The following is a 115,343-nucleotide window of genomic DNA, read 5'->3' on the forward strand; positions in this document are numbered from 1 at the left end:
GGGGTACGGGCGCCGCTCCTGCGGCGACCCCGGCCGGGTTCAAGGACGTCTCCTCCGGTACGGGCGCCGCTCCTGCGGCGGCCTCGGCCGGATCTCGGGACCTCTCTTCGGGTACGGGCGCCGCTCCTGCGGCGACCCCGGCCGGGTTCAAGGACGTCTCCTCCGGTACGGGCGCCGCTCCTGCGGCGGCCTCGGCCGGATCTCAGGATGTTTCTTCCGGTACGGGTACGGGCGCCGCTCCTGCGGCGACCCCGGCCGGGTTCGAGGACGTCTCCTCCGGTACGGGCGCCGCTCCTGCGGCGGCCTCGGCCGGATCTCAGGATGTTTCTTCCGGTACGGGCACGGCGGCTCCTGCGGCGACCCCGGCCGGGTTCAAGGACGTCTCCTCCGGTACGGGCACGGCCGCTCCTGCGGCGACCCCGGCTGGATCTCAGGACGTCTCCTCCGGTACGAGCGCCGCTCCTGCGGCGGCCTCGGCCGGATCTCAGGATGTTTCTTCCGGTACGGGCACGGCGGCTCCTGCGGTGACCCCGGCCGGGTTCGAGGACGTCTCCTCCGGTACGGGCGCCGCTCCCGCGGCGGCCTCGGCCGGATCTCAGGGCGTCTCCTCCGGTACGGGCGCGGACGGTTCCGCGCGATCCTGGGGGCTCTTCTCCGACGTGGGCGGGGTTCGTCGTGTGGCGACTCCTGCCGGGCTGGGGGAGGCGCTGGCGGAGTTGCAGCGTCGGGTCGAGGCGCCGGTTCCGGCGCTGGTGCGTGAGACCGGCGACGCCACGCTGGTGTTCCTGACGGCCGCACACCCCATGGCCAGCAGGATCAGCGTGGGCCGGCCCGACGAGCGCGGTGTGGACCTCGGCTGGCTGGACGCCGTCATCGACTTCGACCCCGCCAGGTACGCCCGCGACATGCGGATCACGGTCAGGGGCGTCTCGGGCACGCCGCTGCTGGCCCGCCTCTTCGACGGCGGTGAGCCACGCCCGCTCCCGCACACCCGCCACGGGGACGCCGTGGAGGTCGTGGTGCCGTTCGACGACGGCCCCGCCGCGCTGCTCGTGTTCGACGGCACCCCGGCCGAGCCCGTGCCGGACGCTCCCCCGTACCCGGTCGAAACCGATCTCGGGGAGGACTGGGAGGTCGAACTGGTCCCCACCCTGGACGACACCTGGCACGACTTCGGCGGCGGCGCGACGGTCGAGCGCTGGACGTTGCGGACGCCGGAGGGGGAGGCGGTGCACGTCACGTTCGGGCCCCGGGGGGAGCAGCGGGTCGGCGACGGCCCCTGGACCCCGTCGGTGTGGTCGCTCTCCCGGGGGCTGCGCAAGGATCCCGTGCACCGGGACACGCTCGGCCCCAAGGGCCGGGTGCCGGCCGAGTTCCTCGCCTTCGGCAGGGTCACGGCGGGCGCCGAGGCACGCTTCCGTACCCTGCTCACCGTGCCGCAGGGCCGGCCCGCCTGGCTCGCGGTAGGGGCCGGGGCGGAGAAGGCTCTGTGGCTCGACGGCGAGCGGATCCCGCTGGACGACCGGGGTTACGCCGCCGTGACGGCGGCGCCTGTCACGGCCGGTGAGCACCTGCTGGAGCTGCGGCTGACGCCGGAGGAGGAGCTCGACCTGCGCGCCTACGTCTGCCTGGTCGCCGATCCCGCCGACGCCGCCGTCCCGGAGTGGATCGCCGGGACGCCGCTGGAGACCACCGTCAACCTCGGGGACGGGCCGTACGAGCTGCTCCAGGTCGCCTCGACCGCGTACTGCCGGGTCCTGGTCAACGGGCGGGAGGCGGGCAGGCAGGGCGGCTTCGACCCGTACGCGGAAGCGGACATCCCCAGGGTGCGCCGTTACGACGTCGCGCACCTGCTGCACCCTGGCGCCAACACGGTCCGCGTGGAGTCCGGCGGCTGGGTGCTGGTGGACGGGCTGGCGGTGTCCGGCCCCGGATGGTCAGGGGACGTCCGGGTCCGGCGCCGCCAGCACGGCGACCCTCCCGCCCTCCACCTCTGGCCCCGCCCCCACCCGCTGCCGGAGGCCGGCTGGCTCGACGGTCGCCCGGTCGCGCTGCCCGCCGGATTCGCCGTGCCGGGCGCGCGCCCTCGTACGGAGGTCTTCGTCGTGGACGCGCCGCCCGGCGCGAGCGGCGTCGAGGCCGGCGGGGCCCGGGCGCGCTGGACGGAGGACGGCGCGGTCGAGCTGCACGCCGTCACGGCTCCGGGAGCCCAGGGCGGAGCCGCCTTCACCGGCCCGGTGCGGTTCACCTGCGGACCGGGCCGGATGCGGCTGGGCGACTGGGAGGAACGCGGCCTCGCCGGATACAGCGGCGGTGTCCGCTACCGCACTACCGTCACGGCGCGTTCCGGGCCGGGCGTGCTCGACCTCGGCAGGGTCAGGGGCACGGCGGAGGTGACGGTGAACGGGCGTCCGTGCGGGATCAGGGTGTGCTCGCCGTACGCCTTCGACGTCGACCTGGACGACGGCGACAACGTGGTGGAGATCCTCGTCCTCGGCACGCTCGGGCCCTATCTCGACGAGGTCAGCCCCACCCACTTCGTCTTCGCCGGCCAGCGCGTCAGCGGCCTCTTCGGGCCTGTGCGGCTGCGTACTAGATCATGAGGGCGCGGACCGTCTCGACCGTGTCGGCGTCCTCGGCGCGCTTGTCGGGGCGGTAGCGCAGGACCCTGGCGAAGCGGAGGGCCATGCCGCCCGGATAGCGGGGCGACCGCTGCACGCCGTCGAAGGCGACCTCCACCACCAGCTCGGGACGGACGCGGACCGTCCACTCCGTGGCGGGGCCGTCGGCGAGCGCCAGGAAACGCTCCGTCTGCCAGGCGAGCAGCTCGTCGGTCAGGCCCTTGAAGGTCTTGCCGAGCATGACGAACCCGCCCGTCTCCGGGTCGCGGGCACCGAGATGGAGGTTGGACAGCTTGCCCTCGCGGCGGCCGTGACCCCACTCGGCGGCCAGGACCACCAGGTCGAGCGTGTGGCGGGGCTTGACCTTGATCCAGCCCGCGCCGCGCCGGCCGGCCGCGTAGGGGGACGACAGCGCCTTGACCACCAGCCCTTCGTGGCCGGCCTTCACCACCTCGGCGAAGAACCGCTCCGCCTCCGCCACGTCGGCGGTGACGAGGCGCGGGGTGAGCAACGGCGGGGGAACGGTGGCCGCGAGCCTCTCCTGGCGGGCCGCGTACGGAAGATCGAGCAGGTCGGCGCCCTCGACCCGGAGCGCGTCGAAGAAGAAGACGCTCAGCGGCGTCTCCGCGCGCAGGCGATCGATATCGATCTTGCTGCCGGTGCGGGCGGCCGTCACCTGGAAGGGGTGCGGGCGGCCGTCGGGGCGGAGCGCGATCACCTCGCCGTCGAGCACCGCGTCTTCCACGGGGAGCGCCAGCACGGCCTCCACCAGCTCGGGGACCCGCGAGGTGAGGTCGTCGAGGGTACGGGTGAAGACCCTGACCTCCGAGCCCGAGCGGTGGGCCTGGACGCGGATGCCGTCGAGCTTCCACTCCAGCGCGGCGGGGGCGCCCGCCTTCGCCAGGGCGGCGGCGACGCCGGGGGCGCTGCCGGCGAGCATCGGCGAGACCGGGCGGCCCACCTCCAGCCGGAACTCCTTCAGGCGCGGCACGCCGCCCGCCAGCGCCGCCGCCCCGACCGCGGGCAACCAGCCGCGGAGCGTGAGCGCCCGGCGCACGTCGGCCGAGGGCGCCCCGGACGCCTTGGCGACCGCCTCGATCATCACGCCGTCGAGCGCGCCCTGCCGCAGCTCGCCGCCGAGCAGCTTGAGCATGAAGGTCTGCTCCTGGCTGGTCAGGCCGGCGAACAGCTCGTGCACCAGCGCCTTGCGGGCGGCCTGTGAGCCCTGGCCGGACACCGATTTGATCTTGGTGAGCAGGGCGTCGACGTCGGTCAGCGTGGCGGTCGCGGCCAGCTTCGGGCCGGGCAGGTCCTGGAGGGAGCGCCAGCCCACGCCGATCTGGCGCTGCGGCAGCTCACCCGACAGGTAGGCGATGGCGATCTCCGCCTCACCCGGGCCGACCCGGCCGAGCAGCTCGGCCAGATGGCCGATCTTCCCCAGCCGCGCGGGCGTGCGCGCCACCGCCTCGGACACCCGGACCACGTCGATCAGTAGCACACCGCTATCGTGCCTCACCACCACGACATTTCCGCAATCCCCCTTCGATTCGGCCCCCCGGAAGGGCGCGCGAATCCCGTACGAGAAGAAAAGAAGCACCTCACCGACCCCGGGAAGAACCCCGGCGAACGTACCCGGAGTCGGGATCTCGGGCGGATGTGGTGGACCCGGGGGAGAAGGCTCCGAGGTGGCGAGTGGCATCACCGGACGCGGGGAGCCGGGGATGTGGGGGATCCTGGCGGTCTGCTCGGAGTCGGGACACCGGGGGATAGGGCACTGAGGAGGCGTCACCGGACGCGGAGGACGGGGACGTGCGCGGTGGCCGGAGGACCGCAGCGGTCGTGCCCGGACGCTGGGGCCGGGGACGTGCGCGGTGGCGGGAGGACCGCGGCGGTCGTGCCCGGGACGTGGTGAATAGCCCGGCGGGTGATGTCGTGAAGCTTCGGGTGGAGGACGTAGGCTCCCGGCGGGTGGGCCGGGAGCCGGGGGGTCGGCGGGTCAGCTGACGCCGAGGAGGTCCACGACGAAGATGAGGGTCTCGCCGGGCTTGATGCGGGCGCCCGCACCGGCGTTCCCGTAGCCGAGGTGCGGCGGGATGACGAGCTTGCGGCGGCCGCCCACCTTCATGCCGGCGACGCCCTGGTCCCAGCCCGCGATCACACGCCCGCCGCCCAGCGGGAACTGGAACGCCTGGCCGCGGTTCCAGGACGCGTCGAACTCCTCGCCGGTGGAGAAGGCGACGCCGACGTAGTGGACGCTGACCTGATGGCCGGGCTTGGCCTCGGGACCGTCCCCGACGACGATGTCCTCGATCTCCAGGTCGGCGGGCGGGTTGCCGCCCGGGAAGTCGATCTCCGGCTTCGAGAGTGCCACGAAGTGCTCCTGTTGACGATGGCAATGAACCCGACGACTCTACGCGGTCGGGATATCGTCGGCTTCCATGACCGCCCCGACACCCGACGCGATCCTGCTCGACGGGCGCGTGGCGGTGGTCGCGGGGGCGGCGCGCGGGGCGGGGCGGGCGATCGCCGAGGCGCTGGCGGCGTTCGGGGCGCGGGTGGCGGCGTGCGACCGTGACCGGCCGCGGGGTGATCTGGCGATGACGGTGAGGCCCGGCGACGCGATGGCGGCGGAGGTGTTCGCGCGGGCGGTGGCCGACCGGTGGGGCCGGGTGGACGTGCTGGTGACGAGCGCCGGCGGCTTCGACGAGCCGGCCGCGCGCGACGAGCGGGCGGTGTTCGAGGAGCACTTCGGCCAGGTCACGGAGCTGATCCGGCGGATGCTGCCGCTCATGCGCGCGGGCGGCGCGATCATCAACGTGAGCTCGGGCGAGGCCCGGCGGGCGGCGGTGTACGGGGCGATGAGGGCGGCCCTGGAGAGCCTCACCGCGACGCTGGCCGTGGAGCTGGCGCCGCGCGGGATCCGGGTCAACGCGATCGCGCTCGGCGGGCCGCCTCCCGGGGGGAAGCGGCCCGCGGAGGAGGCGGCCGGCGCGGCCGTCTTCCTGGCCGGCGACCTCGCCAGATCAGTCACCGGCACGACCGTACGGGTGACGACGAGGGTCACCAGCTGATGTGGACCGGCATGCCCTCCGAGTAGCCCGAGGAGCTCTGGACGCCGACGACGGCGCGCTCGTGGAACTCCTCCAGCGTGGTCGCCCCCGCGTACGTGCAGGCGGAGCGCAGCCCGGCCACGATCGCGTCGATCTGGTCCTCCACGCTGGGCCGGCGCGGGTCCAGGTACATGCGCGAGGTGGAGATCCCCTCCTCGAACAGCGCCTTCCTGGCCCGGTCGAACGGGCTGTCGTCGGCGGTGCGCAGCCGGACGGCGCGCGCGGACGCCATCCCGTAGTTCTCCTTGTACTTACGCCCGTCGGCGTCGGTGTGGGCGTCGCCCGGCGACTCGTACGTGCCGGCGAACCACGAGCCGACCATCACGTTGGCCGCCCCCGCCGCCAGGGCCAGCGCCACGTCGCGGGGGTGGCGGACGCCGCCGTCGGCCCACACGTGGCGGCCGAGCCTGCGCGCCTCGGCGGCGCACTCCAGCACGGCGGAGAACTGCGGCCGGCCCACCCCGGTCATCATCCTGGTGGTGCACATGGCGCCCGGCCCGACGCCGACCTTGACGATGTCGGCGCCCGCGTCGACCAGGTCGCGCACGCCGGCGGCGGTGACGACGTTGCCGGCCGCGACGGGCACGTGCGGCCCCAGCGCGCGCACCGCACGCAGCGCGGTGGCCATCTTGTCCTGGTGCCCGTGGGCCGTGTCGACGACCAGGCAGTCGACGCCGGCTTCGAGCAGTTCCTTGGCCTTGGCCGCCACGTCGCCGTTGACCCCGACGGCGGCGGCGACGCGCAGCCTGCCGCGGGAGTCCACGGCCGGCTGGTAGAGGGTGGCGCGCAGCGCGCCGGTACGGGTGAGGATGCCGACCAGGCGGCCCGACTCGTCGACGATGGGGGCCAGCCGGTGGCGCCCGTCGTGCAGCCGGTCGAACGCCTCGCGCGGGGCGAGCCCGGCGGGCAGCGTGAGCAGCTCGCTGGACATCACCTGGGCGAGCTGGGTGTACATGTCGACGCCCTGGCAGTCGGCCTCGGTCACCACGCCGACGGGGCGGTTCTCCCAGTCGACGACGATGACGGCGCCGTGCGCGCGCTTGGGCAGCAGTTGCAGCGCCTCGCCGACGGTGTCGTGCGGGGTGAGCACGAGCGGCGTGTCGTGGACGAGGTCGCGCTTCTTCACCCAGTCGACCACGTCCGCGACGACGTCGAACGGGATGTCCTGGGGGATCACCACGATGCCGCCGCGGCGGGCGACGGTCTCGGCCATGCGCCGTCCGGCGACCGCGGTCATGTTGGCCACGACGAGCGGGATCGTGGTGCCGGTGCCGTCGTGCGTGGACAGGTCGACTTCGAGCCGGGACCCGACGGAGGAGCGGGACGGCGTCATGAAGACGTCGCTGTAGGTCAGGTCGTACGGCGGCGCCATGCCGTTGAGAAATTTCACGTTCATCCATCTTATGAGGTGACTGCTTCTACCAAACATTTCCCCCTTTCTCGGGGGCTTATGATCGGCCGGGATGCTCAATGGGGGAGGGAGGGCGTGTGGACGTCACCGAGCGGGACGAGATGATCGTCGTCGGATTCGCAGTACGCACCACGAACGCCGACGAAATGGACCAGGCGCGGGCGAAGCTGCCGGTCCTGTGGCAGCGGGCCGGTGCTCCGGGGGCCTTCGCCCACGTGCCCAACCGCGTGGGGGAGAACCTCTACGCGGTGCTCACCGACTACGAGAGCGATCATCACGGCGCCTACACGCAGATCGTCGGCACGGCCGTGCGCACGGTGCCGCGGCTGCCTGAGGGCATGGTGGCGGTGCGGGTGCCGGCCGCCAGAACGATCAAGGTGGAGGCGCGCGGCCCGATGCCGCAGGCGCTGGTCGAGGCCTGGCAGCAGGTGTGGAAGCACACCGAGTCGGGCGGCACGCCGGCCAGGGCGTTCACCACCGACGTGGAGGTGCACCACCCGGGGGGCGTCGACCTTTACGTCGCGGTCTAGAAACCGAGCGCGGCGGCCGCGACCTCGACCGCCGTCGGCTTGACCTCATCGACGGGCAGGTGGGCGTACTCGACCGAGCAGTCGGCGAGGCCGCCCAGCGCGATCGTGGCCCGGATGCGCTGGGTGGTGGTGAGGTCGTCGCCGAGCAGCAGGGCGACGAGCCGCTGCCGCCATTCGATCATGCGCTTGCCCAGGTCGAGGTAGGACAGCACGGACAGCTCGCGCACCACCATGACGATCACCTCGCGGTGCCGCCAGATCATGTCGAAGTAGTCGTCGAGCAGCTCGCGCGGATCCCCGCCGGGCTGCCGGCCGGCCACGAACCGCTCCATGTCGTCGACGAGCGGCTGGACGATGCTGCGCACCAGATCGTCGCGTGAGGAGAAGTGGTAGTAGAGGGCCGGTTTGGTGATGCCGAGCCGGTCGGAGATCTGGCGCAGGCTGGTGTTCTGCACGCCCTGGCGCACGAACAGCTCGCGCGCCACCGCCTGGATGCGCGCCCTGGTGTCACTCGGCCTGGCCATGGATCAACCCTAATCCTTACCTATCGTTAAGTAAGCCCTTGTGGCGGCCGTCGCCGGTGTTTTACCATCCGGTAAGTAAGGAGGGATGTCCATGCGCGTCCTCATCTCCGGCGCCAGCGTCGCCGGCCCCGTCCTCGCCTACTGGCTCACCCGCTACGGGTTCACCGTCACGGTCGTCGAACGCGCCCCCGCGCTGCGCAAGACCGGCGGCCACGCGGTCGACCTGTTCCGGCCCGCCGTCGACATCGCCGCCAAGATGGGCGTGCTCGACCGGATCAGGGCCAGGAAGACCGGCACCGAGCTGCTGACCTTCCACGTACCCGGCCGGTCCCGCCCGGTGCGGATGAGCACCGGGAAGCTCATCGCCGCGTTCTCGGAGCGGCACGTGGAGATCATGCGCGACGACCTGGGCGAGATCTTCTACGACGCCGGCCGCGACGACGTCGAGTACGTCTTCGACGACTCCATCACGGCCATCGGCGAGGACGGCGAGGTGGCGTTCGAGCGCGGGCCGTCGCGCCGGTTCGACCTGGTGGTGGGCGCGGACGGGCTGCACTCGAACGTGCGCCGCCTGGTGTTCGGCCCCGAGGAGCGCTTCGCCACCTGGATCGGCGCCTACCTGGCGGTGGCGTCCGTGCCGAACTACCTGGGCCTCGAAGGGCGCATGGAAGGCGTCTCGGCCGTCGACCGGATCATCGGCCTGTACTCGGCGGCCCACCTGCCGGACGCGCGGGCCGTCTTCCTCTTCCGCAGCCGCGAGCCCCTCGACTACCACTACAGGGACGTGCCCAGGCAGAAGGAGCTGCTGCGCGAGCACTTCGCCGGCCTCGGCTGGGAGGTGCCCCGGCTGCTGGCCGAGCTGGACACCACGCCCGCGTTCTACTTCGACAGCATCACGCAGCTGCGCATGGACACCTGGTCGCGCGGGCGCGTCACGCTCGTCGGCGACGCCGGCTACTGCCCGGGGCCCGCCGTCGGCGGCAGCACCAGCCTGGCCGTGGTGGGCGCGTACGTGCTGGCGGGCGAGCTCGCCGCGGCGGGCGGCGACCCCGCGCGGGCGTTCCCCGCGTACGAGGCCGAACTCGGCGCGTACGTGCGCGGCAGCCGCGACCTGGCGCTCGGCATGGCGAAACGGCTCGTCCCCGGCGGCCGGTTCGACCTCTGGGCGCTCGTCCAGGCGGCCCGCGTGCTCGACCACATCCCGGACGCGGTCATCAGGGCGGCCGGCCGGCTCGGCGGCAGGAGCGCGCGCCTGCACGACGCCGTCACTCTCAAGGACTACTCACCGTACGAGACGGCACGCGGCACGGCCCGCGCCTGACCAAGCGCGACCCGGGGAGCGGTGCCGCGCCCACGCCGCTTCGACGACCGGCTCGCGCGCGCGGCCCGCGCTCAGCCGAGCACGCCCTGGGCGCGCAGCTTCTCCGCCGCCTCCGCCGGGATGCCCCAGGCGGACAGGTCGTCCAGCCGGGTGGCCGGGGCCAGATCGGGGTCCGGCGCGCCGAGCAGCCGGGGCGCGGGCATCGGCTGGCTCAGCCCGCCGACCTCGACGAAGCTGCGCCGGGCCGCGTTGTGCGGGTGCGCGGGGGCCTCGTCCATCGACAGCACCGGCGACACGCACGCGTCGGAGCCCTCGAACACCGCCTCCCACTCGGCCCTGGTCCGCTTGCGGAACTCCTCCGCCAGCCGCGCCCGCAGCGCCGGCCACTGCGCCTGGTCGTTGCGGTCCGGCAGGTCCGACAGGCCCATGAGGGACACCATCGCCTCCCAGAACTGCGGCTCCAGCGATCCCACCGCCAGGTAGCCGCCGTCGGCCGTCTCGTACGTGTCGTACATGGGGGCGCCGGTGTCGAGCAGGTTGGTGCCGCGCGGCCCCCACATGCCGCTGCTCACGCCCTGGTAGAACATCGCGAACAGGATCGCCGCCCCGTCGACCATGGCGGCGTCGATCACCCGTCCCAGGCCGGTGCGCTCCCGCTCGAACAGCGCCAGCAGCACCCCGTACGCGAGCATGAGGCCGCCGCCGGCGAAGTCGCCCAGGATGTTGATCGGCGGGGTCGGCTTGCCGCCCTCGCGGCCCAGCATCGACAGCACGCCGGAGACCGCGATGTAGTCGATGTCGTGCCCCGCCGTGGGCGCCAGCGGGCCGTCCTGGCCCCACCCGGTCATCCGGCCGTAGACCAGCCGCTCGTTGACCGCGTGCAGGTCGTCGGGCCCGATGCCGAGCCGTTCGGCCACGCCCGGCCGGAACACCTCGATCACCACGTCGGCGTGCCGGGCCAGTTCCTTGAACGCGGCCACGCCCTCGGGGGACTTCAGATCCAGCCCGACCGAGCGCTTGCCGCGGTCCATCACGTCGGTGCGCGGCCGGTCGGAGACCGCCTTCACCCGGTCGACCCGCAGCACCTCGGCGCCGTGGTCGGCGAGCATCATCCCGGCGAAAGGACCTGGTGCCAGCCCCGCCAGCTCCAGCACCCGAACCCCGGACAGCGGACCCTGACGAGCGTTCGACATCGGCGTCTCCTTCTCATGACCGGCAGGCGAACAGTCACCCAAGTAGAACAATATTCGGTGTGCTCTGGCAAGACGCCTTCCTGACCACCCCTCAGAGGCAGGTGAGGTATGGGAAACTTGCCCACTATTCGGGTGGTCAACAGGGGTAGGACATGGATGCGGATAGCGGCCGGCTGATCGCCAAGCGCTACGAGTTAGTACGCGCGCTTGGCCGCGGTGGGATGGGCGTGGTCTGGGAAGGCCACGACACGCTGCTCGACCGGCAGTGCGCGGTCAAAGAAGTGGTGCTGCCCGCGGGCCTGCCCGACGCCGACCAGGAGCGTCAGCTCGTCCGCACCGCGCGGGAGGCCCGCACCGCCGCCCAGTTCAACCACCCGTCCGTGGTCGCGGTGTACGACGTGGTGGAGGAGGACGGGCGGCCCTGGATCATCATGGAGCTGGTGCGCGCCCCGTCCGTCGAAGAGGTCGTGGCGACCATGGGCGCGCTGCCGGTGCGGCAGGCCGCCGACGTCGGGCGCCAGGTGCTGTCCGCGCTCGTCGCCGCGCACGGGCAGGGCATCCTGCACCGCGACGTGAAGCCGAGCAACGTGCTGCTCACCGACGACGGCCGGGCGGTGCTCACCGACTTCGGCATCGCCACGGCCGAGGGCGAGTCATCGCTCACCAAGACCGGCATGGTGACCGGCTCGCCCGGATTCCTGGCCCCCGAGCGGGTGCGCGGCACCGAGGCGGGCCCGGCCTCCGACCTGTGGTCGCTGGGCGCCACCCTCTACGCCACGCTGGTCGGCCGCTCGCCGTTCGAACGCGGCGAGCCCATGGACACGCTCAAGGCCATCCTGGACGAGGAGCCCGACTACCGGCGCATTCCGCCGATCATGCACCCGGTGCTCCAAGGGCTGTTGCGCAAGGACCCGGCCGAGCGGGTGACCGCCCAGGAGGCGGACGAGCTGCTCGACGCCGTCCTCCAGGCCAGGCCGGCCGCCGCCGACCGGGACGCGCCCGGCCCTCGCGTGTCACGCGGGCTCGGCCGCGCCGTCGTGGCGGCCGCCGCGGCCGCCGTCGTGGTCGTGGCGGCGGGCGCCGTCGCGTACTTCAGGTCCGCCGGACCGGCGGAGGGCACCGCGCAGCTCGCCCAGCGGGCCGCGGCGACCAGCCCGATGCCGAGCGCCCCGCCGTCCGCCACGCCGACGCCGACGGCCAGCTCCACGCTCGCGCCGACGCCCGCCCCGACCAGGACGAGGCCCGTGGTGCGGGCCTGGACCTCGCCCGCCGGTTGGTCGATCGAGCGGCCGGCCGGCTGGAAGGGCGCGCGCGGCGAGCACCACGCCGAGTGGACGCACCCGCACCGGATGGGTCACCTGGCCGTCGAGGCCGTCTACGCCAGCCTCGACCCGCACCAACTCCTGCGCGACGAGGAGGAGGCGTTCAAGTCCGCCGGGGGCGCCGGCGTCCTGCGCGACGCCGGACTCAGGAAGGTCAGCCACAACGGCGCCAAGGCCGTGGAGTGGGAGTTCACCTGGGTGGCCGAGGCGGGCGGCGGCACGCCGTGGGCCGCGCCCGGCATGAAGTACCACGAGGTGCGCCGGGCCGTGACGATCGGCGAGACCGCCTACATCCTGTCCTGGACCTTCACCGAGGCGCAGTGGCAGCGCAACACCGGCCTGATGCGCCAGGTGATGGAGAGCTTTACGGTGGGCGCATGACGCCCTGGAACCTGCTGGCGCTCCCGCCGCTCCCCGTGGACCTGATCCGCCGGCTGCTCGCCCCGCTCGGCGACCGGGTGAGCGTGCGCGCGCCCGCCACGCGCGACCGCGCGGCGCTGCTGGCCGCGCTGCCCGAGGCGGAGATCGTGCTGGGCGACTGGACGGGCGAGCTCACGCTGGACGCCGCGGCCGTGGCCGCCGCGCCCCGGCTGGCGTTCCTGCAGCAGCCCTCGGTCGGCGTCGACGGCCACGACCTGGCGGCGCTGGCCGCCGCCGGCGTGCCGGTCGCCAACACGGCGGGCGTCAGCGCGGGCGCGGTGGCCGAGTGGTGCGTGGCCGCCGCCCTGGCGGTGACCCGCAAGCTGGCCGCGGCCGACGCGGCCGTGCGCGCGGGGGAGTGGCCGCAGCAGGCGCTCCAGCCACGGGAGCTGGGGGCCGCCCGGGTGGGCGTGGTCGGCTACGGGCCGATCGGGGAGGCGTGCGCCCGTCTGTTCGGGGCGTTCGGCGGCCGGGTCTCCTACTGGACGCGCACGCCCCGGGAGGACCCCCGCTACACCGCGCTGGAGGACCTGCTGGAGACCAGTGACGTGGTGGTCGTGGTGATCGCGCTGTCGGAGGAGACCTGCGGCCTGATCGACCCGCGCCGGCTCAAGCGGGGCGCCGTGCTGGTCAACGCCGCCAGGGGCGGGGTCGTGGACCAGGACGGGCTGGTGGCGGCGCTGCGTTCGGGGCATCTCGGGGGCGCGGCGCTGGACGTGTTCGACGCCGAGCCGCTGCCTCCCGGCGACCCGCTGCGCGAGCTGCCCGGAGTGCTGCTGTCACCGCACGTCGCCGGCGTGACCCAGGAGGCCACCGGCCGCCTGATGACCGTCACGCTGGACAACCTAAGCGCGGCCGTCGAGGGCCGCGAAGTCGTCAACGTGGTGAATGGCGTTTGTCAGCCAATTACGCGGAAATACTCGGAATCACCGGCTTCTTAGGCTTGTAGCTGGCACGATGAACAGTTTTCGTGTCTTTAACGCCCCCGGTCTGTTCCATGTTGTCCCGGAGAGATAACGTTCTGTCGACGATCTCTGCCGGCTCCAGGGGGTGCTTGCGTGAAGACGACGATGTCGACACACCGACGGGCAGTGGAGCACATCCGGCGCTCCTACGCCGAGATTCCCGGCGACGCCGCGCCGCGCCTGGCCAAGGCCACGTCCAACCTGTTCAGGTTCCGCGACTCCGGCAAGACGGCCGGGCTTTCCGCCAGGGATCTCGACGAGGTCATCAGCGTCGACCCCGAGACGATGACCGCCGAGGTCCAGGGCATGACCACCTACGAGCACCTCGTGGACGCCACGCTCCGCCACGGGTTGATGCCGTACGTCGTCCCCCAGCTCAAGACCATCACCCTGGGCGGGGCCGTGACCGGGCTCGGCATCGAGTCGACCAGCTTCCGCGACGGCCTGCCCCACGAGTCGGTCGAGGAGCTGGAGATCCTCACCGGCGACGGCCGCGTCATCGTCGCCCGTGACGACAACGAGCACCACGACCTCTTCCGGGCCTTCCCCAACTCCTACGGCACCCTCGGCTACGCGCTGCGCCTGCGCATCAAGCTGCGCAAGGTCCATCCGTACGTGCGGCTCACCCACGTCAGGTTCACCGACGCCGACAAGTGCATGCTGGCCATGCAGGAGATCTGCGAGAGCATGGAGCACGACGGCGAGCCGGTCGACTTCGTCGACGGGGTCTTCTTCGGCCCGCAGGAGCTCTACCTCACCGTCGGCCGCTTCGCCGACCGGGCGCCCTACACCTCCGACTACACCGGCATGCGCATCTACTACCAGTCGATCCGGCAGCGCGGCCGCGACTGGCTGACCGTGCGCGACTACCTGTGGCGCTGGGACACCGACTGGTTCTGGTGCTCGCGCGCGTTCGGCGTGCAGCAGCCGATGGTCCGCACGTTCATGCCGCGCCGCTGGATGCGCTCCGACGTCTACCGCAGGCTCGTGGCCCTCGACCGCAAGCACGGCGTCACCGCCCGCATCGACCGCTGGCGCGGCCGGCCGGTGCAGGAGTCGGTCATCCAGGACGTCGAGGTGCCGGTCGAGCGGGGCGCGGAGTTCCTGGAGTTCTTCCACGGCGAGGTCGGCATGACGCCGGTCTGGATGTGCCCGCTGCGGGCGAGCTCCCGCTGGCCGCTCTACCCCCTGGAGCCCGGGAAGCTGTACGTGAACTTCGGTTTCTGGGGCATGGTGCCGCTGCCGCGGGGGCGGTTCGACGGCCACCACAACCGGCTCATCGAGAACGCGGTGCACGAGCTCGACGGGCACAAGTCGCTCTACTCGACGTCCTTCTACGGCCGCGACGAGTTCTGGCGGCTGTACAACGGCGACACCTACTGGCCGGTCAAGCGGGAATACGATCCGAGCGGCCGCCTGCTTGATCTGTACGACAAGTGTGTGCGGGGAAGGTGATGTGATGGCTCTCGCGTCCATCTTCGAGAAGATCGTCGGCACGGACGCCGGCATCGCGTTCATGGCGTATGACGGCAGCAAGGCGGGACCCGACGGCGCCGACGTCACCCTTGAGGTGAAGTCGCCCATCGCGGTGGCCTACCTGGCGCAGGCCCCCGGCGAGCTGGGGCTGGCCCGGGCGTACGTGTCGGGCCACATCGACGTGCACGGCGACCTCTACACCCTGCTCGACCGGATGTGGAACATCACGACCAACGACCTGACCCCGGCCGAGAAGGTCGCCGCGGTCCGCTCGCTGGGGCTCAAGCCGCTGCTCATGCGCGTCCCTGTGCCGCCGCAGGAGGTGCGCACCAGCGCGCTGGCCAGGCTGGGCTCCCGCCACGCCAAGCAGCGCGACGCCGAGGCCATCCACCACCACTACGACGTGTCCAACCGGTTCTACTCGTGGGTGCTCGGCCCCTCCATGGCCTACACCTGCGCCACCTTCCCCTCCGAGGACGCCACGCTGGAGGAGGCCCAGTTCGCCAAGTTTGACCTGGTGGCCCGCAAGCTCGGGCTCCGGGAGGGCATGCGGCTGCTCGACGTCGGCTGCGGCTGGGGCGGCATGGTCATCCACGCCGCCCAGCACTACGGCGTCAAGGCGCTCGGCGTGACGCTCAGCCGCCAGCAGGCCGAGTACGCGCAGAAGGCCATCGCCGAGGCCGGGCTGCAGGACCTCGCCGAGGTCCGCCACATGGACTACCGCGACGTCACCGAGAGCGACTTCGACGCCGTCAGCTCCATCGGCCTGACCGAGCACATCGGCAAGGACAACCTGCCCGCCTACTTCGGTTTCCTCAACGGCAAGCTCAAGCCCGGCGGCCGGCTGCTCAACCACTGCATCACCCGGCCCACCGGCAAGGAGAAGACGTTCAACAAGGGCGGCTTCATCAACCGCTACGTCTTCCCCGACGGCGAGCTGGAGTCGGTCGGCTACCTGGTCAGGCAGATGGAGGACAACGGCTTCGAGATCCGCCACGAGGAGAACCTGCGCGAGCACTACGCCAAGACGCTGAGCCACTGGTGCGACAACCTGGACGCCAACTGGGAGGACGCGGTCCAGGAGGTCGGCATGGGCACCGCCCGCGTCTGGGCCCTCTACATGGCGGGCTGCATCGTCGGCTTCGAGCGCAACAAGATCCAGCTCCACCAGGTGCTCGGCGTCAAGCTGGATGACCACGGGCGCTCCGGCATGCCGCTGCGCCCGTCCCGCGACTGGCCCTGATCAGCTCTCCAGCACCTCGTACAACGTCTTGGCGAACTCGGCCGGGTGCGTGAGGAAACCCACGTGCCCGCCGGGGAAGCCGGCGATGTCCAGCCCGAGCTCCTCGGCGAGGGCGAGGGCGGTGCGGTGGCCGACGGTGGACCCCGTCTCGCCGCCCGTGGCCAGCGTGAACTTGCCGCCCCGCAACGCCTCCAGGTCGGGCACGTAACGGACGAACGACCGCAGCTCGTACGCCACGCAGAAGGACATGTTGGCCTGGACCCGCGCCAGCATGTCGGCGACCGGAGGCGGCAGCCCGGCCGACGCCTCCGGCGGCGCGGCGACGCCGAGCAGGGCGCTCAGCGCCCGGACCGCCGCCGGCGCGCCCTCCCGCTCGTACGTCTCGTACACCTCCTGGAAGGCGGCGTGCCAGCGGTCGGCGTCGGGCAGCAGCTCGATGAGGAGCGGCTCGTGCGCGACCGCCGCGCGCACCTGCTCGGGACGGGCGGCCAGCAGGTCCATCACGACCATGCCGCCGTAGCTCGTGCCGAAGAGGTAGGCGGGCTCCCGGCAGAGCGCGCGCAGCAGCAGGTGCGCGTCGCGGGCGTGCTGGGGGATGCGCTGCTCGCCGATCGGGGAGGTCAGCCGGCTCCGCGAGTTGCCGCGCGGATCGTAGGTGATCACGGTGTAGTGGTCGGCGAGCAGTGCGGCCAGCGGCGCGAACGCGCCCGCGTCCCCCTCGCCGCCGTTCACCAGCAGCAGGACCGGGCCGGACCCGCGCAGCTCGTAGTACAGCTCGGCGCCGGGAACGGCGAGCGTGCCAGCTTCCATGCGATCCTCCGATGTTCGTGAGCCGTACACGAACAGATCGCGGACGCGGGGGAAAGCGTTTCGCTCCTGGGCCCCCTCCCTCCGGAAGGGGGCCTGCGGGGCTCAGCGCAGCTCGCGCTTGAGGATCTTGCCGGTGGCCGTCATCGGCAGCGCGTCGCGGAACTCCACGATCCTCGGGTACTTGTAGGCCGCCATGTTGTCCCTGGCCCAGGCGACGAGCTCGTCCTCGGTGAGGCTCGCGCCCGCGTCGAGGATGACGTACGCCTTGACCTCCTCGCCGTGGGAGTCGTGCGGCACGCCCACCACCGCCGCGAGCGAGACCGCCTCGTGCGTCATGAGGATCTCTTCCACCTCGCGCGGGTAGACGTTGAACCCGCCGCGGATGATCATGTCCTTGGCCCTGTCGATGATCGAGTAGTAGCCGTCGGCGTCGCGGGTGGCGATGTCGCCGGTGCGGAACCAGCCGTCGCGCATCACCTCGGCGCTCGCCTCGGGCCGGCCGTAGTAGCCCTTCATGATGTTGTGGCCGCGGATCGCGATCTCGCCGGGGCCCTCGCCCTCGACCGTCTTCCAGTCGTTGTCGATCAGCTTCATCTCCACGCCCCAGATCGGGGTGCCGATCGTGCCGGGCTTGGCCGGGCGGCCCGGCTGGTTGAAGCTGGCCACCGGGGCGGTCTCGGACAGGCCGTAGCCCTCCAGGATGCCGATGCCGAAGGTCTGCTCGAAGTCCTTGAGCACCTCGACGGGGGAGGCGGAGCCGCCCGCCACCGCGACCTGCAGCGTGGCCGGGGGCTCAGCGCCCTCGGCGTGGATCTTGGTGAGCATGGCCCAGTACATGGTCGGCACGCCCGCGAAGAACGTGGCCTCCTCGCGGCGCATCAGCTCCAGCGCCTCGCCCGGCTCGAAGCGCGGCATGAGCACCAGCTTGGCGCCGCGCATGAACCCGGTGTTCATGACCACCGTCTGCCCGAAGGAGTGGAACAGCGGCAGCACGCCCATGTAGGTGTCGCCGTTCTCCGAGCGCGGGAACATCTTGTCGTTGACCATGACGTTCATCAGCATGTTCTGGTGGCTCAGCTCGGCGCCCTTGGGCTGGCCGGTGGTGCCCGAGGTGTAGAGGATGACGGCGGTGTCGTCGGCCGAGGTCTGCACGGTCGCGAACTCGCCGGACATGCCGTTCAGCGCCGCCCAGACCGACTCACCGTACTCCGACTCGGTCGCCAGCGGCGTGGCCGGCAGGACGAAGAAGTGGTCGCAGCGCTCGGCCCCCTCGAACCCCGCCCGGCCGCGCTCGCCCAGCGGCAGCTCGGGCGTGCCCTCGAAGCAGAACAGCGCCTTGGCGTCGCTGTCGTCCAGGTGATAGGTGATCTCCCTGGACTGCAGCAGCACGTTGAGCGGCACCACGGTCGCCCCGGCCTTGAGGATGCCGAAGTAGACGAACGGGAAGTACGGCAGGTTGGGACAGGCGATCGCGACCTTGTCGCCCTTGCCGATGCCCCGCGAGACCAGCAGGTTCGCGACCTGGTTGGCCACGGTGTCGATCATGGAGTACGGCAGCCGCATGTCGCCGAAGACGACGGCCGTGTTCTCCGGAGTGTTCCTGGCACTGTCTTCCAGGACGATCGACAGGTTGAGCATGACGCCTTCCCTCCTTGTTGGGCCTTCGGCCACATCTTCGCAGCGGGGGCATACCAACCGGTAGGTAACTCAGGTTACAGATGCGTATGGACGCGATGCCGCCGCTGGAGTAAGCAAGTAACAAGTTACTCGCCCCTGGGAGGGGTCCATGGAGTACGACTACGTGATCGTCGGAGCCGGTTCGGCGGGGTGCGTGCTGGCGGCGAGGCTCTCGGCCGACCCCGCGGTGTCCGTGGCGCTCGTCGAGGCCGGCGGCCAGGACGACAAGCTTGAGATCCGCATGCCCCTCGGGTTCCCCAAACTCTTCAAGACCCCGTACGACTGGGACTTCACCACCGCGAAGCAGGGCGAGATGGCCGGGCGCGAGCTCTACTGGCCGCGCGGGCGGGTCCTCGGCGGCTCCTCCTCGCTGAACGCCCAGATGTGGGTGCGCGGCTGCGCCCTGGACTACGACCAGTGGCGGATCCCCGGCTGGGGGTACGAGGACGTGCTGCCGTACTTCCACCGGGCCGAGCGCCGCGTCGGCAGCAACCACGGCGGCGTCTACGGGACCACCGGCCCGCTGCTCATCTCCGAGCTGCGCAGCCCCAACGTCACCACCGCCGCGTTCCTCAAAGCCTGCGAGGAGCTCGGGTTACGCCGCCTGGACGAGCTCAACGGCCCGTCCAACGAGGGCTACAGCCCCACCCCCGTCACCCAGGACCGGGGCCGCCGCTGGAGCGCCGCGGACGCGTACCTGCGCCCCGCGCTGCCCCGGCCGAACCTCACCGTGATCACCGAGGCCCCCGTGGACCGGATCACGATCGAGGACGGGCGCGCCACCGGCATCGAGCACAGCGGCGGCGCCCAGATCAGGGCCAGGCGCGAGGTCATCCTGTCGGCGGGCGCCATCGGCTCCCCCTACCTGCTCATGCGCTCCGGCGTCGGGGCCGGCGACGAACTGCGCGACGCCGGCGTGCCGGTCGTGCGCGACCTCCCCGAGGTCGGCAAGAACCTCCAGGACCACCTGTCCACCGGTGCCTTCGTCTCCTGCACCAAGCCCGTCACGCTCACCAGGGCGGAGTCCGTCGCCAACCTGCTGCGCTACCTGGTGTTCCGCTCCGGCATGCTCACCTCGAACGTGGGCGAGGCGGTCGCCTTCATCAGGACCTCCCCGGAGGAGCCGGCCCCCGACATCGAGCTGATCTACGCCCCGGTGCCGTTCAAGGACCACGGCCTCACCCCGCCCACCGGCCACGGGCTGACCGTCGGCGTCGTGCTGCTGCAGCCCGAGAGCCGGGGCAGGATCGGCTTGAACGGCCGCGAGGTGGTGGTCGACCCCGCCTACCTGAGCGCCGGCGTCGACGTCGAACGGCTGACGGCCGGGCTCAAGACGGCCAAGCAGGTGTTCGCCACCAACGCGATGAAGCCGTACGCGGGCGGGCCGATGCCCCCGTACACCATGCCGGAGAGCGACGAGGAGATCGCCCAGTGGATCAGGGAACGCGGCGAGACCCTCTACCACCCCGTCGGCACCTGCCGGATGGGCGTGGACGAGGCGTCGGTCGTGGACCCGTCGCTGCGCGTGCGCGGCGTGGCGGGGCTGCGGGTGGCGGACGCCTCCGTCATGCCGACCCTCAACCGGGGCCACACCCACGCCCCGGCGGTGATGATCGGTGAGAAGGCGGCCGACCTGATCGCCGGAAGCTGATCGGCCCCGGACGCCCCCGCGCGGGCGTCCGGAATGTTAGGTTGCGCAGTCATGGAGATCAGAACCGTCCACGCCAACGGGGTGGAGTTCTCGTATCTGACCGTGGGGGACGGGCCGCTGGCGCTGTGCCTGCACGGCTTCCCCGACACCGCGCACACCTGGCGTCACCTGCTGCCCGAGCTCGCCGGGCGCGGCTACCGCGCGGTCGCGCCCTTCACCCGCGGCTACGCGCCGACCGAGATCCCCGCCGACGCCGCCTACGAGGGCGCCGCGCTCGCCGCCGACGTCCTCGCGCTGCACGAGGAGCTCGGCGGCGACGAGCGCGCGGTGCTCGTCGGGCACGACTGGGGGGCGTTCCCCGCGTACGCGGTCGCCGACCGGTTCCGGGCGGCCGTGACCATGGCGGTCCCGCCGCCCGCCGCGCTGCTCGCCGGGCTAATGGACTACGACCAGCTCAAGCGGTCGTTCTACGTGTTCCTCTTCCAGACGCCGCTGGCCGAGTCGGCCGCCGCGACCCCGGGGTTCCTGGACCGGCTCTGGCAGGACTGGTCGCCCGGCTACGACGCCTCCGACGACCTCGCCTTCGTGCGCCGCAGCATCGGGGAGCCGGCCAACCTGGCGGCGGCCATCGGCTACTACCGGGCCATGATGGGCACCACCCCGGCCTCCGGTCGCTACCCGGATCCGGGCAGGGCGGAGTCGACGCCCATCCTCTACCTGCACGGCGACCGCGACGGCTGCCTCACGCCCGACGTGGTCAAGCAGGCACTGCCGCACCTGCCGCCGGGCTCCCGCGCCGAGCTGGTGCCCGGCGCGGGCCACTTCCTGCACCTGGAGCGGCCGGACGTGGTCAACCGGCTCGTCCTCGACTGGCTCGCCGCCGTTCCCTGAGCCGCAGCACTGCCAGTACGGGATGCCGCCCCGACAGGCTGACCTCCACCCGCTCCACGGTCTCGAACCCCGGCGGGTCGCCGCCTTCGTCGTACGACAACGCCACCACCAGCCCGTCGCGGGCCAGCACGCGGCGGATCTCCCGCCACAGCCGGTCCGGCTCCCGGGCGAGCTCCCCGGCGGGCGGCACCTGACGCCCCCACGGCGGATTCACCAGCACCCGATCGACACTGCCCCCGGCCACCGGCACCCGCCCGGCGTCAGCCACCCCCCACCGGAACCTCGTGCCCCTGCCCGTGCGGCTCGCGCCGGCCAGGACGCGGAGGTCAGCCGTGCGGCGGGGTGCGCCGTCCGCGCCGTTCTCGGCGTGGCGGGCGTTCTCGCGGGCGGCGGCGATGGCGGCCGGGTCGTGGTCGAGGCCCAGGAGGAGGGCCTGCGGCGCGAACGCGGCGGCCTCGATGAGGGTGGTGCCCGCGCCGCAGCACGGGTCCAGGACCGTGCGCGCCCCGGCGAGCCGGGCCAGACCGGCCATGGCGGCGGCCAGCGGCGGGTGCAGGGTGCCCCGGATCGAGGCCGTCTTGTACGGCCTGCGGTGCAGCGGCCGGCCCGCGATCCGTACCGCGATCACCGCCCGGTCGCCCTCGATCGTGACCCGCCACGCGACGCACCCGCCGGGCGGCGCCGCGCCGCCCGAGCGCGAGTGGTACGGCGAACCCAGCCGCCGCGCCAGCTCCGCCCCGACGGCGTCCTCGATCTCGAACCGCGTGTAGTTGCGCCGCCCCACGAACGACGCGGAGACCTCGATCCCCGGCTGCGCGGGGACGCCGGGGTACGTGATCGTACGGGCGGCGGCGGCCAGGCGGCGCAGGGCCGCGCGGGCGGGCCCGACACCGTCCACGACGGCCGCCACCAGCAGCACGTCGTCGGCCGTCCGCAGCCCTGTCAGCCCGGCCCAGGAGCCCGAGGGCTCGAACCACACCTCACGATGGCGCAGCCCGCTCACCCGGCCCAGCCGTGAATTCCGGATCTCCGCGGCGACCAGCGGTTCGATGCCACGAACCGACCGTGCCACGGCAAGAGTGTGCGCGGAAGAACGCGCCCGGCGTCCCTCCGCAGGTTGCGAATCTCGCACCTGTCTTCTCCCACGTCGCGACCCGGGACGGCGGCAGGCCGTCCCGCATCGCCGGCGGTGGGTCGTCCGCGACCCGCCGGCGGGTCGCTAACGCAGGTAGAAGAACGTCACGCGGCCACCTTAGCGATCACCCGCCGGCGACCACCACGGGTTTTCCACCAGGCCCGCGTCAACGCAGGGACACCGTCGTGAGCCCCGGATACGCCCTGATCTCGGCCTCGGTGAACCGCCCGGTCACCCACCGGCCGCGCGAGAACAGCTCGGTCTGGTCGGCGTGGTGCGGCGAGGTCGAGTCGGCCGATAGGGAGTACGTCAGCACGGTGCGGGCGCGCGGCCCGGACGGCGTCAGCTCCACGGCCATCAGGAAGCTGGAGCCGGTGTCGACGTCCGCATAGCGGCCTTCCTCGCCGAGCGCGCCGCGGGCGCGGATCCGGTCGAAGCACCCCTCCGCCTCGGTGCAGCCCGGCACCGGGACGGCGCCGTACCACTGGGCCTGCCCCGGCGTCAGCGTCAGCGGGAGGTCGTTGACCCTGAAGAACCGCACAGCGTCGGCCAGCGCGGCCGGCACCACCGGGTCGGCGAGGTCGAGCCCGCGCGGTGTGGTGAGCGGGTGCTCGGGGTCGAACGGCACCTTCCACCAGCTCCTCGGCGGGATGACCCCGCCGTCGGGCCGTCTCCGCGGGCGGTGCAGGCCCAGGAAGAACTCGCGCCACAGGATCGCGCCACGGCTGTCCAGGCGGGCCCGCCCGTCCCAGGCCGTCAGCGTGGCGCAGGCCCGGCGGACGTCGACCTTCTCGCCGTCGCTCGCCGTCATCACGGGCTTGGCCCGGCACAGCGCGCGCAGATCCGGGCGGAGCAGCTCGGCACTCAGGTTGCGCTTGCCCGTCGCCGTCCGCTGGAGAGTGTCCAGCGTGAAGCCGGGGGCGCCGAGCCCGTCGTCGCCCGACAGCCGCTGGGCGATCATGTCGAGGCCGACCCGGGTGCGCAGGTCCCGTTGCGTGCGGGTGTCGCCGAAGATGCGCGGATAGTCGGTGAGCGGGGCCTCCGGGTTGGTCAGCCAGGGATCGGCGTTGGCGTTGGTCACGTAGTCGGCGCGGGCCAGCCGGGGCTGGGCGGCGGGGCCGAAGACGCCCGGCTCGATCGCGTCCGCGTCCTCGCCCCACAGGCAGGCCGACGTGGACCCGTCCAAAATGAGCGTCTCGGGGTCGTCCCCGGCGCGGCAGCGATCCGCCTGCTCGTCGGTGACGTGCGGGACCACCGAGGCGTCGGCGAAGTACGTCTCGCCGCCGGCGTCCGCGGCGAGCGTGTAGACGAAGGGCATCCCCTGGTGGATGTCCTGCGCGCGGCGCAGCCCGGCCAGGTCGCGGGCGGTGCCCATGGCCAGCCACTCGTCGGCGAAGCGCAGATTGGCGGCGTTGACGTCGGCCAGGGCGATCGCCGTCCCCTCCGTCCAGCCGGTGGCCAGCACCGGGCCGTACCTGGAGGTGTACAGGGTGGTGGTGACGGTGTTGGTCGCGCCCCCGGCGTCCCGTACGGTGACCGACACCTCCTGCCGGCCCATCGGCTCGGGCCGGCCGTCCACCAGGTACGTGGTGCGCCGGCCCGGCACCAGCTTGAGCCGGTACAGGGTGAAGCGCTGGGCGTGGGAGACGGTGTGCGTCCAGGCCACGCTCGCGTTGTGGCCGATCTGGACCATGGGGGTGCCGTACAGGCTGCCGCCCGACACGTCGAGCACGCCCGGGATGGTCAGGTGGACCTGGTAGAAGCGGCGGCTGCCGTTCCACGGGAAGTGGGGGTCGGCCAGCAGCATGCCGTGGCCGCCGCGGGTGGCCTCGCGCCCGATGGCGTAGGCGTTGCTGCCGGGGGCGCTCACCTTCTTCTTCCTGTCCGGCTGCTTCGCCTCCTCTTCCTCCTGCCCGGAGGCGGCGATGGCCTCCTTGAACGAGGAGCTTCCGGCCAGGCGGCCGAGGTCGAGCAGGTTCATCCAGACGTCCGTGGCGGTGATGGGGCCGACCCAGTCCTTGCCCCGGCAGGCCGGGTCGGGCAACCCGGCCACGCCCGTCTCGCTCAGGTAGCGGTTGAACCCGGCCACGTAGCCGTCCACGAGCGCCCGCACCTCGGCACCGGGGCCGTGGGGCGCCGGGCGGGCGAGCACCCGGCGCAGCACGCCCGACGCGTGGACGCTCTTGTAGTACACGTCGCTGGCCAGGTTGGAGACCGGGTCGACGGCGTCGTCCGACATCGCCTCCGCGCCGAAGTGGCGCGACCGCTCGCCGCGCAGGGTGAGCGCCCACGAGGCCATGACGCACAGGTTGTCCTCCGCGAAGGCGTAACCGTAGCCGTAGCCGAGGCCGCCGTGGTCCTTCGCGGAGATGTGCGGGATGCCGTACTCGGTGCGCCTGATGTCGGCGGCGTAGCGGCCTTCTGCGGCCCCCGCCGGCGCGGGCGCCGCCACGAGGAGGGAGGCGGTCAGTGCGGCCGCGAGCGGCGCGGCCAGCCGCCGGACACATGTGCTGATCATCGTCGGTCCTATTCGAAGCGGGCGTTGTCGGGGGTGGTCACGCGCTTGAGCAGCGGCAGACCGGCGAGGGCGATCAGCAGGGCGGCCAGCAGCCCGCCGCCGACGGTGAGGAAGTAGGCGGGGCCCGGCATCGTCGCCGGGGCGCTCTTGATCGCCAGCTGGTCGATCACCGGCCCGGCCACGCCGAAGCCCGCGCCCGCCGCCACCAGGGCGGCCAGCACCATCGGGACGGCCGTCTCCAGCAGCATCACCCTGGTAAGCGTCCGTGTCGGCGTGCCGCACAGCCGCAGCAGCGTGAAGGGCTGCCTGCGCTCCACCACGCCGCCGGCGACCGCCACCAGCAGGCCGCAGCCCGCCACCAGCAGGGTCAGCGCGACGATGGCCAGCGCGACGCGTTCCACCTGGTCCAGCAGCACCGCGCGGGCCCGGGCGACCTCGGCGAACGTCTGCGGTGTCTCGGCGCTGCCGGAGAGGGCGACGTACGGGTTGAGCAGCGTGCGGATCCGCTCGCGGACGACCGGGTCGGCCGCGTGGATCAGCACCGCGGCCAGGGGCCGGTCGGCTGTGGCCGTGTCGGCCTTGCTGCCCGCGTCCACGACCGGCAGGTTGCGGTCGACGGAGAGCATGTTGTCGCTGGTCAGCAGCCGGTTGAAGTCGGCCGTCACCGCGTGGACGCCCGGGGCGCACCTGCCGAGCGCCGGGAAGGCGGCCAGGGCGTCGCATTCGACCACGTGCCCGAGCAGGAAGTCGAGCCTGCAGCCGGGGCCCGGGTCGCACGGCGGAGGGCCGTCGGGTAGGGCAGGCGTATCGGCCCTGCGGTAGATCGGCAGCACGGTGACGCCGGGATGGGCGCGTAACTTGGCGAGCAGCGCGGCCGCCGTGGCGGGCGGCAGAGGCTGACCCTCGGTGGCGTCGGCGTACCCGAACGGCGCCCGCATGACCTCGTTCAGCGTGCCGCCGCCCGCCGCCTCCTGGCCCGAGACGACGGCGGGGACGATCCCGGCGACGGCCGTGCCGATGAAGACCGCCAGCACGATCCCGTTCACCGACCGGAAGGCCCCCTTCGGGTCGGCCGCCAGCCGCCGCGCGGCCAGCAACGTCGCCGCGCCGCGCGTGACGCGGGCGGCCAGCCGCGCGGCCAGCATCGTCAGCCACGGCCCGGCCACCACGAGACCGACCATGATCAGCGCCAGGCCGGCGTCGACGAGCAGCGCGTCCGGGTCCTCGCCGCCCGCGAACACCGGGCCCGCGAACAGCCCCAGCCCCGCCAGCAGCGGGAGCACCCGCCACCATCCCGGGGCGGCGGCCCGCACCTTACGCGCCGCGCCGAGCGGTGTGATCCGCACCCGGCGCAGCGACCACAGCGCGGCGCCGGCGGCGGCGAGCGGCACGCCCGCGACCACGGCGCCGTACTGGAGAGCGGTCGGCGCGACCACGTCGGGGAAGAAGCGGGAGCCGGTGACGGCGACGCCGGCCAGGGCGGGCCGCACCGCCTGGAAGACCGCGACGCCGGCGAGCGCGCCCAGCAGCGCGCCGAGCGCCGCGTCCACCGAGGCGATCACGTTGATCTGCCGCGCGGTGGCGCCCGCCAGCCTGATCGCCGCGAAGCGCGCCTCGCGGCGGGCGGAGGCCAGCCGGGTGGCCGTGCCGACGAGGACGAGCAGCGGGAAGATCAGGCCGATGGCGGCGATGCCGAAGCCGTGCTCGTAGAGGGCCGCGGTGTCGTCCGCGCGCGGGGTGGTGGCGACGGCGTCGACGGCCACGGTGCCGGCCATGGCGGCCAGCTCGCCGGGGGTCCGGCCGACGACGACGACCAGGTCGTCAGGGCCGGACAGCGCCGCCCGCCCGATCAGGCCGGCGCGGTCGCCGGGGAAGCGGCCGGCGAGCTGTTCGCGCGGCACGGCGTCCATCAGCTCGGCGAGCGCGGGCGAGACGTAGTGGCGCCCCGCGCCGGGCAGCTCGGGGACGCCGGGCACGGCCGCTGTGGGCGTTCCGTCGAGGACGGCGACGTCGAGCCGCTTGATCGGGCGGCCCGCGTAGGAGTCCTGGCGGTGGTTCCACAGCACGGCGCCCGGGGTGGCGCCCAGCGCCCAGCCGCCCGGCGCGGAGCCGGTCGTGCACTCCCAGCACGGGCGGTCAGCGGTCACCTGGAAGGCGTTGAACAGCGCCACCGTGGACAGCAGCACCGTCGCCCCCATCGCGACGGAGGCGGTGACGAGCGCCAGCCGGACGGCCGCCTCCCGGCCGCCGCGCAGCGACAGCCGCAGGCCCAGCCAGAGCGTCATCGGACGGCCCCGCCGGCGTAGGGGTCGGTGACCTTGCCGTCACGCACCATGACCTCCCGGTCGGCGCAGGCGGCGACGCGCGCGTCGTGGGTCACCACGATCACGGTCACGCCCTCCTGGCGGGCCAGGCCGACGAGCAGTTCCATGACCTTCTCGCCGGCGAGCGAGTCGAGCGCGCCGGTGGGCTCGTCCGCGAAGATCACCTGGGGCCGCGTCACCAGCGCCCTGGCGATCGCCACCCGCTGCGCCTGCCCTCCGGACAGCTCGCCGGTGCGCCGCTCGCCCAGGTCGTCCAGCTCCAGCCGCCGCAGCCAGCCGCGCGCCCGATGGTAGGCCTGCTTGCGCCCGGCCCTGCCGAGCAGCAGCGGCAGGGCGACGTTGTCGGCCACCGTGAGCTCCGGCACCAGCTGGCCGAACTGGAAGACGAAGCCGAACGCGGTGCGGCGCAGCTCGGACCGCCTGGCGTCGCTCAGGGTGTCCAGCCGCCGCCCGCCGAACCAGACCTCGCCCGCGTCGGGGGTGAAGACGCCGGCCAGGCAGTGGAGCAGCGTGGACTTGCCGGAGCCGCTCGGGCCCATGATCGCCAGGATCTCCCCCGCGGTCACGGAGAGGTTCGCCTCGCGCAGCGCCCGCGTACGGCCGTGGGAGCGGTCGACGGAGCGGGCCTCCAGCAACGGTCCGGGCACAGGAAGGCCGTCGACGGTCATGACTGCCGCACCGTCTCCGCCAGCGCGCCCAGGCGGGCCGTGGTCACGTCGATCCAGCGCAGGTCGGCCTCCAGGTGGAACAGGGCGTGGTCGGCGAGCAGGGCGTCGACCAGGGCGCCGGAGCGTTTGATCTCCGACAGCTCACGCATGCGCCGCATGTGGGTGGCGCGCTGCGCGTCGAGATAGCCGTGCGCGTCGTGGCCCAGCATCAGCGCCAGCACGACCTTCGTGAACAGGACCGTCTGCAGCAGCGGCTCCGCGGCCACCGGCTCGGCAAGCCACGCCTCCACCTCCTGCCTGCCGACCGGGGTGATGGCGTAGCGCTTGCGGTCGGGGCCCTCGCCGGGCTCGCTCTGGCCGGCCGTGACCTTGCCGTCCCTGGCCAGGCGGCCGAGCGTGGAGTAGACCTGCCCGAAGGGGAGCGGCTTGCCCCGGCCGAAGTAGGTGTCGTAGGCGCGCTTCAGGTCGTATCCGTAGCTGGGCTCGCGATCCAGCAGGCCCAGGAGGGCCAGGGGGACTGTCATGGCGGACGACTATACACCCGAGGTATATATCCGATGTATACGTGCCTCCGGATGAAAGGTACGTACGGTGTACGTGCAAAGTGTTGACGCGGAACCGCCCATGCTCGAATGATGGGCACCATGAGCGTCCTCGACTTCGACCTGTCGGACACCCACTTCTGGGCCAGGCCCATGTCGGAGCGGAGGCAGGCCTTCGACCTGCTGCGCCGGCGTGCGGCGCCGGCGTTCTTCGCGGAGCCGGAGATCTCCTTCGCGCCCAGGGGTCCCGGCTACCACGCCCTGGTCAAGCATGCCGACATCCTCGAAGCCAGCCGCAACCCGGAGGTCTTCTGCTCCGGCGACGGCGGCGCGACGAACATCCCCGACATGCCGGCGGAGTTCACCGAGTACTTCGGCTCCATGATCAACATGGACGACCCGCGCCACGCCCGCCTGCGCCGCATCGTCTCCCGGGCCTTCACGCCCAAGATGATCAAGCAGTTCGAGTCGGACGTCGACACCGCCGCCGCGAAGATCGTCGACGACCTCCTCGCCAACGGCCCCGGCTGCGACTTCGTCACCGAGGTCGCCGCCCGCCTGCCCCTGAAGATCATCTGCGACATGATGGGCATCCCGGAGCGCGACTACCAGTTCGTCTTCGAGCGCTCCAACATGATCCTCGGCGGCTTCGACCCCGAGTACGTCGGCACCGACGTCGAAGGCATCGCCGAGCGCCTGCTCACCGCCGGCATGGAGCTCCAGCAGCTCGTCCAGGACCTGGCCGCCCACCGCGCCGACAACCCGACGAGCGACCTCACCTCCTCGCTGGTCAACGCCAACATCGACGGCGAGCGGCTGACCATGCAGGAACTCGGCTCGTTCTTCATCCTGCTCGTCGTGGCGGGCAACGAGACCACCCGCAACGCCATCTCGTACGGACTGCGCCTGCTCACCAAGAACCCCGAGCAGCGCGAGCTCTGGAGTCAGGACTTCGACAAGCACGCGCCGACCGCGGTCGAGGAGATCGTCCGCCTCGCGTCACCGGTCAACTTCATGCGCCGCAAGGTCACCCGCGACCACGTCATGAACGGCAACCCGTACCGCGCGGGCGAGAAGGTCGTGCTCTACTACTGGGCCGCCAACCGCGACCCCGAGGTGTTCGACGACCCCGAGCGCTTCGACATCACCCGCCACCCCAACCCGCACGTCGGCTTCGGCGGGCCGGGGCCGCACTTCTGCCTCGGCGCCCACCTGGCGCGCCGCGAGATCACGGTGATGTTCCGCGAGCTGCTGCGGCGCGTCCCCGGCATCGAGGGTCACAACCCGGACCGGCTGCACTCCAGCTTCATCAACGGGATCAAGCACATGGAGTGCAGGTTCTGACGGTCAGCCCTGGGAGATCAGGCGCAGCCGCTTGACGACGGTGTTGACGTCCGGCAGCAGCGCCTTGCCCTCCGCGGGCACCGATATGAAGACGATCGCCGGCACGTCGCCGCCCGTGTTGATCGCGGCGGCGACGACCGTGGCCTTCTCGGTGGGCGAGGTGAGCGAGTAGGCGATCAGCCTGCCCGTGCTGTCGCCCACCTTCAGCGACTGCTGGGCGATCTTGCGCACCTTGTTGCCGTCCGCGTAGAGCCGCTTGCGCGCGTCGACCACGACCGCCTTGATCACCGGCTCCAGGTCGTCCGGAGAGGTGTACCTGCCCGCCAGTTTGGCGGGCAGCGGGCCGGTCAGCACCTGGGCGGCCAGGTCGTCGCCGACCATGGCGTACTGGCGCGTGTCGTACCCGTAGGTGCCCTTGACCGTCGGCCGCTCGTCGAGCCGCCAGGTGCCGCCGAGCCGGGGGACCTGGATGCCCGCCTGCGGGTCCTGGACCGTGCCGGTCACCGGTGACGCGTTGCCCTTGTACGCGGGCAGCCTGCCGATCGTGACGGACGTCTTCCTCGGGGTGGCGGGGGCCGACTGGGACGGGGTGGCCTGCGCCGCGGACTTGCCCGGGTCCTCGCTCGCCAGCGGGCCGGCGATGAACGCCCACAGCAGCGCGATCACCAGGGCTACGGCCGCCGAGCTGGCCAGGGCGTAGATCCACAGCGGCTTGCCGGGCTCGTCCAGCGACTCCGGCTCGCCCATCGCCTGGTAGTTGTCGCCGAAGACGGTGTTCCAGAGCTCCTGCTGGCGCTCGGGGGGAGGGGTTCGGGAGCCGCTGATCTGACCGGCCGTCACGAACGGGCGGTCAGGGTCGGAGGGGTCCCGGCTGAGGTTCGCCCCGGGCCTGCCCTGCTCGGTCCCGGGCCCACCATGACCATGCCCTGCAGGCCCGCCAGGTCCGTAGGAGCCGTCGGCTCCGCCGGGCCCGCCGTACGGACCGTCGGCTCCGCCTTGACCCCCAGGTCCGTAGGGACCGTCAGTTCCACCGGGCCCGCCAGGCCCGTACGGGCCGCCAGGTCCGTACGGACCGTCGGCTCCGCCAGGTCCGCCAGGTCCGTAGGGACCGTCGGCTCCGCCAGGTCCGCCAGGTCCGTAGGGACCGTCGGCTCCGCCGTGACCGCCAGGTCCGTAGGGGCCATCGAGCCCGCCGGGACCGTACGGGCCGTCGGCTCCGCCTCGTCCGCCGTGGCCCGGCCCTCCGGGGCCGCCACCCGGCCTATGGGAGCCGCCGGACCCGCCGGGACCGTACGGTCCACCGGGCACGCCGCCAGGCCCCCCGGAACCACCGGAACCACCGTGACTACCGGAACCACCCGGGCCGCCGGAGCCGCCTGGGCCGCCGGGACCGCCGCCACCCGGACCGGCCGGGGCTTCCACGCCCGCTCCGGCGTGCGCGGCTCGCGCGCCGGGACCGGCGTAGCCCTCCGGGCCGCCCGCGCCGGGACCCGCGTAGCCCTCCGGGCCGCCCGCGCCGGGGTAGCCGTTCCGCGCGCCGGGGTCGGCGACACCCTGCCCGCCGTACCCGTCGGAACCCCCGGGGTTGCCGTACCGGTCGGCGCCGTATCCGTCCATGCCGCCGCTGCCGTACGCGTCCGAGCGCCCGGAACCGCCGCCACCGGGGCTGCTGTATCCGTCCATGCCGCCGGAACCGGCGTGGCCGTCCGCGCCGCCGTACCTGTCGGAGCGTCCAGGACCGCCGTAGGTGTCCGAGTGGCTGGGTACGGGGTTGGCGCCCGAACCGGTGAGGCTCGCTCGTCCGTACATCATCGTGTGCTCGTCGGCGGCGGCGGCGGAGCTGCGCGCGCGTCCCGGGTGGTCGTCGAGCCCGCCAGGACCGTACGAGCCGAGGATCGCGGCGTCCGGGTCCACCGGGGCGGGCTGCAGGTCGGGCACCCGGTTCATGGTCATCGTCCCGTCCAGCGGGTCGCCGGGGCGGGAGGTGTCGGCCTGCTGCGGCCAGGGGGCGGGGGAGTTCAGGTTGGACCAGGCGTCGGAGTAGGACGAGGCCGGCGGCTCGGACCAGGCGGGCACCGGGTCCTTGACCGGCGGCGGCTCCGGCCACGAGGGCTGGGCGGCGGGCGGCGCCTCGGGCCAGGAGGCGCCCCGCGAGGCGGACGGGGCGTCCGGCCACGACGCCGGCGGGGACGACGGGCCCTGCGAGCCCGCGTCGGGCCAGGCGGGGGCGGACGGCGGCGTCTCGGGCCAGGACGGGCCGGGCGGCCGGGACGTGGGAGCGCCGCCCTGCCGGGCGTCCGGCCACGCGGTGGGAATGTCGTCGCGGGGCGGCTCCGGCCACGAGGGCTGAGAGCCTGGCGCCTCGGGCCACGCGGTGGGCACGTCCTGCCGCGGAACTTCGGGCCAGGAGGGTGGCCGGTGCGACGCTCCGGAATTCTCCGATGCCATGGGTTCCGGCCCTCCTGAGCGCTTGTCCGGACTCGACGTACCGTGCATGATCTCATGGGATTTTCCAAGAGAGTCAGCCGACTCCGCAGCGAAACGGGCGAAGCCATGCGGATCGGTCGGCGGATCCTGCATCGGCAGGTCGGCCTCCGAACGTTCCGGTCCAGCTGAGTGCACCACGGTGACGAGCGTATTCTAATGGGACATATGAGGTCACAACGGATAGATCACCATCAGGTCTCGCGAGCCTGAAGGGCCCATTGTGCCCTCGTACCTCGATCGGCCGCCCGCATTCAGCCGAAGACGTGCGCTAGGCTTGACGTATGCGTTCCGCGACCCTGCTCCTTACCGGGCCGCGACGGTTCTGAGTTCCTCGCCGTCGCGGCTGCCCCTCGTCCTGGTCACGGGGGGTTTTCTTATGGGTCCGAGTCCGAGTCAATCAGAAGGACAACCGCCGTGAGTGAGTACGACCCGCAGGCGCTGCAGGCCAAGTGGCAGCCGCGCTGGGAGGAGATGGACCCGTTCCGGGCGAGCGAGGACGCCGCCGATCCCCGTGAGCGGCGCTACCTGCTCGACATGTTCCCCTACCCGTCGGGTGACCTCCACATGGGCCACGGCGAGGTCTTCGCCCTGGCGGACGTCATCGCGCGCTACTGGTTCCAGCGCGGCTACAACGTCCTGCACCCCATCGGCTGGGACTCCTTCGGCCTGCCCGCCGAGAACGCCGCGATCAAGCGCGACGCCCACCCCGCGGAGTGGACCTACCGCAACATCGAGACGCAGGCCAACTCGTTCAAGCGCTACGGCATCTCCTTCGACTGGTCGCGCCGCCTGCACACGAGCGACCCCGACTACTTCCACTGGAACCAGTGGCTGTTCAACCGCTTCTTCGAGCGCGGCCTCGCCTACCGCAAGGGCGGCCTGGTCAACTGGTGCCCCAACGACCAGACCGTGCTGGCCAACGAGCAGGTCGTGGCCGGCAAGTGCGAGCGGTGCGGCGCCGACGTCATCAGGCGCGAGCTCACGCAGTGGTACTTCAAGATCACCGACTACGCGCAGCGCCTGCTCGACGACATGGACCAGCTGGAGGGCGGCTGGCCCGAGCGCGTGATGACCATGCAGCGCAACTGGATCGGCCGGTCCGAGGGCGCCGACGTGGTCTTCGAGATCGAGGGCCGCGACGAGCCGGTGCACGTCTTCACCACCCGGCCCGACACCCTGTTCGGCGCCACGTTCTTCGTGGTCGCCGTCGACGCGGCGCTGGCCGACGAGATCGTCACCGACGAGCACCGCCCGGCCTTCGAGGCCTACCGCGCCGAGGTCGCCAAGCTGAGCGACATCGAGCGGCTGTCCACCGAGAAGGAGAAGACGGGCGTCTTCCTGGGCCGCCACGCGATCAACCCGGTCAACGGCGAGCGCATCCCCGTCTGGGCGGCCGACTACGTGCTGTCCGACTACGGCCACGGCGCCATCATGGCGGTGCCCGCCCACGACCAGCGCGACCTCGACTTCGCCAGGAAGTTCGGCCTGCCGGTGCGGGTGGTGGTCCACACCGGGCTGGCCGACCCCGGCGAGACCGGCGTCGCCACCTCGGGCGAGGGCGAGATGGTCAACTCCGGGCCGCTCGACGGGCTGGGCAAGGCCGAGGCCATCGCCGAGATCATCCAGGTCCTGGAGGCCGAGGGCAGGGGCCGCGGCGCGGTCAACTTCCGGCTGCGCGACTGGCTGCTGTCCCGCCAGCGCTACTGGGGCACGCCGATCCCGATCATCCACTGCCCCGACTGCGGCGAGGTGCCCGTCCCCGACGAGCAGCTCCCCGTCACCCTGCCCGACCTGCGCGGCGAGGCGCTGGCGCCGAAGGGCGTCAGCCCGCTGGCCAGCGCGACCGACTGGGTCAACGTCGACTGCCCCAAGTGCGGCGGCCGCGCCCAGCGCGACACCGACACGATGGACACCTTCGTCGACTCGTCGTGGTACTTCCTGCGTTACTGCTCGCCGGGCTACACCGACGGCCCGTTCGACGTCGAGCAGGTGCGCAGGTGGGGCCCGATCGACCAGTACGTCGGCGGGGTCGAGCACGCCGTGCTCCACCTGCTCTACTCGCGGTTCTTCACCAAGGTCCTGTACGACATGGGCATGGTCGGCTTCACCGAGCCGTTCCTGCGCCTGCTCAACCAGGGCCAGGTCATCAACGGCGGCAAGGCGATGTCCAAGTCGCTGGGCAACGGCGTCGACCTGGGCAAGCAGATCGACGACTTCGGCGTCGACGCGGTGCGCCTGACCATGGTCTTCGCCGGCCCGCCCGAGGACGACATCGACTGGGCCGACGTCTCGCCCGCCGCGTCGCAGAAGTTCCTGGCCCGCGCGCTGCGCGTGATGTCGGAGGTGACCAGCGAGCCCGGCGTCCCGTTCGAGGGCGGCGACGTCGAGCTGCGCAAGGTCACCCACCGCACGATCGACGAGGTCACCAAGCTGGTCGACTCCCACCGCTTCAACGTCGCGGTGGCCCGCATGATGGAGCTGACCACCGCCGCCCGGCGGGCGATCGACTCCGGGCCCGGCGCCGCCGACCCGGCCGTCCGCGAGGCGGCCGAGACGCTGGCCGTCATGCTGTCGCTGGTGGCTCCCTACACCGCCGAGGAGGGCTGGGAGCGCCTCGGCCACCAGGGCGGCACCGTCTCCAAGGCGGGCTGGCCGAGCGCCGAGCCCGCGCTGCTGGTGCGCGACCTGGTGACCTGCGTGGTCCAGGTGGCGGGCAAGGTGCGCGACCGGCTGGAGGTCTCGCCGGAGATCGCCGAGGACGAGCTGCGGTCGATCGCGCTGGCTTCGGAGAAGGTCCGGGCCCACCTGCGGGGCGAGCCCCGGCGGGTGATCGTGCGCGCGCCGAAGCTGGTCAACATCGTCCCCTGACGCGAATCGCGAGGCCGCCGCACCCCCGGGGGGCGCGGCGGCCTTCGTCGTGTACGGGCTGACCAGCGGTGATATGCACACCGATATCACCTGCTTCCCCATATCGCTATTGGACGCCATCCGATCAGGTCTGCTTTGCTCCTGCCCACTGCCGGGCGACAGAAGGACAAAGGGCACTGATGGCACGTCGGGGGACGAAGATCGTACGGCTCACCGCCGCAGGGGTGGCGGCGGGCGTGCTCGTGGCGGGGCTCGCGGCGCCGACCGTGGGCGGCGCGGGTCTCGGGTTCATGTCGGCCGCGGCGGTGGCCGACCTGCGGCCGGTCGAACTGGCCGAGCCGCCGCTGCCCGAGGTCTCGGTCGTGCTGGACGTACGGGGCAAGGAGATCGCCCGCTTCTACGAGGAGTACCGCGAGGTCGTCGGCCTCGACCGGGTCGCGGAGGTCATGCGGACGGCGATCGTCGCCATCGAGGACTACCGCTTCTACGAGCACGGCGCGATCGACCTCGAAGGCACGATCCGGGCGCTGGCCAAGAACCTGCAGGCGGGCCGGGTGAGCCAGGGCGGGTCGAGCATCACCCAGCAGTACGTCAAGCAGGTGCTGCTCAACGCCGCCGGCACCGAGGAGGAGCGGAACGCCGCCCTGGAGTCCAGCTACGCGCGCAAGCTGAGAGAGCTCAGGTACGCCATGGGCGTGGAGGAGAAGTACACCAAGGACCAGATCCTCGAGAAATATCTGAACATCGCGTACTTCGGTGCCGGCGCCTACGGCGTCGAGGCGGCGGCCAAGCGGTTCTTCGGCGTCCGGGCGAGCCGGCTCACGCTGCCGCAGGCGGCCACCCTGGCCGGCGCCGTGCAGGACCCCAACGCCACGGACCCGAACCTCGGCGAGAAGCACCGCGCGCGACTGCTGAAGCGCCGCGACGTCGTGCTGAACCGGATGGCCGAACTGGGCGCGATCACCCCGGCGGAGGCGGCCAAGGCGAAGGCCACCAAACTGGGTTACAAAGGCAAGAAGCTCCCCGGTGGCTGCGAAGCCAGCAAATATCCGTACTTCTGCATATATGTCCGCCAGGAGATCGCCAACAACCCCGCCTTCGGCAAGACCGCCAGGGCGCGCCTGCGCATGCTCAACGGCGGCGGCCTGACCATCAGGACCACGCTCGACCCGGCCATGCAGGCCGCCGCCGGCCGGGCCGTCAAGAGGTACGTGTACGCCTCGGACCACCCCGTCGCCGCCGAAGCCCTCGTCGAGCCCGGCACCGGAGCGATCAGGGCCATGGCGGCGAGCAGGCCGTACGGGCGGAGCAAGGCCAGGAACGAGATCTCGTACAACGTCGTCGCGGACGCCGGGCACGGCGGCGGCGCCGGGTTCCAGGCGGGCTCCACGTTCAAGACCTTCACCCTGATCACCGCGCTGAAGCAGGGCATGAAGACCGGCGACGGCCTGAGCGCGGGGGCGGGCTACCGGGCGCCGGGTCCCGCGGCGTTCAGGAACTGCGCGGGCGAGAACGTCGGCGACCCCGGCCACACGGTCACCAACGACGAGGGCTCGCCGGGATGGAAGACGCTGCGCACCGGCACCTGGAGCTCGGTCAACACGTTCTTCATGGAGCTGGAGCGGCGCGTGGGCCTGTGCGAGACGGTCACCACGGCCGAGGAGCTGGGCATCCGCCGGGCCGACGGCCGCGCGCTGAGCGAGTACGAGACGTTCACGCTCGGCATCGACGAGATGGACCCGGTGACGGTGGCCGGCGCGTACGCGGGCATCGCGGCACGCGGCCGCTACTGCGCGCCGACGGCGATCACCCGGATCACCGGCCGCGACGGCGAGGCCACCGCCTACCGGCCGAAGTGCCGTCAGGCGCTGGAGCCCGCCGTCGCTGACGCGACCGCCGACGTGCTGTCCGGCGTGTTCACCGACGGCACGATGCGCGGCGTCGGCGGCATCGGCCGCGACGCGGCGGGCAAGACCGGCACCACCGACGGCTACGCGACCGCCTGGTTCGCCGGCTTCACCCCTGACCTGGCGGCGGCGGTGAGCATCGGCGACCCGCGCGGCTCCCAGGCCCACAAGCTGGCCGGGGTGACGATCGGCGGGAGGTACTACGGCGCCGTCGACGGGGCCGCCCTGCCGGGTCCCATCTGGAAGGAGACGATGATCGGCGCGCTGGCCGGCTCGCCGCCTCAGCGGTTCACCCCGATCGACTCCGCGCGGTTCGGCGGGTGCTCCCAGGACTGCAGGCCGGAGCCCGAGCCCACGGACGAACCCCGCGACGCGGAGTGAGCTCAGAGGCGGCGCAGGGCGGGGAGGAGCTCCTTCTCCGCCCACTGGAAGAACGGTTCCTGCTGGTCGGCGCCGATCTGGACCAGGGCGACGTGCGTGTGGCCGGCCTCAAGGTAGGCGCGGACGGCCTCGACGACCGCGTCCACGTCGGCGCCGCACGGGACGCTCCCCGCCACGTCGTCGGGACTGACCGTGCCGGCCGCGGCCCGGAAGTTCACCGGGCCGGGCAGCTCGGCCATCACCTTCCAGCCGCCGACCGCCGACCAGCGCCAGAGCCGGTGGGCCCGCTCCTTCGCCGCCTCCGCGTCGGTGTCGTAGGCGATCGCGAGCTGCCCGTACACCGGCTTGCCGGAGCCGCCGTCGTTCTGGAAACTCCGCACCACGTCCGGCATCGGCTCGTTGACGACCAGGACGTCCCCGTACTCGGCCGCGAGCCGCGCCGAGGCGTCGCCGGAGGCGGCGATGCCGATGGGCACCGGATCGTCCGGCAGGTCGTAGAGCTTGGCCGAGTCGACGTCGTAGAACTCGCCCTGGAAGGTGACGTAACCGCCGCCGAGCAGCTCCCTGATGATCCGCACCGCCTCGCGGAGCATGCGGTGGCGGACGTCGGCGGACGGCCAGCCCTCGCCGACGACGTGCTCGTTCAGGTTCTCGCCCGCGCCGAGCCCGAGCGAGAACCGGCCCTCGCTCAGCACCGCCATCGTGGCGGCCTTCTGCGCCACCACCGCCGGGTGGTAACGCATCAGCGGGCAGGTCACGTACGTCATCAGAGGCAGGCGTTCGGTCGCCTGCGCGGCGGCGCCGAGCACCGACCAGGCGTACGGTGAGTGACCCATCTCCTCCAGCCAGGGGAAGTAGTGGTCGGAGATGACCGCGTAGTCGAAGCCGGCCTGCTCGGACCTGGCGGCGAAGTCCACGAGCTGCCGTGCGGGCGTCTGCTCGCACATCAGGGTGTAGCCGAACTCTGCCATGGTGGCCCTACTTTCCGGCGTACGGGGACGCCATCCGGTCGCCCAGCTCCTCCAGCACCAGCCCGAGTCCGATGCCGAGCATCCAGACGTCCTTGGCCAGACCGATGCCCTCGGGCGTGGGCTTGAGGCTGCCTTCCTGACGCATGCCGGGGGTCTTGAGATAGAGGCCGAGCAGCCCTCCGGCGAAGGCGGTCAAAGCCGCCCCGGCCAGCAGCGAGGGCACCATCGGCAACAGCAGCGCGGCGCCGAGCGCGATCTCGCTCTTGGCCAGCAGCCTGGTGAACTCCTGCGGCTCGTGCTTCTCCAGGAAGGGGTAGACGCCGACGGCCATCCCATGGGTGCCGGCGGCGGTCCCCTCGTCGGCGCCGGCCTTGCTCAGGCCGGAGTTCAGGATGAACGCCCCCGCCGCCACGCGGGGCGGGATCTGGTGAGGACGGGCGAAGATACGCATGCATGCCTCCCGACTATGCGTCGCAACACCCCCTTCCCGTGATTTTTCACGACATCCGGGAGTCTGTCCGGTTTTGACCGTGTCTTCATTCCTCGCAGTCCTCGGCGCGAAATCGTGTCATCCCCTCGGCGGAGCGCGCACTAGTGTCTACCTGTGACAACTGGCGCATACCTGAGATTCCCCCACCTGTGCGGTGACCTGGTCACCTTCGTCGCCGACGACGACGTCTGGCTCGCCCCGATCGCCGGCGGGCGCGCATGGCGGTTCACCGCCGACCGCACCCCCGTGTCGAACCCCCGTCTCTCACCCGATGGCGCCCGCATCGCCTGGACCAGCACCCGCGAGGGCGCCCCCGAGGCGTTCGCCGCCGAGCTCGACGGGCCGGAAGGCGAGCGGCTCACCCACTGGGGGAGCCCGTCGACCCAGGTGCGCGGATGGAGCGCCGACGGGCAGGTGCACGTCGTCAGCGCCGCCGGGCAGGGCGGCCGCACCAGGACGTGGGCCCACGCCGTCCCGCTCGACGGCGGCCCGGCCACCCGCCTGCCGTACGGGTGGGTGAGCGACGTCGCCGTCAGCGGCGACCGGGTGGTCACCGTCTCGCCCATGTGGCGCGAGCCGTCCCAGTGGAAGCGCTACCGCGGCGGCACCGCCGGCAAGATCTGGATCGACGCCGAAGGCTCCGGAGAGTTCACCCGCCTGTTCGCCGACAACCCCGCCCAGCACTGGGCCGCCATGTGGATCGGTGACAGGATCGCCTTCCTCTCCGACACCGACGGCATCGGCAACCTCTACTCGACCCTGCCCGACGGCTCCGACCCGCGCAGGCACACCGGCCACGAGGAGTTCTACGCCCGCCACGCCACCACCGACGGCGAGCGGATCGTCTACAGCCACGCCGGCGACCTGTGGCTGCTGGAGAGCCTCGACGCCGAACCGTACCGGCTCGACATCAAGCTCGGCGGGCCGCGCCCGGCCCGCGCCAGGCGGCCGGCGCCCGCCCGCGCCGGCGGGTTCTCCCCGGACGCGACCGGCCGCGCCAGCGCGGTCGAGATCCGCGGCACCGTCCACTGGGTGACCCACCGCGACGGCCCCGCCGGCACGCTCCGCGCCGAGCCGGGCGTCCGGGTACGGCTGCCGCGCGTGCTCGACTCGGACGGCCGCGCCCTCTGGGTGTCCGACGCCACCGGCGAGGACGGCCTGGAGATCGGCACCCCCGGCGGTGAGATCCGCACCCTCGCCGCCGGCGAGCTGGGCCGCGTGCTCGACCTGGCCGCCTCGCCCGACGGCAAGCACGCCGCCGTCGCCACCCACGACGGCCGGCTCCTGGTCGTCGACGTCGAGACCGGCGCGCACCGCGAGCTCGACCGCACCGGCCACGGCGACATCAGCGGGCTCACGTTCTCTCCCGACTCCGCCTGGCTGGCCTGGGTGCACCCGCACCAGGAGCCGCTGTCGCAGATCAAGATGGGCCGCGTCGACGGCACCTCCACCATCGAGGTGACGCCGCTGCGCTTCGCCGACTACGACCCGGTCTTCACCCGCGACGGCAAGCACCTGGCCTTCCTGTCGGTGCGCACGTTCGACCCGGTGTACGACGCGCACGTGTTCGACCTGTCGTTCCCCGTCGGCTGCCGCCCGTACCTCGTGCCGCTGCGCGCCACCACCCCCTCCCCGTTCGACCCCAGCCTGCAGGGACGGGGCTTCAACGGCGAGGACGACCACCCGCAGGCGGAGGAGAAGAAGAAGGACGACGCGCCGCCGCGCACCGAGGTCGACCCCGAAGGGCTCGCCTCCCGCGTGGTGCCGGTCCCGGTGCCCGCCGGCCGTTACGTCAACCTGCGCACCGCCAAGGACGCGCTGCTGTGGCTGCGGCACCCGCTCGCCGGCCGGCTCGGCGACGGCACCGAACCCGCCGGCGAGATCACGCTGGAACGCTACGACCTGAAGAAGCGCGCCAAGAGCGAGCTGGGCAAGGAGTTCCGCGCCTTCGAGGTGAGCGGCGACGGCACCCGGCTCGTGCTCAACGGCAAGAACGGCCTGCAGACCCGCTCCGCGAGCGAGGGCGACGAGGTCGTCACCATCGAGCTCGACCGGGTCGCCGTCCAGCTCGACCCCGTCGCCGAATGGCGGCAGGGCTACCGCGAGGCCGGCCGGCTCATGCGCGACCACTTCTGGCGCGCCGACATGAACGGCGTCGACTGGCAGGGCGTCCTCGACCGCTACGCGCCCTTCGCCGAGCGCATCGGCGCCTACTCGGAGCTGATCGACCTGCTCTGGGAGGTGCAGGGCGAGCTCGGCACCTCCCACGCGTACGCCATCGGCAACGGCCCCACGGTCGACCCGCGCCGCCGCCAGGGCCTGCTCGGCGCCGACCTGGCCCGCGACGGGGACGGCACCTGGCGGGTCGAGCGCGTCATCGCGGGCGAGTCGTCCGACCACGACGCGCGCTCGCCGCTGCTCGCGCCCGGCGTCGCGGTCCGCCAGGGCGACGCCCTCGTCGCCGTCAACGGCCGCCCCGTCGATCCGGTACGCGGGCCGCTCCCGCTCCTGGCGGGCACCGCGAACCAGCCGATCCAGCTGACCGTCCGCCCGGCCGCCGGCGGCGAGACCCGCAAGGTCGTGGTCACCCCGATCGCCGACGAGACCCGGCTGCGCTACCACGACTGGGTCGAGGGCCGGCGCGCGTTCGTCCGGGAGGCGTCCGGCGGGCGGCTCGGCTACCTGCACGTGCCCGACATGGTGGCGTCCGGGTGGGCGCAGTTCCACCGCGACCTGCGTACCGAGATGGCGTACGAGGGACTCGTCGTGGACGTGCGCGAGAACGGCGGCGGGCACGTGTCCGAGCTCATCCTGGAGAAGCTGTCGCGCAAGGTCACCGGCTGGATCCGGGTCCGCGGCCACCAGCCGATGCGCTACCCCGAGGACTCCCCGCGCGGGCCCGTCGTCACGGTGACCGACGAGTTCGCCGGCTCCGACGGCGACATCGTCAGCGCCGGCATCAAGAACCGCGGCATCGGCCCCCTCGTCGGCGTCCGCACCTGGGGCGGCGTGATCGGCATCGACTCGCGCTACTCGCTGGTCGACGGCACCGTCGTCACCCAGCCGCGCTACTCGTTCTGGCTGGAAGGGCACGGCTGGGGAGTGGAGAACCACGGCGTCGACCCGGACATCGAGGTCGTCATGACACCGCAGGACCGCGCGGCCGGCCGCGACCCTCAGCTGGAGAAGGCCGTGGAGCTGGCACTCTCCGCCCTGGAGGAGCGCCCCGCCGCCACCCCGCCCGACCTCCCGCCCCTGCCGTAACGACCCCGGGGGACGGCTCCTCGTCCGGAGAGCCGTCCCCGCCCGATCAGGGCGTCACGGTGGCTATCCTCCGCAGGATCTCGGCGAGAACGGGCTCGGAGGTGGCGAAGTTCAGCCGGACGAACGTCTCGCCGCCCGGCCCGAACACGGCGCCGTCGCTGAGGAGGACCTTCGCCTCCCGCTCCAGCTGCTCCGCCACCCCGGGACGGCCGTAGTCGAGCCACGCCAGGTAGGTGGCCTCCGGCACGCGGTACGTGACGCCCTCGGGCAGGTGTTCGGCGATGGCGCGACGGTTCCGGTCGAGCAGCGCGACCGTGTCCGCCAGCCAGGCGTCACCGTGCCGCCAGGCGGCCACGGTCGCCTCCACGCCGAACACGTTCGCCGAGCCGAAGAGGAACGGCGGCTGGGCGTCCAGCGCCCCGCGCAGCCCGAGGGAACCGACGTGCGCCACCGAACAGCGGATCCCGCCCAGGTTGAACGCCTTGGTGGCCGAGGTCAGGGTGACCGTCCGGTCAGGCAGGATCGTGCCGAACGGGATGTGCCGGTTCGGCTCGTACACCAGGTCCGCGTGGATCTCGTCGGAGATGACCAGCAGATCGTGCCGTTCGGCGAGCTCGGCGAGCTCCTCCAGCTCGGCCCGGGTGAAGACGCGGCCGGTCGGGTTCTGCGGGTTGACCAGCAGCAGCACCTTGCACCCGGACAGGTCGGGGATCTCGGCGCGCCACGAGTCGCCGTCCGGCACGAGCCGGATGGGGCGCAGCGGCCGGTCCATGGTCTCCAGCGTGCCGAGGAACGGATGATAGGCCGGGGTGTGCAGCGCCACCCCGTCTCCCGGGGCCGTCCACACGTGCAGCAGCACCTGCAGGGCCTGGTTGATGTCGGAGTAGGAGCGGACCAGGCCCGGATCGGGCTCCCACCTGTATCGGGCGGCCATCCGCTCCGCGAACGCCTCGGCGAGCGGCCCGCTCTGGGGGCTGTCGAGCCACGAAGGATAGCCGAGGTCGCCTTCCGCCCGGCGGCGCAGCGCCTCGACCACCTCGGGAGCGGACGGCAGGTCCATGTCGGCCACCCACGCGGGGATGACCCCCGGGTCCGCCTTCGCCCACTTGAGCCCGTCGTTGCGTGCTTTGAACGCTTCACCCACGAATGTGTCGCTCACCCAGACATTCTAGGAATGTCGGCCTTCGTACGGATCAGCCGCCGGCCAGCGACCGCCACAGCCGGTCCGTACGATCACGCCGCCCCCACGCGATCACCCCGCTCATCACGAGCAGGACCAGCGGCAACGCCACAGGCCCGCCGCTCACGAACGCCTCGGTCAGCACCGCACCGGCCATCAGCCCGGCGCCCGCCAGCGCGGCCGCTCCGGCCACCGGGGGCGCCAGCAGGCACACCGCCACCGCGACCTCCAGCACCGCGACCAGGTAGCGGAACCAGTCACCCCACCCGATCGCCTCGAACGTGGACACCGACGGCTCAGCCCCGGTGAACTTGCCCATCGCCGCCATCAGCAGCATGCCGGCCATGACCACCTGGAGCACCCACAGGCCGGCCCCGGCCAGCCGCCGCCCGGCACTCGGCCTCGTCTCGATCTTCTCCATGCCGCCGACATTATGGACTGCGATCAACCGCCGGAATGCGGCTGGTTACCGGACAAGGGTGGAGGTAGGTGCACTTGCCCGGAGACGCGCCGTGTGCGACGGAACCATGGAACCCGGGCAGCCGGAGAGGCGCCCGCCGGACAGGACGCGCGTGGAGAGGAGGACGGCGACCATCGGCGGGCTGGTGGGCGAGAGCCGGTGAGGAGCGCGGTGCGGGACGGCCGCACCGCGTCTCACGCGGCGAGTGGTCAGAGGCGGCGCAGGACCGCCACGACCTTGCCCAGGACGCTGGCCTCGTCGCCGGGGATGGGTTCGTAGTTGTCGTTGTGCGGCACCAGCCAGACGTGGCCGTCCTTGCGCTTGAAGGTCTTGACCGTCGCCTCGCCCTCGATCATCGCGGCCACGATGTCGCCGCTCTCGGCGACCGGCTGCTGGCGGACCACGACCCAGTCGCCGTCGGCGATCGCGGCGTCGATCATCGAGTCACCGGTGACCTGCAGGAGGAAGAGCGTGCCCTCGCCGACCAGCTGCTTGGGAAGCGCGAAGACGTCCTCGACGCTCTCCTCGGCCAGAATCGGGCCACCGGCGGCGATGCGGCCGACCAGCGGGACGTAGGCGGCGGTGGGCCTGTTGACGGGGGCGTCGTCGGTGGCGGTGTCGGGGTCGACCCACAGCACCGGCTCACCCGGCAGCCGCACCTCGAGCGCGCGCGGGCGGTGGGGGTCACGCCGCAGATAGCCCTTGCGCTGCAAAGCCGTCAACTGGTGCGACACGCTGGACGTGCTGGTCAACTGGACGGCTTCGCCGATCTCGCGCATGGACGGCGGATAGCCGCGCTGCTGCACCGAGTCGCGGATCACCTCGAGGATCTTGCGTTGCCTGGGGGTCAGCCCCAGTGAGTCACGCCTTCGCACCGCGAGGTCACTGACCCCATTGGCGTCATCCCGCTCGCTCATGCCTCTCCTCCTCGCCCGGCAACCCGCCCCGCGGGCGAGGCTCCCGGTCCGTGGTCCTGATGTCGCACACAGCGACCGTATCTCTGTTGAAGATCATCTTCAAACAGTTGTTCGAGTCTTCCTCGAAAATGTCGGCAGTGTGGTGTAGAACATCGTACGGGAGTTCGATCGACACCGTGTTCGATTTGCCGATCTTTCTACGGCCGTTTCCGGGGGCCACGACGGCGGGAGGTCCATCATGCGAACGACCAGACGGAGCCACCGCGCAGCGGGCTCACCCACGGGCCGCATCCACGGGATGATCTGATGGCGGATCCGACCGGCGACCACGTCAAGCGCCTCACCCTCATCGTCGACGCCACCCAGGAGGGGAGCCCTCAGGGACGCCACCCTCGCCCCGAAGCGCCCAGGCGGAATAACGACGGCGGAGCGGGCCCCCGATCGCGATGGGCCGCCGACGGCAAGCGCCCCCACCTGTACCTCGTCCCCCCAGCCCGCCCCGACTCGGACACCGGCCCTGGCAGGTGGGGGAGAAGCGACGGCGGGCCCGTCCGAGGGGGAGAGCGAGCGCCCGGAGCCGGTCAGGTCGTCAACGGCGGGTCCGTCCGAGAGCGAGCGCCCGGAACCGGTCAGGTCGTCAACGGCGGGTCCGTCCGAGAGCGAGCGCCCGGAACCGGTCAGGTCGTCAACGGCGGGCGCCAGGCGGCGGGCGAGCGTGCGCCGGGAGGCGTCGTCAATGGCGGGTCCGTCCGTACGGAAGAGTGTGCGCCTGGACCCGGTCAGGTCGTGAACGGCGGGTCCGTTCGAGGGGGAGAGCGTGGGCCGGGAGTTGGCCAGGCCGTCAATGGCAGGCGCCGGGCGGCAGGCGAGCGCGCGCCCGGAGCCGGTCAGGTCGTCAATGGCGGGCCCGTTCGGACGGGAAAGCGAGTGCCGGGAGACGGCCCGGCCGTCAACGGAAGGCCCGTCCGGACGAGAGGGCGAGCGCCCGGAGACGGTCAGGTCGTCAACGGAAGGCCCGTCCGGACGGGAGAGCGAGCGCCCGGAGACGGTCCGGCCGTCAATGGCGGGCGCCGGGCGGCGGGTGAGCGCGTGCCCGGAGTCGGCCAGGTCGTCAACGGTGGGCGCCAGGCGGGGGGCGAGCGGCGGGTCGTGGAGCGGCGCCGGAGGCAGGGTGCGCCGGAAAGGCGCCTGACGGACGACGGCCCTCTGCGGCGTTCCGGCCTCACCGGCGAAGACGGGCTCGGCGACGGTCGCGCTGAGCGGTCGCCGGTGTCCCCGGCCCGAGTGCGGGGGCTCCGGCGGGACGGGGCGTCGATGGTACCCAAGGGGAGTGCGCGCGCAGCGCAGGGGGAGCGGGCCCCGGCGGACCTGCAATCGAGGCGCCGGACGCGTAAGGGGGACGGCGCGATTGAAGGGGACGCGGTGCGGGCGCGTCGCCGCGTCGTCGTGCCCGGGACTCCAGCGCAGCTCGGCCGGCCAAGGATGGGCTGGTTCCCGAGGTTCGCGCGGATCGACAGGGCCGGTCGCGCCGCACAGATCGACAGGGCCGGTCGCGTTACGCAGATCGATAGGGCCGGTCGCGCCGCACAGGTTGACAGGACCGGCCGCGCCACGCAGGTCGGCAGGACCGGCGGCACCACGCAGGCCGACGGGGTGGGCCGCTCCGCGGGGGCCGACAGTGGGCGGCGTGCGCGGGCGGGGAAGAGGCTGCGGGGCAGCACGGCCGAGACCGCGCCGGTGCGGTTGACGCGGCGCGGCCAGGCGGTGCTGGTGCTGGTCATGGCGCTGCTGTCGCTGGGCGGGTTCTGGCTCGGCACCAGGGCGGCCGGCCACGCAGTGGTCGAGCGCTCGCCGGGCGCCGTCGGCCTGTCGTGGGCGCAGGTGCGTGAAGGTGACAACCTGTGGAGCGTCGCCGGCCCGCCGTGGGCACAGGTGCGTGAAGGCGCCAGCCCGAGAAGCGCCGTCGGCCTGTCGTGGGCGCAGGTGCGTGAAGGCGGCAACCTGTGGAGCGTCGCCGGCTTACCGTGGGCGCAGGTGCGTGAAGGCCACAGCCTGAGGAGCGTCGCCGGCCTGTCGTAGGCACAGGTGCGTGAAGTCGACAACCTGAGCGGCGCCGGCGTCCACCCCGGCGAGGACCTAGGCGCCGTCGCGGACGAGGCCAAGCGGTGCGACAGGCTGACGAGTCCGCCCAGATGGGCGGGCACCCGCTTCCACGGCCCCGATGGCGTCGGCACCCCTTTACACCAGGGACAATAGGTGACCGTGCGATGCCCGCGAGCCTCCTGTGAACAAACATCACGTACGTGACGCGTACCAACAAAAGTGACACGTCCCGGACGACACGCCGAGGCGGGGCGGGGACGCGGGGGCTGATCAGCGACTTCGGCCGGGCGGGCCCGGCCAACTTGCGTTCATGGTCGCGCGCTTCTACGGTTGGACCACAACATCTAGTAGTTACACCGATGTAGTTCACCACACCTTGTGTTTCGGCGACCGCACCAGACAGAAGCTCCGGTGCGTGCGCGAGCGTCCCCAGAGGCGGATGCCGTGCCTGTGGTGACCCCTGAAGCGAGGAGGCGTAAGCGTGCATTGTCCGTTCTGCCGCCACCCCGACACCAGGGTCATCGACAGCCGCTCCACAGAGGACGGCGCGGCGATCAGGCGCAGGCGCACCTGCCCCGAATGCGGGCGGCGATTCACCACCCAGGAGACCGTGCTCCTCATGGTCAGCAAGCGCAGCGGAGTCACCGAGCCGTTCTCGCGTGACAAGGTCGTCGCGGGCGTGCGGCGAGCCTGCCAGGGCAGACCGGTCAGCGAGGACTCACTGGCGCAGCTGGGGCAGAGGGTGGAGGAGGCCATCAGGGCCAAGGGCGCGGCCGAGATCGCCTCCAACGAAGTGGGGCTGGCGATCCTCGGGCCGCTGCGCGAGCTCGACGAGGTGGCCTACCTGCGGTTCGCATCGGTTTACCGCGGTTTCGAGAGCCTGGCGGACTTCGAGGCCGAGATCAAACAGTTGAAGGCGGAGAAGGGGGAGTCATGACGGAGACGTCCAGCGGATCAGTGGCGCGCGGAGGCAAGCGTCCCCGCAAGGGTCTGAAGATGAAGCGGATCTTCACCACGCCCGGCGTGCACCCGTACGACGAGATCGCGTGGGAGCGCCGCGACGTCGTCATGACCAACTGGCGCGACGGCTCGGTCAACTTCGAGCAGCGGGGCGTCGAGTTCCCCGACTTCTGGTCGATCAACGCGACCAACATCGTGACCACCAAATACTTCCGCGGCGCGGTCGGCACACCCCAGCGCGAGCACAGCCTGAAGCAGCTCGTCGACCGGGTCGTCGGCGTCTACACGCGGACCGGCCTGGACCACGGCTACTTCGCCAGTGACGAGGACGCCGAGATCTTCGACCACGAGCTGAAGTACGCCCTGGTCCACCAGATCTTCGCCTTCAACTCCCCGGTCTGGTTCAACGTCGGCACCCAGTCGCCCCAGCAGGTGAGCGCCTGCCAGCCGTACGACGCGCTGGTGAGCACGCCCGACGGGCTCGTCCCGATCGGCAAGCTCGTCCAGGACAACGCGATCGGCGCCAAGGTCTACGACGCCCACGGCCTCACCCGCGTCATCGCCACCAAGGCCAACGGCGTGAAGAACGTGCTGCGCCTGCACACCAAGGCGGGCTACACGCTTGACGTCACCGGCGACCACCTGGTGTGGAAGGCCACCGGCGACGGCACCGGCCACTTCGTGGAGGCCGCCACCCTCAATCCCGGAGACCAGCTCGAGTGGCACCGGCGCGAAGCGTTCGGCGAAGGCGAGATCGACTTCACCGAGGTGGCGGAGGCGGCCCTCGCCGGCTGGCTGCAGTCCGACGGCTTCGTGGGACAGTACGAAGGGACCGACAAGTCCCTCACCATCGAGGCGATGACCGTCAACGACGCCGAGCTCGCCTGGGTGACCCGAGCCCTCGACGTCGTGTTCCCCGACGTGCACCGCAAGGAGCGCACGGTGGAGACGCAGGACACCTCGCTCGACTGCCGGCGCACCCGCCTCTACGGCAAGTCGCTGGAAGGCTTCGTGGACAAGTGGGACCTGCGTCGGCGCGGCGTCGACATGTCCGTCCCCGCCGGTCTCTTCACCGCTCCGCTGCCGGTGGTGGCCGCCTATCTCCGCAGCGTCTTCCAGGCCGAGGGTTTCGTCACCGCGAGGGAGAGCTCCACCGTCGTCGAGGTCGACATGATCTCCGAGGAGCTGATCCGCGGCATGCAGCGCCTGCTGCTGCGCTTCGGCATCTACGCCCGCGTCGGCTTCAAGAAGGACGCCCGCGACGACCGCAAGGGCTGCTGGACGCTGCGCATCCAGTCCGCCGGCGACCGGCGCGCCTTCGCCGACGAGATCGGCTTCGTCGACGAGACCAAGTCCGGCAAGCTCGAGGCGAGCTTCGACAAGCCGGGACACCCGTCGAAGGCGACCAAGCGGCTGGAGATCGACCGGGTCGAGGACCTCGGGCCGATGGAGGTCTACGACATTCAGACCGAGAGCGGCGAATACCTCTCGGGCAACCTCCGGGTGCACAACTGCTTCATCCTCGCCGTGGACGACACGATGGAGTCGATCCTGGAGTGGTACAAGGAAGAGGGTGTGATCTTCAAGGGCGGCTCCGGGTCGGGCGTCAACCTGTCCCGCATCCGCTCGTCCAAGGAGCTGCTCTCCAGCGGCGGCACCGCCAGCGGTCCCGTGTCGTTCATGCGCGGCGCCGACGCCAGCGCCGGCACGATCAAGTCCGGTGGCGCGACCCGCAGGGCCGCCAAGATGGTCGTGCTCGACGTCGACCACCCCGACATCGAGGAGTTCATCGAGACCAAGGCGCGCGAGGAGGACAAGGTCCGCGCGCTGCGTGACGCCGGGTTCGACATGGACCTCGGCGGCAAGGACATCGTCTCGGTGCAGTACCAGAACGCCAACAACTCGGTGCGGGTCTCCGACGAGTTCATGCGCGCGGTGGAGAAGGGCGAGAAGTTCGGGCTGCGCGCCCGGCTCACCGGCGAGGTGATCGAGACCGTCGACGCCCGCGACCTGTTCCGCAAGATGGCGAAGGCCGCGTGGGAGTGCGCCGACCCCGGTGTGCAGTACGACGACACGATCAACGACTGGCACACCACCCCGGAGACCGGGCGGATCACGGCCAGCAACCCCTGCTCCGAGTACGTCCACCTGGACAACTCGTCCTGCAACCTGGCCAGCATCAACCTGCTGAAGTTCCTCAAGGACGACGGCTCGTTCGACGTGCCCGGCTTCGTCAAGCTGACCGAGCTGATCATCACGGCGATGGACGTCTCGATCACGTTCGCCGACTTCCCGACGGAGAAGATCGGTGAGACGACGCGCGCCTACCGGCAGCTCGGCATCGGCTACGCCAACCTGGGCGCCCTGCTGATGGCGACGGGTCACGCCTACGACTCCGACGGCGGTCGCGCGGTGGCCGGGGCGATCACGTCGCTGATGACCGGCGTGTCCTACCGCCGCAGCGCGGAGCTGGCCGGGGTGGTCGGCCCGTACGACGGCTACGCGCGCAACGCCGAGCCGCACAAGCGGGTGATGCGCAAGCACGCGGCGGCCAACGACAACCTGCGCGCGATCGGCGCGATGGACTCCAAGATCCACGCCGAGGCGTCGCGGCAGTGGGCCGAGTGCCTCAAGCTGGGCGAGCGGAACGGCTACCGCAACGCCCAGGCCAGCCTGCTCGCGCCCACGGGCACCATCGGCCTGATGATGGACTGCGACACGACCGGCATCGAGCCCGACCTGGCGCTGGTCAAGTTCAAGAAGCTCGTCGGCGGCGGGTCGATGCAGATCGTCAACCAGACGGTGCCCCGGGCGCTGGTGAAGCTCGGCTACCAGCAGGAGCAGATCGAGGCGATCGTCGAGTACATCGCCGAGCACGGCCACGTGGTCGACGCCCCCGGCCTGCGGCAGGAGCACTACGAGGTGTTCGACTGCGCGATGGGCGAGCGGGCGATCGCGCCGATGGGCCACGTGCGGATGATGGCGGCGACGCAGCCCTTCCTGTCGGGCGCGATCTCCAAGACGGTCAACCTGCCCGAGTCGGCCACGATCGACGACATCGAGCAGGTCTACCGTGAGGGCTGGGAGCTCGGCCTGAAGGCGCTGGCGGTCTACCGCGACAACTGCAAGGTGGGCCAGCCGCTGTCGGCAGGCGGCAGCAAGAAGGAGGAGCCGAAGGCCGCCGAGCCGGAGGTCAAGGTCGTGGAGGTGGCGCGGCCGACCAGGCGGCGCATGCCCAACCAGCGGCCGAGCACCACGACGCGGTTCACGGTCGGCGGCGCCAAGGGCTACATGACCGCCTCCTCCTACCCCGATGACGGGCTGGGCGAGGTCTTCCTGAAGATGTCCAAGCAGGGCTCGACGCTGGCGGGCGTCATGGACGCCTTCTCGGTGGCGATCTCGATCGGGCTCCAGTACGGGGTGCCGCTGGAGACGTACATGAGCAAGTTCGTCAACATGCGCTTCGAGCCGGCGGGCATGACGGACGACCCGGATGTCCGGATGGCGACGTCGGTGATGGACTACATCTTCCGGCGGCTGGCGCTCGACCACCTGCCCTACGAGGAGCGGGCGGCGCTCGGCATCTTCTCGGCGGCCGAGCGGGCGGCGCAGCAGCGCGGCGAGGACCCGGCGGCGCTGCAGGAGACGGTGGAGTCGCTGGCCCAGTCGGCGCCGATCGAGGAGAAGCCGAAGCAGGAGCCCAGCAAGGAGCTGACGCTGGAGAGCCACCAGCGCTTCACCGCCGACGCGCCGCTCTGCATGACGTGCGGCACCAAGATGCGCCCGGCGGGCAGCTGCTACGTCTGCGAGGGCTGCGGCTCGACCAGCGGCTGCAGCTGAGCGAGGGGTAGATCGTCCGCGAACGAGGTGCCGGTGCCGATCCGGCACCTCGTTCGCGCTTCCGGCCGCGGCGCCGTCACCAGGGTCGGGGCGTGTCAGCCCGTCCCGAGCTGGCGGGAGAGCGACTGGATGTCGGAGATGACCCAGTACTCGGCGAACCTGCCGTCCTCGGCGCGCAGGATGTCGTGGCCGCTGAAGGCGATCCGGGTGCCGGGGGCCGCGGTGGCGCCGGGCATGCCGCCCCGGTAGGCGCCGGCGAAGGTCCAGCGGGCGGCCACGTGGTCGCCGTCGACGACGGGGCCGACGTCGAGGGTGATCGTGACGTCGTCGAACGGCTCGTGTCCCTGCCGGAGCGTCTCGATCAGCTGGTCGGGGCCGTGCACGTCCATGCCCGGCCAGTGGCCGACGAAGCCGGGGGTGACGAGTTCGTGGGCTAGGGAGAATTCGCCCTGCCACAGGTGGAGCAGCCATCGCTCGTACAGTTTCGCCATCATGCCGGTGACCTCTACCCGGGTACGGGGCTTCGATAGATTGCTCGGCGCGTGTTCGCCATGGTTTCGTCAACCGTTCTGAAACCGGGCGTCGATCAGGGCGCGACATGCTGGGTGTCCATGGAAAGGGAGGGCCTGCCATGACGGTTCCGCCGCAAACCCCGATGCTCGACCAGCGGCCCAGCAAGGCGCTGATCATCGCCCTGGTGCTGTCCGGCCTGCTGGCGCTGGGCGTGCTCGCGGTGTTGCTGCTGAGCGGCGGGCCCGTCGGCTTCGGTCTGTCGGCGCTGCTGGCCATCGCGCCGCTGCCGGTGCTGCTGGCGGCGGTGCTCTCGCTCGACCGGCTGGAGCCGGAGCCGAAGCTGCATCTGGCGTTCTCGTTCAGCTGGGGCGCGGGGGTGGCGGTGGGGCTGGCCATCCTGCTGAGTGTCGTGGGCATCGAGCTGTTCGCCCGCGCCGGTTACGGCCAGCAGGCCGTGAACCTCATCAGCGCGGTGGTGCTCGCGCCGGTCATCGAGGAGGCGCTGAAGGGCGCCGCGCTGCTGCTGCTCCTGCGCCGGCGGCGGGAGATCGACGGGCTGACGGACGGCATCGTGTACGCGTCCATGGCCGGGCTGGGCTTCGCGACCGTGGAGAACGTCGGCTACTACCTGACGGCCTTCGGTGAGGAAGGGGCGGGCGCGGCCTTCCAGTTGTTCGTCATCCGCGGGCTGATCGACCCGCTCGGCCACCCGGTCTACACGTCGATGATCGGGGTCGGGGTGGCGTACGCGCTGACGCGCCGCAACGCCGCCCGGTTCGCCGCGATCCCGCTCGGCTATCTGGGCGCGGTCTTCCTGCACGCCCTGTGGAACGGCGCGGCCTCCAGCGGGTCGCTGGCAGCGGTCGCCGGCGCGTACCTGGTGATCATGCTGGTGCTCATCGGGCTGATCGTCATCACGGTGGTGGAGCGCAGGCAGCTCGTCTCACGGATGGGCGCCTATCTCCCCTTGTACGGTCACACCGGCCTGGTCACCGAGCAGGACGTGGGGATGCTGACGACGATCGCGGCCCGTCGCGCGGCCCGCAAGTGGGCCAGGGGCGCCGGGCTGGGCCGTGAGATGAGCGACTACCAGCAGGCGGCCACCGAGCTGACGATGCTCCACCTGCGCGCGGAGCGGGAGAGGACGGATCCGGCCCGGTTCGCGGTCGAGCGTGATCTGCTGCTGGGCGCGATGGCCCGGGCCCGCCGCTGGTGACCCTCTCTGGCCCGGAAGCGCTTTCCTGACACAATGTCCGGGATGGGCGTGAAAGGAGAGCGGATGAGCTGGGTGGAGATCGAGTCCGAGGCCGAGCTGCGCGAGCTGCTGGGCGAAGTGATGCCGCGGGCGGCGACGAAGGAGCGCACCCGCCTGCACGAGCGTGACCGTCAGTGGCTGGCGACCTCGCCGTTCTGCCTGATCGCCACGGCCGACGCCGATGGCAACTGCGACGTCTCGCCCAAGGGCGACCCTGCCGGGTTCGCCCACGTGATCGACGACACCACGATCGCCATCCCCGAGCGCCCCGGCAACCGCAGGGCCGACGGGTTCCGCAACATCCTGTCCAACCCGCACGTCGGCCTGATCTTCCTGATCCCCGGCCGCAACGAGACGTTGCGTGTGAACGGCCGTGCCCGGCTCGTGCGGGAGGCGCCGTTCTTCGACGAGATGATCGTCAAGGGTCACCGGCCCAAGCTCGCCCTGGTCGTGGAGATCGAGCAGATCATGTTCCACTGTGCCAAGGCGTTCATGCGCAGCGCGCTCTGGCGGCCGGAGAAGTGGGGCCCCGACCCGCTGCCGTCGCACGCCACCCTGGTCAAGGAGCTGCAGACCACACCGGAGACCCTTGAGGAGCTGGAGACGTACTACTCGGACGCCGCCTACCGCAAGAAGCTCTACGAGGTCTAGGCCGCGGGGGTGGGGCCGTCGGGGAAGCGGATCACGTTGCGGCCCGTGTAGGCCCGCAGGTCGACGACCTTCGGATCGACGGCCGCCTGCTTGCGGTGCACGGCCACTGATCGGATGTCGCGGATCTTGTGCGTGGCGATGCGCGGCGGGACCGTCACCAGCCTTCTCATCGTCCTCCCCCCGTGATGTTCCTGTTACCTATGTTATTAACAGAAACCCGGGTAAGGGCGGTGTAAGACAGAAATTCAGTAGGGCAGGCGGCGGCCCGACGGGGATCGCAGGTCAAGGTCCGCGCCGCGGACCGGACGCCGCCTGGTCGTCGTCCTGACGATGCGCACGCGCTTCATGGTGTGCCCCCTCTCGCCTGGCGCCAACCTAACCGGGCGCGCGTCGTACGCTCAACGCATTTGTCCGCACCGGGCGGGCGCCGTGACGCCCGCCCGGTGAGTGTCAGATGCCGCCGCCGGGGACCGTCCGGCTCGTGACCGCGAGCCGGTTCCACGCGTTGATCATCGCGACGGCCACCACCAGCGACGCGAGCTGCTTCTCGTCGTAGTGTTCGGCCGCCGCGTCCCAGACCTCGTCGGAGACGCCCTTGCCGTGGTCGGCGAGCCTGGTCGCCTCCTCCGTCAGGTCCAGCGCCGCCCGCTCGGCAGGGGAGTAGACCGTGGTCTCCCGCCAGGCGGCCACCGACCAGACCCGCGCGTCGCTCTCGCCGTCCTTCTTCAGATCACGGCTGTGCATGTCCACGCAGAACGCGCACGCGTTGATCTGGCTGGCGCGCAGCTTCATGAGCCCGATCGTGGCGTGCGGGATCCCGCAGTCGCCGAGGAACTTCTCGACGGAGAGGAACGCCCGGTAGGGCTCGGGGGCGAGGGCCGCGACGTTGAGCCGCTGAGTCATCGATACCTCCATGGTGAGTCGTAGCCGACGCGACATGGACGGGGCAGCCCCGCTGGATGTGACAGTCCGGAAAAATCTGAATAGGGCGGCCTTCTGCGGATATGAGACCTCTGCACGGACATCACTAATGATCAGGGGGGATCATCATGGCTGTCTGCGAGTCATGCGGCAACGACTACGACATGGCGTTCGAGGTCCGCGCCCAGGGCAGAACCCACACCTTCGACTCCTTCCAGTGCGCGATCGACAAGATGGCGCCGGTATGCGAGCACTGCGGCACCAAGGTCATCGGCCACGGCGTCCAGTCGGGCGACCACTGGTACTGCTGCGCCCACTGCGCCCGGCAGGAAGGCTCCAGCGGCATCGTCGACCGCGTCCCGGCCGGCGCCACCGCCTGACAGCCGGGATTCGGGCTTCTCCAGACCGTCACCGGCACGCACACTGGCGGTGTGGCCGACTTCGATGTGGTTGTCATAGGTTCCGGGCCCGGTGGGCAGAAGGCGGCCATCGCCGCCGCCAAGCTGGAGAAGCGGGTCGCCGTGGTCGAGCGGCGCAACATGATCGGCGGGGTCTGCATCAACACCGGCACGATCCCGTCCAAGACCCTGCGCGAGGCCGTGCTCTACCTGACCGGGCTCAACCAGCGGGAGATGTACGGGCAGAGCTACCGGGTCAAGGACGACATCACCGTCGGCGACCTGGGCATCAGGACCCAGCACGTGATCGGCCGCGAGGTCGACGTGATCCGCAGCCAGCTCTCGCGCAACCACGTGGCCGTCTTCACCGGCACCGCCAGTTTCACCGACCCGCACACCCTGGACGTCACCGACGAGCAGGGACGGGCCGTCAAGATCAGCGGACGGAAGATCATCATCGCCACCGGCACCCGCCCGGCCAGGCCGGAGTCGGTGGAGTTCGACGAGCAGACGATCATCGACTCCGACGGCATACTCAACCTCCAGCGGGTCCCCGAGTCGCTGGTGGTCGTCGGCGCCGGGGTGATCGGGATCGAGTACGCCTCGATGTTCGCCGCCCTCGGCACCAAGGTGACGGTGGTGGAGCGGCGGGAGCGGATGCTCGACTTCTGCGACCTGGAGATCGTGGAGGCGCTCAAGTACCACCTGCGCGACCTGGCCGTCACCTTCCGGTTCGGGGAGACGGTCGCCGCCGTGGAACGCCGGCCGAGGGGCGCCATCACGCTGCTGGAGAGCGGCAAGAAGATCCCCGCCGAGACCGTCATGTACTCGGCCGGGCGGCAGGGCATGACCGACCACCTCGGGCTGGAGCAGGCCGGGCTGGCCGCCGACGACCGGGGGCGGATCGCGGTGGACGCGCACTACCGCACCGCGGTGGAGCACATCTACGCGGTCGGCGACGTGATCGGGTTCCCGTCGCTCGCCGCCACCTCCATGGAACAGGGCAGGATCGCCGCCCAGCACGCCTGCGACGAGCCGCTGGCCGGCATGACCCCGCTGCAGCCGATCGGCATCTACACCATCCCCGAGATCTCCTTCATCGGCCGCACCGAGGACGAGCTGACCAAGTCACAGGTGCCGTTCGAGGTCGGCGTCTCCCGCTACCGCGAACTGGCCCGCGGCCAGATCATCGGCGACACGTACGGGATGCTCAAGCTGCTCGTCTCACCCGAGGACCGCTCGCTGCTGGGCGTGCACGTGTTCGGCACCGGGGCGACGGAGCTGCTGCACATCGGCCAGGCGGTGATGGGCTGCGGCGGCGCCATCGACTATCTGGTGGACGCGGTCTTCAACTACCCGACGCTGGCGGAGTCGTACAAGGTCGCGGCCCTGGACGCGATGAACAAGCTGCGCCGCGTCGCCCGCTTCGAGCTCTAGTCCTCCGTGGCGCGCCGCGACCGGGGCGCCGGCTTCTTGCGGCCCGCCACCAGCGTGTCGCCGGGGGAGGGGGAGGGCTCCTCGGTGGTCGCCGCGCGCGGCCTCGGGTGCGGCGCGGTGTCTTCGAGGGCGGGCTCCGCTTCCTTGGAGGTACGGGGGCGCGCCGGCTTCTCGGCGGGCGGCTCCTTCTTCCCGGTGGCCTCGGGCTTGGCCGGGGCGGGCGGGCCGGCGGGCTTGTCGGGGTCGCGCAGCGAGGCGATGACCGCGTCCGCCTCCTTGTCGGCGGCGAACTCGTCGGCCGCCGCGGACTCCCGCCGCCTGATCACCACCATGTGGTCGACGGAGACGCGGCCCGCGCCCACCACGGCGAGCAGCAGCGAGGCCGCGCCGAGCAGGATCAGCTCGTTCAGCGTGATCGGGTTCAGCGGCGGGGCCACCCACAGCACCGCGACCGCCTCCGCGAACAGGACCAGCCCCATCACCGACACCATCAGCCCGGCGATCAGCAGCGCGCCGCCCACCAATTCGATCAGCATGGTGACTGTGGCCCAGGCGCGCGGGGCGGGGGCTCCCTGGGACTGGAACTGGACTCCGGTCTCCATCAGCCCGATTTCCAGCTTGCGCCAGCCGTTGGCGAAGAAGATGCCGCCCACACCCAGGCGGGCCACCAGCGCGGCGAGATCACGGAGGGACTGTCTCACGGTTGTTGACTGCCCTAAGGGGGACATCGCACACCTCAATCACGGCGGAGCAGCATGGCCACCGCGACGGCGGTCAGGCTGAGCAGGACGACGCTCACGACCACGGTCGTGTGCAGGGCGTTGACGAAGGCCCAGCGGGCCGCGTTCAGCAGGGCGCCGCCGGCGCTGCCGCCTATCTCCTCGGCGACGTGGGCGGCTCCCGCGAGTGACTGCCTGGCCTGGTCCATGCCCCCGCCGGGGATGCCCCGCACGTCGGGCACCGCGGGCGCGTACGCGATGGTGGTGATCGTGCCGAGCACCGCGACGCCGAGCCCGGCGCCGAGCTCGTAGGCGGTGCCCTCGATGGCGGCGGCGCCGCCCGCGTGGGAGGCGGGCGCGGCGGACATGATCGTGTCGGAGGCGGCCAGCAGCGCCACCTGCACACCGAAGCCGATGCCCACGAAGCAGCACGCCAGCATCACGGGATGGCCCTCGACGCCCCAGGTCAGCGTGGGGGTGAGGGCGAGCGCGACGAGCGCGAGGCCGCCGCTCATGGTGGCGCGCATGCCGAGCCTCGGCAGGATGTGCGCGGCGACCAGCCCGCCCGCGACAGCCGACAGCACCAGCGGGAGCATCCGGAACGCGGCGCGCACCGGGGTGTCGCCGAGCACGAGCTGCAGGTACTGGGCGAGCATCAGCTGCAGCCCGACCAGCGCGAACACGCCGAGCAGCACGCCCAGCACGCCGGTGGTGAACTCCCGCCGCCGGAACAGCGAGACGTCGAGCAGCGGCGTCTCCAGCCGGGTCTGCCGCCGGGCGAACCACACCAGCAGCCCCGCGCCCGTCAGGAAGACCGCGACGGCGGCCGGGAACGGCATCAGGCTGCCCGACCCAGCCTCCTTCAGACCGAAGGCCAGCGCCAGGATGCCGAACACGGACAGCACGGCGCTGGTCACGTCCCACGGCCGCGGCTCGGGGTCGCGGTACTCGGGGAGCATGCGCAGGGCGGCGGGCAGCAGCACGAGCAGGATCGGCACGTTGATCAGGAAGACCGCGCCCCACCACCAGCCGACCAGCAGGCCGCCGATGAGCGGCCCCACGGCGGCCCCGGCGGCGGCGACCGCGCTCCACACGCCGAGCGCGATGGCGCGCTCGCGGCGGTCGGTGAACACCTGGCGGATCAGCGACAGCGTGGCCGGCATGATCATCGCGCCGCCGACGCCGAGCAGTGCCCTGGCCAGGACGAGCGCCAGCGGCGTGGGGGCGAAGGCCGCCCCGGCCGAGGCCACGCCGAACAGCACGAAGCCCGCGATGACCAGGCGTTTGCGCCCGTAGCGGTCGCCGAGCGTGCCGAAGAGGATGAGCAGCGGGGCCACGATCAGCGAGTAGACGTCGATGATCCACAGCAGCTGGACCGCTGACGGCTCCAGGGCGGCGGTGAGTGCGGGGACCGCGATGTGCAGGACCGTCGCGTCGACCGTGATGAGCAGGAGGCTCACGCAGAGCAGCACCAGGATCTTCCAGCGGTTTTCCTGATGCTCGCGGCCGGCGCGGCGTGCGAAGGGCACGGCCTGGGTGACGGTCATGGACCTCCTTGCGGGCCGATCCCTTCACAGCGGGCCCGCACGAAACTTGCGTGGCAGCTTATGGCATGCCGCGGGATGGGTGCAGCGGTATCGAATGATCCAGGAATGGCTGTCCGTCTATTGACCGAAATGCCACCATTTATCGGGATCGGCATTCATGGTATCCGGACTCCACGCGCCGGGCCGCCCGCGGACTAGAATCATGTTCTATGCGGATCCTGCGTACACCCGACGACCGCTTCACCGACCTGCCCGGCTTCCCGTACGAGCCCCGCTACGCCGAGATCGGCGACGGGCTGCGGATGGCCTACGTCGAGACCGGGCCCGCGACCGGGGAACCCGTCGTGCTCCTGCACGGCGAGCCGTCCTGGTCGTTCCTCTACCGCCAGGTCATGCCCGAGCTGGCCGCGGCCGGACTGCGCGCCATCGCCCCCGACCTCGTCGGGTTCGGCCGCTCCGACAAACCCGCCGAGCCGTCCGACCACACCTACGCCCGCCACGTCGAGTGGACCCGCGCCCTGCTGTACGACGCGCTCGGCCTGACCGGCGTCACCCTCGTCGGCCAGGACTGGGGCGGGCTCATCGGCCTGCGCCTGGCGGCCGAGCACCCCGGCCGGGTGGCCAGGATCGTCGCCGCCAACACCGGCTTGCCGACCGGTGACATTCCCATGCCCGAGGTGTGGCACCGCTTCAAGGACGCGGTGGCGAGCGCCCCCGCCCTGGACGTCGCCCGGTTCGTGCAGTCCGGCTGCGCCACCCGGCTCTCCCCGGAGGTGCGCGCCGCCTACGACGCCCCCTTCCCGGACGAGTCGTACAAGGCGGGCCCGCGCGCCATGCCGGGACTCGTCCCGCACACCCCCGGCGACCCGGCCGGGCCGGCCAACCGCGCCGCCTGGCAGGTGCTCACCACCCTCGACCGGCCGTTCCTCGTGGCGTTCTCCGACGGCGACCCGATCACCGGCGGCATGGCGCCGATCCTGCGCTCGTCCATGGCCGGCGCCGCGGGCCTGGACCATCCCGTCATCAAGGGCGCCGGTCACTTCCTCCAGGAGGACGCGGGCACCGAACTCGGCCGGCACATAGCCGCTTTCGTGACCTCCACCTAGCGTGTCAGGTCCGCCCACACCGGGGTTCCGTACGGTATAACCGGGGGCGGACACCGGGGAGGCGTGATGCAGGAGTCCGGCAGGGCCCGTCCCGCGGGCCGAGCCGCGGTGCGAGATCTGTTCGAGCAGGTGCGGCTGCGCTATTTCCGGCTTCCCCCCGCCGTGCGCAGAGTGCTGTACGCGGCGATCCTCATCGGGGCGGTCGGCACCGGCGCGGCGCTCGGCTGGGACCTGCTCGACACGTTTCTCACCACCGCGCTGATCCTCTGCTTCGTCGCGCTCACCCTCCGCTTCCCGCAGGCCGCGGCGACCGTGCTGGTCCTGGCGGGCTGGATCGCGCTGCTGCCGCTCTTCTCCCCGCTCTTCCCCGCGCAGCCGATGGCGCCGACCCTGCTCATGCTGCTCGCCGTGCCGGTCGCCGTCGCCGCCCACCTGATCCGCTGGGTCACCCCGTGGGTGTCCGCGCTGCTCGCGCTCGTGCCCGCCGGCGCGCTGGCCGCCGCGCTCTCCCTCGTCTCGGAGAACCTCGCCGTCTGGGTCGCCTACGGCGCCGCCGCGGTCGTGCTCGGCTACCGTTTCCTGCTCGCCCGCCGGGCCAGGGCCGAGCTGGGCGCGGAGGAGCGGGTACGGGTGCGCGCCCGCGAGGGCAGGCCCGAGGCGCAGCCGGAGAAGGCCCAGGGCCTGCCGCAGATCTCGGTCGAGGAGGCGCTCGCCGAGCTCGACGCCATGATCGGCCTCGCCCCCGTCAAAGAGCAGGTCCGCTCGATCGCCGCCTCCATCGAGGCCTCCCGGCTGCGCGCCGAGGCCGGCTACACCGCGGGCCGTCCGGTGCGCCACTTCGTGTTCGTCGGCCCGCCGGGCACCGGCAAGACCAGCGTCGCCCGCACCCTCGCCAAGATCTTCTACGCCTTCGGCCTGCTGGAGACCCCTTACGTGGTCGAAGGGCAGCGCGCCGACCTGGTCGGCGAGTACCTCGGCGCGACCGCGATCAAGACCAACGAGCTGGTCGACCGGGCGCTGGGCGGCGTGCTCTTCGTCGACGAGGCGTACGGTCTGATCAACTCCTCCGACGGCCAGCCCGACCGGTTCGGCGCCGAGGCCGTGCAGACCCTGCTCAAGCGCGCCGAGGACGACCGTGACCGGCTGATCATCATCCTGGCGGGCTACGAGCAGGAGATGACCTCGTTCCTGTCCAGCAACCCCGGGCTGGCCAGCCGGTTCGCCACCCGCGTGCGCTTCCCCGCCTACTCCGCCGCCGAGCTGGCCCAGATCACCGAGCTCCTGCAGCGCAGGCGCGGCGACACCATGGGCGACGACGCCAAGGCCGCGCTGCTCGGCCTGTACGAGGACGTCCACCGCCGCGGGCTGGTCGACGAACTGGGCAACGCCAGGTTCGCCCGCAGCCTGGTCGAGGCCGCGGCCCAGGCCCGCGACGTGCGGGTGGTGGGCGCGGGCGGCACGCCGACCACCCAGGACCTGGTGACCACCACCACCGCCGACGTGACCAAGGCGTTCGACGAGCTCACCGCCCGCTTCCGCGGCTACGTCGCCACGCCCACGCTGGAGGAGGCGCTCGCCGACCTCGACCGGATGGCCGGGCTCGCCCCCGTCAAACGGCAGGTCCACGCCATCGCCGCGCAGCTCCAGGTGGCCCGCATGCGGCAGGAGCGCGGGCTGCCCACCCCGCCGCAGATGCGACACTTCGTGTTCGCCGGCCCGCCCGGCACCGGGAAGACCAGCGTCGCGAGGGTGCTGGGCCGCGTCTTCGCCGCGCTCGGCCTGCTCGCCCGGCCCGACGTGGTCGAGGCGCACCGCGCCGACCTGGTCGGCCAGCACCTCGGCGCGACCGCGATCAAGACCAACGAGCTGGTCGACCGGGCGCTGGGCGGCGTGCTCTTCATCGACGAGGCCTACAGCCTGGTCAACCCCGGCTACTCCGGCGGCGACGCGTTCGGCGCCGAGGCCGTGCAGACGCTGCTCAAGCGCGCCGAGGACGACCGCGACCGGCTGGTCATCGTGCTGGCCGGCTACGAGCGCGAGATGGACGCCTTCCTCGCCACCAACCCCGGCCTGTCCAGCCGCTTCAACCAGCGGGTCGCCTTCCCCAGCTACGCGCCGCGCGAGCTGACCGAGATCGCCGTGCTGCTCGCCCAGCAGGCCGGCGACCGGTTCGACGACGACGCGCTCAACGACCTCGACGAGGTCTTCACCTGGGTGTGCGAGGAACGGCTGATCGACGGGCTGGGCAACGGCCGGTTCGCCAGGTCGCTGTTCGAGCGCGCCGCGATGCGCCGCGACGTGCGGCTGGCCGCGGGCGCCTCGGCGGAGGAGCCGGCCAGCGCCGCCGAGCTGACGACGATCACCAGCGACGACGTCCGCACCGCCGTCGACGAGCTTTCCGGACGTTAACCAGACCCCTCTTTGGCACTCGCCTGCGCGGCGCCCGTCGCATCCTGTAGCAATATGGCTACGCAGTGTTGCGGTAGGAGCGGTGTCGCGGAGGAGGGGAGATGGCCGGGTTCCTGGCGCGCAGGCTGGTCAGCTCGGTGGTGCTGGTCGCCGTCGCGGCCTCCCTCGCCTACCTGCTCGCCGCCGCCGCGCTCGACCCGCGCGCCAACTACGCGGGCCGCACTCCCGCCCCGCCGCCCGCCGTCGTCGACGCGCAGCTCACCGCGCTCAACCTGAACGACCGCACCCCCCTGACCGAGCGCTACCTCACCTGGGCGGGCGGAGTCCTGCGCGGCGACTTCGGCAAGAGCGTCAGCGGCGCGCCGGTCGGCGACGACCTCAAGCGGCGGGCCGGTGTCACCCTCCGGCTGGTCCTGCTCGGGCTGGTGTGCGGGAGCGCGCTGGGCGTCATGGCGGGGGCGCTCGCCGCCGCCCGGCAGTACGGCTGGTTCGACCGGCTTTCGGCGGCCGTGTCCTTCCTGCTGCTCGCGGTGCCCGTGGTGGTGCTGGCCAACGTGCTGATCCTGGCCGGCACGTGGGCCAACGACCACCTGTTCGGCGCCCGGGTGCTGCTCGTGGCGGGGGAAGCGAGCGCGGGGCTGGAGGCCGGGCTCTGGGAGACGCTCCTCGACCGGGCCCAGCACCTCGTCCTGCCGACCGTCACGATCACGCTCGGGCTCGCTGCCGTGTTCAGCCGCTACCAGCGCAACACGATGCTCGACGTGCTCGGCGCCGACTACCTGCGCACCGCCATGGCCAAGGGCCTGACCAGACGGCGGGCGCTGATCCGCCACGGGCTGCGCACCGCGCTCATCCCGGTCGCGACCTACTTCGCCTTCACCTTCGGCGCCCTGCTCACCGGGGCCACGTTCACCGAGAAGATCTTCGGCTGGCACGGGCTGGGGGAGCGGCTGATCAGCTCGATCTTCACCAACGACGTCAACACCGTGGCCGCCATCTCCTGCCTGGCCGCGGTCGCCGTGCTGGTCGCGTCCATGGCCGCCGGACTGCTGCAGGCCGTGCTCGACCCCAGGGTGCGGGCCGGATGACGCTGTCGGAGGAGGTCGCCGAGGAGTCCGCCGGCGACGACGCCGGCCGGCCGCCCCCGCCGTCCAGGGCCAGGGCGGTGACCGGCCGCTTCCTCTCCTCGTGGCAGGGCAGGGCAGGCGCGCTGGTGCTGGCGCTGGTGTTCCTGTTCGCGTTCGCGGGCCCGCTGGTCAGCCCGTGGTCCCACACCGACAAGGACTTCGCCGCGTTCCTCGCCCCGCCGTCGGCCGCCCACTGGTTCGGCACGCTGCAGACCGGCGCCGACGTGTTCGCCGTCACGCTGCGCGGCCTGCAGCGGTCGCTGGTCGTCGGGCTGCTCGCGGCCGTGGTGTGCACGGCGCTGGCCGCGCTCGCCGGGGCGTTCGCCGGCTACTTCCTCGGCTGGACCGACCGGGTCATCACCTGGGTGACCGACCTGCTGCTGGTGCTGCCCGCGTTCCTCATCCTGGCCGTCATGTCGCCGCTGTTCGGGTCCGGGCAGTGGCCGCTGTTCGTGCTCATGCTGGCGCTGTTCCTGTGGATGGTGACCGCCAAGATGGCCCGCGGGATGACGATCTCGCTGCGCGAGCGCGAGTTCGTGCGGGCCGCCCGCTACCTGGGCGTGCCGCCCGTAAGGATCGTGCTCTCGCACGTGCTGCCCAACCTGTCGTCGCTGCTGATCGTCGACGCCACGCTGAACGTCAGCGCCGCCATCCTGACCGAGACCTCGCTGTCGTACTTCGGGTTCGGCATCCAGCCGCCCGACGTGTCGCTCGGCACGCTCATCGCCGACGGCTCCAGGACCGCCGTGTACGCGCCGTGGACGTTCTGGTTCGCCGCCGGGCTGCTCGTGGTCACCGTGCTCGCGGTCAACCTCATCGGCGACGCGCTGCGCGACGCCTTCGACCCGACGGCGAGGGAGCCGCGATGACCCCCGCGCTGGAGGTGACCGACCTGCGGGTCACGCTCGGCGGGGCGCCCGTCGTGCGCGGCCTCGGCTACGCCGTGCGCAAGGGCGAGGTGCTCGGCCTCGTCGGCGAGTCTGGCTGCGGCAAGTCGGTGTCGGCGGCCGCGGTGATGGGCCTGCTGCCACCCGGCGCCCGGGTGACCGGCTCGATCCGGCTGGGAGGCAGGGAGCTCGTCGGCCTGCGCGAGCGGGAACTCGCCGCCGTCCGCGGCAGCGCCGTCTCGATGGTGTTCCAGGACCCGCTCTCCGCGCTCACCCCGGTCTACCGCGTCGGCGACCAGATCGCCGAGGCCGTCCGCACCCACCAGAAGGTGACCAAGGAGCAGGCCGCGGTCCGCGCCGTCGACCTGCTCGACCTGGTCGGCATCCCCGACCCGGCCCGGCGGGCGCTGGCCTTCCCGCACGAGTTCTCCGGCGGCATGCGCCAGCGGGCGCTGATCGCCATGGCCATGGCCAACGACCCCGACGTGATCATCTGTGACGAGCCGACGACCGCGCTCGACGTCACCGTCCAGGCCCAGGTGCTGGAGGTGCTCAAGACCGCGCAGCGCCAGACCGGCGCCGCCATCGTCATGATCACGCACGATCTCGGGGTCGTGGCCGGCTTCGCCGACCGGGTGCTCGTCATGTACGCGGGCCGCCCGGTCGAGTCCGGCGACGTGGACGACGTCTTCTACCACGCCCGCATGCCGTACACCGCCGGGCTGCTCGGCGCGGTGCCGCGCATCGACGCGGCCGGCAGGGCCGCGCCCGCGCCGATCGCCGGCGCCCCGCCCGCGCCCGGCGACCTGCCGCCCGGCTGCCCGTTCGCGCCGCGCTGCCCGCTGCGGGTGGAGGCGTGCGACGAACGCGAGCCGCCGCTGTTCGAGGTGGGCCCGGGACACCGCGCCGCGTGCATCCGCTGGGACGAGGTGAGCCCGCCGCTTCCCGCGCCCCCGGGCAGGACGGGGCCGGGCGCCCGCGGGCCGCGCACGGTCCTGGCCGTCGACGGGCTGGTCAGGCACTACCCGCTGGTCAAGGGCGCCGTGTTCAGGAGACGGGTCGGCACCGTCCACGCGGTCGCCGGCATCAGCTTCGACATCCGCGAGGGCGAGACGCTCGGCCTCGTCGGCGAGTCCGGCTCGGGCAAGACCACCGCGCTGACCGAGATCCTGGAGCTGACCCGCCCGCAGCAGGGCCGCGTCGTGGTGCTCGGCCGCGACACCGCCGCGCTCACCGCCGCCCAGCGGATGGAGATCAGGCGTGACGTGCAGGTCGTCTTCCAGGACCCGCTGGCCTCGCTCGACCCTCGGATGACGGTCCACGACATCCTGGCCGAGCCGCTGCGCACGCATCGGCGCGGCGATCCCCGGCGGCGGGTCGGCGAGCTGCTCGCCCTCGTCGGGCTGGACCCGGCGCACGCCGCCCGCTACCCGAAGGACTTCTCCGGCGGCCAGCGGCAGCGCATCGCCATCGCCCGCGCGCTCGCCCTGGAGCCGCGCCTGCTGGTGCTCGACGAGCCGGTCTCCGCGCTCGACGTGTCGGTCCAGGCCGGGGTGCTCGGCCTGCTCGGCGCGCTCAAGACCGAGCTCGGGCTGTCCTACCTGCTGGTGGCGCACGACCTGGCCGTGGTGCGGCACATCGCCGACCGGGTGGCCGTCATGTACCTGGGCAGGATCGCCGAGATCGGCCGCGCCGACGCCGTCTACACCGCGCCCGCTCACCCGTACACGCAGGCGCTGCTGTCGGCGATCCCGCTGCCCGACCCGGCCCGCGAGCGCGCCCGCGAGCGGATCCTGCTCACCGGCGAGCGGCCCGACCCGGCCTCCCCGCCGTCCGGTTGCCGGTTCCGCACGCGGTGCCCGACGTTCCGGTCGGTGCTGACGGAGACGGAGCGCGGCCTGTGCGCCGACACCGAGCCCGAGATGCGGCGGCTGGGCGAGGACCAGTCGGCCGCCTGCCACTACGCGGAGAGGCTCGCCGTCGTCTGACCCGGCTCGTACCCATTGGAGGAGAACCACCCATGAAAGCCCCGTTGACAGGCGTGCGGCTCGTCGTCGCCGCCGTACTCGCGCTGACCCAGGCCGGCTGCGGCACGCGCGGCCCCTCCGCCGGCGCGGGGCAGGGCGACGACACGATCAAGGCGTCCGACATCAACCTCCAGCCGCGCGACAAGGTGAAGGAGGGCGGCACGCTGCGCTGGGGCATCAACGAGTTCCCCACCCAGTGGAACCGCAACCACATCGACGGCAACCTCGCCGTGGCCGCGGTGGTCAGCAACGCGCTGCTGCCGTCGGCGTTCACCTCCGACGGCAACGCCCGGCTCTCGGTCAACCGCGACTACGTGCTGGAGGCCCGCATCACCGACCGCAGCCCGCACCAGGTCGTCACCTACACCCTCAACCCCAAGGCCCGCTGGTCCGACGGCAAGCCGATCACCTGGGCCGACTACCGCGCCCAGTGGGAGGTCATGCGCGGCGCCGACCCGGCGTTCCGGATCGTCTCCGCCACCGGCTACCAGGACATCGCGAAGGTCGAGCGGGGCGCGGGCGAGCACGAGGTGGTGGTGACGTTCACCCGGCCGTTCGGCGACTGGCAGGCGCTGTTCGGCCCGCTGCTGCCCGCCTCCGTGAACGAGAACGCCGAGGCGTTCAACTCCTCCTGGGTGAACGCGATCCCGCTGACCGCCGGGCCGTTCAAGGTGGGCGCGCTCGACCAGACCGCCAAGACCGTAACGCTCGTCCGCGACCCGGCCTGGTGGGGGGACCGCGCCAAGCTGGACCGGATCGTCTACCGCGCCGCCGAGCAGGACTCCCTCACCGGCATGTTCGGCAACGGCGAGCTGGACGTGGCCGACATCGGGCCGTCCGCCCCCGACTACGCCAGGGCCAGGAGCGCCACCGGCGCCCAGGTGCGGCTCGCCGCGGGGCCCGACTTCCGCCACTTCACCCTCAACGGTTCCAGCGAGAAGCTCCGCGACGTGCGCGTGCGGCAGGCGATCCAGCTCGGCGTCGACCGGATGTCCATCGCCCGATCGGATCTCCAGGGTCTCGACTGGCCCGCCACGCCGCTCGGCAACCACTTCTTCATGCCGACCCAGGAGGGCTACCGCGACAACGCGGGCAGCTTCGGCGCCTACGACCCGGAGCGGGCCAAGCGGCTGCTGGACGAGGCCGGGTGGAAGCTGGACGGGACCGTGCGCAAGAAGGCCGGAGACCCTCTGGACCTGCGGTTCGTGGTGCCGGCCGGGTCGCAGCTCAGCAAGTCGGAAGGCGAGCTGGCGCAGAGCATGCTCGCCAAGATCGGGGTCAAGCTGACCATCCAGGCGGTCCCGGGCGACGACTTCTTCACCAAGTACGTGATCCCCGGCGACTTCGACATCGCGCCGTTCGCGTACATCGGCACCCCGTTCCCCGTGTCGAGCAGCTACGGCGCTTACGTGAACAGCCCCGACGGCAAGACCTGGAACGCCAACCTGGGGCGGTCCGGCTCGGACGACATCGACGCCGCGCTGGACCGCGCGGTGGCCGCGCTGGACCCCGCCAGGGCCCGCGCCGGGGTCAACGCCGCCGACCGGCTCATCTGGGCGCAGGCCAACGTGCTGCCCCTCTACCAGCGGCCGCAGGTGGTGGCGGTCAAGGACACCCTGGCCAACGTGGGCGCCCGCGGCTTCCACGACCTCCGCTACCAGGACATCGGCTTCACGCGCTGACGTCGTTGTCGGGGGCGGCTGGTAGAAGTGTCCGGGTGACCACTTCCGTGACCTGGCCGCAGATCCTGGCGTGGCGGCTGCGCCGTCAGTTCGTGAGCGAGCCCTGCGACGGCGGGCCGGTGGAGGTGGCCCGGCGGCTCTGCGGGGTGCAGGCGCAGGTGGCGTCCTCCGCCCAGCTCGCCGTCGCGGTGCGGAGCGACCGGCCCGACCCCGGCGCGATCGACCGCGCGCTGTGGGCCGATCGCACGCTCGCCAAGACGTGGATCATGCGCGGCACCCTCCACCTGGTGCCCGCCGACACCCTGGCCGACCACTGCGCGGCCCTGAGCACGCTGCGCTTCTGGGAGAAGGGTTCCTGGCAGCGCGGCCACGGCGTCACCGCGGGCGAGATCGAGGCCATCGTCGACACCGTCCCGAAGATTCTCGGCGAGCGCCCGATGACCAGGGAAGAGGTGGTCGACGCGGTCGTGGCGGCCACCGGCGACCGGCATCTGCGCGAGGCGCTCGGCTCCGGCTGGGGCGCCCTGCTCAAGCCGCTCAGCCGCCTGGGCGAGCTGTGCTACGGCCCGCCCCGCGAGGGCCGCGTCACCTTCGTCGCCCCGAGAGCCTGGCTGCCGGGCTGGCCCGGGGCCCTCCCGCCGCCCGAGGAGGCCGGGGTCCGGGTGGTCCGCGCCTTCCTGGGCGCCCACGGCCCGGCGACGCCGGAGATGCTCGACGGCTGGCTGTTCGGCGGCGTCGCCAGGAAGGCCGTGCTCAAGGGCTGGTTCCGCGACCTGGCCCCCGAGCTGACCGAGGTGGAGACCGGCGACGGCCGCACCCTCCTGGCCCTCGCCGAGCACCTCGACGACCTGGCCACCACCCGGCCCTCCGAAGAGGTCCACCTGCTGCCCGGCTTCGACCCGTACATCCTGGGCGCCCCGCGCGCCCTGGCGCCGCTCGTCCCGGCCGCCGCCAAGCCCAAGGTGAGCCGCCAGGCCGGCTGGATCTCCCCGGTCGTGGTCCACCGGGGCCGGGTGGCCGGCGTCTGGAAGGCCGAGGCGGGCCGGGTGGAGGCCGAGCTGTTCGAGGACGTCCCCGAGCCGCCGCTCGCCGCCGCGGCGGCCCGCGTCGAGGCCCTGATCGCGACCGTCCGCACCACGGAGTGACCGGTCGGCCGTGCGACACTCGCGTGCATGGGACGAGCCTTCCGCCAGGTCGACGTGTTCACCGACACCGCCTATCACGGCAACCCGCTGGCCGTCGTGGTCGACGGCGCCGGGCTGACCGACGAGGAGATGGGGCGCTTCGCCAACTGGACCAACCTGTCCGAGACCACCTTCCTGCTGCCGCCCTCCACCGGCGAGGCCGACTACCGCGTGCGGATCTTCACGCCGTCGGGCGAGCTGCCGTTCGCCGGGCATCCCACGATCGGCAGCTGCCACGCCTGGCTGGAGACCGGCGGCGCGCCCCGTGACCCCGGCATGATCGTCCAGGAGTGCGCGGCGGGCCTGGTGCGCGTCCGGCGCGACGGTTCCGGGCTGGCCTTCGCCGCGCCGCCGCTGCTGCGCTCAGGGCCCGTCGACGAAGACCTGCTCGGGCGGCTCGCCGACGGGCTGGGCATCGGCCGGGGCGAGATCGCCGACGCCGAGTGGGCCGACAACGGGCCCGGCTGGGTCGCGCTCCTGCTCCGCGACGCCGACGCCGTGCTCGCCCTGCGGCCCGGCCGCCTTCCCGTCGACACCGGCGTCGCCGGGCTCTACCCCGAGGGCTCTCCTTACGCGTACGAGGTGCGCGCGTTCTGCCCGTACGAGGGCGGCATCGTCGAGGACCCGGTGACCGGCAGCCTCAACGCCTCCCTCGCCCAGTGGCTGCTGCGCACCGGCCGCGTCACCGCGCCGTACGCGGCGAGCCAGGGCACCGCGCTCGGCCGCGCCGGCCGCGTCCGGATCTCCGCCGACGACACCGGCGTCTGGGTGGGCGGCTCCGCGGTCACCTGCGTGACCGGCGTGGTCACGTTGTGAGGTCACGGTTCGCACCTGACGTCAGCGGTGGGGCACGACCTTGAACCGCACCGCGTCGCCGGGGCACAGCTGGGCCGCGACGGGCAGGTCCGCGCTCGACACGACCGCGATCACCGGATAGCCGCCGGTCGGCGGATGGTCGCTGAGGAACACGATCGGCTGGCCGCTCGGCGGCACCTGCACCGCGCCCGTCACCATGCCCTCGCTCGGCAGCTCGCCCGCCCGGGCCCGCGCCGGCTCCGCGCCGCGCAGCCGCACCCCCACGCGGTTGCTGTCCTGGCTCACCGTGTACGGGGACGCGCACAGGGTCTCCAGCGCCCCGGGGGCGAACCAGTCGTCGCGCGGCCCGGGCAGCACCCGCAGCACCGGCGGCCGGGGACCGGCGGGCGGCGCCAGGTCCACCGTGATCTCCCCCAGCCCCGCGGCCGGGCCGACCGGCAGCACCGTGCCCGCCCGCAGCGGCGGCGGGCCCAGCCCTGACAGCGAGTCGGTCGAACGGCTGCCCAGCACCGGCTCCACCGCGATGCCGCCGCGCACCGCGAGGTAGGTGCGCAGCCCCCACTCCGGCGTGCCTAGCCGCACCTCGGCCCCCTTCGGCACCCAGAACGGCACCCCCATGCCCGCCCCCGCCGCGCCGGACACCGGGCACGGCGCGCCCGCGAGCGCCGCCCACGCCCCCGTCAGGAAGCGCAGCCTGGCCAGCCCGAACGTGACCTCCACGCCCGCCAGCCGCTCCGGGTTGCCGACCAGCCGGTTCGCCAGCCGCAGGCTCGCCGCGTCGGCCGCGCCCGAGGACGGCACGCCGAGGTGCGCGTACCCGTGCCGGCCCAGATCCTGCACGGTCGCGTACGGGCCGGGCGCCAGAACCTCGATCATGCGACCTCGAACCGCACCCGCGTGCCGGGCCGGAACGGCGTCGGCGGCTCGGCCGACACGTCCCACACCCGCGCGTCCGTACGCCCGAGCAGCCGCCACCCGCCGGGAGACGCGGTCGGGTAGACCGCCGAGTACGGGCCGGCGATCGCGACCGACCCGGCCGGCACCGACGTGCGCGGCGTCGCCAGCCTGGGCACGTGCAGCACCGGATCCAGACCGATCAGGTAAGCGAAGCCCGGCGCGAACCCGAGCCAGCCGACCACCAGCTCCCGGCCGGCGTGCCGGGACACCACCTCGTCCACCGAGATCCCGGCCGCCTCCGCCACCGACTCCAGATCCGCACCGTCGTACACCACAGGAATCGTCAACACCTCCGCACCCCCAAGAGCCGCCCCCGACCTCACCGTCGGCTCCCCACCCGCGCCCACAACGTCGAGCGGCGCGGGAGTGGTCCCCTCAGCCGTACCGCGCCCCGTGGTTCGCTCGGTCGTACCGTCGCGCCCGGTGGGGGTCGTCTGTGGAGTCGCGGTGTCGTGCCCGGTGGGGGTGGTTCGCTCGGTCGTACCGTCGAGGGCTGTGCGGGGTGCTGTTGTGGTCGTGTCGTCTCGCACGGACTGGTCGTCTGACGGGACGTCGTGGCAGTGGGACAGCAGCGTCTCCAGCAGGCCGCGCAATCTGGACTGGTCGGCGCCGGGGGCCATGACGAGGACCGTCTCGGGTCCCGGCACCACTTCCAGCACCTCCGGAGGCCGCTCGGCGCGCAGGGCCGCGTCGAGCCGGTGAGAGACCTCCAGCGCGCCCGTCTCCACGAGCAGCCCGTGCTCCCCGGCGCGCCGGATCATGCGTGCTCCACGACACCCGCGTCACGACTCCCGGCGAAGCCCGGTCCGCGCGCGGCGGCCACCCGGGACGGCAGTTCCGCGACCGGACGAACGGCGGGACGCGGCGCGTCCGTCGTACGGGTGGTGCCCGCGAACCGCCCGCCACGACGGGAGGTCTCGCCGGACGCGCGGCCGAGGGCGGGAGGTGTCATGCGAACGCCTGCAGGACCACACCGGCCTCCAGGAGCCGGTCGCGGACGGCGCGGGCCAGGGCGACCGCGTCGGGCGTGTCGCCGTGGACGCAGATCGACCGGGCGGCCACCGGAACCTCGGTGCCGTCGGCGGAGGTCACCAGCCCTTCCTCCGCCATCCGCACCGCGCGCGCGGACACCGTCTCCACGTCGTGGACGACCGCCCCCGCCGCCCGCCGTGACACCAGCGTGCCGGCGGCGGTGTAGGCGCGGTCGGCGAACGCCTCGCTGACCGTCGGCACCCCGGCCGCCGCCGCCACCTCGTGCACCACCGACCCCGGCAGCGTCAGCACCGGCAGCGAGGGGTTGTAGTCGGCCACCGCGTCGACCACCGCCGCGGCCTGCTCCCGGTCGCGGCAGACCCGGTTGTAGAGCGCGCCGTGCGGCTTGACGTACGAGACCCGCCCGCCCATCGCCCTGGCGATGCCGTCGACGGCGGCGAGCTGGTAGAGCACCTCGGCGCAGAGCTCCTCCGGCTCCACGTCCATCTCCCGGCGCCCGAAGCCGGCCAGGTCGCGGTAGGAAACCTGCGCCCCGATCGCCACCCCCCGGTCGACCGCCGCCGCGCAGGTGCGCCTGATCGTCACCGGGTCACCGGCGTGGAAGCCGCAGGCGACGTTGGCGCTCGTGACGATGTCGAGCAGGGCGAGGTCGTTACCGAGGCGCCAGATGCCGAAGCCTTCGCCGAGATCCGCGTTGAGGTCGATCACCATGGGGTCCATCGTGGCTCCTCCGCGCCCCCGAGGGAGCGGATTCCGCCCTCACGGGCATGCGGAAACGCTATCAGGACGCCTCTCGCGGGGCGACGAACAGGGTCTGGGAAGCCGCGCCGACCTCGCCGGCCGAGTCGTACAGCGTGGAACGGACCAGGCCGCGCCCGGACGGGCCGACGACGGTCTCCGCGTCCATGCAGATCCACTCGCCCTCGGGCGCCCGGAACAGCGAGATCACCAGGTCGACGTTGACGAACAGATGGGTGTCGAAGTCGAGCGCGTAGCTGATGCCGTTGCCGCTGTCGGCGAACATCGCCAGCCGCTCCAGCGGGGTGGTCTCCTCGTCGCTCACCAGCGGCACCCGCGACCGGCCCCAGGCGGTGGCGGGGCCGGTCTCCGCCGCGCTGCCGCGGGTGAAACGCCATTCGGTCGCGCGTCCGTACCCGAAGCCCGTCGTCAGCCACGACGGCTCGCTCTCGGACGGCGGCAGGGGCGGCGGCGGGCTGGACGTGCCCGGCGTCCCTACCTCGCGGATGCGCCAGGCGGTGGCCCTGACGTGCTCGCGGCCGCCGGAGGAGACGGACGCGGCCAGGCACTGCACCCGCTTGCCGTCGCGCACGACCTCGGTGCGCACCTCCAGCTCGCCCACCGGCACCGGCCCGAACACGTCCACCGCGAGCCTGGCCAGATCGAGGCCGGGCCGCGGCGCGGTCCGCGCCAGCTCGTGCGCGATCAGGGCCGTGACGGGGCCGAGGTGCTGGGTGCGCGGGTCCCAAGGGCCCTGGGTGTGCTCCGTCGCGCGGTAGCGACCTTCGCTCAGGGGGACGTACATCGCCATACGGGGCAGCCTAGATCCCGTCGGGTATGTCGGCGATGTCGTCGAGGGCGGCGGCGAGCTCGTCGGGGTCGCCGCCGATCCGCTCGGCGATCTCGATCAGCACGTGCAGCACGTCGTGGCGGTCGTGGCCCAGGTCGAGCAGGCGCTGGGCGGCCTCCCACAGCTGCGGCGGGTCGCCCTCCCACAGCCGGGTGGCGATCTCCTCGTGCCAGGCGAGGTGTTCCTGGTCGATGCCGCCCACGTGGTCGATCTCCAGCAGCACCCGCCGGTCGGCCTCGTCGGCGGGGTTGAGCCGGTCGAGGTCGACGCCGTTGTGGGTGCCCTGCAGGAACGGGAACGCGAAGGCCCGCCTGGCCAGCGCCGACAGGTCGCCGTCGGGCAGCAGCCGCACCAGCAGCGACCGGTCGAGCCCGAACGAGGCGGGATCGCGGTACGCCTCGGGGAACTTGCCCGTCGCCTCCCACACCGCGTCCAGCGTGGCCTTCAGTCCCTCGTCGGGCAGGCCCGTGCGGTGCGCGGCGAAGCGCGCCCACGCCGCCAGCACGTGCGGCATCGCCTCCTGCTCGGCCTCCGACAGCATCACCTTGCGCGGCAGCCAGTCGAGCAGGAACGTCTCGCACTTGGTCGGGCTCACCCGCAGCGGCCTGCTGAAGTCCTGGTCGCACCCGTAGTCGATGATGTGGTCGGCGCACCGGGAGGCGGCCGACGGGTCCGACAGGTGCTCGGCGTCGTCGGAGGCGAGGAACTCGGCCGCCAGCATCGCCCGCCGCTCCCTGTTGTACGGGGCCTCGATGTGGAGCGGCGCCGGCCGCTTGCGCCCCGGCGGCAGCGCCTTGAGCCGCGCCCGCGCGAAGGCGTGGTAGGCGCTGTAGCTGTCGCTGACGGGCGGCGGCGTCTTCGGCTCGCCGGTGGCCTTCATGGCCGACTCCAGCAGCGCCCTGGCCTGCTGCGGCTCGATCTCCTCGAACAGCAGCATCGCGTTGCCCGCCGCCTCGGCCCTGGCCTGGTCGAGCAGCTTGTCGACCTGGGAGGACACCCAGGCGTCGCGGGCCATGCCGGACATGTTGTAGTCGACGACCATCACCAGCGCGTGGCGGTCCTGCCGGTTGCGGGCCTCGTCGCCGTTCCACCGGTAGCCGAACGTGCAGATCACCGTGTCCTGGTCGCCGTAGGCGTCGCGCGAGACGTAACAGCCGGTCGGCTTGACCGCGCCGACCCGGTCGGCCCAGCCGGGCCTGGCCACGCCGGACTCCATCATCGCCAGCGCCGCGCCCTCCGCCTTCGCGCCCTGGCGGGCGGTGCCGAGGTAGGCCAGGCAGATCAGCAGCGTCAGCGAGGCGGGAGTGCCGGTCTTGGCGGCGTAGTCGACCAGCCCTTCACCGAGCACCTGCTCGACGTCGCCACCTCGGACCCGGCTGCCCCACCAGGCGCCGATCATGTCGGAGACCATCAGCTCCGCGTCGAGCGGGCTCCGCACGGCGAGCAGCTCGCGTGCGGCTTGGACCATCTCCTTGAAGACGTCGTCAGGCGGAACGCTCTCCCGGGGGTCTCGTCGGTGTCGGCGCACGCCCTCACTCTCTCGCATTCCAGGCGCAAACGGTGCGTAGAACGCGGCCTGATGACTTCGATGTTATCGATGGCTTCGGGGCGGTGGTGCGGAGTTGACGATGGCGAGCAGATGCTCACGCGCGACGCGTTCCACGATCTCGGGCGTCGCCGTGATGCCGAGGTGCTGCGCGCACGCGCACACGTCGGCTACACACCGGTCGATGGTGTCCACCGGCACGGTGAGGAACTCTTCGGCCAGCCGTAGACTGACCGGCTCCCGCAGGAGGCGAGTGGCCAGAGCGAGCATAGGTGTCAAATTCCTCTGGAGACCGGGGGGCAAACCCCCAGGAGTGGACGCAGGCGACTTGCGCTCCCATTTCATCTTTTATCGAGGCAGTGTCAAGGCTCCGAGGCGACTGTGTTCGCTTCTCCGCGGCGGCTTTCGTGCGAAGCTGTCTCCATGCGCATCCAGCTCACGCAGCGCGCCGATGCCGACGAGCTCCTCGGCCGCAGCCCGCTCGCCCTGCTCGTCGGCATGCTGCTCGACCAGCAGGTGCCGATGGAGTGGGCGTTCACGGGTCCGCAGACCATCTCGGAGCGGCTGGGGCACGACCTGACCGCAGAGGAGATAGCCTCCTATGACCCCGAGGCGTTCGCCGCGCTGCTCGCCCAGAAGCCGGCCGTCCACCGCTACCCCAAGTCGATGGCGGCCCGGGTCCAGCAGCTCGCGGCCTACCTCGTGGCGCAGTACGACGGCAAGGCCGAGCTCATCTGGGCCGACGCCGCCGATGGCCAAGAGTTGCTGAAGCGCCTGCTGGCTCTGCCGGGTTACGGCAAGCAGAAGGCCCAGATCTTTTTGGCATTGCTCGGCAAGCAACTGGGGGTCCGGCCGCCAGGATGGCGCGAGGCGGCCGGCGCGTACGGCGAGGAGGAGTCCTACCGATCGGTGGCGGATGTGGTCGACGCCGACAGCCTGGCGCGGGTGCGTGCTTACAAGCAGGCTGCCAAGCAGGCGGCGAAGGCCGAGTAGCCTGATCTTGCTGCGCAACGTGGAGCGATTTTGACAGGATGCGTTGACCGTATGGCGGCCGGGGCTTCCGTCCGCGCATGCCCATCGCCGATGATGTACTGCAGAATCCGGTCGCCCGGAGCTGCGCTACGCCGATACACGATTATGGAGATGTGCCGCGTGGGAGACCCTGGCACGCGACGGAGGTACGGACCATGAGCGCCGAGACCTCCGTTCCCCGTCCCCGGGAGTCGGATGTGGACATCTCAGACTCCGCCCTCCTGAAGGGCCTGCTGTCCGAAGCAGAGTTCGCCTTCGCCTTCTTCGACGTCGAGGGCCGCATCCAGCGGGTCAACGACGTGTTCAGCGATCTTGTCGGCGTGCCCGCCGACCGGCTGGCCGGCCGCGCCCCCGTGGAGGCGCTCGCCGCCGACCTCAGCCAGGCCGTGACGCAGGGCGTCCAGGCCGTCATCGAGAGCGAGGGGCCGGTCGCCGAGCGGCGGCTGCGGGTCCGCTCGACCGAGGGCTCCGACCGTCACTGGTCGATGTCGTTCTCGCCGATCCACGACGAGGGCGGCGAGCTGCGGGCCGTCACGCTGGTCGGGCTCGACGTGACCGAGAGCCGCCAGATCGAGGAGGACCTGCGCCGCAGCGAGGAGCGCTACCGCTCGCTGGTCGAGGCGCAGTCCCAGCTCGTGTGGATCACCACGCCCACCGGCACGGTCGCCGAGGACGCGCCGCAGTGGCGCGCCATCACCGGCCAGGGGCTGGAGGAGTATCTCGCCTACGGCTGGCTGGACGTCGTCCACCCCGACGAGCGCCCGGCCACCGAGGAGGCGTGGAAGGAGGCGCTGCGCGGCCGCACCATGTTCGAGTGGAACTACCGGGTGCGCACCCGCGCCAGCGGCTACCGCCACTTCGAGGTGCGCGCGGTGCCCATCATCCGCCACGGCCGGGTGGTCGAGTGGGTCGGCGCCAACACCGATGTGACCCCGCAGCGCGAGGCCGAGGAGATGCGCGGCAGGCTGACCGACCAGCTCGGCGCCGCCGCCCTGCGCACCGCCAGGCTCCAGGGCGCCACCGCCCAGCTCGCCGAGGCGCTGACGGTCGAGCAGGTGGTGCAGGTCATCATAGATGTCGGCCGCACGGCCCTGGCCGCGGACCGGTCCGCCGTCGCGCTGCTCGACACCGACCGCGCCGCGCTGAAGCTGATCAACGGCGAGGGCATCCCGGAGGCGTCCGGCTCCTCCGGCGAGGAGATCCCGCTGTCCCATTCCAGCGTGATGACCATGGCCGTCAACAGCCGCAGGCCGGTCTTCGCCGAGTCGCCGGTGAGCCTGAAGATGCAGCTCCTGGAGGCCGGCGGCGACGAGCAGGTGCTCGCCCACTACCTCGCCAGCAGCGACGAGCAGGCCTGGGTGGGCCTGCCGCTGCTGGCCGCCGGCCGCGCCCTGGGCGCGCTCCGGTTCTCGTTCACCAGGCCGCAGAAGATCTCCCAGGAGGACGGCGTCTTCCTGGAGGCGCTGGCCGGTCAGTGCGCGCTGGCGGTGGAGCGGGCGACGCTGTTCGAGCGCGAGCACCGCACCGCCGAGACGCTCCAGCGCAGCCTGCTGCCCGACCACCTGCCGGTGGTCAAGGGCCTGGAGCTGGCCCAGCGGTTCCGTTCCGGCAGCCGCCACGTGCAGGTCGGCGGCGACTGGTACGACGCGTTCGTGCTGCAGGACGGGCGGGTCGCGGCCGTCGTGGGCGACGTCATGGGCAAAGGCGTCAAGGCGGCGGCCGGGATGGGCCGCATCCGCAACGCGATGCGGGCGCTGGCGCTGACCAACCCGCCGCCCGCCGCGGTGCTGGCCGGGCTCGACCGGGTCTTCGACGCGACCGAGGAGGAAGACCAGGTCACGACCCTGGCCTACATGGTCGTCGAGCCGGCCACCGGCGAGGGCACGCTCGCCCTGGCGGGTCACCCGCCGCCCGTGCTGGTCTCACCGCAGGGCACGGCGATCCTCTGCGACGCCGAGCCCGGCACGCCGCTGGGCTGGCCGACCAGCCGCCGGCAGTTCCGGTTCGTGGTGCCGCCGGGACACACCGCTGTGCTCTACTCCGACGGTCTCGTGGAGAACCGCAAGCGTGGCTTGGACGCCGGCCTGACAGAGATTTGCAGTGTTGTGACCGAAGCGCCGCCTGAGGTGGTGGCAAATCCGCACATGCTGCTGGATTTCCTGGTTGACGGGATGTTGTCGGGATATGAACAGGATGATGACGTTACTGCGCTGGCCATCCACGTCCCGGCCATCACGAAGAGTGACTGAATGAAACAGTCATAAGGGTTGCTTTCGGGTATCAGTGCCGCCCTTGCGTACGCACTACTCTCTCCGTCGGCCTAGGGTGGAGGACAACCGCCGGGAGGTGGCCGTATGGAGTGCGTGGGCGTGCCAGAATGCTGGAAGGTCCGTAGCGGTCCGCACGGCCTCACCGATCTCCGAGAGAGGCAACAGCCCCCTAGCGGGCATCTGGGTCCATTGTCGCCACGCGTTCGTTCGAGAGGTGTTCGTGTCGCCTGCAAGTTCGACTCGCTCGAAGCCACAAGAGCTGAACGAGCCCGTCATTCAGCGACTGCTCGAGCGTGGGCGCTCGCAGGGTTTCCTCGAGTCTGAGGATGTCCGTCAGGCCTTCGAGGAGGCGGACATCCCCATGTCGCACGCCGCCGCGTTCTTGCGGAACCTCAGCAAAGAGGGCGTGACCGTGGTGGTGACCGCCGCGGATTCGGCTGCGCCGAAGAAGAAGTCTCGAGGTTCAGCAAAGCGCCAGACCGCCGCGCCCGTCAAGAGCAAGACGGCGGCGGCCGCCAAAGAGCAGCAGCCGGAGACCGTGACCGCGGTCGTCGGCACCGCCGAAGCCGAGCCCGCGCCGAAGAAGCCGGCCCCCGCCAAGAAGGCCGCTCCCGCGGCCAAGAAGGCGGCCCCGGTCAAGGGCGCCCCCGCCAAGAAGGCCAAGCCGGAGAGCGCTGGGCCTGCCGAGACCAAGCAGAAGACCTCCGACGGCGTCAAGTCCGAGGTCGACGACGACGACATCGAGCTCGACGGCGACGTGGAGCTGGAAGACCTCGAAGACATCGAGGTCGACGACGAGGAGATCGTCGCCGAGGGCGACTCCGAGTCTGAGGGCGACTCCGACGACGACACCGAGGACGAGCCGAAGGCCGAGACGGCCCCGGCGGTCAAGGAGAAGAGCGAGGACGAGGTCCTCATCCTCTCCGATGACGACGACGACGCGCCCGTGGCGCAGGTCGCCGCCGCCGGAGCGACCGCCGATCCGGTCAAGGACTATCTGAAGCAGATCGGCAAGGTCCCCCTGCTCAACGCCGAGCAGGAGGTCGAGCTCGCCAAGCGCATCGAGGCGGGCCTGTTCGCCGAGGAGCAGCTCGCCAGCGACGGCGACGGCCTCCCGGTCGACGTCCGCGCCGAGCTGGAGTGGATCGCCGAAGACGGCCGCCGGGCCAAGAACCACCTGCTGGAGGCCAACCTCCGCCTCGTGGTCTCGCTGGCCAAGCGCTACACCGGCCGAGGCATGCTCTTCCTGGACCTGATCCAGGAGGGCAACCTGGGCCTGATCCGCGCGGTCGAGAAGTTCGACTACACCAAGGGCTACAAGTTCTCCACCTACGCCACCTGGTGGATCCGGCAGGCGATCACCCGGGCCATGGCCGACCAGGCGCGGACCATCCGCATCCCGGTCCACATGGTCGAAGTGATCAACAAGCTGGCCCGCGTCCAGCGGCAGATGCTCCAGGACCTCGGCCGCGAGCCGACCCCGGAGGAGCTGGCCCGCGAGCTCGACATGACCCCCGAGAAGGTCGTCGAGGTCCAGAAGTACGGCCGCGAGCCGATCTCCCTCCACACGCCCCTGGGCGAGGAGGGCGACAGCGAGTTCGGTGACCTCATCGAGGACTCCGAGGCCATCGTCCCGGCCGACGCGGTCAGCTTCACGCTCCTGCAGGAGCAGCTCCACTCGGTGCTCGACACCCTGTCGGAGCGCGAGGCCGGTGTGGTGTCGATGCGCTTCGGCCTCACCGACGGGCAGCCCAAGACGCTGGACGAGATCGGCAAGGTCTACGGGGTGACGCGCGAGCGCATCCGGCAGATCGAGTCGAAGACGATGTCCAAGCTCCGCCACCCGTCCCGTTCGCAGGTTCTGCGCGACTACCTCGATTAGGTCGACGCGCGGGAAAGGGCACGGCCACTCGCGGGCCGTGCCCTTTCCGCTGCCCGGCGTTCAGGGCAGGAGGACGTCGAGTCTGCCGCCCGTGAGCGTCACCTGGTAGCCGAGGTCCTCCAGGGTCTTGACCAGCTCGTCCGGGGTCTCCGGTGCGAGGCCGCTCTCCAGGAGCCGCCTGGCGACCTCGCCGCGGGTGGCCTTGGCCATGTGGCTGACGACCTTGCCGCCCTTGAGCACCCGTACGGACACGCCGCGCGAGCCCGGCCGCCAGGCGGCCGCGTACGCGGAGGAGCGCAGGTCCACCACCAGCCCCGGCAGCCGCTCCAGCTCCGGTGTGATCAGAGGCCTCCAGAAGGCCGCCAGAGGGCCGATCGGCGGCAGACTGACCCCCATGGCCAGCCGGTAGGGCGGGATGCGGTCAGCGAGCCGTAGCACGCCCCACAGGCCCGAGAAGATCAGCACGTGCTCCTCGGCCCTGGCCCGGGCCTCGGGGGAGAGCTCGCCCAGGGCCAGGTTGTCGTACAGCACTCCGGTGTAAAGCTCGCCTGCGGGCAGGGTCGGCGCCGTCTGGAGTTCCAGATTTTTCGTGAGTTCCGGTGCCAGGCCGGGGGACAGCCCGAGCACCTCCAGGGCGTTCCGCCGGCGGGACGCGCGGACGAGGGCGTTCAGCACCCGCTTGCGGGGGCGGTCGAGCTTGGGGAACGACAGGTCGCCGACGGGCGGCCCGTCGCCTGCCGAAGCCTTGCCCTCCGACGGGGGCAGCAGAATGAGCACGTCCCGCAGCTTACTGGCGGTGAATCGCCGCTGTGCCTGGTCAGGGGGGTTGTGGCGATCCGCTGGGCCGATTTCCGCCACTCACGTCCGGGGGGCGGTGCCGGGGAGGTGCGGGTCCGCTGGGCCGGTTTCCGTCACGGGGGTCCGGCTGGGGGTGGTGCCGGGAGGTGCGGGTCCGCTGGGCCGGTTTCCGTCACGGGGGTCCGGGCGGGGGTGGTGCCGGGAGGTGTGGGTCCGCTGGGCCGGTTTCCGTCACCCGCGTCCGGCTGGGGGTAGTACCGGGAGGTGCAGGTCTGCTGGGCCGGTTTCCGTCACCGGGGTCCGGGCGGGGGTGGTGTCGGGAGGTGCGGGTCCGTTCGGCCGATTTTCGTTACCCGCGTCCGGCTGGGGGCGGTGGCGGGAGGTGCAGGTCAGCTAGGCTGCGCGGGTGGATGTCGATCTTCTGGTGGACGGGGCATGGCCGGCCTGGGAGCGGCGGGTGCTCGGCGGCTGGGTGTTGCGCTACGCGGGAGGCGTGACGAAGCGGGCCAACTCGGTGCTCGCCGTGGGGGAGTCGCTCGTGCCGGACGATCTTCTTGCCGCCATCCGGGTCGCCGAGGAGTTCTACGCGGAGCGCGGGGCTCCGTGCGCCTTCTCGATCGGCGCCGGCGCGCCGCCGGGACTGGACCGCGCGCTGGACGCGCGTGGGTACGCGCTGGTGGATCCCACCGTCGTCATGTCCGGCACGATCTCCGGTGAGCCCACGGTGCCGGTACGGGTCGAGCCGCGGCCCTGGCGGGGCTGGCTGGAGGCGTGGTGGGAGGTCGACGGCCGCTACGGCACCGGGCTGGAGGCGGCCGAGCGGATCGTGACCGGCGTGCCGGCGCTCTACGCGGCCGTCGAGGAGGACGGGGCTCCGGTGGCCGTCGGACGGGGCGTGCCGCAGGGCGACACGCTCGGCGTCTACTGCATGGCCACGCTGCCGTCGGCCCGCCGTCGCGGCCTGGCCCGTGCCGTGCTGCGCGCCCTGGCCGTTGAGAGCGGGGTGCGGAGCGCGTACCTGGTCGTCACGGAGCGCAACGCGGCCGCGCGGAACCTCTACCGGAGCGAAGGCCTGGAACGGAAGGGCGGCTATCACTACCGTGTGCGCTCAACTGCGGACCCGCGCCCTCCGGCCCCGGACGCTGGTGCTGCGCGTGTCCGGTCGCGGACGGTGGGTGCGTGATTTGTACGGGATCGGCCTCAGACGTCCGGCGTGTGCGGCGCGGGTGTCCGGTCCCGGATGGCGGGTGCGTGATTTGTGCGGGTTCGGTTTGGGGTGTCCGTTGTCTGCGGCGTTCGTGTCCGGTCCCGGGCGGGTGGGGGGCTCGTACGGGTGCAGTTTCGGGCATCCGGCGCACACGACTCGCGTGCCCGGTCGCGGACGGCAGGTGCGCGACTCGTACGGGTTCGGTCTGGGGCGTCCGGCACACGCGCCTCGCGTGTCCGCTTTCGAACGGAGGGTGCGTGACTCGTGCGGGTGTTTCGGGCATCCGGCGTGCCGCACGTGTTCGCGATCAGAGGTGGGATGTGGGCCGTATGGGGCGAACGCGTGCGCGCCCGGCCCTCGTGCGGCGGGAGCGTCATATGCCCAGCCTTGTGCGGCGGGAGTGTCACATGTACGTGCTCGTGCGGCGGGAGCGCATACGTACGTGCTCGGCTTGGGGAGCCCGGAGCGTGAGCCGCTCGTGTTCGTGCGCGGGTGCCGGGGGCCGTGCGCCGCGTGTGGCCGCTGGTGGGCCCTGTGGGCGTGCTGCTCTCTGGGCGGAGGGCGGGCTGGGGCGTGGAGGCAAGACGGCGATCCCGGTTGAGCCGGGATCGCCGTCTTGTCGAGATATATGTGGTTATGTCATCACGGCGAGCACGTCAGCGCTCGTCGTTGGGGCTTATCTTCGGTGTTTCGCTGAGACGTGCCGACTCGTCCAGGATGTCAGCGCCCTTCTCGCGCAGCGCCGCGATGTGCTTACGCCCATGGTGGGCGCAGAACAGCAGCTCCCCACCTACCGGCAGGGTCGCGCGAATGTACGCCTGGGCACCGCAACGGTCGCAGCGGTCGAGGGCCGTCAGCGGCTTAACGGGGGCAAGAGCTCCAGTCACGTATCGCCTTTCGGGTCACCCCCGCCGAAGCGAGGATCTGGCGTCAGTCACTTGGAACAACATCTAACCGGACGTGGACGTTCCCAACCCACAGGTCTCTACGCCCAGAGCGGAATGTGTCCGAAAGTAATGGGGATCACCCTGCTGGTAACGGCAAACATGGCGCCATGGCAAGCTTGTACGCGTGCGTAAGGGAAGAACGGTAAGCTACGCACACGTGTTCGAACTATAGACCCGGAGGGCTGGAGTGACGGTAGTGGAGGCGGGTTACACGGCTCGGCACCTCTCGGTGCTCGAGGGCCTCGAGGCCGTCCGCAAGCGCCCGGGGATGTACATCGGATCCACCGACAGCCGCGGGCTCATGCACTGCCTCTGGGAGATCGTCGACAACGGCGTCGACGAGGCGCTGGGCGGCCACTGCGACCGCATCGAGGTCGAGCTCCACGCCGACGGCTCCATCGAGGTGCGCGACAACGGCCGCGGCATCCCCGTCGACGTCGAGCCCAAGAGCGGCCTGGCGGGCGTCGAGCTGGTCTACACCAAGCTCCACGCGGGCGGCAAGTTCGGCGGCGGCTCCTACACCGCCTCGGGAGGCCTCCACGGCGTCGGCGCCTCCGTGGTCAACGCCCTGTCGGCGCGGCTCGACATCCAGGTCGACCGCGACGGCAAGGTCCACGAGATGAGCTTCCGGCGCGGCGTGCCCGGCGTGTTCGACGGGCCGGAGCCGACCGCCAAGTTCAAGAAGAAGTCCGGCCTGCGCGACGGCGGCAAGCTGCCCGAGAAGGCCACCGGCACCCGCGTGCGCTTCTGGGCCGACAAGCAGATCTTCCTGCCCGACGCCGAGGTGTCGCTCGACGAGATCCACGTCCGGCTCCGCCAGACCGCCTTCCTGGTGCCCGGCCTCACCCTCGCCGTCGTCGACAGCCGCCACGAGGAGCAGGTCCGCGACGAGTTCCGCTTCGAGGGCGGCATCTCCGAGTTCACCGAGTTCCTCGCCCGCGACGAGGCCGTCTGCGACGTGCTGCGGCTGCAGGGCGTGGGCCACTTCCGCGAGACCGTGCCCGTCCTCGACGACCAGGGCCACATGACCTCCACCGAGGTCCAGCGCGAGCTCAGCGTCGACGTGGCCGTGCGCTGGGGCAAGGGGTACGAGTCCACGGTCCGCTCCTTCGTCAACGTGATCGCCACCCCCAAGGGCGGCACCCACGTCAACGGCTTCGAGCGCGGCCTCGTCCGCACGATCAACGAGCAGCTCCGCGAGACCCGCCTGCTCAAGAACGGCGACGACCCCGTCACCAAGGAGGACATCCTCGAAGGGCTCACCGCGGTCGTCACCGTCCGCGTGCCGGAGCCGCAGTTCGAGGGCCAGACCAAGGAGGTCCTCGGCACCTCCGCCGCCGCCCGCATCGTCTCCCACGTCGTCAGCCGCGATCTCAAGGAGCTGTTCGACAATCCGCCGCGCGGCTACAAGCAGCCGCTGCGCGCGGTGCTGGAGAAGATCGTCGCCGCCGCCAAGGCCCGCATCGCCGCCCGCGAGCACCGCGAGAACCAGCGCCGCAAGAGCGCACTCGAAAACTCCGCGCTGCCCGCCAAGCTCGTCGACTGCCGCAGCGACGACGTCGACCGCAGCGAGCTGTTCATCGTCGAGGGCGACTCCGCCCTAGGCACCGCCAAGCTGGCCCGCGACTCCGAGTTCCAGGCCCTGCTGCCGATCCGCGGCAAGATCCTCAACGTGCAGAAGGCGTCCGTCAGCGACATGCTGAAGAACGCCGAGTGCGCCGCCATCATCCAGGTCGTCGGCGCCGGCTCCGGCCGCTCCTTCGACATCGACGCCGCCCGCTACGGCAAGATCATCCTCATGGCCGACGCCGACGTCGACGGCGCCCACATCCGCTGCCTGCTGCTCACGCTCTTCCACCGCTACATGCGGCCCATGGTGGAGGCGGGCAGGGTCTTCGCCGCGGTCCCCCCGCTCCACCGCATCGAGCTGACCAACCCCGGGCGCGGCAAGGACAAGTACATCTACTGCTACTCCGACGCCGAGCTGCACAAGGTGCTGCGCGACCTTGAGCGGCGCGGCAAGCGCTGGAAGGACCCGGTCCAGCGCTACAAGGGCCTCGGCGAGATGGACGCCGACCAGCTGGCCGAGACCACCATGGACCCGCGCCACCGCATCCTGCGCCGCGTCCGCATCGAGGCCGCCGAGGAAGCGGAGCAGATCTTCAGCCTGCTGATGGGCAGCGACGTGGCCCCGCGCCGCGAGTTCATCGTCAAGAGCGCCGCCGAGGTCGACCGCGACCACATCGACGCCTGACCCCGCGCCCGGGGGTCAGCCGAGCGGGATCAGGCGGCCCGTCTTCACGTCGTAGACGGCGCCCACGACCGGCATGCCCGCCGGCAGGAACGGTGACGACGTGATGCGGGTCAGGTCGTGCACGAGAGCCTCGGTCTGGTCCGGCACCATGTGGAACTCCAGGCTCCGGGTGTCCACGCCCTGGTCACGGGTCAGCTGGTGCACGTCCGCGTCGGTGGCCTTGGTCATGCCGCAGTCGGTGTGCGGCATGACCAGCACCCGCTCCACCCCCAGCAGGTAGACCGCCAGCACGAGCGTACGCAGGACGTCGTCGGTGACCCGCGCGCCGGCGTTCCTGAGGATCTTCGCGTCGCCCGGCTCCAGCCCCAGCAGGCCGAGCGGGTCGATACGCGAGTCCATGCAGGTGACGACTGCCAGCCCACGTGCCGCGCGCCCGGTCAGGTCGGACCCGCGGAAGGTGCGGGCGAACTCGGCGTTGGCGGCAAAGAGGTCGTCGAACGCATCCATGCCAAAGATGATCCCCCATGACCGTTTCGTCGATGCGTCCGGGGGCCACGAATTCGCCGGAGGTGAGCAAGCTCACGCGATCACTGCTAACTTTGCGTGATGATTCCGTAGCCCATTGTGCGCATGATCGAAGAAGGTCGTCTTGAGCAGGTCCGAATCGCTTGCCGCGTATCTCCGTGCCCAGGCCCGGCGCTGTCTGGATCGAGTCGAGTCCGACGACGGCGGACGCAACGCCAGGCGCACGCTGGCCCTGCTCGACGCCGCCGCCTACGCCGGCGGGCTGGCCGACGACGACCCGCTGATCCTCATGCTCGACCAGGCCGGCTGCTACGGGCCGCTCGGCTGCGAGGCGTTCGACCCCGGCGAGGCCGGCACCCGGCTCGTGCGCACGTGGGAGGGAGCCGAGCCGCACGAGCTCCTCCTGTCGCTCCCGGCGGCGATCACCGCCGCCGCCGGACGGCGCGACCAGGAGCACGGCACCAGACCCTGCTGATGCTCCTCAGGCCGGTTCGTTGCCCGGCTTCCACTTGATGCCGCAGCCCAGCGACGGCGTCTGGTCGTCCTCGACGGGTTTGCCGGCCAGCAGCGCGTCGACGGCGGCCCGGAGCGAGGCGCCCGTCACCGGGACCTTGTTGCCCGGCCTGGCGCCGTCGAACTCGCCCCGGTAGGCCAGCTTCAGAGCGGCGTCGTACAGGAAGAAGTCGGGCGTGCAGGCCGCGCGGTAGGCCTTGGCCACCTCCTGCGTGTCGTCGAGCAGGTAGGGGAAGGTGAAGCCGGCCCTGGCCGCCTGCTCGGCCAGGTGTGTGGGATCGTCGTCGGGGTAGTTCACGCTGTCGTTGCTGCAGATCGCGACGACCGAAAGGCGGGAGCCGTATTCGGCGGCCAGCTGCCCGAGCCCGTGCTCGATGTGGCGGACGTAGGGACAGTGGTTCGACAGGAAGATCACGAGGGTGGCGGGGGAGCCTTCGAGGTCGGCGAGGGACACACTGCCGCCGTCGACGGCCGTCAGGTCGAAGTGCGGTGCGGGTGTGCCGAGCGGAACCATGAACGAATGCGCAGCCATGTCTCCCATTGTCGCCGGTCGTCCCTGTCGGAGGTGAATCCATGGAAGGCATCGCCCGGTTCCGGTCGACGGTGTTCGACTGCCCGGACCCGTCGGCTCTGGCCCGGTTCTACTCGCGCCTGCTCGGCTGGCCGATCACGGACGAGGACGACGGCTGGGTGGTGGTGAGCGACGGCGGATCGCCGGACCGGCTGGCGTTCCAGCTGGTGGAGGACTACCGGCCGCCGATGTGGCCGGAGGGAGAGCGGCCGCAGCAGCTCCACCTCGACGTTCTGGTGGACGATCTCGACGACGCGGAGAAGCGAGTGCTGGAGATCGGCGCGACCAAGGCGGAGGTCCAGCCGAGCGAGGACGACGCTTTCAGGGTCTTCCTCGACCCGGCCGGACACCCGTTCTGCCTGACGGTCTAGCGGGCCGACCGCGCCAGCAGTTCGACCGCCTCGCTCAGGTCGCCGGAGGCCAGCTCGTGGTCCGCCCGCGCCTGCAGGTCGAACCGCTTGCCGGCCGCCTGGGCGGCGTCCCTGGCCACCGAGACGACCGTGTCACCCTGCTGGAAGGTGGCGCTGCGCGACCGTTCGAGCAGCGCCGCTGCCGTCTGCACGGCCGCGGTGCTCCGGATGGTGCCGCCGGGGTGCCAGTTGCCGGGCCGGAGCGCCGGGGTCAGCGCCGCCGCCGCTGCCTTCGCCGGTCCGTCGCCCTTGAGCAGCCGGTCGCGTACCAACTTGAGCCGTTCGCGGCCGGAGTCCGTGCGCAGCCCCCACCCGTACGGGTAGAGCGGGTCGTAGGAGGCGTCGCCGACGTTGATCGGCACCTGCTCCTCGCCGCGGAACCAGGTGAACGGGAGCCGCCCGGTGTACGGGACCGCGCCGAACAACGGGTCGGCCACACCGTCGCCCTCGGTGCCCGGCAGCCAGGCCGCCACCACGGCCTCCACTTGCGACAGGTCGCCGAGCAGCAGCGGCCGGCCGGAGACGACCAGCACCACGCAGTCCATCGCCCCGCACACCCGGTCGATCGCGGCCCGGTCCGCGCCGGTCAGGTTCAGCGTGCGCCCGTTGACGCCCACGTCGCCCTGGCCTTCCGCGTACGGGGTCTCGCCGACGACCACCACGCCCACGTCGTGCCCGTCGAGCGGCGCCGAGGCGTCGCGCGAGTAGGTGACGGACGGGGCGCGCTTCCGGATCGCCGACAGGATCGTGGTGCCGGGCGTGATCGGCCCGGACGAGCCCTGCCAGGTGATGGTCCAGCCGCCGGACTGGTTGCCGATGTCGTCGGCGTTCGAGCCCGCCACGTACACGCGGGCGTCCCGGTCCAGCGGCAGCAGGCCGCCGTCGTTCTTCAGCAGCACCTGCGAGCGGGCGGCGGCCTCGCGGGCCACCTCGCGGTGCGCGGGCGAGCCCACCTCGGCCAGCCGTGACCGGTCCGCGTACGGGCGCTCGAACAGGCCCGCCTCAAACTTCTGGGTGAGGATCCTGGCGACCGCGTCGTCGATCCGCGACATCGGGATCCGCCCGGCCCGCACCTCGGCCTTCAGCGCGCCGACGAACTCCTGGTACGCGTACGGCACCATGATCATGTCCAGCCCGGCGTTGACCGAGGTCCGCACGTCGCTCGCGTAGTCGCCGGGGATCTGGTCGATCGCCTGCCAGTCGCTGACCACGAACCCCTTGAACCGGAGCCGGCCCTTCAGCACGTCCGTGATCAGCTCCCGGTGCGCGTGCATCTTCAGCGGCCCGTCGCCGGAGTCCACGCTGGAGAACGACGGCATGACCGTCGCCACCTCCCGCTCGACCGCCTCGGCGAACGGCGACAGGTGGATCGCCTCCAGCTCGGCCCGGCTCACCTCGGTGACGCCCTGGTCGATGGTGTAGTTCCCGGTCGTGGACGAGCCGTACGTGGTGCCGCCGTCGCCGACGTAGTGCTTGGCGGTGGCCAGGACGCCGTTCTCCTGCATCCCGTCGATGATCGTCGCCATCCGCTTCACCAGCGCGGGGTCCTCGCCGAAGGACTCGTACGCGCGACCCCACCGGTCGTCGCGGGACACGCACAGGCACGGCGAGAAGTTCCACGGGACGCCGGTCGCCTTCACCTCGCGTGCCGTGATCTTCCCCGTCCGCTCGGTGAGGGCGGGGTCGCGGGCGGCGCCCAGCCCGACGTTGTGCGGGAAGATCGTCGCCCCGACCACGTTGTTGTGGCCGTGCACCGCGTCCACGCCGTAGATGAGCGGGATCTGCAGCCGGGTCTGCCGGGCGCGGAGCTGGAAGCCGTCGATCATGTCCGCCCACGCCTCGGGCGTGTTGGTGGCCGGCGTGGACCCGCCGCCCGACAGGAGCGAGCCGAGCAGGTATGCGGCGATGTCGTTCTGGCTGCCGAGCGCGCCGCGCTCGGCCTGCGTCATCTGCCCGGCCTTCTCCTCCAGCGTCATCCGGCCGAGCAGGTCGGCCACCCGCTGTCTGACGGGCCTGCGTTCGTCCAGGTACGGCAGGCCGTGCGCGTCGATGACGACGACCGGGTTCTCGGCCGGCGGCCTGACGCCCTCGCCCGACAGCAGGATCGGGATGGTCTCGGCCACCTCGGCGTCGCGGTCGCCCTTGGTCCTGACCAGGAACGATCTGGCCGTGCCCGAGGGGGTGCCCTCCGGGAAGGTGAGCGTGCCCGCGGCGGGGGTGTAGTCCTCGCCGGGCGTGGCGGTGCCGGCGCCGGTGGCGTAGTGCACGGTCAGGTCCGAGGGGAGCGGCCCGCCGGTGGCCGTGCTGACGGACACCCGCACCTCGGCCGAGCCGCGCTCCTTGACCGGGTAGACCGGCTCGTCGGTGGCCAGCCGGACCGGCCGGGGCGGCGCCGTCCCGTACACCTGGACGTCGTCCCAGAGCAGCGTGCCCGAGGAGGCGGCGGGGAGCCGCATCGAGTAGCCCCACATGGCGATCAGGTCCAGCTCGCCGTCGGTGGGCGAGCCGCCCGGCTGGTAGTCGGCGCGGCGGGTGAAGTCCGCGAACGGCACGCTGACCTGCCGCCAGCCGGCGGTGTCGTCGGTGAACGACGACTCGAACAGCTCGGCGCTGCCCGCGCCGCCGCCTCCGTCCTTGACCTCGAAGAAGACGCGCTGGCCGGTGCCCGCGCCCTTCACCCAGAACGAGAATCCCTCGTACGGTGACCAGTCCTGAGCGGCGGTCAGGTCGTGCGACCAGCCGCCCCACTGGCTGACCGTGTAGACGGTGCTCAACGCCCGGTTGCCCGCCGCCGCGCCCGGACGGTCGTCGGCGGGGGGCACGGTGAGCGTGGGGGTGGAGGCCGCGTCGTTGCCCCAGCCGGTCACGCCGGGCGGCAGGGTGGCGGACTCGAAGTCGGTCACGGTGTGCGGCTCGGCGGACGCCTGCACGGGTGGTGCCACCAGGAGCGAGGCGAGCACGGCCGCCGCGGCCCACAGCGGAGTTCTTAATCGGATCACTGAACCTCCCAGAGAGCGCTCTCTCCAAGAGATCGGACGCGGGCCGTGGTTCATAACAGACGTTTCTTGACGAGAGTGAACCAGAGGCGCAAGATGGCCTTATTCAACGATTGATGAAATCTGGTGAGAGCGATGACCGGACACTGCGTCATCATCGGGGGCGGCCCCGCCGGCATGGTCGCCGGGCTGCTGCTCGCCCGGGCGGGCGTGCGGGTGACGGTGCTGGAGAAGCACGCCGACTTCCTGCGGGACTTCAGGGGCGACACCGTCCACCCGTCGACGCTCGCCCTGCTCGACGACCTGGGCCTGGGCGACCGGTTCGACCGGCTGCCCCAATATCACATCACCGAGATCGCGTTCCCGGCCGCCGACGGGCCGGTGGTCATCGGAGACCTGTCGCGGCTCAAGGTACGCCGCCCGTACATCGCCATGGTCCCGCAGTGGGACCTGCTGAACCTGCTGGCCGGGGCCGCCCGCGAGGAGCCCGGCTTCACCCTGCGGATGCGCACCGAGGTAACCGGTCTCATCCACGAGGGCGGGCGGATCGCCGGTGTGCGCTACCGCACCGCCGGCGGACAGGACGGGGAGATCCGCGCCGACCTGACCCTGGCCTGCGACGGCCGCTGGTCCCTCGCCCGCCGCGGGGCCGGTCTGCGCGTCAAGGAGTACGGGGTGCCGTTCGACGTGTGGTGGTTCCGGCTGCCGCGCGACCGGGAGAACGGCATAGGGGCGCTCGTCCCGCGCGTCGTCGGCGACCGCCTGCTCATCGTCCTGCCCCGCGAGACCCACTTCCAGGTCGGCTACCTCGGCCCCAAGGGCCACGACCGCGAGTTCCGCGCCCGCGGGCTCGGACCCCTCCGCCGCGAGATCGCCGCGGCGGTGCCCGCGCTGGCCGGCGAGGTGGACGAGCTGACCTCGATGGACGACGTCAAGCACCTGGACGTCCGGCTCAACCGGCTGACCCGCTGGCACGCCGACGGGCTGCTGTGCATCGGCGACGCGGCCCACGCCATGTCGCCGGTCGGCGGCGTCGGCATCAACCTGGCGGTCCAGGACGCGGTCGCCGCCGCGACGCTCCTGGCCGGACCCCTGCGCAAGGGGCGGCCCACGCCCGCGGCGCTCGCCCGCGTCCGCGCCCGCCGCCTCATGCCGACGGTGGCCGTGCAGACCCTCCAGCGGCTGCTGCACCGGGCGTTCACCCTGCGGGTCATCCAGGGCACCTGGTCGGGGCCGCCCAGGTCGCTGGTGTGGCTCATGCGCCGCTTCCCGGCTCTCTCGTACGTCCCGGCGTACCTCATCGGCGTCGGCCCGCGCCCCGAACGCGCCCCCGCCTTCGCCCGCCGCCTGCCCGAGAAGACCTCGACGGGTACGTGAGCAGGCATGAGCTCACGGACCGAGGATCACCGTCTCCTCGGTCGCTGTCGTCTCGCCCCCGGCATGCGCCGTGAACGCGGCGCCGCCGGCGAAGGACATGATCAGCGCGGCTGCCACCACGACGACCCGGCACAGGCGTCCCCGGACCGCCGCTGGGGCCGCCGTGCCGGCGGCGATCTCCGCACGGGCGGTCACCCACGATCGCGCGTCGTCCCCGTCGAGACCGCAGGCCCTGACGAACGTCACGAGGAGCTCCTCGCGCGGCAGCCGGTCCCTGCCGAGCATGGTGGAGGCGGTGGAGTAGGGCGGGACGTCGCCGGCTTCCTGGCGCGCACACTGCCCGACGGGTCAGGCGGCACCGTCATCACCGCACACGGCGACCGGATCACCTACTGCGAGGGCTTCGGCCTGGCCGACCGCGCCGCGCGGATTGCCGCCACCTGCGACACCGTGTACGACGTCATGTCGATCACCAAGCAGTTCACCGCGGCCGCGATTCTGAAGCTGGAGGCGATGGGGGAGCTCCGGGTGACCGACCCATCAGCGCGCATCTCGGGCCGCTCCCCGGCGGCGAGCGCGGCATCACCCTGCACCACCTGCTGACGCACACCGCGGGCCTGCGGGAAGCGCTCGGTGACGACCACGACCCGGTGTCGCGCGACGACCTGCTGGCCGGACCGCCACCGGGTCGCCGTCGAGTACGTCGCCCGGGGGAGCGACCGTGGCCGGCCGTACGAGCATCCGTGGGCGGACGACGGCCCGCACTGGAACCTGCGGGGCAACGGCGGCATGCTGTCGACCGCACGTGACCTGTTCCGCTGGCACCGCGCGCTGACCGGCGACGCCGTCCTGCCGGCGGGCGCCAGGAAGAAGCTCTTCACCGCGTACGCGCCGGTGCCGGACTCGGACGAGTCGTACGCGTACGGCTGGAACATCCGCGGCACCGGCGACGGCCGGATCGCCTGGCACGACGGCGGCAACGGATGGTCGCCGACGAACTACGCGCTGTCCCCGGGCGACGGCACGATGGCCTTCTGGGTCAGCAACCACGCCTACCGGCGGGGAGTGTGGAACTTCGAGGACCTGGAGCCGGACCTGACCCTGGACCTCCTGGCACGCGCCCGTGAGACCCGCCCCGGAGACCGGGACGGGTGACATGGGACCCGGCTCAGCCTTCCGGCGTCGCGGAGGCGGGCGCGGGAGCGGAGGCCAGGGCGCCGCCGACGGCGCCGATGGTATGGGTGAGACGGACCCCGGAGCCGTCGCGGCGGCCGAGCTCCTCAGGCAGTGGCACCGGCTTGCCCACCGGGGAGACCGCCCTGGCCGGCGCCGGGCCCGCCCAAGCCAGCAGCAGCACGTCCTCGCCCTTCAGGAACCGCTGGGCGCGCACCCCGCCCGTGGCCCGGCCCTTGGCCGGGAAGTCGGCGTAGTCGGACACCTTGCCGCCGCCGATCTGCGTGCCGGGAAGCGCGGTGGACGAGCCCGCCACCGTCACCACCCGGGCGGGCCTGGACGGGTCGACCACGCCGAACCAGATCACCCGCGCGGCGCCGTCGAGGCGGACGCCCGCCATGCCGCCCGCCGGCCGCCCCTGCGGCCTGACCAGCGACGCCGGGAAACGCAGCAACTGGGCCTCGGACGTGATGAACACCACGTCATGCTCCTCGGACTCCAGCTCGACGGCGCCCACCACCGTGTCGCCGTCCTTGAGCGTGATCACCTCGAAGTCGTCGCGGTTGGCGGGGTATTCGGGCACCACCCGCTTGATCACGCCCTGCGCCGTGCCGAGCGCCAGGCCCGGCCCCGACGGGTCGAGCGAACCCAGCCCCACCACGGTCTCGCCGGGCTCCAGCGACACGAACTCGGAGACCGGATGCCCGCCCGACAGGGTCGGCGGGGCGGCCGAGGCGGGCAGCGTCGGCAGGTCGACCACCTGGACGCGGATGAGCCGGCCCTGCGACGTCACCACCCCCACCTCGCCCCGCACGCTCGTGCGGACGGCGGAGACCAGCACGTCGTGCGGCGAACGGCCGCCCTCGGCCGCCAGCGGCTCGGCGTCGGCGGTGCGCGCCAGCAGGCCCGTGGACGACAGCAGCGCCAGGCACGGGTCGTCGGCCACCTGCAGCGACACCACCGGGGTGCGGGTCTGCCCGGAGGCCTCACGCAGCTCGGTGCGGCGCGGCGTGCCGTACTTCTTCGACACCTCGGCCAGCTCGCCGGAGACCACCTGGCGCAGCCGCGTCTCCGACGAAAGGATCGCGGTCAGCTCGGCGATCTCCTCGGTGAGCGTCTCCTTCTCGCGGTCGAGCTCCAGCTTGTCGTAGCGGGTCAGGCGGCGCAGCGGCGTGTCGAGGATGTAGGAGGCCTGCACCTCGGTCAGGTCGAACACGCTCATCAGCCGCTCGCGCGCCTGCGCCGAGTCGTCGGACGCGCGGATCACCTGGATGACCTCGTCGATGTTGAGCAGCGCGACGATCAGGCCGTCGACCAGGTGGAGCCGGTCCTCGCGCTTGCGGCGCCGGAACTCCGAGCGCCGCCGGACGACCTCCAGCCGGTGGTTCACGTACACCTGGAGCAGCTCGCGCAGGCCGAGCGTGCGCGGCTCGCCGTCGACCAGCGCGACGTTGTTGATGCCGAAGGTCTCCTCCATCGGCGTCAGCCGGTAGAGCTCCTCCAGCACCGCCTCGGGGATGAAGCCGTTCTTGATCTCGATGACCAGGCGCAGGCCCTTGTGCCGGTCGGTGAGGTCCTTGAGATCGGCGATGCCCTGCAGCTTCTTGCTGGTCACCAGCTCTTTGATCTTGGTGACCACGCGCTCGGGGCCGACGTTGTAGGGCAGCTCGGTGACGACGATGCCCTTGCGGCGCGGGGTGATCTGCTCGACCGTGCAGGTGGCCCGCATGCGGAAGGTGCCGCGCCCGGTCTCGTAGGCGTCGCGGACGCCCTGCAGGCCGATGATGGTGCCGCCGGTCGGCAGGTCGGGCCCGGGCACGAACTTCATCAGCTCGTCGAGCGTCGCCGCCGGCTTCTTGATCAGGTGGCGGGCGGCGGCGACGACCTCGGTCAGGTTGTGCGGCGCCATGTTGGTCGCCATGCCGACCGCGATGCCGGTGGTGCCGTTGACCAGCAGGTTGGGGAACGCCGACGGCATGACCGTCGGCTCCGTCTCCTGCCCGTCGTAGTTGGGCTTGAAGTCGACGGTGTCCTCGTCGATCGACTCCACCATCAGCATCGCCGCCGGGGCCAGCCTGGCCTCGGTGTAACGCATGGCCGCGGGCAGGTCGTCGGGCGAGCCGAAGTTGCCGTGGCCGTCGACCAGCGGCAGCCGCATCGAGAACGGCTGCGCCAGCCGCACCAGCGCGTCGTAGATGGCGCTGTCGCCGTGCGGGTGGAGCTTGCCCATGACGTCGCCGACCACGCGGGACGACTTGACGTGCCCCCGGTCGGGCCGCAGGCCCATCTCGCTCATCGAGTAGAGGATGCGCCGCTGCACCGGCTTGAGGCCGTCGCGGGCGTCGGGCAGCGCCCGCTGGTAGATGACGGAATAGGCGTACTCGAGGAAGCTCGTGCGCATCTCGGACGACACGTCGATGTCGACGATGCGCTCCTCGAAGTCCTCGGGAGGGGGTGCGGTGCTGCGTCGGGCCATGTCGAACATTGTGCCGAAGAAAAGAGGGTGCGTGCGACTCCATCGCCCCGGCTCGGAATCGTCGGCCGGACCTGGTAACAAGGAACCCATGATTGACGCCCCCGACGCGGCGATGCTGCGCGAAGAGGCCGAGGAGAAGCTGCGGGCGCTGGCGGGCGAGCACGCCCGGTTGCGTGACGACCAGTGGACCGCCATCGAGGCGCTCGTCGTCGACCGCCGCCGGGTGCTCGTCGTGCAGCGCACCGGCTGGGGCAAGTCCGCGGTCTACTTCGTGGCCACCGCCCTGCTGCGCGAGCTGGGCGAGGGGCCCACCGTCATCGTCTCGCCGCTGCTCGCCCTCATGCGCAACCAGATCGCCGCCGCCGAACGCGCCGGCATCCGCGCCGTGACGATCAACTCGGCCAACCCCGAGGCGTGGGAGGAGGTCTACGGCGAGGTCGCCGCCGGCCAGGTCGACGTGCTCCTGGTCAGCCCCGAGCGGCTCAACAACCCCGACTTCCGCGACAACGTCCTGCCCGAGCTGGCCGAGAGCGCCGGCCTGGTCGTGGTCGACGAGGCCCACTGCATCTCCGACTGGGGCCACGACTTCCGCCCCGACTACCGCCGCCTGGCCACGCTGTTCGAGGAGCTGCCGCCCGGCATCCCGGTGCTCGCCACCACCGCCACGGCCAACGCCCGCGTCACCCGCGACGTCGCCGAGCAGATGGGCGAGGACACCCTGGTCCTGCGCGGGCCGCTGGAGCGCGAGAGCCTCCACCTGAGCGTCGTCAGGCTTCCGAGCGCCGAGCAGCGGCTGGCCTGGCTGTCCCAGACCCTGCACGAGCTGCCCGGCTCCGGCATCGTCTACACCCTCACCGTCGCCGCCGCCCACGAGATCGCCGGCCACCTGCGCGACCAGGGCCACGAGGTGGCCGCCTACTCCGGCCAGACCGAGCCGGCCGAGCGGCTGGCGGCCGAGGAGGCGCTGCTCGCCAACAAGATCAAGGCGCTGGTGGCGACGAGCGCGCTCGGCATGGGCTTCGACAAGCCCGACCTCGGGTTCGTCGTCCACGTGGGCGCCCCGCAGTCGCCGGTCGCCTACTATCAGCAGGTCGGCCGGGCCGGGCGCGGCGTCGAGCGGGCCGAGGTGATCCTGCTGCCCGGCACCGAAGACCGCGACATCTGGGCCTATTTCGCCTCCCTCGCGTTCCCGCCCGAGCCGGTCGTCCGCACCGTGCTCCAGACGCTGGAGGAGCGGGGCGTCATGTCCACCCCCGCCCTGGAGACCGCCGTCGACCTGAGCCGCAGCCGCCTGGAGATGATGCTCAAGGTGCTCGACGTCGACGGCGCGGTGCGCCGGGTCAAGGGCGGCTGGGAGGCCACCGGCGAGCCGTGGGCCTACGACGCCGAGCGCTACTCCCGCATCGCCGCCGAGCGCAGGGCCGAGCAGGAGGCCATGCTGGGCTACCTCACCACCGACCGCTGCCGCGAGCACTACCTGCGCGAGCTGCTCGACGACGAGGCCGCCGGGCCGTGCGGCCGCTGCGACAACTGCACCGGCCACCACCGCTCGCCCGGCATCGCCGCCCCGGCCGTCGAGCGCGCCCGCGAGCGGCTGGCCCGGCCCGGCGTGGAGATCGACCCCCGCAAGCAGTGGCCGACAGGGCTGGCCGACCTGTCCGGCAAGATCAAGCCCGAGCTCCGCGCCGAGCCCGGACGCGCCCTCGGCCGGCTGACCGACATCGGCTGGGGCAACCGCCTGCGCGACCTGTTCCAGGGCCCCGACGGGCCGATGCCCGACGACATGTTCGCGGCCGTGATCAAGGTGCTGTCCGCCTGGGAGTGGGAGCAGCGGCCGGTGGCCGTGGTCGGCGTGCCCTCCTCGGCCAGGCCGCTGCTGGTGCGCGCCTTCGGCGAACGGCTCGCGCAGGTCGGCCGCCTGACCTATCTCGGCGAGCTGGGCTACCGGTCGGGGCCGCCCGGCCGGCAGTTCAACAGCGCCAAGCGGGTCCAGGCCGTACGGGCGACGCTCGCCATGCCGAAGGAGCTGGGCGCCGCGGTGGCGGCGTGCGGCGGCCCGGTGCTGCTGGTCGACGACCGCGTCGACACCGGCTGGACCATGACCCTCGGCGCCGCCCTGGTCCGCCACGCGGGCGCCCCGGCCGTCCTCCCCCTGACCCTGGCCGTCACATCCTGATCAGCGCGCGCCCGGCTCGTCCCGTACACGGGGCTGATGCGCGCGCCCGGCTCGTCCCGTACGCGGGGCTGATGCGCGTCCGCGCCGGTCGGCGGCCCAGGCCTTGCCGATCAGCCCAGCCCGGCGAGCGCCGCCTCAGCCTCCCGTGTGAAGCGCCGTGCCGTAGGCCTCGCGCGTGAAGCGGGTGCTGCTTCAGCCTCTTGTGAAAGCGCGACGCCGCCACAGCCCTTTGCGGGAAGCGCCCACGCCGCCCTGGGCCTCTCGCGGGAAGCGCCGCGCCGCCCCGGGCGTCGTTGGTGATGCCGGCGTGCGGCAGTTTGCCTGTCACCTGCTCGCCTGACGTTGAACGCGCAGGTAGACGCCGCTCTCGCCGAGAAGCCGGGCGTCTCGTACGGCGACGGACCGGTGATCGCCGGGCAGTCACGGACGCGGGCAAGGCCAACTGAAGGCGCGACCCGCTGAAGGCGTGGCCTGCTGGAGGCGCGGCCCGTCTGAGGCAGGACCCGCCAGAGGCAGGACCCGCTAGAGGCGCGGGCGGGCGCCGAGGTGCACGATGGCCTTGGAGGCCAGGCTGCAGCCGGCGCTCAGCGACTCCGCCGCGGGCTTGCCCGCCAGCCACGCCGGCAGGAACCCGGCGCAGAACGCGTCGCCCGCGCCCGTGCCGTCGACGATGCGGTCGACCGGCTCGGCCGGCGCCCGCACCGGCTCGGGGCGGCCGTTGCCGTACCACAACGCGCCCTCGGCGTTCATCTTGATCACGACCTGCGGGAACCACGCGGTCAGCACCTTGGCCGCAGCCTCGGGATCGTCGCGGCCGGTCAGCACCTTGGCCTGGTCGGCGTTGGCGAACAGCAGCTTGGCGCCGCCCGTCCACTCCAGGAACGGCTCCGCGCCCGTACGCTCCAACGGGGCCGCGGAGGCGCAGTCGACGGAGATCGACATCCCCGCGCGGCGCGCCATGTCGAGCGCGGCGAGACCGGCCTCGCGCGAGCCCTCGTTGATCAGCGTGTAGCCGGACAGGTGGAGGTGGCCGCCGCCGAACAGGTCGCGCGGCAGGTCCTCGGGGGCCAGCGCCGCGTTGGCGCCGGGGTCGGAGAGCATGGTGCGCTCGCCCTTGTGCGTCACGAGCACCACGCAGGTGCCGGTGGGACGCTCCGGGTCCATGACGAGCCGGGCGTCGACGCCGTAGCCCATCAGCTCCATGTCGCGGTTACGGCCGGTGATGTCGGCGCCGCGGCGGCCGATGTAGGCCACCTCCGCGCCCTCGACCGCCAGCCACGAGGCGATGTTGGCGCCCGAACCGCCTCCGTGCATGGTCACGACCGCGGGTGTGTCGCTCGCTCTGGCGAGCGCATAACGGGCGCGCGCCACCGCGTCGGTCATGAGATCGCCCACCACGACGACCCGCGTCATGATGCCACCACCTTGCTTGCTGCTACAGATCGAGCCTGGCCACGGCAAAACTAACAGCTTCGGGGCTGCTCGTGGGGCGGACCCCCGACACCCGGCCTGAGTCGATGCACATCCGTTGCCCAATCGGGCCGGGGATTCTTGGCATGTGGGATGGGGGTTTAGTCTCGGGACTGTGGAGGCACAATATCCCGCTCACTGGGAAGCGGATGTCGTCCTGGCCGACGGCGGCACTGCTCACCTGCGCCCCATCAGGCCCGCCGACGCCGACCGGCTGCGCGCTTTCTACTCGCGGCTGTCCGACGAGTCCATCTACTTCCGGTTCTTCGGGCCGAGGCCGCGGCTGTCCGACCGCGAGGTGCGGTGGTTCACCAACGTCGACTACGTCGGCCGGGTCGCCCTGATCGCCACGATCGGGGCCGACATGGTGGCCGTCATCCGCTACGACCGCACCGGGCCGGGCGAGGCGGAGGTGGCGTTCCTGGTCGAGGACGCCCACCAGGGCAGGGGAGTGGCCTCGGTGCTCCTCGAACACCTGGCGGCGACCGCCCGCGAGCGCGGCATCGAGCGCTTCGTCGCCGACGTGCTGCCCGCCAACATGAAGATGATGGGCGTGCTCCGCCAGGCCGGCTACACCGCCGAGAGCCGGTTCGCCGACGGCGTGGTCCGCATGACCCTCGACCTGACGCCCACCGAGACCTCGACCGAGGTCACCATGGCTCGCGAGCACCGCGCCGAGGCCCGGTCCATCGCCCGGCTGCTGGCCCCCGGCTCGGTCGCGGTCATCGGCGTCTCACGCGAGCCGGGCGGCGTCGGCCAGACCGTGCTGCGCAACCTGCTCGCCGCCGACTTCACCGGCCCCGTCTATCCCGTGCACCGCGAGGCGCGCGCCGTGGCGGGCGTGCGCGCGTACCCGAGCATCGGCGCCATCGACGACGAGGTCGACCTGGCCGTGGTGGCGGTGCCCGCCGGCAGCGTGCTGGACGTCGTCGAGGAGTGCGCCGCCAAGGGCGTGCACGGGCTGGTCGTGGTCTCCTCCGGCTTCGGCGAGCTGGGCGAGGAGGGCCGCGCCAGACAGGACGAGCTGGCCCGCATCGCCCGCGCTCACGGCCTGCGCGTCGTCGGCCCCAACTGTCTCGGCATCGCCAACACCGACCCCGCCGTCAAGCTCAACGCCACCCTCGCCGCCACCGTCCCCGGCCGCGGCACGGTCGGCTTCTTCAGCCAGTCGGGCGCGCTCGGCACCGCGCTGCTGCAGCGGGTGGCGCAGCGGGGCATGGGCATCTCGTCGTTCGTCTCCGCGGGCAACCGGGCCGACGTGTCGGGCAACGACCTGTTGCAGTACTGGGAGGAGAACGACGCGACCGAGGTGATCCTGCTCTACCTCGAGTCGCTGGGCAACCCGCGCAAGTTCACCCGCCTGGCCAGGCGGATCTCCCGCAGCAAGCCGATCGTGGTGGTCAAGAGCGGCGGCACCCCCTCCGGCCACTCCGCCCAGGAGCTGGGGCTGCCCGACTCGGCGATCAGCTCGCTGTTCGAGCAGTCGGGGCTGATCCGGGTCGACGACCTGATCCAGCTCTTCGACGTCGGCCAGTTGCTGGCCTACCAGCCGCTCCCCGCCGGTCCGCGGGTCGCCGTGATCACCAACTCCGACGCGCTCGGCCTGCTCGCCGCCGACGCCTGCGTCGCCGCCGGTCTGTCGCCGCGCCCGCCGGTCAACCTGGGTGCGGCCGCGGGGCCGTCCGAGTTCGGTACGGGGCTCGCCGGCGAGCTGGCCTCACCCGAGGTGGACGCGGCCGTCGTCATCTACATGCCGCCCATCCCCGGTGACGCGGCCGGGGTGGCGGCCGAGCTGCTGAGGGTGTCGAAGGGCGCGTCGAAGCCGGTGCTGGCCACGTTCGAGGGATATCTCGGCATGCATCCGCATCTGCGGGCCGGGCCCGCGCCGGAACGCGGGTCCATCCCCTCGTACGCGGCCCCCGAGGAAGCCGTGCGCGCCCTCGCCCAGGCGGTCCGCTACGCCCGCTGGCGCGCCGAGCCGGCCGCGCCGCCCCCGGAACTGGAGGACGTCGACACCGCCCGCGTCCGCGCCCTCGCCACCGGGACACTCGCGGGCGCCCTCCCACCGGAACCCCCTGAGACCACCGGCACGCCCGAGACGGCCGACTCCGCCGAGGCGTCTCCCGAAGGTGGGAAGCGCTCGTCGGACGCTTCCGCTGCGGACGGTCCTCTGGAGGACTCCTCCGCCCCGCGTCCATCTTCGGCGGGGGATGCGGCCGGTGCCTCCCCGGAGGACGGTTCCGTCGTGCGGTCCGGTGATACGGAAGGGACATCGCATCCCCGCCCGTCCGGGAGCCCTTATCGGACGGGTGCTACGGAGGCCGTGCCGGGAGGCGGGAGGGCTCCGTACTTCGCGGCGGCCGGGCCGCCCGTGGAGGCCGACGCCGCGGAGCTGCTGGCCTGTTACGGGCTGACCGTCTGGCCCGCCGAGGCGGTCGGCTCGGCCGACGAGGCCGCACGGGCCGCCGAACGGCTCGGCTGGCCGGTCGTGCTCAAGGTGGCCGACCCCGAAGCGTCCCGCCGGGCGGGGACGGTACGCCTCGGGCTGCCGACCGCCGACGCCGTGCGGCACGCGTACGAGGAGTTCACCCGGCAACTCGGCGACGGCGTGGAGCTGGCCGTCCAGCGGATGGCGCCACAGCCGGCCGTGCCGACGGTGGTGAGCGTCGTCGACGACCCGGCGTTCGGCCCTGTCGTGTCGTTCGGGCTGGGCGAGGTGGCCGCCAGGCTGCTGCGCGACCGGGGCTTCCGGCTGGCGCCGCTCACCCGGGAGGACGCGGCGGGGCTGGTGCGTTCGGTGCGGGCCGCGCCGCTGCTGTTCGGCGAGTACGGTTACCCGCCGGTGGCGGTGGACGCCCTGGAGGACCTGCTCGTCAGGGTGAGCCGCCTGGCCCACGACCTGCCGGAGCTGGCCAGGCTGGACCTGGACCAGGTGCTCGTGGGTGAGGAGGGCGTGACGATCCTCGACGCCAGGGCCGTCCTGCGCACCCCCGCGGGCCCCCGCCTCGACGGCGGCCCCCGCAGGCTCAGCTAGCTCCCGGCCGCTCCGGCGTTCCCGTACGCGGTCGCGCAGACGTTATAGAGCGTTACATCCGGCGGGTGGTTGCACTGTGCGACCCTGGCAAACTGGATCCATGAGGGAAACCCGAGTCTCAGCCGCGGGCCTGCGTGAAGCGATCGAGCGCAGCGGCTACTATCCCGACCTCGTCACCGATGCGGTCGAATCCGCGCTGGGCAAGGAGGCCGTCACGGCCTTCGTGGTGCACCACGAGGCCACCTTCGATCCCGCGATGGAGGTGCGCAGGCACGTCACCGTCCTGGTGCTGACGGGCACGAGGCTCCTGGTGTGCCACACCGACGAGCACCCCGCCGTGGAGGGCGTCTCGACCGCGCACGCCTCCACGACCACCGAGGCCGTCCAGCTCGGCCGCATCCAGTCGGTGGCGGTCACCCGGGTGGTCCCCGAGCCGGCCTCGTACGTCCCCGGCGTCCCCCCGACGGAGGTGACGCTCACGATCGGGTGGGGCGCCATCTCCCACGTCGACCTCGAGCCCGCCACCTGCGGCGACGAGAACTGCGAGGCCGACCACGGCTACACCGGCGCCATCACCGCCGACGACCTCTCCCTCCGGGTCAGCGAGGCGGCCGACGGCCCAGAGGCGGTCACCCACGTCCTGGCCTTCGCCAAGGCCCTCTCCGAAGCCACCGCCCGCGCCGCCGCCTGACCGCGCTCCGCCACCCCGAGACGCCGTCGACGCCGTACCGGCCGCAACGGCGGCCGATGTCGTACACGGAGGCACAGCCACCGCGAGGCCCGGCTCCGAAGCCTTGCGGGATCTTCACCTGGGCCGCCGGCGAGCGGGACGGATAGGATCGGAGCATGACCATCGGCCCCCTCGTGCCGGCGTACGGAGCCGGGTCACTGCCCGATCTGTCCCGGTCGCTGCTGGCGTCGCTGGGCCTCGACGGGCCCAATCCCCTGGGCCTCCCGCCCGCCGAGCGCACCTGCCTGTTCCTGGTCGACGGCCTCGGCGCCGAGCTGCTGGCCGCGCACGCCGCCTCGGCGCCGTTCCTGGCGAGCCTGCTCGACAGGTCACGTACGCTCACCGCCGGATTCCCCGCCACCACCGTGACCAGCCTGTGCTCGCTCGGCACCGGCGTCTCGCCCGGCGAGCACGGGATGCTCGGCCTGACCCTGGCCGTCCCCGGCACCGGCCGCCTGTTCAACTGCCTGCGCTGGTCCGGGATGCCCATGGACCCTCTCGACTGGCAGCCCGCCGAGACCGTCTACCAGCGTGCCGCGGCCGCCGGCCTCGACGTCGTCTACGTGGCGCCCGCCGAGTTCGAAGGCTCCGGGCTGACCGGCGCCGTCTTCCGCGGCGTCCGCTACGCCGCGGCCGAGACCGTCGACGACCGGGTCGCCCGGGTGCTGGCCGAGCTGCGGCAGCCGCGCGCGCACGTCACCGTCTACTACGGCGACCTCGACGCGGTCGGCCACATGACCGGCTGGGGCACCGAGGAGTGGCTGGCGCAGCTGGCCATCGTCGACGCCATGGCCGAGCGCATCGCCGCGGGCCTGCCTCCCGGCTCCGCCCTCTACGTGACGGCCGACCACGGCATGGTCAACGCCTCGGAGAAGCTCGACGCCGAGGCCACCCCCGAGCTGGCCCACGGGGTGGCGATGCTCGGCGGCGAGGCCAGGGCGCGACACGTGTACGCGCTGGAGGGCGCCGCGGCCGAGGTGCTCGACGCCTGGCGCGAGGCGCTGCGCGGCCGGGCCTGGGTGGTGTCGCGTGAGGAGGCCGTCGAGTCCGGCTGGTTCGGGCCGCGCGTCCTGACCGAATGGCTGGGCCGCATCGGCGACGTGGTCGCCGTCCCCTACACCGACCTGGCCATCACCGCCCCGTCCACACACCGCATCGAGGCCCTCTTCACCGGCTACCACGGCTCGATGACCACGGCCGAGCAGAACATCCCGCTCCTGGAGGTGAGCACCCGGTGACCGGTCCGCTGATCACTCCGTCCGCCCTCGCCGCGCTCGGCGACGTCACCCTGCTCGACGTTCGCTGGCGGCTCGGCGGCCCGTCCGGCATGGACCTCTACCGCGAGGGCCACCTGCCGGGCGCCGTCTTCTGCGACCTCGACAGAGCTCTGGCCGGCCCGCCGGGCGAGGGCGGGCGCCACCCGCTGCCCGCCGTCGACGCGTTCGAGCGCGCGATGCGGCGGCTCGGCGTCTCCGGCGCGCGGCCGGTCGTGGTGTACGACGACACCGCCTCGACCGCGGCGGCCCGCGCCTGGTGGACGCTGCGCTACTTCGGACATCAGGACGTACGGGTCCTCGACGGCGGGTTGCCCGCCTGGGAGGCGGCCGGACTGCCGGTCGTCAAGGAGGAGCCCGTGCCCGCGCCCGGCGACTTCACGGCCAGGCCGGGCGGGATGCCCGTGCTCGACGCCGACCGGGCGGCGGCCCTCGCCTCCTCGGGAGTGCTGCTCGACGCCAGGGCCGCCGAACGCTACCGCGGCGAGGTCGAGCCGATCGACCCGGTGGCCGGCCACATCCCCGGCGCGGTCAGCGCCCCGACCACGGAGAACGTCACTCCCGGCGGCACCTTCCTGGCCCCCGGCGAGCTGCGGGAGCGTTTCGCCGCGCTGGGCGCCCGCGAGGGGGTCGACGCGGGCGCCTACTGCGGCTCCGGCGTGACGGCCGCCCACCAGGTGCTGGCCATGGAGGTGGCCGGGCTGCCCGCGGCCCTCTACGTCGGCTCCTGGTCCCACTGGGTGACCGACCCGTGGAGACCGGTCGCCACGGGCTGACCGCCTGGTGGCTGGGCCGGGGCTCGGGTGTCGACGCCGGCTCGTCAGGTCAGCCGGTCGGCACGATGGGCCGCCTGTCGCGTTCCCGGTCGTCCTCGCCGTGGACCGGGACTGGTGCCCGGCCGATGTCGGCAGGGCACCCGGCGTCCGGCTCGCGGTGGATGAGAGGCTGGTCGCCGGCGCCGAAGCAGGTGAAGGCGGTGATGCCGGTCCGCGCCGAGGCGTACGCGAGCGCGGACGCCGGGGTGTGACCCGCGGCGAGCAACTCGTGGAAGCGGCTCATCACGGCCAGCGCGTCCTCGTCGCACACCGGCACCATCCCGGCCACCACGCACGCCGTCCCCTGCGCCAGGAACGCGCCCGCGAGGCCCAGCGGCGCGCCGTCCGTGGGCGTCCTGGCCATGCCGGAGTCGCACGCCGACAGCACCACCAGCCTGGCCGTACGCGAGCTGCCGAGCAGGTCGTAGGCCATGAGCGGGCCGTCTTCGAGCGTGATGCTCGACAGCAGCGGGCTGCGGGCGTGGAACACCCCGTGCGCCGCCAGGTGCACCACGTCACAGGAGGCCAGCGCGGCCAGCACGGCGTCGCGCCGGGCGGCCACCGGTCGCGCCCCCGGATGGCAGGCCACCACCCGGTCCCTCTCCTCGTACGCGTGCGCCAGCCCCGGCCCCGCCGCCGCAACCACCTTGAGCGGCCCCGACCCGGAGTCGCCAGAAAGCCCCGCCCAGGAATCGACTGAAGAGCCGACCGGATGCGCGGCCCCCGAAAGCACGACGCCATCAGAGTCCCCCGCCCCCGGAACACCGGCGGGCGGTGTGGTCCCGGCTTCGGGAGGGGCGGTGGGTGGGGTGGTTCCCGGAGCCGGAGTTCCTGCCGGGCCGGCGGGTGGTGTCGCTGCCGTTTCCGGAGAGGTGGTCCTCGGTGGGCCGGTGGGGCGGGTCATGACCCGAGGGCCGGGTGGGCGACGGGTTCGGAGCAGGGCGGGGTCGCGGGTGGCGGCGAGCCAGGAGCGGGCGCTGGCCGCCACCGTCACCGGGCGCTCGCGCAGGCAGGGGAGCGCTGCCCAGGGCAGGGTGTGCAGGATGCCCGTGGGCACCACCACCAGGGGACGCTCGCCCAGCTCGGCGGCGAGCGGGGCCAGCAGGAGCAGCTCCAGCTCCGACCCGGCAGCCGCGACCGGCTCGGCCCCCGCCGCCCCGTCGTGCAGGGCCGACCGGCGCAGCGAGTAGCGCAACCGGATCAGCGCCTCCTTGACCGGCCGCAGCGCGCCCAGAGGCCGCAGCGCCAGCCGCTGCCCCGTCACCACCACGGCGAACAGAGAGCTGTCGTCCGTGACGTATTCCACCAGCGCGGCCCGCCCCAGCGCCGCCCGCACCTCGGGCAGGCCCGCGCCGTGCGGCGAGCGGGCGTGGGCCGGCGCCGTGACGGCCCGCCAGCGCTCCGCCCACTCGAACACCTCCTCGGCGCACCCGTCACGCACCGCCAGCCGCAGCCCGAAGGCCGCCAGCCGCCCGCCGGCCCGGGCCGCGTGCGCCCGCAGCGACGGGTCGTCCAGGCTGTCGATCTGGCCGCCCATCCCGGCCAGCCCTTCCTCCACGGCACGGAACGCGGCCGGGACGTCCTCCCGCAGCGCCGCCTCCAAGGCCAGGGCGTGCTGGCGCACCAGGGGCGGCACCTGCCCCGCGGCGGCGTAACCCGCCTGCGCAGGCGAGGCCAGCGGGGTGCGGCGGCCGCCCGGCGGGAGCCACCGCTCGCGACCGGGCTGCTCCGTCAGCCGTGACAGCTGAGCCGAGGCCGCGGCGCGGTCGCCGAGCGCGAGCGCGGTCTCCGCCGCCGTCAGCCGCAGCGAGGCGCCCTCGGCCAGGTGGGCGGCGTCGCGTTCGAGGTCGTCCGCGCACCCGGCCAGCTCCGCCAGCAGCCCGGGCGTCGGCGGCTCCAGGACCAGGCGGGAGCGCAGCACCACCTCCCTGGCCAGCGGCAGCCAGGCCTGCCGGTCCTGCTCCGACAGCTCGCGCATGGCCCGCTCGGCCACCGTCATGGCCTCGCGAGCGTCGCCCGTCAGCAGCTCGACCTGGGCGAGCTTGAGCCGCGCCTCGGCCAGCGCCACCTGCGCCCCGGACTCCTCCAGATCGGGCACGGCCAGGCTGAGCAGCGCCCGCGCCTCCCCGGGCAGGTGGGCGGCCAGCAGCGCGCCCGCGAAGTCCGCCCGCATCGTCGCCAGCCGCTCGGGATAGCCCAACACCGGAATAAGACAGTTCTCCGACGTACCTTTGACCTGTAGGCAAGGCGGGTCAGAGGGAGACGGGACATGAGCAAGCGTGCGGTGATCCTCGCTCGGATCAGTGACGCCGAAGACGGCGAGACGGCCGGTGTTGACGATCAGGTCAAGGACATGCGGAAGTACGTCGCTCGCCGGGGCTGGACTCTCGACGAAGCTCACGTACTGATCGAGAACGACACTTCGGCTTTCAAGCGCCGGAAGATCCGACTCCCGAACGGGCGGACCGAACTCCGGACCGTCCGGCCGAAGTTCCGTCGCGCGCTCGAACTCCTCGAAGCCCGTCACGTTGACGTGTTGGTCGTGCTCGATCTCGACAGGCTCGCACGTCAGCCCCGGGACCTTGAAGACCTGATCGATCTCGTCGAAGCGTCGAACTTCGCCGTCACGTGCGAGTCGCTCACCGGCTCATGTCAGCTCACGTCCGACGCCGGTATCACCATGGCTCGGATCATGTGCGCTGTGGCGAACAAGTCGAGCAAGGACACGGCTCGACGCGTGAGCCGAGCCCGTCTGCGGCAAGCCGAAGAAGGCCGGTTCGGCGGCGGCCGTCGGCCGTTCGGCTTCGAGTCCGACGGCGTCACGATCCGGCCGGACGAAGCCGCTGAACTCGTCAGGATGGCTGACGCCGTGCTCGCCGGGATCTCACTCCGACAGATCGCCCTAGACCTTCGCGAGCGTGACCTGAAGACCACAGCCGGGCTTCAGTGGCTTCCGAGAACGGTCCGTGACGTTCTCCTTCGTCCCCGGAACGCCGGGCTCATGGTGCATAAGCCCGGCGACGGTCCCAAGCTCTACACGTCCGCCGACGTGATCGGTCGCGCACCGTGGGAACCGATCATTCCCGAAGAGACACTGTGGGCGATCACCGCGAAGCTTCGTGATCCGTCACGCCGGACGACTCCCGGACCGGCCGCCCGGTGGCTCGGGTCCGGCATCTATCGGTGTCCGTGCGGCAACGTCCTTCGCGTGCAGACGCAAGGCGTCGGCCGAGAAGGCGGGCTCTACCGGTGCAAGTTCCCCGAACCCGGCGTGAAGCACGCCAGCGCGCCACAAGCCGAGCTTGATCAGCTCGTCGAAGGTCTCGTGATCGAACTTCTGTCCCGTCCCGACGCCGCCGACTTGATCGCCGCACCGGCGAACGACGTTGACGTTCCCGCGCTCCGTTCGGAACTGATCGCGCTTCGCCAGCGCACGACGAACCTCGCTGAGGACTACGCCGAAGGGCTGATCGAGCGAGCCGCCATGCTCGCCGGTACGAAGCGGCTTCAAGCCAAGATCGAAGATATTGAACGCCGTCTCGCCGACGTCACCGACTCGTCTCCGCTCGCACCGCTCGTGACGGCTGACGACGTCGCCGCCGTGTGGTCCGGGCTCGGGATCGGGCACCGTCGCGCCGTCGTGGACGCGCTCATGACGGTCACGCTGAAGCCGGTCGGCAGCGGGAAGCGACCGAGCATCACGGAGCGCGTCGAGATCCGGCCGAAGGTAGCCTGATCACGCGTTGCGGTGACGCCGTACCGAGAAGCCCCCGGAGAGCACGGTTCCGGGGGCTTCGTCGTGTCCGGCACCGGCCGCCGTCGGCGCTCCCCTCAGCGGCGGACAGGGCACCGGCCGGACGGAGCTGAACGAGCCCACACCGGCCGCTGAGCGAGCGCTGAGGGGGTTCGAGCTGGACGGCGCTCCGACGGCCGGACAGAGCCGTTCAGGGCGGCCGGTGCCGTTGTGGAGTCGTGACAGACTTTCCAGCTTGCCAATCCGTCACGCATTCCTGAGCTGCGCCGTCGTGTAACTGTTCCGGTTCATGTCCGGCCGTTGTGCGAGCCCTACAAAAGGCGGCCGGTTTCGGGGCTGAGCGGGGCTTGACAATGTGGCACGTATTTGCGCTGGTCATAACTCCGGGCGTATGTTGGCACTGCAACGCCTTCCGAGAGTTGCCGGGTTGACCCAAAGGGAGTGACTTCCCGCCCGTACGGTCCGAGACGCCGAACGCCGGATCAGAATCCCCCGTCAGGGATTGGCACCGGACACGCTCTAAGTGTCTGGAGTCCCCGATGCCCATCACGGACGTTACCGCGAGCAAGCGCCGTCGTTCTCTCGTCGGAAAGCTCGCGAAGGCTTCGACTCGATACGGCGTCAATGACGCGACGGTCGAAGATTTGAAGCGCGAACTCAAGGCTGAGACTCTCGCCGATCACATTCGCGCTCTCGCCGACACATTCCCTCCGCTCACGGCGGAACAGCGCGAGCGTTTGAGCGCGCTCCTCCGTGGTGCGAGTGTCGAGACTCCGACGTATGACCTTCTCGACTCCGTTCCCTCCGCCACTGAGGGAGTCAAGGAAAAGCCCGGCGTTCACGCCGCGACGCGTCCCGAGTAAGCGACCAACGAAACGTTCTCAGAAATGCCAAAAGCCGCCCCACTCCCATAAGGCGGCTCCCGGCTCACTCAGCGCATAGACAGGATAAGCACATGTCAGCCTTGACTGCAAGGCAAAGTCTCGAAACCGTTCCCCCCACTCTCCGGAAGCGGTTCGAGCCCGTCGGCGGTGTATCTATTTCCGTTTCAAACGGGGAATGGGTCGCTGTCTACAAAGACGGAATCACTGATCCCGTTGTCGCATTCGACAACGCCGGGAACGCTCTCGTTCTTCGTCCCGAATGGGGCGCACTCGTTCGAGCGAACGCATGGAAGGGCTTCGTTCGCGTCGATCATGTCGAGTCCCCGAATCCCTCAGCGGCGGAAGGGACGGCGGCATGAGCGCGACCAACGGACACAGCTTCCGGTCATCTCTCGACGACTTCGACCCGTTCATTCCGCCGTCGAGAGACTCGGCGAGCGACGATCGTGTGTCGAAGCTCGAAGCTCAAATGAAGAAGGTCGGAACGTGGGCTCGGGACATTAACGAACTCGTCTCTCGTGGCGGCTCGTACTCGCCGAAGTCGTACGACGAAATCAAGGCGTACGAGAGGAATCGTGAGCGAGCCCGCCGAGAGGTAAGGCGCGAACTCGACGAAGAAGACGCGCTTAACACGCGCGAGCCGCTTCCCGTCGGAATCTCGCTCGCCGACCTTCTGAGCCGTCCGGCCGAAGAGATTCCGTACCGGATTCAGGGAGTGCTTCCGAAGGACGGTCGCGCGATCCTTGCCGCGCCGATGAAAGCAGGCAAGACGACGTTCGTCGGGAACCTCCTTCGCTCGCTCGCCGACGGCGATCCGTTCCTAGACCGATTCGACGTGAAGCCGGTTACCGGCCGAATCGTTCTCTTCGACTTCGAGATGCCCGAAGTTCTCATTCAAGAGTGGCTTCGTGCTCAGAACATCCGGAACATCAGTGCAATTCACATCCATTCAATGCGTGGACGTGGCGATCTCTTCAACATCCTTTCGCCGACGATCCGTGCAGAATGGGCTCGGATGATCAGGGATCTAGACGGCGAAATCATCATCGGAGATCCCATTAAACCCGTGCTCGACTCGCTCGGACTCTCCGAGCATGTCGAAGCCGGAAAGCTGCTCACGGCATTCGACGCTCTACTGAAAGAGAGTGAGGCAAGCGAAGCGGTATGGACTCACCACATGGGACACAACGGCGAGCGCTCTCGTGGTGACTCGACACTTCGCGGATGGCCCGACGTCGAATGGAAGCTCGTAACCGAACGAGACCAGAAGACCGGCGAACGTATCCCGAATACGCCGGTGTACTTCTGGGCATTCGGCCGCGACGTAGACGTTCCCGAAGCTGAGCTGAAGTACGACCGGGAGACGCGTCACCTGACTCTCGCCGATCCTCTCAATCCCGAGAGTCGAAGCCGTATGAACTCGGCGGAACGGAAGTCCGAAGACCGGAAGACAACGATCCTCGCTTACATCGAAGAGAACCCCGGATCGATAACTCAGGATCTCACCGACGCGAAGGTGTACCAGCCCCGAGACGCTTCACTTCTTCGGGCACTCGTTAAGGAAGGGCTCGTTCACTTCGTGAGGGACGGACGGGCGAAGTTCTATTACCCCGGACCGGCTCCCGAGAGCGACGAAGCCACAGCGGCGGAAGGGGAGACGGAGTGATCCCCACAGCGGTGGACGAAGTATCCATACATCCATACGAAGATCGCCCGTATGGATTCCGTATGAATGTATGGAACCTATCCATACATCCATACCGACCCTATAGGGAGGTATGGATGATGGACGGCGAAAGTGCAGGTCAACGAACTCGTATGGATAGCCCCGGGAAAGGGGCGTATGGAACCCCTCTCCCTGCCGCTGAGGGAGTTCAGGACGGCTCACGGAGCCCGCCCCGGCGCAAGGGTCCGGCACCGGCCGCCCACCCGCTGAGGGAGCCGTACAGCCCCGTTGAATCCACGAGAAGACCGATCAACACAGCAAAGGAGAACTGATCATGAGTAAAGGCGAGAGGAATCGTCGTCGTCGCGCTCAAATCAACCGGACTCCCCGTCAACGGGAATTCGCGGAATCACTTCAGCCTCTTCACGGACTGAGGATCGCCGGGGGATGCGACGAGTGCGACGCGTATCAAGTGCTCGAAGTGGACGGGGCAGGACCGAACGCGCACAAGATCACCGTTCATCACGACGATTCGTGCCGGTTCTATCAGGCGTTCACAGAAGGGAACTGATCATGACCATTAACGACGGGACTCGGGCGTGCCTACCGCCCGAGTCCCGCACCACCGATTCAAGCACGGAGTACGCCTGTCCCGTGTGTCCGGCCGCTGTGGTGGTCGAAGACGGATGGGTCAGCGTCGCTCACGTCGCGGACTGTCCGGCCGACATGAACCGGCTCGCGCTCACGGACGGAGGGACGCGATCATGAGCGATCTCGTACCGACGGGGGATCTCACGCCGATCGGTGGCGGATACGTTCCGAACAACCCCTACGAATACGCCGACGGATACAAAAGCATTCCGTCGTATCTCGAAGCCGTTCCCGAGTACGGACCGACGGACGGAATACGGGACACGATCGATCGCTATTGGTCATACGTCATTCGGTGGCCTAGATACGCGGCGCTGTGCTTCCTGTTCATGACTTACTCGTTCTGGCGTTCAGCGTTCATGCTCGGAACCGCTGTACTCCTGATCGTCGCTCTCGTGAGCAAGTGAGACGCGTACATGAACAGCACCGTTCACCGTGTACCGGCCGACGTACAGAATGCGTGTACGCCGGTTCGGTACACGGTGCCGGTGTACAGCGAACGTACCGAGTACAGCCCGGCGTACATGAACACGTACGTGTACAGGAATGGCGCGTACATGTACGGCACGGTGTACACGTACGGCGCTCTGTACACGTACAGCGGAACGTACAGCGCGAGCGTGTACGCGTACCGGAATGGCGCGTACACGTACGGCGGACGTACCGAGTACAGCCGTACGCGTACAGCGCCGTACGCGTACAGCTCAGGCTCGTACGTGAACAGCGTGAGCCGGTACGCGTACAGCATTCGGCCGGACCGACAGACCGAGTCGAGCCCGGCATTCGTTCGCCGCCGTGGAGTCGAGCCGAGCGCTGATCGGGTCCGGGTCCGGCATATGCACGTAGTCATATCGAGAGACCTTCGTCGGCACTCACCGAAAGTGACAGAGACTCAGTCGGCGGGATGGAACGGGGGCTCGTCGGCAGTTGATCAAGGGTCGGCCGGCAAATATATGCCCTGGTCAGAGGGGCGTTTTTTAGGGAGGGTGATCGATCCCGCCCCGCCACTGGCCAAAAGTTGTGTATCCCCCGTGAGAGTCGATGATCTTCGTCACAGACCGTGAACAGCCGTCAAGGATCAAGAGAAAGAGAGACTAACCGTGAAGAGACCGAGCGCCACACAAGGGAGCACGCGCGAATGGCGCGCGATACGGCTCGAAGTCCTTCGTCGAGCCGGGGGAATCGGAAAGGCACGCTGCTATCTGTGCGGAACGCTCGTGACCGACAACGACCCGAACGACCCGACTCATTACAACTGTGAGCACGTCATTCCGAAGGTGAGCGGCGGGAAGACCGAGTACTCGAACCTCGCCGTTTCGTGCCGGATGTGCAACGGTCAGAAGTCCCTGATCGACGCCGGAACGTCAGCGCTCGCTAAGAGGCAACTACGAGAACAACAGAAGTGCCAGTACCACGGCGAACGGTGCGGACTTATTCACTCGGAAATCGGCGCTCAACTGTACGACGCCATGTTCGGCTGACGAATACCGGCCGAAATAGAAAAGCCCCGTCCAAATCACTTACTCTCGAAACAGGAAAGAAGGAGAACCGACAATGACCATGCCATTCGCCCCCAACACCGGAGCCGCCGCTCTCGACGCGATCAGCCGCGCGACCATGCCGCGTGACGGAATCGACGAAGCCGCCGTGTCTCACGTGGCACTCATGGAAGAGATCGAGCGGTTCGGCGATCGAGCGAAGTCCGCTCACGCGCTCGTCCACGCTCGAAGCCTCACCGTTCAGGCGATCGACTCGGCAGAGCGGCCGGTCGGCGAGCCCTGCACGACTCCCGGCGACGTGCTCGACACGTGGCGGACGCACCGTGACGCCGGAGTCGCGATCCCCGTCGGGCACCACTCCGGACAAACCGTGATCGCCGTCCGTGCCGACAGCCTCAGCGCGTGGAATGAATGGCTGTCAAGCATGGCCGCGATCGACCGGCCGCGTACCGACTTCGACGGCCGGACGTTCGCGACCGAGCGAGTCCTTCGCGAGATGGGCCGGTACGGGCTGTTCACCCGGACGACGGAGCGCGTCCCCAGCATGGGCCGGACGCTGACGTTCACGGGTCGGCAAGGGCTCGTTCGCGCCGCTGAGGCTCTCCGGCCACAGCACGCCGACGGACCGCTCTACGCCGTGTGGCTCGTCGGGCACCGGTCGAACCTCACACCGGCCGGACAGTACGTCGCCGCACGGCCGACAGCGAAGGGGCGGAACCTCAGCGACGGCGTGAAGCTGCTGAAGTCCGGTGATCTCGTTCCCCTGATTCCGGCCGTCGGTTCCGACACGAAGATAAACGGTGACCTTCCACCGCAGACCGAATCAATGTCCACGGGATTCGACGCGCTCGCGTCGGTTCTTCTGCTCATCTGGCAGTAATGCCCGCCGCTCTCACAGAAGCATTCCGGCAAGGGATTCGGCGTTAAACCGGAAAAGTGAGAGCTGCGCCCGGCAAGGACGGGTCATGACGGAGCTAGGGGGCTTCCGAGTCCGTTCCTGCGCCGAATCCCTCGCGATCCTCCGCCGCTTTCTCCCTGGCGGCGGGGGATCTGCGTAAACGAAGGAGATTCCCGGTGAACGTCCGTCTCGACGAGCAACAGATGATCTATGTCATGTACCGCGCGATAGAAGCCGCGAAGTCTCTTCCGGTTCATCTTCGCGAATGCCGTAGGTACGAGATCGTTCCGGAGTTCCGGGACATGCTAGATCTGACGTCGCTCGTGTACCGAGTTCGTTTGGTAGAGGACGAAGACGTTCACGAAGTGTGCGACGTTCGAGCGATCGACGTTCCGGGAATCACGGTCGAAGACATCGAAGCGGAGTGGGACCACGCCGTCTCGCTGATCACGTGGTCAGCCGCCGAAGGATGATGCACGAATTCGCCTTGACGCGTGTCGATACGCCCGCGAATGGCGTGAACTGAGCCCAGCGGAACCGGAAGACTCCCGGGTTTGGGCCGATGCGAAGAATGCCCTTGCACATCGCCGTTAGGTTGGTTCCGAGCCCGATGGTTCCGGCCGCTGGGGTGCTCGCTAGGGTCTGGTGAGTTCTCGACACGACTTCGACGGAGGAAGCGGCGTTCGTTCCGAATGAGTCACTGACCCAATCGAAGGTACTTCCGGACGGAGCTTGCCAGCTCATCCATAGCTCGCCGCCGTCAGCGTTCGATGC

At 71.6% G+C, this 115,343-nt stretch carries 91 protein-coding genes and 1 pseudogene (1 of these 92 cut by a window edge); 51 read left to right on the forward strand and 41 right to left on the reverse strand.

Features of this window, described 5'->3' with window-relative positions; genetic code table 11:
• The first annotated feature begins 677 nt into the window (after positions 1–677).
• Positions 678–2,603 (forward strand): hypothetical protein, encoded by a 1,926-nt coding sequence (locus ACZ6YG_RS00855; RefSeq protein ID WP_466016833.1) that lies wholly within the window; start codon positions 678–680, stop codon positions 2,601–2,603.
• Here the strand turns inward: ACZ6YG_RS00855 and ACZ6YG_RS00860 are convergent.
• Complete coding sequence (locus tag ACZ6YG_RS00860; RefSeq protein WP_466016834.1) at positions 2,593–4,119, reverse strand: ATP-dependent DNA ligase; 1,527 nt, start codon at positions 4,117–4,119, stop codon at positions 2,593–2,595. The two genes, ACZ6YG_RS00855 and ACZ6YG_RS00860, sit on opposite strands and share 11 nt — an antisense overlap.
• 498 nt (positions 4,120–4,617) lie before the next feature.
• Positions 4,618–4,992, reverse strand: coding sequence for an FKBP-type peptidyl-prolyl cis-trans isomerase (locus tag ACZ6YG_RS00865; RefSeq protein ID WP_148030111.1), 375 nt, complete (start codon positions 4,990–4,992; stop codon positions 4,618–4,620).
• Between the two features lie 67 nt (positions 4,993–5,059).
• Here ACZ6YG_RS00865 and ACZ6YG_RS00870 point away from each other — a divergent pair, with 67 nt between their 5' ends.
• Positions 5,060–5,692 carry an SDR family oxidoreductase gene (locus ACZ6YG_RS00870; protein WP_466016835.1) on the forward strand — a complete coding sequence of 211 codons (633 nt, stop codon included), beginning with the start codon at positions 5,060–5,062 and terminating at the stop codon, positions 5,690–5,692.
• Here the strand turns inward: ACZ6YG_RS00870 and ACZ6YG_RS00875 are convergent.
• Positions 5,682–7,121: a GuaB1 family IMP dehydrogenase-related protein gene (locus ACZ6YG_RS00875; protein WP_219550663.1), complete on the reverse strand. Its 1,440-nt coding sequence runs from the start codon at positions 7,119–7,121 to the stop codon at positions 5,682–5,684. The genes ACZ6YG_RS00870 and ACZ6YG_RS00875 overlap by 11 nt on opposite strands.
• Positions 7,122–7,219: 98 nt before the next feature.
• On the opposite strand from ACZ6YG_RS00875, the gene ACZ6YG_RS00880 reads away from it, so the two are divergent.
• Positions 7,220–7,672: a GyrI-like domain-containing protein gene (locus ACZ6YG_RS00880; protein ID WP_148030114.1), complete on the forward strand. Its 453-nt coding sequence runs from the start codon at positions 7,220–7,222 to the stop codon at positions 7,670–7,672.
• On the opposite strand, the gene ACZ6YG_RS00885 is transcribed toward ACZ6YG_RS00880, so the two are convergent.
• A complete protein-coding gene (locus tag ACZ6YG_RS00885; protein ID WP_466016836.1) occupies positions 7,669–8,196 on the reverse strand; it encodes a TetR/AcrR family transcriptional regulator in 528 nt (175 codons plus the stop codon). The two genes, ACZ6YG_RS00880 and ACZ6YG_RS00885, sit on opposite strands and share 4 nt — an antisense overlap.
• Before the next feature lie 91 nt (positions 8,197–8,287).
• Between ACZ6YG_RS00885 and ACZ6YG_RS00890 the strand changes: the two genes are divergently transcribed.
• Positions 8,288–9,517, forward strand: coding sequence for an FAD-dependent monooxygenase (locus ACZ6YG_RS00890; protein WP_466016837.1), 1,230 nt, complete (start codon positions 8,288–8,290; stop codon positions 9,515–9,517).
• Positions 9,518–9,588: 71 nt separating this feature from the next.
• Here ACZ6YG_RS00890 and ACZ6YG_RS00895 read toward each other — a convergent pair whose 3' ends face one another.
• Positions 9,589–10,710: a CaiB/BaiF CoA transferase family protein gene (locus ACZ6YG_RS00895; RefSeq protein WP_271279198.1), complete on the reverse strand. Its 1,122-nt coding sequence runs from the start codon at positions 10,708–10,710 to the stop codon at positions 9,589–9,591.
• 152 nt (positions 10,711–10,862) lie between these two features.
• Between ACZ6YG_RS00895 and ACZ6YG_RS00900 the strand changes: the two genes are divergently transcribed.
• The 4 genes from ACZ6YG_RS00900 (at position 10,863) to ACZ6YG_RS00915 (ending at position 16,136) form a co-directional block, all read left to right on the forward strand.
• Entirely contained in the window at positions 10,863–12,413 is a 1,551-nt protein-coding gene (locus ACZ6YG_RS00900) for a serine/threonine-protein kinase (RefSeq protein WP_378525325.1), read from the forward strand.
• Positions 12,410–13,393 carry an NAD(P)-dependent oxidoreductase gene (locus ACZ6YG_RS00905; protein WP_466016838.1) on the forward strand — a complete coding sequence of 328 codons (984 nt, stop codon included), beginning with the start codon at positions 12,410–12,412 and terminating at the stop codon, positions 13,391–13,393. The genes ACZ6YG_RS00900 and ACZ6YG_RS00905 overlap by 4 nt, the downstream gene beginning before the upstream one ends.
• Before the next feature lie 129 nt (positions 13,394–13,522).
• Positions 13,523–14,872, forward strand: a complete 1,350-nt coding sequence (locus tag ACZ6YG_RS00910; RefSeq protein ID WP_271279376.1) for an FAD-binding oxidoreductase — start codon at positions 13,523–13,525, stop codon at positions 14,870–14,872.
• A 4-nt stretch (positions 14,873–14,876) separates the two neighbouring features.
• On the forward strand, positions 14,877–16,136 hold the full coding sequence (locus ACZ6YG_RS00915; RefSeq protein WP_466016839.1) for a class I SAM-dependent methyltransferase: 1,260 nt from the start codon (positions 14,877–14,879) through the stop codon (positions 16,134–16,136).
• Here ACZ6YG_RS00915 and ACZ6YG_RS00920 read toward each other — a convergent pair whose 3' ends face one another.
• Entirely contained in the window at positions 16,137–16,946 is an 810-nt protein-coding gene (locus ACZ6YG_RS00920) for an alpha/beta fold hydrolase (protein WP_148030122.1), read from the reverse strand.
• A gap of 102 nt (positions 16,947–17,048) precedes the next feature.
• Positions 17,049–18,584 (reverse strand): long-chain-fatty-acid--CoA ligase, encoded by a 1,536-nt coding sequence (locus tag ACZ6YG_RS00925; RefSeq protein WP_466016840.1) that lies wholly within the window; start codon positions 18,582–18,584, stop codon positions 17,049–17,051.
• A gap of 148 nt (positions 18,585–18,732) precedes the next feature.
• On the opposite strand from ACZ6YG_RS00925, the gene ACZ6YG_RS00930 reads away from it, so the two are divergent.
• Complete coding sequence (locus ACZ6YG_RS00930; RefSeq protein ID WP_148030124.1) at positions 18,733–20,274, forward strand: GMC family oxidoreductase; 1,542 nt, start codon at positions 18,733–18,735, stop codon at positions 20,272–20,274.
• A gap of 51 nt (positions 20,275–20,325) precedes the next feature.
• The gene (locus tag ACZ6YG_RS00935; RefSeq protein ID WP_148030125.1) at positions 20,326–21,165 is read left to right on the forward strand and encodes an alpha/beta fold hydrolase; all 840 of its coding nucleotides are present in this window, start codon (positions 20,326–20,328) and stop codon (positions 21,163–21,165) included.
• On the opposite strand, the gene ACZ6YG_RS00940 is transcribed toward ACZ6YG_RS00935, so the two are convergent.
• From ACZ6YG_RS00940 to ACZ6YG_RS00960, 5 genes are all read right to left on the reverse strand, one after another.
• Positions 21,125–22,237: a TRM11 family SAM-dependent methyltransferase gene (locus ACZ6YG_RS00940; protein ID WP_466016841.1), complete on the reverse strand. Its 1,113-nt coding sequence runs from the start codon at positions 22,235–22,237 to the stop codon at positions 21,125–21,127. The genes ACZ6YG_RS00935 and ACZ6YG_RS00940 overlap by 41 nt on opposite strands.
• A 229-nt stretch (positions 22,238–22,466) precedes the next feature.
• Positions 22,467–24,818: a penicillin acylase family protein gene (locus ACZ6YG_RS00945; protein WP_466016842.1), complete on the reverse strand. Its 2,352-nt coding sequence runs from the start codon at positions 24,816–24,818 to the stop codon at positions 22,467–22,469.
• 8 nt (positions 24,819–24,826) lie between these two features.
• Positions 24,827–27,103, reverse strand: a complete 2,277-nt coding sequence (locus ACZ6YG_RS00950; protein WP_466016843.1) for an FtsX-like permease family protein — start codon at positions 27,101–27,103, stop codon at positions 24,827–24,829.
• Positions 27,100–27,810: an ABC transporter ATP-binding protein gene (locus ACZ6YG_RS00955; protein ID WP_148030129.1), complete on the reverse strand. Its 711-nt coding sequence runs from the start codon at positions 27,808–27,810 to the stop codon at positions 27,100–27,102. Before ACZ6YG_RS00955 ends, ACZ6YG_RS00950 begins: the two co-directional genes overlap by 4 nt.
• Complete coding sequence (locus ACZ6YG_RS00960; RefSeq protein WP_148030130.1) at positions 27,807–28,334, reverse strand: PadR family transcriptional regulator; 528 nt, start codon at positions 28,332–28,334, stop codon at positions 27,807–27,809. Before ACZ6YG_RS00960 ends, ACZ6YG_RS00955 begins: the two co-directional genes overlap by 4 nt.
• Before the next feature lie 120 nt (positions 28,335–28,454).
• On the opposite strand from ACZ6YG_RS00960, the gene ACZ6YG_RS00965 reads away from it, so the two are divergent.
• Positions 28,455–29,696, forward strand: coding sequence for a cytochrome P450 (locus ACZ6YG_RS00965; protein ID WP_148030131.1), 1,242 nt, complete (start codon positions 28,455–28,457; stop codon positions 29,694–29,696).
• A gap of 3 nt (positions 29,697–29,699) precedes the next feature.
• Here the strand turns inward: ACZ6YG_RS00965 and ACZ6YG_RS00970 are convergent, their stop codons facing one another.
• Positions 29,700–32,078 (reverse strand): hypothetical protein, encoded by a 2,379-nt coding sequence (locus ACZ6YG_RS00970; protein WP_466016844.1) that lies wholly within the window; start codon positions 32,076–32,078, stop codon positions 29,700–29,702.
• 519 nt (positions 32,079–32,597) lie between these two features.
• Here ACZ6YG_RS00970 and leuS point away from each other — a divergent pair.
• Both leuS and ACZ6YG_RS00980 read left to right on the forward strand, forming a co-directional pair.
• Positions 32,598–35,051 (forward strand): leucine--tRNA ligase, encoded by a 2,454-nt coding sequence (leuS, locus tag ACZ6YG_RS00975; protein ID WP_397197733.1) that lies wholly within the window; start codon positions 32,598–32,600, stop codon positions 35,049–35,051.
• Between the two features lie 179 nt (positions 35,052–35,230).
• On the forward strand, positions 35,231–37,339 hold the full coding sequence (locus ACZ6YG_RS00980; protein WP_466016845.1) for a transglycosylase domain-containing protein: 2,109 nt from the start codon (positions 35,231–35,233) through the stop codon (positions 37,337–37,339).
• Positions 37,340–37,341: 2 nt separating this feature from the next.
• Here the strand turns inward: ACZ6YG_RS00980 and ACZ6YG_RS00985 are convergent, their stop codons facing one another.
• Both ACZ6YG_RS00985 and ACZ6YG_RS00990 read right to left on the reverse strand, forming a co-directional pair.
• Positions 37,342–38,310 carry a TIGR03557 family F420-dependent LLM class oxidoreductase gene (locus ACZ6YG_RS00985; RefSeq protein ID WP_466016846.1) on the reverse strand — a complete coding sequence of 323 codons (969 nt, stop codon included), beginning with the start codon at positions 38,308–38,310 and terminating at the stop codon, positions 37,342–37,344.
• 7 nt (positions 38,311–38,317) lie between these two features.
• Positions 38,318–38,761 carry a hypothetical protein gene (locus ACZ6YG_RS00990; protein ID WP_148030135.1) on the reverse strand — a complete coding sequence of 148 codons (444 nt, stop codon included), beginning with the start codon at positions 38,759–38,761 and terminating at the stop codon, positions 38,318–38,320.
• Positions 38,762–38,914: 153 nt separating this feature from the next.
• On the opposite strand from ACZ6YG_RS00990, the gene ACZ6YG_RS00995 reads away from it, so the two are divergent.
• Positions 38,915–42,064, forward strand: a complete 3,150-nt coding sequence (locus ACZ6YG_RS00995) for a S41 family peptidase (protein ID WP_466016847.1) — start codon at positions 38,915–38,917, stop codon at positions 42,062–42,064.
• A 46-nt stretch (positions 42,065–42,110) separates the two neighbouring features.
• On the opposite strand, the gene ACZ6YG_RS01000 is transcribed toward ACZ6YG_RS00995, so the two are convergent.
• From ACZ6YG_RS01000 to lexA, 3 genes are all read right to left on the reverse strand, one after another.
• Complete coding sequence (locus tag ACZ6YG_RS01000; RefSeq protein WP_466016848.1) at positions 42,111–43,223, reverse strand: MalY/PatB family protein; 1,113 nt, start codon at positions 43,221–43,223, stop codon at positions 42,111–42,113.
• A 34-nt stretch (positions 43,224–43,257) separates the two neighbouring features.
• Positions 43,258–43,665 carry a DoxX family protein gene (locus ACZ6YG_RS01005; protein WP_466016849.1) on the reverse strand — a complete coding sequence of 136 codons (408 nt, stop codon included), beginning with the start codon at positions 43,663–43,665 and terminating at the stop codon, positions 43,258–43,260.
• A gap of 248 nt (positions 43,666–43,913) precedes the next feature.
• Positions 43,914–44,621: a transcriptional repressor LexA gene (gene lexA / locus ACZ6YG_RS01010; RefSeq protein WP_148030138.1), complete on the reverse strand. Its 708-nt coding sequence runs from the start codon at positions 44,619–44,621 to the stop codon at positions 43,914–43,916.
• A gap of 1,422 nt (positions 44,622–46,043) precedes the next feature.
• Here lexA and ACZ6YG_RS01015 point away from each other — a divergent pair.
• The 3 genes from ACZ6YG_RS01015 to ACZ6YG_RS01025 all read left to right on the forward strand — a co-directional run bounded on the left by ACZ6YG_RS01015 (position 46,044) and on the right by ACZ6YG_RS01025 (position 51,524).
• Positions 46,044–46,700 (forward strand): hypothetical protein, encoded by a 657-nt coding sequence (locus ACZ6YG_RS01015; protein ID WP_466016850.1) that lies wholly within the window; start codon positions 46,044–46,046, stop codon positions 46,698–46,700.
• A 505-nt stretch (positions 46,701–47,205) separates the two neighbouring features.
• The gene (gene nrdR, locus ACZ6YG_RS01020) at positions 47,206–47,661 is read left to right on the forward strand and encodes a transcriptional regulator NrdR (protein WP_148030140.1); all 456 of its coding nucleotides are present in this window, start codon (positions 47,206–47,208) and stop codon (positions 47,659–47,661) included.
• Complete coding sequence (locus ACZ6YG_RS01025) at positions 47,658–51,524, forward strand: vitamin B12-dependent ribonucleotide reductase (protein ID WP_466016851.1); 3,867 nt, start codon at positions 47,658–47,660, stop codon at positions 51,522–51,524. The genes nrdR and ACZ6YG_RS01025 overlap by 4 nt, the downstream gene beginning before the upstream one ends.
• Positions 51,525–51,619: 95 nt before the next feature.
• On the opposite strand, the gene ACZ6YG_RS01030 is transcribed toward ACZ6YG_RS01025, so the two are convergent.
• Complete coding sequence (locus ACZ6YG_RS01030; protein WP_148030142.1) at positions 51,620–52,018, reverse strand: ester cyclase; 399 nt, start codon at positions 52,016–52,018, stop codon at positions 51,620–51,622.
• 137 nt (positions 52,019–52,155) lie between these two features.
• Between ACZ6YG_RS01030 and ACZ6YG_RS01035 the strand changes: the two genes are divergently transcribed.
• Together ACZ6YG_RS01035 and ACZ6YG_RS01040 are read left to right on the forward strand one after the other, a co-directional pair.
• On the forward strand, positions 52,156–53,253 hold the full coding sequence (locus ACZ6YG_RS01035) for a PrsW family intramembrane metalloprotease (RefSeq protein ID WP_187281028.1): 1,098 nt from the start codon (positions 52,156–52,158) through the stop codon (positions 53,251–53,253).
• Positions 53,254–53,295: 42 nt separating this feature from the next.
• Positions 53,296–53,943, forward strand: coding sequence for a pyridoxamine 5'-phosphate oxidase family protein (locus ACZ6YG_RS01040; RefSeq protein WP_246641255.1), 648 nt, complete (start codon positions 53,296–53,298; stop codon positions 53,941–53,943).
• Here the strand turns inward: ACZ6YG_RS01040 and ACZ6YG_RS01045 are convergent.
• Positions 53,940–54,113 carry a hypothetical protein gene (locus tag ACZ6YG_RS01045; protein ID WP_187281029.1) on the reverse strand — a complete coding sequence of 58 codons (174 nt, stop codon included), beginning with the start codon at positions 54,111–54,113 and terminating at the stop codon, positions 53,940–53,942. The two genes, ACZ6YG_RS01040 and ACZ6YG_RS01045, sit on opposite strands and share 4 nt — an antisense overlap.
• Positions 54,114–54,393: 280 nt before the next feature.
• Complete coding sequence (locus ACZ6YG_RS01050) at positions 54,394–54,846, reverse strand: carboxymuconolactone decarboxylase family protein (RefSeq protein WP_466016852.1); 453 nt, start codon at positions 54,844–54,846, stop codon at positions 54,394–54,396.
• Positions 54,847–54,992: 146 nt separating this feature from the next.
• On the opposite strand from ACZ6YG_RS01050, the gene ACZ6YG_RS01055 reads away from it, so the two are divergent.
• Together ACZ6YG_RS01055 and sthA are read left to right on the forward strand one after the other, a co-directional pair.
• Positions 54,993–55,244 (forward strand): hypothetical protein, encoded by a 252-nt coding sequence (locus ACZ6YG_RS01055; RefSeq protein WP_148030145.1) that lies wholly within the window; start codon positions 54,993–54,995, stop codon positions 55,242–55,244.
• A gap of 51 nt (positions 55,245–55,295) precedes the next feature.
• On the forward strand, positions 55,296–56,699 hold the full coding sequence (gene sthA / locus ACZ6YG_RS01060) for a Si-specific NAD(P)(+) transhydrogenase (protein ID WP_148030146.1): 1,404 nt from the start codon (positions 55,296–55,298) through the stop codon (positions 56,697–56,699).
• On the opposite strand, the gene ACZ6YG_RS01065 is transcribed toward sthA, so the two are convergent.
• A complete protein-coding gene (locus tag ACZ6YG_RS01065; protein ID WP_466016853.1) occupies positions 56,696–57,400 on the reverse strand; it encodes a DoxX family protein in 705 nt (234 codons plus the stop codon). The genes sthA and ACZ6YG_RS01065 overlap by 4 nt on opposite strands.
• A gap of 35 nt (positions 57,401–57,435) precedes the next feature.
• A complete protein-coding gene (locus ACZ6YG_RS01070; protein ID WP_148030148.1) occupies positions 57,436–58,965 on the reverse strand; it encodes an MFS transporter in 1,530 nt (509 codons plus the stop codon).
• A gap of 209 nt (positions 58,966–59,174) precedes the next feature.
• On the opposite strand from ACZ6YG_RS01070, the gene ACZ6YG_RS01075 reads away from it, so the two are divergent.
• The 8 genes from ACZ6YG_RS01075 (at position 59,175) to ACZ6YG_RS01110 (ending at position 70,203) form a co-directional block, all read left to right on the forward strand.
• Positions 59,175–60,071 (forward strand): haloalkane dehalogenase, encoded by an 897-nt coding sequence (locus ACZ6YG_RS01075; RefSeq protein ID WP_466016854.1) that lies wholly within the window; start codon positions 59,175–59,177, stop codon positions 60,069–60,071.
• Between the two features lie 66 nt (positions 60,072–60,137).
• Positions 60,138–62,480, forward strand: coding sequence for an AAA family ATPase (locus tag ACZ6YG_RS01080; protein ID WP_271278988.1), 2,343 nt, complete (start codon positions 60,138–60,140; stop codon positions 62,478–62,480).
• Between the two features lie 101 nt (positions 62,481–62,581).
• Positions 62,582–63,568, forward strand: coding sequence for an ABC transporter permease (locus tag ACZ6YG_RS01085; RefSeq protein WP_219551337.1), 987 nt, complete (start codon positions 62,582–62,584; stop codon positions 63,566–63,568).
• Positions 63,565–64,476, forward strand: coding sequence for an ABC transporter permease (locus tag ACZ6YG_RS01090; RefSeq protein WP_271278989.1), 912 nt, complete (start codon positions 63,565–63,567; stop codon positions 64,474–64,476). Before ACZ6YG_RS01085 ends, ACZ6YG_RS01090 begins: the two co-directional genes overlap by 4 nt.
• Positions 64,473–66,482: a dipeptide ABC transporter ATP-binding protein gene (locus tag ACZ6YG_RS01095; RefSeq protein WP_466016855.1), complete on the forward strand. Its 2,010-nt coding sequence runs from the start codon at positions 64,473–64,475 to the stop codon at positions 66,480–66,482. Before ACZ6YG_RS01090 ends, ACZ6YG_RS01095 begins: the two co-directional genes overlap by 4 nt.
• 32 nt (positions 66,483–66,514) lie before the next feature.
• The gene (locus tag ACZ6YG_RS01100; RefSeq protein ID WP_466016856.1) at positions 66,515–68,203 is read left to right on the forward strand and encodes an ABC transporter family substrate-binding protein; all 1,689 of its coding nucleotides are present in this window, start codon (positions 66,515–66,517) and stop codon (positions 68,201–68,203) included.
• Positions 68,204–68,238: 35 nt separating this feature from the next.
• A complete protein-coding gene (locus ACZ6YG_RS01105) occupies positions 68,239–69,348 on the forward strand; it encodes a winged helix DNA-binding domain-containing protein (RefSeq protein WP_466016857.1) in 1,110 nt (369 codons plus the stop codon).
• A 27-nt stretch (positions 69,349–69,375) separates the two neighbouring features.
• Positions 69,376–70,203: a PhzF family phenazine biosynthesis protein gene (locus ACZ6YG_RS01110; RefSeq protein ID WP_466016858.1), complete on the forward strand. Its 828-nt coding sequence runs from the start codon at positions 69,376–69,378 to the stop codon at positions 70,201–70,203.
• A 21-nt stretch (positions 70,204–70,224) separates the two neighbouring features.
• Here ACZ6YG_RS01110 and ACZ6YG_RS01115 read toward each other — a convergent pair whose 3' ends face one another.
• From ACZ6YG_RS01115 to ACZ6YG_RS01145, 7 genes are all read right to left on the reverse strand, one after another.
• Positions 70,225–71,079, reverse strand: coding sequence for a 5-oxoprolinase subunit C family protein (locus tag ACZ6YG_RS01115; RefSeq protein WP_148030156.1), 855 nt, complete (start codon positions 71,077–71,079; stop codon positions 70,225–70,227).
• Positions 71,076–71,921: a 5-oxoprolinase subunit B family protein gene (locus ACZ6YG_RS01120; protein WP_466016859.1), complete on the reverse strand. Its 846-nt coding sequence runs from the start codon at positions 71,919–71,921 to the stop codon at positions 71,076–71,078. The genes ACZ6YG_RS01115 and ACZ6YG_RS01120 overlap by 4 nt, the downstream gene beginning before the upstream one ends.
• Complete coding sequence (locus tag ACZ6YG_RS01125; RefSeq protein ID WP_466016860.1) at positions 71,918–72,112, reverse strand: hypothetical protein; 195 nt, start codon at positions 72,110–72,112, stop codon at positions 71,918–71,920. Before ACZ6YG_RS01125 ends, ACZ6YG_RS01120 begins: the two co-directional genes overlap by 4 nt.
• Complete coding sequence (locus tag ACZ6YG_RS01130) at positions 72,109–72,864, reverse strand: LamB/YcsF family protein (protein WP_466017166.1); 756 nt, start codon at positions 72,862–72,864, stop codon at positions 72,109–72,111. Before ACZ6YG_RS01130 ends, ACZ6YG_RS01125 begins: the two co-directional genes overlap by 4 nt.
• A gap of 70 nt (positions 72,865–72,934) precedes the next feature.
• Positions 72,935–73,702, reverse strand: coding sequence for a thioesterase family protein (locus ACZ6YG_RS01135; RefSeq protein ID WP_466016861.1), 768 nt, complete (start codon positions 73,700–73,702; stop codon positions 72,935–72,937).
• Positions 73,703–73,712: 10 nt separating this feature from the next.
• On the reverse strand, positions 73,713–75,209 hold the full coding sequence (locus tag ACZ6YG_RS01140; protein ID WP_148030159.1) for a hypothetical protein: 1,497 nt from the start codon (positions 75,207–75,209) through the stop codon (positions 73,713–73,715).
• A gap of 123 nt (positions 75,210–75,332) precedes the next feature.
• A complete protein-coding gene (locus ACZ6YG_RS01145; RefSeq protein ID WP_148030160.1) occupies positions 75,333–75,557 on the reverse strand; it encodes a hypothetical protein in 225 nt (74 codons plus the stop codon).
• 153 nt (positions 75,558–75,710) lie between these two features.
• On the opposite strand from ACZ6YG_RS01145, the gene ACZ6YG_RS01150 reads away from it, so the two are divergent.
• The 3 genes from ACZ6YG_RS01150 to ACZ6YG_RS01160 all read left to right on the forward strand — a co-directional run bounded on the left by ACZ6YG_RS01150 (position 75,711) and on the right by ACZ6YG_RS01160 (position 80,471).
• Entirely contained in the window at positions 75,711–76,280 is a 570-nt protein-coding gene (locus ACZ6YG_RS01150) for an HhH-GPD-type base excision DNA repair protein (RefSeq protein ID WP_271279507.1), read from the forward strand.
• 194 nt (positions 76,281–76,474) lie between these two features.
• On the forward strand, positions 76,475–78,568 hold the full coding sequence (locus tag ACZ6YG_RS01155; protein ID WP_148030162.1) for a SpoIIE family protein phosphatase: 2,094 nt from the start codon (positions 76,475–76,477) through the stop codon (positions 78,566–78,568).
• A gap of 241 nt (positions 78,569–78,809) precedes the next feature.
• Positions 78,810–80,471, forward strand: coding sequence for an RNA polymerase sigma factor (locus tag ACZ6YG_RS01160; RefSeq protein WP_271279508.1), 1,662 nt, complete (start codon positions 78,810–78,812; stop codon positions 80,469–80,471).
• A 60-nt stretch (positions 80,472–80,531) separates the two neighbouring features.
• Here the strand turns inward: ACZ6YG_RS01160 and ACZ6YG_RS01165 are convergent, their stop codons facing one another.
• Entirely contained in the window at positions 80,532–81,248 is a 717-nt protein-coding gene (locus ACZ6YG_RS01165) for a YaaA family protein (protein WP_148030164.1), read from the reverse strand.
• Positions 81,249–81,675: 427 nt separating this feature from the next.
• On the opposite strand from ACZ6YG_RS01165, the gene ACZ6YG_RS01170 reads away from it, so the two are divergent.
• On the forward strand, positions 81,676–82,452 hold the full coding sequence (locus tag ACZ6YG_RS01170; RefSeq protein WP_466016862.1) for a GNAT family N-acetyltransferase: 777 nt from the start codon (positions 81,676–81,678) through the stop codon (positions 82,450–82,452).
• Between the two features lie 680 nt (positions 82,453–83,132).
• Here the strand turns inward: ACZ6YG_RS01170 and ACZ6YG_RS01175 are convergent.
• Positions 83,133–83,363 (reverse strand): DUF7455 domain-containing protein, encoded by a 231-nt coding sequence (locus ACZ6YG_RS01175; RefSeq protein ID WP_148030166.1) that lies wholly within the window; start codon positions 83,361–83,363, stop codon positions 83,133–83,135.
• A 247-nt stretch (positions 83,364–83,610) separates the two neighbouring features.
• Between ACZ6YG_RS01175 and ACZ6YG_RS01180 the strand changes: the two genes are divergently transcribed.
• On the forward strand, positions 83,611–85,677 hold the full coding sequence (locus ACZ6YG_RS01180) for a DNA gyrase/topoisomerase IV subunit B (RefSeq protein WP_466016863.1): 2,067 nt from the start codon (positions 83,611–83,613) through the stop codon (positions 85,675–85,677).
• A gap of 15 nt (positions 85,678–85,692) precedes the next feature.
• Here ACZ6YG_RS01180 and ACZ6YG_RS01185 read toward each other — a convergent pair whose 3' ends face one another.
• Positions 85,693–86,184, reverse strand: coding sequence for a beta-class carbonic anhydrase (locus ACZ6YG_RS01185; protein ID WP_148030168.1), 492 nt, complete (start codon positions 86,182–86,184; stop codon positions 85,693–85,695).
• Between the two features lie 142 nt (positions 86,185–86,326).
• On the opposite strand from ACZ6YG_RS01185, the gene ACZ6YG_RS01190 reads away from it, so the two are divergent.
• On the forward strand, positions 86,327–86,677 hold the full coding sequence (locus ACZ6YG_RS01190; protein WP_148030169.1) for a hypothetical protein: 351 nt from the start codon (positions 86,327–86,329) through the stop codon (positions 86,675–86,677).
• Positions 86,678–86,683: 6 nt separating this feature from the next.
• On the opposite strand, the gene ACZ6YG_RS01195 is transcribed toward ACZ6YG_RS01190, so the two are convergent.
• A complete protein-coding gene (locus tag ACZ6YG_RS01195; protein WP_148030170.1) occupies positions 86,684–87,247 on the reverse strand; it encodes a thioredoxin family protein in 564 nt (187 codons plus the stop codon).
• A 41-nt stretch (positions 87,248–87,288) separates the two neighbouring features.
• Here ACZ6YG_RS01195 and ACZ6YG_RS01200 point away from each other — a divergent pair, with 41 nt between their 5' ends.
• Positions 87,289–87,657: a VOC family protein gene (locus tag ACZ6YG_RS01200; RefSeq protein ID WP_466016864.1), complete on the forward strand. Its 369-nt coding sequence runs from the start codon at positions 87,289–87,291 to the stop codon at positions 87,655–87,657.
• Here ACZ6YG_RS01200 and ACZ6YG_RS01205 read toward each other — a convergent pair.
• Positions 87,654–90,695, reverse strand: a complete 3,042-nt coding sequence (locus ACZ6YG_RS01205) for a glycoside hydrolase family 3 N-terminal domain-containing protein (protein WP_466016865.1) — start codon at positions 90,693–90,695, stop codon at positions 87,654–87,656. The two genes, ACZ6YG_RS01200 and ACZ6YG_RS01205, sit on opposite strands and share 4 nt — an antisense overlap.
• A gap of 132 nt (positions 90,696–90,827) precedes the next feature.
• Between ACZ6YG_RS01205 and ACZ6YG_RS01210 the strand changes: the two genes are divergently transcribed.
• The gene (locus ACZ6YG_RS01210) at positions 90,828–92,069 is read left to right on the forward strand and encodes an FAD-dependent oxidoreductase (RefSeq protein WP_148030173.1); all 1,242 of its coding nucleotides are present in this window, start codon (positions 90,828–90,830) and stop codon (positions 92,067–92,069) included.
• Between the two features lie 12 nt (positions 92,070–92,081).
• Here the strand turns inward: ACZ6YG_RS01210 and ACZ6YG_RS01215 are convergent, their stop codons facing one another.
• Positions 92,082–92,354, reverse strand: a complete 273-nt coding sequence (locus tag ACZ6YG_RS01215; RefSeq protein WP_466017177.1) for a hypothetical protein — start codon at positions 92,352–92,354, stop codon at positions 92,082–92,084.
• Between the two features lie 123 nt (positions 92,355–92,477).
• Here ACZ6YG_RS01215 and ACZ6YG_RS01220 point away from each other — a divergent pair.
• Together ACZ6YG_RS01220 and ACZ6YG_RS01225 are read left to right on the forward strand one after the other, a co-directional pair.
• Positions 92,478–92,698 (forward strand): annotated as a pseudogene (locus ACZ6YG_RS01220) (serine hydrolase domain-containing protein); the annotation flags it as partial.
• Between the two features lie 4 nt (positions 92,699–92,702).
• Positions 92,703–93,224, forward strand: a complete 522-nt coding sequence (locus ACZ6YG_RS01225) for a serine hydrolase (RefSeq protein WP_466016866.1) — start codon at positions 92,703–92,705, stop codon at positions 93,222–93,224.
• Between the two features lie 13 nt (positions 93,225–93,237).
• Here ACZ6YG_RS01225 and ACZ6YG_RS01230 read toward each other — a convergent pair whose 3' ends face one another.
• Positions 93,238–95,727, reverse strand: coding sequence for a DNA gyrase/topoisomerase IV subunit A (locus tag ACZ6YG_RS01230; RefSeq protein ID WP_219551807.1), 2,490 nt, complete (start codon positions 95,725–95,727; stop codon positions 93,238–93,240).
• Positions 95,728–95,806: 79 nt separating this feature from the next.
• Here ACZ6YG_RS01230 and ACZ6YG_RS01235 point away from each other — a divergent pair, with 79 nt between their 5' ends.
• Positions 95,807–97,894 carry a RecQ family ATP-dependent DNA helicase gene (locus ACZ6YG_RS01235; RefSeq protein WP_466016867.1) on the forward strand — a complete coding sequence of 696 codons (2,088 nt, stop codon included), beginning with the start codon at positions 95,807–95,809 and terminating at the stop codon, positions 97,892–97,894.
• Positions 97,895–98,416: 522 nt separating this feature from the next.
• Here the strand turns inward: ACZ6YG_RS01235 and ACZ6YG_RS01240 are convergent.
• Positions 98,417–99,307 carry a carbohydrate kinase family protein gene (locus ACZ6YG_RS01240; protein WP_148030175.1) on the reverse strand — a complete coding sequence of 297 codons (891 nt, stop codon included), beginning with the start codon at positions 99,305–99,307 and terminating at the stop codon, positions 98,417–98,419.
• 172 nt (positions 99,308–99,479) lie between these two features.
• Between ACZ6YG_RS01240 and ACZ6YG_RS01245 the strand changes: the two genes are divergently transcribed.
• From ACZ6YG_RS01245 to ACZ6YG_RS01260, 4 genes are all read left to right on the forward strand, one after another.
• Positions 99,480–102,398, forward strand: coding sequence for a bifunctional acetate--CoA ligase family protein/GNAT family N-acetyltransferase (locus ACZ6YG_RS01245; protein ID WP_466016868.1), 2,919 nt, complete (start codon positions 99,480–99,482; stop codon positions 102,396–102,398).
• Between the two features lie 100 nt (positions 102,399–102,498).
• Entirely contained in the window at positions 102,499–103,089 is a 591-nt protein-coding gene (locus ACZ6YG_RS01250; RefSeq protein WP_219551811.1) for a DUF5998 family protein, read from the forward strand.
• A gap of 155 nt (positions 103,090–103,244) precedes the next feature.
• Positions 103,245–104,366: an alkaline phosphatase family protein gene (locus ACZ6YG_RS01255; RefSeq protein WP_397197711.1), complete on the forward strand. Its 1,122-nt coding sequence runs from the start codon at positions 103,245–103,247 to the stop codon at positions 104,364–104,366.
• Positions 104,363–105,178, forward strand: coding sequence for a sulfurtransferase (locus tag ACZ6YG_RS01260; RefSeq protein ID WP_466016869.1), 816 nt, complete (start codon positions 104,363–104,365; stop codon positions 105,176–105,178). Before ACZ6YG_RS01255 ends, ACZ6YG_RS01260 begins: the two co-directional genes overlap by 4 nt.
• A 49-nt stretch (positions 105,179–105,227) precedes the next feature.
• Here the strand turns inward: ACZ6YG_RS01260 and ACZ6YG_RS01265 are convergent, their stop codons facing one another.
• On the reverse strand, positions 105,228–107,420 hold the full coding sequence (locus ACZ6YG_RS01265; RefSeq protein WP_466016870.1) for a CHAT domain-containing protein: 2,193 nt from the start codon (positions 107,418–107,420) through the stop codon (positions 105,228–105,230).
• Between the two features lie 66 nt (positions 107,421–107,486).
• Here ACZ6YG_RS01265 and ACZ6YG_RS01270 point away from each other — a divergent pair, with 66 nt between their 5' ends.
• The 4 genes from ACZ6YG_RS01270 (at position 107,487) to ACZ6YG_RS01285 (ending at position 112,579) form a co-directional block, all read left to right on the forward strand.
• Positions 107,487–108,953 carry a recombinase family protein gene (locus tag ACZ6YG_RS01270; RefSeq protein ID WP_466016871.1) on the forward strand — a complete coding sequence of 489 codons (1,467 nt, stop codon included), beginning with the start codon at positions 107,487–107,489 and terminating at the stop codon, positions 108,951–108,953.
• Between the two features lie 557 nt (positions 108,954–109,510).
• Positions 109,511–109,834, forward strand: a complete 324-nt coding sequence (locus ACZ6YG_RS01275) for a hypothetical protein (protein ID WP_466016872.1) — start codon at positions 109,511–109,513, stop codon at positions 109,832–109,834.
• Between the two features lie 376 nt (positions 109,835–110,210).
• Complete coding sequence (locus ACZ6YG_RS01280) at positions 110,211–111,521, forward strand: AAA family ATPase (RefSeq protein ID WP_466016873.1); 1,311 nt, start codon at positions 110,211–110,213, stop codon at positions 111,519–111,521.
• Positions 111,522–112,285: 764 nt separating this feature from the next.
• Positions 112,286–112,579, forward strand: a complete 294-nt coding sequence (locus ACZ6YG_RS01285; protein WP_466016874.1) for a hypothetical protein — start codon at positions 112,286–112,288, stop codon at positions 112,577–112,579.
• 23 nt (positions 112,580–112,602) lie between these two features.
• Here ACZ6YG_RS01285 and ACZ6YG_RS01290 read toward each other — a convergent pair whose 3' ends face one another.
• The gene (locus ACZ6YG_RS01290) at positions 112,603–112,920 is read right to left on the reverse strand and encodes a hypothetical protein (RefSeq protein WP_466016875.1); all 318 of its coding nucleotides are present in this window, start codon (positions 112,918–112,920) and stop codon (positions 112,603–112,605) included.
• 352 nt (positions 112,921–113,272) lie between these two features.
• Between ACZ6YG_RS01290 and ACZ6YG_RS01295 the strand changes: the two genes are divergently transcribed.
• The 3 genes from ACZ6YG_RS01295 (at position 113,273) to ACZ6YG_RS01305 (ending at position 115,042) form a co-directional block, all read left to right on the forward strand.
• Positions 113,273–113,653 (forward strand): HNH endonuclease, encoded by a 381-nt coding sequence (locus ACZ6YG_RS01295; protein WP_466016876.1) that lies wholly within the window; start codon positions 113,273–113,275, stop codon positions 113,651–113,653.
• Between the two features lie 73 nt (positions 113,654–113,726).
• Positions 113,727–114,551, forward strand: a complete 825-nt coding sequence (locus tag ACZ6YG_RS01300) for a hypothetical protein (RefSeq protein ID WP_466016877.1) — start codon at positions 113,727–113,729, stop codon at positions 114,549–114,551.
• 194 nt (positions 114,552–114,745) lie between these two features.
• Positions 114,746–115,042 carry a hypothetical protein gene (locus tag ACZ6YG_RS01305; protein ID WP_466016878.1) on the forward strand — a complete coding sequence of 99 codons (297 nt, stop codon included), beginning with the start codon at positions 114,746–114,748 and terminating at the stop codon, positions 115,040–115,042.
• On the opposite strand, the gene ACZ6YG_RS01310 is transcribed toward ACZ6YG_RS01305, so the two are convergent.
• Positions 115,017–115,343, reverse strand: the 3' portion of a protein-coding gene (locus tag ACZ6YG_RS01310; protein WP_466016879.1) for a hypothetical protein. It continues 177 nt past the right edge of the window; 327 of the gene's 504 nt are visible here — the last part of the coding sequence; its start codon lies beyond the right edge, outside the window; it ends in the stop codon at positions 115,017–115,019. The genes ACZ6YG_RS01305 and ACZ6YG_RS01310 overlap by 26 nt on opposite strands.

It is taken from the genome of Nonomuraea sp. NPDC054003 (assembly GCF_055585125.1).

Coding starts and splice junctions, on each gene's coding strand:
- lexA (WP_148030138.1), bottom strand. CDS start 44,621: ATGAGCGAGCGGGATGACGCCAATGGGGTCAGTGACCTCGCGGTGCGA.
- ACZ6YG_RS01125 (WP_466016860.1), bottom strand. CDS start 72,112: ATGACACCTCCCGCCCTCGGCCGCGCGTCCGGCGAGACCTCCCGTCGT.
- ACZ6YG_RS01075 (WP_466016854.1), top strand. CDS start 59,175: ATGCGGATCCTGCGTACACCCGACGACCGCTTCACCGACCTGCCCGGC.
- ACZ6YG_RS01235 (WP_466016867.1), top strand. CDS start 95,807: ATGATTGACGCCCCCGACGCGGCGATGCTGCGCGAAGAGGCCGAGGAG.
- ACZ6YG_RS00890 (WP_466016837.1), top strand. CDS start 8,288: ATGCGCGTCCTCATCTCCGGCGCCAGCGTCGCCGGCCCCGTCCTCGCC.
- ACZ6YG_RS00905 (WP_466016838.1), top strand. CDS start 12,410: ATGACGCCCTGGAACCTGCTGGCGCTCCCGCCGCTCCCCGTGGACCTG.
- ACZ6YG_RS01090 (WP_271278989.1), top strand. CDS start 63,565: ATGACGCTGTCGGAGGAGGTCGCCGAGGAGTCCGCCGGCGACGACGCC.
- ACZ6YG_RS01250 (WP_219551811.1), top strand. CDS start 102,499: ATGAGGGAAACCCGAGTCTCAGCCGCGGGCCTGCGTGAAGCGATCGAG.
- ACZ6YG_RS00985 (WP_466016846.1), bottom strand. CDS start 38,310: ATGGCAGAGTTCGGCTACACCCTGATGTGCGAGCAGACGCCCGCACGG.
- ACZ6YG_RS01155 (WP_148030162.1), top strand. CDS start 76,475: ATGAGCGCCGAGACCTCCGTTCCCCGTCCCCGGGAGTCGGATGTGGAC.
- ACZ6YG_RS01095 (WP_466016855.1), top strand. CDS start 64,473: ATGACCCCCGCGCTGGAGGTGACCGACCTGCGGGTCACGCTCGGCGGG.
- ACZ6YG_RS00935 (WP_148030125.1), top strand. CDS start 20,326: ATGGAGATCAGAACCGTCCACGCCAACGGGGTGGAGTTCTCGTATCTG.
- ACZ6YG_RS01085 (WP_219551337.1), top strand. CDS start 62,582: ATGGCCGGGTTCCTGGCGCGCAGGCTGGTCAGCTCGGTGGTGCTGGTC.
- ACZ6YG_RS01035 (WP_187281028.1), top strand. CDS start 52,156: ATGACGGTTCCGCCGCAAACCCCGATGCTCGACCAGCGGCCCAGCAAG.
- ACZ6YG_RS01100 (WP_466016856.1), top strand. CDS start 66,515: ATGAAAGCCCCGTTGACAGGCGTGCGGCTCGTCGTCGCCGCCGTACTC.
- ACZ6YG_RS01005 (WP_466016849.1), bottom strand. CDS start 43,665: ATGGAGAAGATCGAGACGAGGCCGAGTGCCGGGCGGCGGCTGGCCGGG.
- ACZ6YG_RS01255 (WP_397197711.1), top strand. CDS start 103,245: ATGACCATCGGCCCCCTCGTGCCGGCGTACGGAGCCGGGTCACTGCCC.
- ACZ6YG_RS01130 (WP_466017166.1), bottom strand. CDS start 72,864: ATGGTGATCGACCTCAACGCGGATCTCGGCGAAGGCTTCGGCATCTGG.
- ACZ6YG_RS00895 (WP_271279198.1), bottom strand. CDS start 10,710: ATGTCGAACGCTCGTCAGGGTCCGCTGTCCGGGGTTCGGGTGCTGGAG.
- ACZ6YG_RS01285 (WP_466016874.1), top strand. CDS start 112,286: ATGAGCGATCTCGTACCGACGGGGGATCTCACGCCGATCGGTGGCGGA.
- ACZ6YG_RS01120 (WP_466016859.1), bottom strand. CDS start 71,921: ATGATCCGGCGCGCCGGGGAGCACGGGCTGCTCGTGGAGACGGGCGCG.
- ACZ6YG_RS01270 (WP_466016871.1), top strand. CDS start 107,487: ATGAGCAAGCGTGCGGTGATCCTCGCTCGGATCAGTGACGCCGAAGAC.
- ACZ6YG_RS00910 (WP_271279376.1), top strand. CDS start 13,523: ATGTCGACACACCGACGGGCAGTGGAGCACATCCGGCGCTCCTACGCC.
- ACZ6YG_RS01080 (WP_271278988.1), top strand. CDS start 60,138: ATGCAGGAGTCCGGCAGGGCCCGTCCCGCGGGCCGAGCCGCGGTGCGA.
- ACZ6YG_RS00920 (WP_148030122.1), bottom strand. CDS start 16,946: ATGGAAGCTGGCACGCTCGCCGTTCCCGGCGCCGAGCTGTACTACGAG.
- ACZ6YG_RS01025 (WP_466016851.1), top strand. CDS start 47,658: ATGACGGAGACGTCCAGCGGATCAGTGGCGCGCGGAGGCAAGCGTCCC.
- ACZ6YG_RS00960 (WP_148030130.1), bottom strand. CDS start 28,334: ATGACAGTCCCCCTGGCCCTCCTGGGCCTGCTGGATCGCGAGCCCAGC.
- ACZ6YG_RS01135 (WP_466016861.1), bottom strand. CDS start 73,702: ATGGCGATGTACGTCCCCCTGAGCGAAGGTCGCTACCGCGCGACGGAG.
- ACZ6YG_RS00990 (WP_148030135.1), bottom strand. CDS start 38,761: ATGCGTATCTTCGCCCGTCCTCACCAGATCCCGCCCCGCGTGGCGGCG.
- ACZ6YG_RS01110 (WP_466016858.1), top strand. CDS start 69,376: ATGGGACGAGCCTTCCGCCAGGTCGACGTGTTCACCGACACCGCCTAT.
- ACZ6YG_RS00900 (WP_378525325.1), top strand. CDS start 10,863: ATGGATGCGGATAGCGGCCGGCTGATCGCCAAGCGCTACGAGTTAGTA.
- ACZ6YG_RS01215 (WP_466017177.1), bottom strand. CDS start 92,354: ATGCTCGGCAGGGACCGGCTGCCGCGCGAGGAGCTCCTCGTGACGTTC.
- ACZ6YG_RS00870 (WP_466016835.1), top strand. CDS start 5,060: ATGACCGCCCCGACACCCGACGCGATCCTGCTCGACGGGCGCGTGGCG.
- ACZ6YG_RS00945 (WP_466016842.1), bottom strand. CDS start 24,818: ATGATCAGCACATGTGTCCGGCGGCTGGCCGCGCCGCTCGCGGCCGCA.
- ACZ6YG_RS01200 (WP_466016864.1), top strand. CDS start 87,289: ATGGAAGGCATCGCCCGGTTCCGGTCGACGGTGTTCGACTGCCCGGAC.
- ACZ6YG_RS00925 (WP_466016840.1), bottom strand. CDS start 18,584: ATGCTCAACCTGTCGATCGTCCTGGAAGACAGTGCCAGGAACACTCCG.
- ACZ6YG_RS00950 (WP_466016843.1), bottom strand. CDS start 27,103: ATGACGCTCTGGCTGGGCCTGCGGCTGTCGCTGCGCGGCGGCCGGGAG.
- ACZ6YG_RS01070 (WP_148030148.1), bottom strand. CDS start 58,965: ATGACCGTCACCCAGGCCGTGCCCTTCGCACGCCGCGCCGGCCGCGAG.
- ACZ6YG_RS01275 (WP_466016872.1), top strand. CDS start 109,511: ATGCCCATCACGGACGTTACCGCGAGCAAGCGCCGTCGTTCTCTCGTC.
- ACZ6YG_RS00980 (WP_466016845.1), top strand. CDS start 35,231: ATGGCACGTCGGGGGACGAAGATCGTACGGCTCACCGCCGCAGGGGTG.
- ACZ6YG_RS01045 (WP_187281029.1), bottom strand. CDS start 54,113: ATGAGAAGGCTGGTGACGGTCCCGCCGCGCATCGCCACGCACAAGATC.
- ACZ6YG_RS00930 (WP_148030124.1), top strand. CDS start 18,733: ATGGAGTACGACTACGTGATCGTCGGAGCCGGTTCGGCGGGGTGCGTG.
- ACZ6YG_RS01055 (WP_148030145.1), top strand. CDS start 54,993: ATGGCTGTCTGCGAGTCATGCGGCAACGACTACGACATGGCGTTCGAG.
- ACZ6YG_RS01050 (WP_466016852.1), bottom strand. CDS start 54,846: ATGACTCAGCGGCTCAACGTCGCGGCCCTCGCCCCCGAGCCCTACCGG.
- ACZ6YG_RS01040 (WP_246641255.1), top strand. CDS start 53,296: ATGGGCGTGAAAGGAGAGCGGATGAGCTGGGTGGAGATCGAGTCCGAG.
- ACZ6YG_RS00885 (WP_466016836.1), bottom strand. CDS start 8,196: ATGGCCAGGCCGAGTGACACCAGGGCGCGCATCCAGGCGGTGGCGCGC.
- ACZ6YG_RS00965 (WP_148030131.1), top strand. CDS start 28,455: ATGAGCGTCCTCGACTTCGACCTGTCGGACACCCACTTCTGGGCCAGG.
- ACZ6YG_RS00915 (WP_466016839.1), top strand. CDS start 14,877: ATGGCTCTCGCGTCCATCTTCGAGAAGATCGTCGGCACGGACGCCGGC.
- ACZ6YG_RS01230 (WP_219551807.1), bottom strand. CDS start 95,727: ATGTTCGACATGGCCCGACGCAGCACCGCACCCCCTCCCGAGGACTTC.
- ACZ6YG_RS01030 (WP_148030142.1), bottom strand. CDS start 52,018: ATGATGGCGAAACTGTACGAGCGATGGCTGCTCCACCTGTGGCAGGGC.
- ACZ6YG_RS00955 (WP_148030129.1), bottom strand. CDS start 27,810: ATGACCGTCGACGGCCTTCCTGTGCCCGGACCGTTGCTGGAGGCCCGC.
- ACZ6YG_RS01290 (WP_466016875.1), bottom strand. CDS start 112,920: ATGCTGTACGCGTACCGGCTCACGCTGTTCACGTACGAGCCTGAGCTG.
- ACZ6YG_RS01150 (WP_271279507.1), top strand. CDS start 75,711: ATGCGCATCCAGCTCACGCAGCGCGCCGATGCCGACGAGCTCCTCGGC.
- ACZ6YG_RS01140 (WP_148030159.1), bottom strand. CDS start 75,209: ATGGTCCAAGCCGCACGCGAGCTGCTCGCCGTGCGGAGCCCGCTCGAC.
- ACZ6YG_RS01115 (WP_148030156.1), bottom strand. CDS start 71,079: ATGATCGAGGTTCTGGCGCCCGGCCCGTACGCGACCGTGCAGGATCTG.
- ACZ6YG_RS01300 (WP_466016877.1), top strand. CDS start 113,727: ATGACCATGCCATTCGCCCCCAACACCGGAGCCGCCGCTCTCGACGCG.
- ACZ6YG_RS01145 (WP_148030160.1), bottom strand. CDS start 75,557: ATGCTCGCTCTGGCCACTCGCCTCCTGCGGGAGCCGGTCAGTCTACGG.
- ACZ6YG_RS01280 (WP_466016873.1), top strand. CDS start 110,211: ATGAGCGCGACCAACGGACACAGCTTCCGGTCATCTCTCGACGACTTC.
- ACZ6YG_RS01210 (WP_148030173.1), top strand. CDS start 90,828: ATGACCGGACACTGCGTCATCATCGGGGGCGGCCCCGCCGGCATGGTC.
- ACZ6YG_RS01185 (WP_148030168.1), bottom strand. CDS start 86,184: ATGGATGCGTTCGACGACCTCTTTGCCGCCAACGCCGAGTTCGCCCGC.
- ACZ6YG_RS01240 (WP_148030175.1), bottom strand. CDS start 99,307: ATGACGCGGGTCGTCGTGGTGGGCGATCTCATGACCGACGCGGTGGCG.
- ACZ6YG_RS01195 (WP_148030170.1), bottom strand. CDS start 87,247: ATGGCTGCGCATTCGTTCATGGTTCCGCTCGGCACACCCGCACCGCAC.